Genomic DNA, 111,674 nt, shown 5'->3' with positions numbered 1-111,674 from the left:
CGCAGATGTTCGAGTACCAGCTGATCGAGCGGGCCAGGGCGGACCGCAAGCACATCGTGCTGCCGGAGGGGGACGATGACCGGATCCTGCGGGCCGCCGGACGGTTGTTGCAGCGCAAGGTCGCCGACCTGACCATCCTCGGCGAGGAGGGCCCGGTGCGCAGGCGCGCCGCGGAGCTCGGCGTCGACCTGAGGGCGGCCACCGTGCTCGACCCGACGAACTGCGAGTACACCGATGAGTTCGCGCAGGAGTACGCGCGACTGCGGGCGCACAAGGGGATGACCCTCGAACGCGCCCGCGAGGTGATGGCCGACATCTCCTATTTCGGAACGATGATGGTGCAGTTGGGGATCGCGGACGGCATGGTCTCCGGTGCCGCGCACACCACCGCCCACACCATCCGGCCGTCGTTCGAGATCATCAAGACCGCGCCCGGCGTCTCGACCGTCTCGAGCATCTTCCTGATGTGCCTGGCCGACCGGGTGCTGGCCTATGGGGATTGCGCGGTCGTGCCGGACCCGACCTCGGAGCAGCTGGCGGACATCGCGATCTCCTCCTCCCAGACCGCGGCCCAGTTCGGCATCGATCCGCTGATAGCGATGCTGTCGTACTCGACCGGCGACTCGGGCTCCGGCGCCGAGGTGGACAAGGTCCGCGAGGCGACCGTCCTTGTCCGCGAACGGCGCCCGGACCTGTTGGTGGAGGGGCCGATCCAGTACGACGCGGCGATCGAGCCGACGGTGGCGAGCACGAAGCTGCCCGATTCGAAGGTGGCGGGCAGGGCGACGGTGTTCGTGTTCCCCGACCTGAACACCGGGAACAACACGTACAAGGCGGTGCAGCGCAGCGCAGGGGCCGTCGCGGTCGGCCCGGTCCTGCAGGGCCTGAGGAAACCGGTCAACGACCTGTCCCGCGGTGCGCTGGTCCAGGACATCGTCAACACGGTCGCCATCACGGCGATCCAGGCGCAGGGCGTCACCGAAGGGGGCCAGCAGTGAACGGTCCGGTGCTGGTCATCAATTCGGGTTCGTCCTCGATCAAATACCAGCTGATCGACCCTGACGGCGGCGAGGCCATCGCCTCGGGGCTCGTCGAGCGGATCGGTGAGCCGGACGGCGTCATCGGGCACCGGTATCGCGGCGCCGACAGCGAGCACCGAGGTCCGATCGCCGACCATGCCGAGGGCCTGCGGCTGGCCTTCGCGATGTTCGCGGAGGCGGGCATGGACCTGGCGGCGGCAGGCATCGCCGCGGTCGGTCACCGCGTGGTGCACGGCGGCGAGGTGTTCTACCGGCCGACGCGGATCACCGCCGACGTCGTCGCCGAGATCTCGCGGTTGTCCGCCCTTGCCCCGCTGCACAATCCGGCGAACGTGGTGGGCATCGAGAGTGCGATGCGGGTGTTCCCCGACGTCCCGCACGTCGCGGTCTTCGACACCGCCTTCTTCCACACGCTGCCGGCGGAGGCCAGGACCTACGCCATCGACGCAGCGGTGGCGGCGGCACACGGGGTGCGCCGCTACGGATTCCACGGCACCTCGCACGAGTACGTCTCCGGCCGGGTGGCCGAGGTGCTCGGCAGGGACAACGCCGAGCTCAACCAGATCGTGCTGCACCTGGGTAACGGGGCCTCGGCCTCGGCCATCGCAGGCGGTAGGGCGATGGACACCTCGATGGGTCTGACCCCGCTCGAGGGTCTGGTGATGGGCACCCGCAGCGGCGACATCGACCCGGGCATCGTGATGCACCTGCGGCGCAGCGCGGACCTGGACGTCGACGCCATCGACGACCTGCTCAACCGCGGGTCCGGGCTCAAGGGCCTGTGCGGGGTCAACGACTTCCGCGAGCTGCGCCGTCTCATCGATGACGGGGACGAGGCGGCCCGGCTCGCCTACGACGTCTACATCCATCGGCTGCGCAAGTACATCGGGGCGTACCTGGTGACACTGGGCAGGGTCGACACCATCGCCTTCACGGCCGGGGTGGGGGAGAACGCGGTCGAGGTCCGTGCCGACGCACTCGCCGGTCTCGAGGCGCTCGGAATCGAGATCGATCTCGACCGCAATGCGGCGAAAGACCGTTCCGCCCGGGTGATCTCGACGGACTCTTCGCGGGTCACCGTGCTGGTGGTGCCGACCAACGAGGAGTTGGCCATCGCGAGGGCCGCGCGCCGGTTCGCCCCGGATGGCGCGGGCGAGCAACCGCAGCGATGATTTTCGGGCGGCTCGAGGGTCTACATTCCCGAAGCCCATCAGACACGGAGAACAACGGAAGAGGAGCGAGTCCCATGCGCATCGTTATCAGCGAGTTCATCAGCTTGGACGGCGTCGTGCAGGCACCGGGTGGACCCGAGGAGGACACCGACGGCGGTTTCGCCCACGGTGGCTGGACCCACCCGTTCTTCGACCCGGAGGTGGTTGGCGGGGCGTTCGACGATGCGCTGAGCAAGGCCGAGGCGCTGCTGTTCGGGCGCCGGACGTGGCAGACGATGGCGGGGGCGTGGCCCGAGCGTGCCGGTGACCCGTTCGCCGACAAGATGAACGCCATCGCGAAGTACGTCGTGTCCGACACACTGGGCGATGACGAGCTGACGTGGGAGAACACCACGCGGATCTCCGGCGACGAGGCCGTTGCCCGCATCCGGGAGCTGCGCGAAACCGAGGGCGGCGACCTGGTGGTCATGGGCAGCCCCACCCTGGTGCGGACCCTCCTGCAGGAAGGCCTCGTCGACGAGCTCCGGCTCATGGTCATGCCGGTGCTCCTCGGCGGCGGGAAGACGATCTTCCCCGACAGCGGCAAGCTGAACACCCTCGAGCTGGTCTCCACCGTCATCAGCAGTGCGGGTGTGCACGTATGCACCTACCGGCCGGCCACACAGGGCTAGGGCATGTCTTCCAATTGGCGTGGCTGCCCCTTCGGAGGCGATTGCGCTTCTGATGGTCCGGTTCGGCGATGACCACCTCGATGCCCCGCGCCCGCAGATGGGCCAGGACCTTGTCGCAGGTGCCGTCGCCGGCGAACCTGCGGTGGCGTTTCCACACCGTCTGCCAGGGACCGAACTCCGCGGGAATGTCCCGCCACGCGATCCCGGTCCGGTACCGGTAGACGATTCCCTCGACCACCTGCCTGTGATCGCGAAACGGGCGTCCCCTGTTGCCGTCTGACGACGGCAACAGGGGCTCGACGATCGCCCACTGTCAATCACTGATCACATTCGTGCGCACCAGGCCGAACATGGTGCCGCACAGACATGATCAGATTAAGGAGACACGTCCTACCGGAAGATCCGTCGGCATCATTCCTCAGGCCCCTTATCGGGTGGCTCGGGCGGCGCCGGGGCCAGGGTCGATGGTGACGGGTCCAGCAGCGGTCGGGACGACGGGGAAGTCGAATATCGCGGTCGGAATGTAAACGGTGGCACAGGAGTTGGGGATGTCGACCACCCCGGAGAGTCGTCCTTCGATCGGTGCGGCCCCGAGCAACAGGTAGGCCTGCTCCGGGCTGTAGCCGAACTTGGTGAGGTAGTCGATGGCGTGCAAACAGGCACGTTGGAAGGACAGCTGGGAGTCGAGGTAGCGCTGTTCGCCGTCGAGGGTGACCGAGGTGCCGGAGAAGGCCAAGAATTCGGTGTAGTTCGGGCCTTCGTTGCCCGGCAGGAAGATTGCGTTCTCGGTGACGCCGTAGAGCTCCATGCCGTTCTTGATCAGATCGACTCGTAGGTCGATGAAGCCGCCCATCTCGATGGCGCCGCAGAAGGTGATTTCGCCGTCGCCTTGGGAGAAGTGCAGGTCGCCGACGGACAGGTTCGCGCCGTCGACGAACACCGGGTAGAAGACCCGGCTGCCGCGGGTGAAGTTCTTGATGTCCTGGTTGCCTCCGTTCTCGCGCGGTGGGGCGGTGCGTGCGGCTTCGGCTGCGGCCCGGCCGAATGCGGTACCGGTCAGTGATCCGAGGATCGCGTCTTGCGGTTCGGGTGGCAGCGCGAGCGGCGGTACCCGCTGTGGGTCGGTCGCGATGAGTGCGCCTTCTCGGGTGTTCCACTTTGCCAGCAGCGCAGCGGAGGGGGCGGTTCCCATGAGTCCGGGGTGCGTGATGCCGGTGAACTGCACCCCGGGGATGTGCCGGGAGGTGGTGGTGTGGCCGCTGAAGTCCCAGATCGCCTTGTAGGCGTCGGGAAATTGTTCTGTGAGAAATCCGCCGCCGTTGTCAGTGGCAAAGATGCCCGTGTATCCCCAGCCCTGGCCGGCGAGGGGACCGGAGTCTTCTTGGGGGATCGGTCCGATGTCGAGGATGTCGACGACGAGGAGGTCGCCTGGTTGGGCGCCTTCAACTGCGAATGGGCCGGAGAGGCAGTGCACGGTGCTGAGTGGGGCATGGAGGACGTCGTCAGCGGAGTCGTCGTTGTGGATGGCGCCATCGAACCATTCGCGGACGTGGACGCGGAACTCGTCGCCCGGTTTGACGGTGACGGCGGCGGGGATGTCGGGGTGCCAGCGGTTGTGGCCGACGAGTTGTTGATCGGTGAACTTTTTGGTGGAGTCGAGGGGAAAGATCAGCTCGGGCATGGCGGGCCTTCTTTCGATGTTAGGGGCGGGGGAGTTTGCGGTGCAACGGGTTTCGGGTGAGCACTCGGTTTTCGGTGTTGGATGGTGGCGCGCCGACGATTGCAGGTTCGCTGGCGGTCCGTTTCGTTTGGTCGATCAGTCGTGCGGCCGCGGACTGAGTCCTGATCAGGCCGGCGCCGCCGAGGCTTCGCGTACTGGGGTTTGCACAGTGCGGGCAGGCGGACTCGAGCGGGACGTCGGCCATTGCGTAGTTGCTGTCGAAGCTGCCGCAGCTTCGGCAGGTGAACTGGTAGTAGGGCACGGCCACCTCCATTAGTTTCATACGGGGCTATTCCGTATGGCGACGATATAAGTCGCGGTAGGTCACCGCGACGAATCCATCAGGTGAGCTTCGTGTTACGTGCGCAGCGCCTTGTGGCGGTCCCGTTAATTTTCATCTGGAGTAGTTCCATTTGGGCCTATTGGCCTTAGCGTCTTGCCTACTGCAGCTCGTGGACACTCCGCAGCTTCGACAGCAAGAGAGGACGCAGATGAGCACCGTCTCGCCAACACCCGTCGGACATCAACCGGTGGATACGGGCACACGAACAGCCTGGTCCAGGTTCCGGGACTGGGCTGCGAAGGACAACATCGAGGACTACTCGCTGCGCTACGCGCCGAAGTCGTTCCGCCGCTGGAGTCCGATGGCCTGTTCCGTGACCGCACTCGGAGGCATCGCGTATCTCGCCGACTACTCGATCGGCGCATCGATCGCAGTCAGCCACGGCGCCGCCAGCGCGATCGTGGCGATCCTCGTCGCTGCGGTCACCATCTTCCTGACCGGTATCCCGATCGCGTACTACGCCGCGAAGTACAACCTCGACATGGACCTACTCACCCGCGGTGCCGGGTTCGGCTACTTCGGGTCCACTCTGACCAGCCTGGTCTACGCCAGCTTCTGCTTCATCTTCTTCGCGCTCGAGGGTGCGATCATGGCCCAGGCGATGCATTTGGCCTTCGACATGCCGCTGCCGGTCGGCTACCTGATCGGCTCCCTCATCATCATTCCGCTCGTTCTGTACGGCATGTCTGCCCTGGCGAAATTCCAGGTATGGACACAACCGTTGTGGCTGATCCTCTTCGCCGCACCGCTGGTGATGATCGCGATCACCGACCCGAGCGGCTTCGATGGGTTCCTCTCGTGGGCCGGAGACGGCGGCAGTGAACGGGTCACTGCAGTCGCGGTCGGCGCGGGCGCAGGCGTTGCACTGTCCCTGATCGCACAGATCGGCGAGCAGGTCGACTACCTGCGATTCATGCCCGAAAAGTCGGAGACACCGCCGCTGCGATGGTGGGCAGCCGTACTCGCTGCCGGCCCCGGATGGGTGATTCTCGGTGCCGCCAAGCAGATCTGCGGAGCGTTCCTCGCGTTCTACATCGCTGGAGAAGTGGGCTTCACCCGGGCCACCGAGCCGATCGAGCAGTTCCTCGGCAGCTACAGCACGATGATCCACAACCCCACCGTGGCACTCGCGATCGCCACCGTCATGGTGCTGCTCTCCCAGATCAAGATCAACGTCACCAACGCCTACTCGGGTTCGCTGTCGTGGTCGAACTTCTTCAGCCGCGTTCTCCATGTCCATCCCGGTCGGGTCGTCTGGCTCGCCCTGCACATCGCGATCGCGCTGACACTGATGCTGGCGAACATGTTCACCGTCCTGAACACGATCCTGGGGTTCTACTCCAACGTGGCCATCGCCTGGATCGGGGCCATCGTCGCGGATCTCGTCATCAACAAGGGGATTCTCAAGATCAGCCCGCCCTACATCGAGTTCAAGCGGGCGTACCTCTATCCGATCAACCCGGTCGGATTCGTTTCGATGCTGGTCGCATCATCGGTCTCGATCGTCGCCTACTTCGGAGCCTTCGGCGCCTTCCTGCAGGCGTGGTCGCCCTACCTGGCTCTGACGATCGCACTGGTCCTGACCCCGCTCATCGCGGTCCTTACCGGCGGCAAGTACTACCTGGCCCGGCCGAACCCGCTCCGTGAAGAGATCGAGAAGGAACCACTGTGGGCCGGGCAGACCCTCCTCGACATCGTGGACGGTAAGCGTTACGAACTCCCCGACATGGTGCACGACTGCCCGTTCCACGGCGGACCGATCTCCTCGCTCACCTGCACACTCACGAAGAACTGTCACGAGCAGTGCCAATCCGCGTCCTACGAGAATGCCGTCGACGCTGACGGACTCGGCCTTCGGAAGGCGCAAAGCGTCGTGTGATTGCCGTGGACGTCCCGGCCAGGTCGTTCATCCGACCTGGCCGGGACTGTTACGTCACGGCTGCCTGTTCTCCCCGGGGTGAACGACTTGGGCTTACATCGGAGAGTCTCAGGTCAATTCGGCGAGAACGTTGAACTCGAGTTCGTCCGCGGCGGCGAGATAGACGGGCTGGGTGGTGTGGGTTCCGCGTACCCGGACCTCACCCCGCGGACCGCCGTAGGTAACGGAGGGGGCATGGCGTTCGATCGCACGCAGGTCGAGGCTCCGGGCAGCCTGTGCCAAGGCCGCGAACAGCAGGATCCCCTCGTAACAGGATTCGCCGATGTTGTTCAGCGCGGGCGCCGCCGGACCGTGGTGTTCGAGGTAGCGGGCACCGAAATCCATGCCTGCCGACGAGATCAGGCCCTCGAAGTAGCCACTGGCGGTGAATAATCCGCGTGTGCTGTCCGGGCCGCCCGAGTAGAGCACGTCCTCGCCGATCATCATGCTCAACCGGATGCGGTCCTCGTCGAGGCCGGCCTGTGCGAACGCATCGTTGAAGGCGGCACAGTCGGCGCCGACCATCAACAACAACACTCCCTGTGCCCGCGAGCGCCGAACCATCTCGAGCGCCGCGGCGAAGTCGCGTCCACCGAGCGGGACGAACGATTCCCCGACGATGTCCATGCTGGTTGAGCAGGCGAAGTCCCGTGTTGTCCTTGCTGTTTCCCGTGGCCACACATAGTCGTTGCCGACCAGGCACCAGCGGCGGATTCCCAGTTCGGTGCGCAGCCAGCTCATTGCCGGGAACAACTGCTGCTCCGGCGTCTCGCCGACCATGTAGACACCGTCGGAATCCTCGCCGCCCTCGTAGAAGGTGGTGTAAACGTACGGTACCCGACCCGCGGTCGTCGGTGTGATCACCTTGCGAGCATTGGACAAATGCCAGCCGACGACGCCGTCAACGGACCCGGAGCTGACCATCGCGTCGATTTGCGCCGCCAATACCGGCAGCGGCGCCCCGGCGTCGACAGGGTGCAGCCTCACGGGCCGGTCAAGAATGCCACGTGCCGCATTGATGGCTGCGACGGCCAGGTCCGCGGATGCCTCGCAGGACGGGCCGAACATTCCAGCCGCACCGCTGCGTGGCACGACCAGCGCAATGTCGATGCTCTGTCGAGTGCGACCGAAAGCCGAGATCGAATTCGTCATGGGATTCACCGCCGCCATATATTTCTATCTGAAACAATCCCATACGGCGCTGTATAGTGTCTTTGTGGACAATAGCACCGGTGCCACCGCGCTCGAGGAGTTGACGCGACTGGTGAGGCAAGCCTCACAAGAACTGGAACGGTCCATCTCAACCTGCCTCGGAGAAACCTCGACCGCCCGCTGGCATGTACTTGTCGCCGTGGCGGACTCGGTCGGCCACCCGATGGCGCAACTCGCCGACGCAACACAGCTCACCGGGGCCAGTCTGACCCGGCTGATCGACGCGATGATCGCCGACAACCTCGTGCACCGCAAAGTCGACGACACCGACCGCCGGCGCGTACTCGTCTTCCCCACCAGGCGAGGACTCGCTACCCATCAGAAGATGACCCGCGCCATCGCGGCCGGCGGCCTGGACCGGTTCGCCGACGACAACGGCCGACTGGCACGGTCATTGAGTGCATTCCTCGAACAACTGCACGACCCCGAGCCTGCCCGGATCTAGAGCCAGGAACGCTGGGGCGACTCACCAACCGGAAGGCTGGTTCGCCGGGCAGCCAATGTCGGTTTCAGAATAGATATGGGAACCGCAGATGGCGCGACCCGTCAGTTCCACAGTCTTGGAACTGCTGACTGGCGGGGCGAATTAGCAGTGGGCGCCAGTTTCGACCCCCACGATCCGAACTGTGACCCGACGCTCCCGACAGGATCGGAACTGCCACCGCCCACCGTGCGGAGGCAAACCAGTCAGCGGCCGACACGAGGTTGGGGTCATCGAAAACAGCAGCGACTTTGTGAGTAGCTCGCATCTACGAGATGCCCTTCACCGCAGTAAGAACTGGACCATAGACAAGCCCAGTTCTTCCGCCGGGCAAGGGCATCTCGCCTCACGCCACGCTCACATCGGACCGTGCGGTGTCCGCTCAGATCAGGCTCTTGGGCCGGATCGAGTTGGCGAGGTCCACGAGTGCGTACCGGTGTCTGCGGTCCTCGGCGTTGCGCGCGAGGGCCCGCAGCCCGGCCTCGGTGCCCGCGCGCAGTCCCCGCTCGGTGAAGGCCACCCCGAGGATCGGTTCTTGTTCGGATTTCGCGACGTGGCCGAGCAGCACCCAGTCCAGCGCGGTGCCGAGCACAAGCGTGCGCATCTGCAGCGCCCGACCCTCGTTGGGCGGCAACGCGTTCACCCGGCGCGCCGCCTCCCGGATCGCGGTCTCGCCGATCTCCTCGATGGGTGCGCCCGAGAGCAGCGTGAGCACCGAGGTCATCCGGGCGACGTTGAAATGCCGTGAGCTCGGCGGCACCTGATCGAGGGCCGCGATCGCACCGGTGGTGTCACCCCGGTCGGCCAGTTGCCTGGCGAGCCCGAAGGCGGCGCTGACCATGCTGCGGTCCGTGCGCCACACCGTTCGGTAGTACTTCTCGGCGAACCCGCGCCACTGCTCGGGCTGATCGGTGTCCCAGTGCTGGAGAATGAGTTCCGCGGTGGCGGCCAACGCCAGCTTCGGGGCCATCTCGCCGGGCAGCGCCTCGAGGACGGACTCGAACTGGCTCATCGCCTGCTCGTACTCCGCGCCGAGGAGGGAGGCCATCCCGCTGTACCAGTCGACCCTCCAGTTCGATCCCTTTGCCGCATTGAGCGAACCGAGCACCCGAGACGCCTCCGTCGCGTCGCCGAGGTCGAGGTGGGCCTTCGCCTCCGCCAGTGCGATCTCGGCGGTGAACCCCGGGCGGCCGTCCACCGTTCGCTCGAGTCCGTTCGCCCTGGCGTGACGGATGGCGTCCAGGGTCTGATCCGGTTCCGCGTGCACCGCGGCGGCCAGCAGGGCGGCGCTCGGGTCGGACGGGTTGATCAGCGGAACGGCGAGCGCGGCCGTGATGTCGCGCCCCGACATGGTCGGCTCGTGCGTGCGGCCGTCGACATAGACATCGGTCTGCCGCACCGCCTCGTCGGTACCGAAGGTGGTGCGCTGCGGGCTGAACAGTTCGGAGAGCCCGGGCCGCTCCTCGTCGGTCTGCTGCGCCAGGATCTCGCGGAGCACCCCGGTGAGCTGGCTGGACATCTCCTCGGCGGAGCGGAACCGGTGGTCGGGATCGGCCGCGGTTGCCCGCAGCAGCAATCGACGGAAGGACTCGTACTCGCCGAGCAGCGGTGCCTGCTCGGGGCCGGGCAGTCCGTCGAGGTATTTGCCGTTGGCGGAGGGCATCTGGAGGCACAGGACGGCGAGGGTCCGGCCGACCGTGTAGATGTCGGAGGCGACCGTCGGGCCGGTCCTGAGAATCTCCGGCGCCTGGTAGCCGGGAGTGCCGTAGAGGTAGCCGTAGTCCTCGATGCCCGCGACGGCACCGAGGTCGATCAGCTTGAGCTGATCGTCGGTGATCATGATGTTCTCCGGCTTGAGGTCGTTGTAGACCAGGCCAACCGAATGCAGGTACTCGAGCGCGGGCAGGATCTCGAGCACGTACGCGATGGCCTGTTCGACCGGAATCCGTTCCGGCCGTTTGTGAGTGCTGAGTACATCGCGGAGCGAATGCCCGGCGACATACTCCATGACGATGTACCCCATCGGGCTGCCGTCGGGCCGCGGATGCTCGACGAAGTTGAAGATCTTCACGATGCTCGGGTGCGCCACCTCTGCCAGGAACTGCCGCTCGGCGAGCGCGACGGCCTGCGCCTCGGCGTCCCCGAAGTGCAGCAGGCCCTTGAGCACCACCCAGCGGTCGCTGACGTTGCGGTCGATCGCGAGGTAGATCCAGCCGAGACCGCCGTGCGCGATGCAACCCTGCACCTCGTACTGACCGCCGACCAGGTCGCCGGGACCGAGCAGCGGGGTGAAGTCGAAGATGGTGCCGCAGGAGGGACAGGTACCCGCGGACGCCCCTTGGCCGGAGGGACCCTTGCGGCCGACCGGCTTCCCACATTTCCAGCAGAACCGCTTGTTCTCCGGCACGACGGGATCGACCATCATCGCGTTGGCGGGCTCGACGGCGGTGACCGGCGGGACCTCGACCAGCCCGCCGCCGAGGCGGCGGCGCACGCTCGTGCGCGACCGTTGCGAGCGACTCCCGCGCCCGGTGGTGCGGGCGGGCGCGGACGATTCCGGAGCCGTCGCCCGGGTGCGGCCGGTGGCTTCCGGTGCGGAGGCCTGGGTGCTGCCTGAGGTTTCCGGTGCGGAGGCCTGGGTGCGGCCGGACGGTTCCGGCATCGAGGCCTGGGTCCGTTCGGACCGCTCGGTCGACGCGGACGGCGGCTCCGGGACCGACGGCTCCGGACCCGGATCTCCTTGCGTTCCAGCCATTGTCTCCGCTTTCAGTCCAGGTAGTGCGGGACCGGTGGGCCCGGCGACGGCCCGAGTACTCTCAGCCACCGATCGTAGATCCGATTCCAGGTGCCGTCCCGTCGCATCCGCTCCAGGCTGCCGTTGACCATCCGTACCAGGTCGTCGTCGGACTTGTTGATCCCGATCCCATACGGCTCCGAGCTCAGGCTCTCGCCCACGATCTCCAGGTACGGGTCCTGGGCCGCGAGGCCGGCCAGGATCGAGTCGTCGGTGCTCACCGCGTCGACCTGGCGCTGCTGCAGTACCACCAGGCAGTCGCCCCAGTTCGGGACCGTGACCACGGTCGCCTCGGGCTGCACCTGCTGGATGCGACCGACGGAGGTGGTGCCCTCGGCCGCACAGACGCGCTTGCCTGCCAGGTCGGCTGCGCCGCTGATGCCGGACCCCTTGACCGCCAGCACCCGCTGCTGGGCCTGGAAGTACACCGTGGAGAAGTCCACCTTCTCGCGGCGCTCGCAGGTGATCGTCATCGTCTTGACCACCGCATCGACCGTGCTGTTCATCAGCGCCGGGATGCGGCCCGCGGAGGGCAGGATCCGGAACTCCACCCGGTTCGGGTCGCCGACCAGGTCGCGTGCCAGTTCGCGCGCGATGTCCGCGTCGAAGCCCTCGATGGCGCCCGTCGCCGGATCGCGGAAGCTGAACAGATTGCTGCCGGTGTCGAGCCCGACGATGAGCCTTCCCCTGGCGCGGATCTCGGCGAGGGAGGTGCTCGGCGGCGACTCGGGCGCGACGCCGGGGAAGGGACGCAGGCTCGCGGTTGGATCCCCGCAGCTCGCCTCGTTCGTCGGCGGTCCCGTCGGCGGCGGCGCGATCGTGGCCCCCTCGGGCAGGGGAGGCTCGGTGTAGCCGCCCGTGTCCGCGACGATGCTCGGCTCGGCCTGCGTGCAGCCTGCGGTGATCAGGGATGCGGCGACGAGCAGGGCGGCCCCGGTGGCCCGCCACCTCGGTCGCGTCGGGCGCCGCTCGGCCGACACGGATGCGGGTCTCGTCACTGGTACTCCCGAAGCCGTGGCCAGAGGCCGACCCCGACGCCTGCCGCTGCCACGGCGGAGAGCACGAGCGCACCGGAGCCGAGGCCGCGCAGGGTCGAGTGGGCGCGGTCGACATCGGCGCGCAGCTCGCTGCGGGTCGCGACGATGGCGTCGTCGAGTGCGGCGTCGGCCCGGGTGAAGTGTGCCGTCGAGTCCTCCGCGCCGGGGCCGGTGACCACGGCCGCGGCCCCACCCCAGTCGCCGTTGTCGAGCAGGTGCTGAACCCGCTCGTGGGCGGCGGACCAGTCCTTCCCTGCCTCGGCGGCCTCGTCGACCAGATCGGTGGCCACCTTCACGCGGCCGTTGTTCGGATAGCCGGCCAGGATCTCCTCGAGGCGCGTCAGGTGCGTGCCGAACGCCGCCGCATAGCCGCCCTTCACGTCGCGGCGAACCAGGCCGAGGGTCTCGTCGGCCCTTGCCTGCTGGGCGAGGATGCGCCCGGTGGTCAGCTGCATCAGCGGGCGGGCGCCCTGCTCGAGGGCCCGTCCGGTCGACGTCGAGGAGATCAGCCCGGCGATCAGCAGCCACCCCAGCAGCGCCGCGATCGCGACGGCGGACAGGATCAGACCCGGGTTCAGCATCCGCCTGGTCCATCCGGCGAGCAGGACCAGGCCGACCACGAGGGAGATCAGCGACAGCAGGAGCAGCCCGATCGCCAGCCAGGGCGGGGTGGCGAACTCGTCCTGGTTCTGCACAACGGCCTCCGCCTGTTGGCCGTGCAGCTCCTCGGCGATCGGGAGCAGGGTCGTCTGCATCATGGACGAGGCCTCGCGCAGGTAGGCGGTGCCGACGGGGTAGCCGCTGCGGTTGTAGGAACGGGCCGTCTCGATCAGGCCCGTGTAGACCGGCAGCCCGGTGGACAGCTCGGTGAGCAGTCGCTGACCCTCGGCGTTCGTCTCGACGATGCCGCTCGCCGCGCCGATCAGGTCGGCGGCCGCCTCGCCGATCGACTGGGTGTACCGGTCGCGGACCGCGACCGGTTCGATGCCACCGAAGATGAACGCGGTGGTGGCCGCGGCGTCCGCGATGGAGAGCGAGCTGTAGAGGTTCTGGGTGGCGTTCGCCTGGGGCTCGACCTGGTTGAGCAGCGTGTCGAGGGTGCGCTGCCGGTCCGCGACCTGGATCGCGGCGACGGTGCCCGCGACCAGCGCCACCACGATCAGCGCGGTCCCGAGTGCGAGCAGCTTGGCGGGAGTCGTCCTGAGGAACTCGGACAGACGGCTGTATCGGCCCTGGGTATCGGAGGGCCCGCCGGACCGCGGCGCGAGATCATCGCCGAGCGGTTCCGTCGACGGTGCTTCCCGAACGGCCACCACGCACCCTTCCCAGCTGGCCCGGATGCCAGTCAAGGGGGAGCATATAAGCAGTAACTGAGCTTTGTTGTGCGTGACTGGCCTAAGTTCGGTCGAGAACGAGTTGACGAGGCGCGAGGGACCGCGTGGGGTGCGACGTGGCCGGATGTGGGGCAGGTGAACGAAGTCGATGCGCGGTGACGGGGACGGCTGGGCCAAGAGCGAAGACGGAATTCGGCATTGGGGCAAGTTCGGCGCTGCGGGGCTGCTGCTGCGCGCGCCCGCGGCCGACGGAACCCCGACCGTGCTCCTGCAGCACCGCGCCCAGTGGAGTCATCAGGGCGGCACCTGGGCGCTGCCCGGCGGGGCCCGCGACAGCCACGAGTCGACGGTGCACGCCGCCGTCCGCGAGGCCGAGGAGGAGGCCGGCATCCCCGGCTGCGAACTGCGGGTCCGTGCCGAACGGGTGACCGCGCGCGCCAGCAGCGGCTGGACCTACACCACGGTGATCGCCGACGCGGCCGGACCGCTCACGACGGTGCCGAACGGTGAGAGCACGGAACTGCGCTGGGTGCCCGAGGACCAGGTGTCGGGATTGCTGCTGCACCCGGGTTTCGCGGCGAGCTGGCCGCAGTTGCGGAGCACGCCGGTCCGGCTGCTGCTGGACACCGCGAACGTGCTGGGTTCGCGGCCGAACGGCTGGTGGCGGGATCGGGCGGGGGCGACGGGGGAGCTGCTCGCCGCGCTGGCCGCGACCCTGCCCCGCACCATCGAGCTGCCGGACGGCGGATTCGGCTGGCTGCCGCGGATCGAGGCGGTCCTCGAGGGGCAGGCGCGCGCCGTCGGCGCGGTGGACGCCCGGGTTCCCGTGCACGTCGCCGCGGGCAGCGGGGACGACGAGCTGGCCTTGTTGGCTGGTGCGGGCACGGAGCTGGCGGTGGCCGCGGGCGGCGGTGTCGGGCACCCGGCCTTCGGGGGCGTCGACGAACATCTGACCGCCGTGGTCACCGCGGACCGTGGGCTGCGCGAGCGCCTGCCGGAGACGGTCGTGCAGCTGTCGCCTTCGACCGTGCTGGGGTGGCTGGACTGAATCCCCGCCGCGCCGCTAGCGGCTGGCGGCGTTTCGGGCCAGGGTGTCGGCCAGCGAACGGGCCGCCGCCTGCGGGTCGCGCGCCTCGGTGATCGCACGCACCACCACGATGCGCTCGGCCCCGGCGTCGAGGATCTCGGGCAGCCGCTCCTCGTCGATGCCGCCGATCGCGAACCACGGGCGGGTCGGGTGCGAGTCGGCGGTCGAGCGGACCAGCTCGATGCCCGAGGCGGTCCGGCCCGGCTTGGTCGGGGTGGCCCACACCGGCCCGGTGCAGAAGTAGTCGACGTCGTCCTCGATGGAGGCGAGCTGTGCCTGCGCGCGGCTGTGCGTCGAGCGGCCGATCACCACGTTGGGCCCGAGGATCCGGCGGGCGTAGTGCACCGGCAGGTCGCCCTGGCCCAGGTGCAGGACGTCGGCGCCCGCGGCCAGCGCCAGGTCCGCGCGGTCGTTCACGGCGAGCAGCGCGCCGTGCCTGCGGGCGGCCGCGCCGAGTTCGGCCAGCGCGCCCAGCTCCTCCTGGGTCTCCATCGGGCCGAGCTTTTGCTCGCCCGCCGACCCCTTGTCGCGTAGCTGGATGATGTCCACGCCGCCGGACAGCGCGGCCTCGGCGAACTTCGCGAGGTCGCCCGTGTCGCGTCGGGCATCGGTACAGAGATACAGACGGGCGGTCGCGAGGCGTTCTCGAGGGGTGAGGTGCCTGCCGGAATGCGAGGGGTGCACGCTCTCAACGGTAGTCTCTACGCAGAGAGAAGTGACACGGGAGTCCCGGCGAGCGCGGGGCTGAGAGGGGGCCGCGAGCCCCGACCGTCATACCTGACCCGGATCATGCCGGCGCAGGGAGTGAGGTGGAGTTGTGAGCAGATCTGTCGCGGTGATCGGCGGCGGCGCGATCGGTCTGTCGATCGCGTGGCGTGCCGCCAAGGCCGGCTGGAGCGTCACCGTCCACGATCCGGCACCCGCATCGGGGGCGTCGTGGGTTGCGGGCGGGATGCTGGCGCCGCTGTCGGAGGGCTGGCCGGGCGAGGACGCGGTCCTGCAGGTCGGGGCCGCCTCACTGGCCCGCTGGCCCGACTTCGGCGCCGAGCTCGAGACGCTCTCCGGCGAGACGCTGTTCACCTCCCATGGCTCGCTCACCGTCGCGCTCGACGCGGCCGATGCCGCGGACCTGCGGACCGTGGCCGAGTGGATCGCAGGCCAGGGCTACGAGCTGGAACTGCTCTCGCGCGCGCAGATCCGTGCCGCCCAGCCGTCGCTGGCCCCGAACATCCGCCTGGCCCTGCTCGCGGCCACCGAGTCCGCCGTCGACAACCGTGCGCTGATCGCGGCGCTGCGGTCGGCCTGTGTCTCGTCGGGGGTGGAGTTCGTCGCCGAGGCGGTCACCGACCCCGCCGCGGTCGTCGCCGACCAGGTGGTGGTGTCCGCCGGTACCGCGTCCACGCGATTGTGGCCCGGGCTGCCGGTCCGGCCGGTCAAGGGCGAGATCCTGCGGCTGCACCGCAGGCCGGGGGTGGCGCCCGCCCCGACGATGACCGTCCGCGGCAGCGTGCACGGGCGTCCGGTGTACCTGGTGCCGCGCGGCGACGGCCTGGTGGTCGGCGCGACCCAGCACGAGTCGGGGGACGACACCCAGGTCACCGTCGCCGGGGTCCGCGACCTGATCGCCGATGCGCAGACGCTGATGCCGAGCATCGGGGAGTACGAGCTGCACGAGTGCGCCGCCGGACTGCGCCCGATGAGCCCCGACAACCTGCCGATCATCGGCCGGGTCTCGGACCGGGTGGTGCTGGCCACCGGGCACGGACGCAACGGCGTGCTGCTGACCCCGCTGACCGCGGACGCGGTGGTCGCCGAGCTCGACGGCGCACCCTTGGCGGAGGCGAAGAGCGCCTCCCCGGAACGATTCACCTTCAACGATGAGTGAGGACTCGATGACGAACACACCGGTGAACATCGGGATCACCGTCAACGGCGAGGACCATCAGCTGTCCGAGCCGCTGACCGTGGCCCAGCTGCTGGAGCACCTCGGCCTGCCCAGCAAGGGCATCGCGGTCGCGGTGGACGGCGCGGTGTTCCCGCGGGCGTCCTGGGACACCCCGGTCGGCAAGGGCTGGGAGATCGAGATCCTGACGGCGGTGCAGGGTGGCTGACCCGCTCGCCGCCGACCGGCTGACCATCGCCGGCCGCAGCTTCGGCTCCCGGCTGATCATGGGGACCGGCGGCGCGGCGAACCTCGCGGTGCTGGAGGAGGCGCTCGTCGCGTCCGGCACGGAGCTGACCACCGTGGCGATGCGGCGCGTCGACGCGGCAGGCGGTACCGGGGTGCTCGACCTGCTGCGCAAGCTGGACATCGCCCCGCTGCCCAACACCGCCGGCTGCCGCGGCGCGGCCGAGGCGGTGCTCACCGCACAGCTCGGCCGGGAGGCGCTGGAGACCGACTGGGTGAAGCTGGAGGTCATCGCCGACGAGCGCACCCTTCTGCCCGATGCCATCGAATTGGTTTCCGCCGCAGAACAACTCGTCGACGATGGCTTCACCGTGCTGCCGTACACCACCGACGATCCGGTGCTGGCCCGGCGGCTCGAGGACGTCGGGTGCGCGGCGGTGATGCCGCTCGGCGCGCCGATCGGTACCGGCCTCGGCATCTCGAACCCGCACAACATCGAGATGATCGTGGCGGCCGCAGGGGTCCCGGTGATCCTCGACGCGGGCATCGGCACCGCGAGCGACGCCGCGCTGGCCATGGAGCTCGGCTGCGACGCGGTTCTCCTCGCGACCGCGGTGACCAGGGCCAAGGTTCCGGCGCTGATGGCATCGGCGATGGCGTCCGCGGTGACCGCCGGGTACCTGGCCCGCCGCGCCGGACGGATCCCGAAGCGGTTCTGGGCACAGGCGTCGTCGCCCGACCTCTAGGAGGCGATCACCATGTCGACGGCGGCCGTTGAATTGACGCGCCGGCTGGGCCGCATCGAGACCGCGCCGGGCTCGGACGCCGAGGTCGCGGACCGGATGCTGCGTGCGTCTGGCCTCTCGCTCCACAGCACCGTCGTCCAGCTCATCCGCAGCGCTCTCGACCATCTGGACCTGGCAGGCCGGGGCACCGACCCGCACGAGTTCGCGCACCCGACCCTGATCCGCTCAGCCGTCACGACCGCGGCGACCGCGCTGTGGCTCATGGCTGGCCCGATCGACGAACAGCGCTATCGCACATTGCAGTTCGGCTACCGTGACCAGGTATACCGCCGTCAGTACCTGGAGACGAGCCGGGCCGGATTACGGGAGTGCGCCGCCGCCGACGCGCGAGGTGCGGAGCTGTTGGCCGCCGCCAGGACAGTGCGGCCCGGCCTGAGCGAGCGCAGCTTCCGAACCATCGACTCGGACAGCTTCATCGTCGCCCAGGCGGGCCTGCTCATGCGACAGGATGCGCTCGGCGGCCCTGACCCGGCGACGGAGGTGCCCACCCAGTGGAACCTTCTCAGCGCCTATGCGCACGGCCGGAACTGGTCGACCGTCGAGAAGGGCGACCGGATGGACAGCGCCGAGGTCGCACTGGCGGTGGCGGAGGCTGCGGTGGCCCGGCTCGAACAGCTCAGCGTCGCGCGCTGACGCGTGTCGGGGACCGGATCTCTGACCCCGACGACCGCCACGCCCTCTCAGGGTCGGGGTCATCCCTAGGTATGACACGGGACGCGACCTGCGGGCGATGTGCGGGGGCCCGGACTGAGGAATCCTTCTCGTCATGATTGAAGTGAGGGGTTTGACGAAAGAGTTCGGGCCCACGAAGGCGGTCGATGACCTGACCTTCACGGTAAAGCCCGGCATGGTGACCGGATTCCTCGGACCGAACGGTGCAGGCAAGTCCACGACGATGCGGATGATCCTCGGCCTGGACAAGCCGACCGCAGGAACCGCGTTGATCGACGGCAAGCCGTACCACGACCTGAAGCAGCCGCTCCGGACCGTCGGCGCGCTGCTGGACGCGAAGTGGGTGCACCCCAACAGGTCCGCGAAGGCCCACCTGCAGTGGATGGCGGCGTCGAACGGGATCCCGATGTCCCGCGTCGACGAGGTGCTGCGGCTGGTCGGCCTGACCGAGGTCGCGGGCAAGAAGGCAGGCGGGTTCTCGCTCGGCATGTCGCAGCGGCTCGGACTGGCGGCCACCCTGCTCGGTGACCCGAAGGTCCTGCTCTTCGACGAGCCCGTCAACGGGCTCGACCCCGAGGGCATCGTCTGGATCCGAAAGTTCATGCAGCGCTTGGCGGCAGAGGGCCGCACGGTGCTGGTGTCCAGCCATCTTCTCTCCGAGATGGCTCTCACCGCAGAGCATCTCGTGGTGATCGGCCGGGGACGGTTGATCTCCGACACGACCGTCAAGCAGTTCGTCGACCGCTCGTCCGAATCGACCGTGCGGGTGCGTAGCCCCCAGCTGGACGCGCTGCGCAGCGCACTGACCTCGCAGGGGCTCACGGTCCGGGAGGACGGCACCTCCGAGCTCGGCGGCGCGCTCATCGTGCTCGAGTCGACCACCGACGTCGTCGGGCAGATCGCAGGCGGCCAGGGCATCGTGCTGCACGAGTTGGCCGCCCAGCAGGGGTCCCTGGAGGACGCCTTCATGAAACTGACGGGTGACGATGTGCAGTACCACGCTGCAGGCGTCGACGACGTGATGGGAGGGGCGCTCTGATGGGTGTCGTGAACGCAGAACGGATCAAGCTCACCTCGACCCGGTCGCCGTGGTGGTGCACCGTCGCGATCATCGCGCTCGGCCTCGGCCTGGCCGCTGTGATCGGGGTGACGTCCAAGGCCAGCCTGAACCAGTTCAACGACCAGATCGCGCAAGGGGACAAGCCGGACTTCGAGCCCTTCCTGCCCACGCTGGCGGACGCGGTCGGCGGGGTGTCCGGGTTCGGCGTGCTGGTCCTGATGATCCTCGCGGCACTCGCGGTGACGAGCGAGTACCGGTTCGGCATCATCCGCACCACCTTCCAGGCCGTGCCGAAGCGCGATTCGGTGCTGATCACCAAGGCAGGTCTGATCGGCGGCTTCGGCGCGCTGCTCACCTTCGTGCTCACCTTCGGTGCGTACGCGATCGCCAAGGCGACGGCGGGATCCGATGCGGGTGCTGCACTGAAGCTGTCCGGCAGCGAGGCATGGCGGTCGATCTACGGCGTGCCGATCTACGCCTTCCTCTGCGTGGTGCTCGCCGTCGCGGTCGGCACCCTGCTCCGGCAGTCGGCCGGTGCCATCGCGCTGCTGCTGCTCTGGCCGCTGATGATCGAGAACCTGTTCAGCCTGTTCGGGCGGGTCGGTGAGAACATCAAGCCGTTCCTCCCCTTCATGAACGCGAACAACTTCCTCGGCGCGCCGCAGGGCGTCGATTTCCACTGGGGACCGTGGGGCAGCCTGGTGTACTTCACGGCCTTCGTCGCGGTGATCTTCGGACTCGCCCTGTTCACCGTGAACCGCCGCGACGCCTAGATCCCGAGCAGACGACCGTGCGCGTCCGGCACCCCACCTCGGGTGCCGGGCGCGCACGGTTTCTTTTTGCGCCGATCCGGCGCCCGTGCGCAGTACGCTCGGCAAATGCGACAGTCCATTCGGGCACGGGTCGGAGCGTCGGCGGCGGTCGTACTGGCCGGGATCGCGGTGGTGTCCGGGTGCGGCAGGGACGAACAGGAGTCGCCGCCCGGACCGCCGGTCGACGGCCAGTCGCTTGCGGCGGCCGTCGGGGGCGACGCGGTCGCCGCGCACATGCAGGCGCTCGAGCGGATCGCGACGGACAACGGGGGCAACCGGGCCGCGGGGACCGCGGGCTACGACGCCAGCGTCGACTACGTCGTGGACAGACTCCAGGAGGCAGGCTTCGAGGTGTCCACCCCCGAGTTCGACGTCGATCGCTTCATCGCCGGACCGGTGGAACTGCGGGCGGGTGACCGTCAGTTCACCGTCAGCACCCTGGAGTACTCGCCCGCGACGCCGCCGGAGGGGATCACGGCGCGGACCCTCGCGCTGCCGGACGACGGCAGCCCCGGCTGCGAGGCGACCGACTACGACGGACTCGACGCCGGGGGCGCGATCGTGGTGGTCCGGCGCGGGGTCTGTCCCTTCTCGGAGAAGGAGCGGGTGGCAGCCGATCGCGGCGCCGTCGCCCTCGTCGTGTTCAACAACGAGGAGGGCGCGCTGGCCGGCGGCACGTTGGGGGAGGACGCGGCCCCGCGGATCCCCGCCGTGAGCGTGCCGGGCTCCGAGGGGCCTGCGGCCGCGGCCGCACCTGAGCTGTCGCTGAAGCTGGAGGCGGTCACCGAGCCAACCACGAGCCGAAACGTGATCGCGCAGACCACGACCGGGTCGACGGAGAACGTGGTGCTGGTCGGCGCGCACCTGGACAGCGTCGAGAAAGGCCCGGGGATCAACGACAACGGGTCCGGCTCGGCCGCGGTGCTCGAGACCGCGCTGCGGCTGGGCAGCGCCCCGAACGTGACGAACGCCGTGCGCTTCGCCTGGTGGGGCGCGGAGGAGCTGGGCCTGGTCGGATCGGAGCGGTACGCCGAGGGGCTCGACGAGGGTGAACGCGAGGACATCGCGCTGTACCTGAACTTCGACATGCTCGGCTCGCGGAACGCGGGGTACTTCACCCTCGACGGCGACGATTCCGACCACGAGGGTGCCGGGCCGGGGCCGCAGGGCTCCGACGCGATCGAGCGAACCCTGGGCGGTTTCCTCGCCTGGCGCGGGATCGTCGCGGATGGAACCGATTTCGACGGCCGTTCCGACTACGGCCCGTTCATCGAGATGGGGATACCGTCCGGTGGGGTGGACAGCGGGGCCGACGATCGCAAGTCCGAAGAGCAGGCACTGAAGTGGGGCGGCACCGCGGGCGAGACCTTCGATCCCGGCTACCACTCGCCGGAGGACACCCTGGCCAACGTGGACCGGGCGGCGCTGGCGCAGAACGCGGCGGCGGTGGCGTTCGGCGTCGGCACGTACGCGAACTCCATCGAGGGCCCGGACGGGGTTCCCGCCAGGGCGGACCGCGCGCAGGCGCGGGAGGGCGCCGGACAATGACCCGGATAGTATCTGTGACTCTGAGTTACACTTCGGCCTGTGACTGAGGACCCCTCGACCTCGGGCGTCGACCCAACCGACGCGAGCGACCGCGACCCCGCGTCTGTGCGCCGCAGCAGGCCCGAGGCCGCGGCCCGGTGGATCCGCGGGGTCAACACCCGACCCCAGGTTGTCGACGCGTTCCGCAGGATCCGCAGGGCGCTGCCGGGCGACCCGTCCTTCGGTGATCCGCTGTCCACGGCGGGGCCCGGCGGTGTGCGGGCGATGGCCAGGGCGGCGGACCGGTTCCTCGACGACGGCCCCGGCGCCTCCCGCGAGGTGAGCCTCGGCGCGCTCCAGGTCTGGCAGGCGCTGCTCGAGCGGACCGGCCGTGGTCGCGGCCCGCGCGAGGTGACCATCGTCTTCACCGATCTGATCGGATTCTCGAGTTGGTCGCTCGGCGCGGGGGACGAGGTGACCCTCGAGCTGCTGCGGGAGGTCGCGAAGGCGGTCGAGGCGCCGATCGTCGACCGTGGCGGCCAGGTGGTCAAGCGGATGGGCGACGGGTTGATGGCGGTCTTCGCCCGGCCGGACCGTGCCGTCGAGGCGATGTTCGCCGCCCGTGCCCAGCTCGCGGAGGTGGAGGTCGAGGGCCACCGGCCGAGGATGCGGATCGGCGTGCACACCGGGTCGCCCCGGCAGGTGGCGTCGGACTGGCTGGGGGTGGACGTGAACGTGGCCGCCCGCATGATGGAGCTCGGCGGGGACGCCAATGTCATCGTCTCCGAGGCCACGCTTGCGGCGCTCGAACCGGGGTTCCTCGAGGACCTCGGCGCCACGACCAAGCCCTACCGGCGGGGGCTGTTCGCGGCCCCGATGCGCGGGGTCCCGGACGGCCTGCGCATCTTCACCCTCCAGAGGCGATGAGGTCGGGGGCATTGCCACCCGTGGCGCCGTCGGCGGACACTGGATCAATGGTGGACAGGGAGCAACGCACGCCCTTCTACGGGGTGGTGATGATTCTCGCGGCGCTCGGTGCGTCGATGGTGGTCAGCTATTACGGGCCGGCTTGGTTCCGCGTCACGGTCTACATCCTCGCGGTGTTGGTGGTCCTGGTCGGTGGCGTCATGACCTTCCGGGACTACTCGCGCTGACGTTGCGCTGTGCGCGTCGCCCCCGACTCGGTAGGGGCGACGCGCACAGACATGTCAGTGCAGGCGCCAGAGCGGGGAGACCGGACCGTGGCCCGCGCCCAGGTCGTACGACGCGGCCAGGCACCGCGTCACCCAGTCCTTGCCGAACGCGACGGCCTCGGGCATCGGGTACCCGTTCGCCAGCGCGCACGCGATCGCCGCGGCCAGGGTGTCCCCGCCGCCGTGATCGTTCCCGGTGTCGATCCGCGGGCTGGTGAACTCGTGGAAGTCCTCGCCGTCGAAGAGCAGGTCGGTGGAGGCCGTCGAGGTGCGCAGGTGCCCGCCCTTGACCAGCGACCACTGCGCCCCGAGCCCGTGCAGCGCCTCGGCGGCCCTGCGGGCGGAGGCGTCGTCCACCACGTCGATCCCGGTGATGAGCCGGACCTCGTCGAGGTTCGGCGTCACCAGCGAGGCGATCGGGATCAGGGTGTGCCGGACCGCGTCGAGCGCCTCGGCGTGCAGCAGGGGGTCGCCGTGCATGGAGGCGCACACCGGGTCGACGACCAGCGGCACCGCGTGCCCGCGCCCGATTCCCACCTCACCGCAGACCTCCGCGACGGCCTCGATGATCGCGGTCGACGCGAGCATCCCGGTCTTGGCCGCCCCGACCCCGATGTCGCCGACAACCGACCGCACCTGGTCGGCGACGATCTGCGGCGGGATCTCGTGGAAGCCGCTGACCCCGACCGAGTTCTGCACCGTCACCGCGGCGACGGCGACGCAGGCGTGCACGCCGCACATGGCCATCGTGCGGGAGTCGGCCTGGATGCCTGCACCGCCACCGGAGTCGGTTCCGGCGATGGTGAGGACGCGGATCGGGGTCTGTCCGTCCGGGGTCAGCGGCAGCAACTTCACGCGTGAGAGCCTATCGACCGGCCGGAACGACGGGCAGGTAGACCTGGCTGCCCCTGTCGGTGAACTCGGCGGACTTCTCGGCCATGCCCGCCTCGATCATCCGGTCGACATCCTCCTGCGTCTGCAGCCCGTTGCGCTCGGCGAACTCGCGCACGTCCGCGGAGATCCGCATGGAGCAGAACTTCGGCCCGCACATCGAGCAGAAGTGTGCGGTCTTCGCCGGCTCCGCGGGCAGGGTCTCGTCGTGGTACTCGCGGGCGGTGTCCGGGTCGAGCGACAGCGCGAACTGGTCGCGCCAGCGGAACTCGAAGCGCGCCCTCGACAGCGCATCGTCGCGCTCCTGCGCCCGCGGGTGCTGCTTGGCGAGATCGGCGGCGTGCGCGGCGATCTTGTAGGTGATGACGCCGACCTTCACGTCGTCCCGGTTGGGGAGGCCCAGGTGTTCCTTCGGCGTCACGTAACAGAGCATCGCGGTACCCGCCTGCGCGATCATGGCCGCACCGATCGCCGAGGTGATGTGGTCGTAGGCGGGCGCGATGTCGGTGGCGAGCGGTCCGAGGGTGTAGAACGGTGCCTCCTCGCACAGTTCCTCCTCGAGCCGGACGTTCTCCACGATCTTGTGCATCGGGACGTGGCCGGGCCCCTCGATCATCACCTGCACGCCATGGGATTTCGCGATCTTGGTCAGTTCGCCGAGGGTGCGCAGCTCGGCGAACTGGGCCTCGTCGTTGGCGTCCGCGATGGACCCGGGCCGCAGCCCGTCACCGAGTGAGAACGTCACGTCGTACTCGCGCAGGATCTCGCAGAGTTCCTCGAAGTGTGTGTACAGGAACGACTCTCGGTGGTGGGCGAGGCACCAGGCCGCCATGATGGAGCCGCCGCGGGAGACGATCCCGGTGACCCTCTTGGCGGTCAGCGGCACGTACCGCAGCAGCACCCCGGCGTGCACGGTCATGTAGTCGACGCCCTGCTCGCACTGCTCGATCACGGTGTCGCGGTAGATCTCCCAGGTCAGCGCGGTCGGGTCGCCGCCAACCTTCTCCAGTGCCTGGTAGATCGGCACGGTGCCGACCGGCACCGGCGAGTTGCGCAGGATCCACTCGCGGGTCTGGTGGATGTCCTTGCCGGTGGACAGGTCCATGATGTTGTCCGCGCCCCACCTGGTGGCCCAGACCATCTTCTCGACCTCTTCGGCGATGGAGGAGGTGACCGCGGAGTTCCCGATGTTCGCGTTGATCTTCACCAGGAACCGCTTGCCGATGATCATCGGCTCGGACTCGGGATGCTTGTGGTTCGCGGGGATCACGGCCCGCCCGGCGGCCACCTCCTCGCGCACGATCTCGGCTGAAACACCCTCGCGGGCAGCGCAATAGCGCATCTCCGCGGTGATGATCCCGGCCCGCGCCCAGGCCAGCTGGGTGCGCGCGAGGTTGGGTCCGCCGCTGCGGCTGGTGCCGCCGAGATCGACGGGATCGGGCTTGGCCCAGTCGTCGCGGGTCTTCGCGAGGCCGGCCTCGAGGTCGATGGTCGCCTGCGCGTCGGTGTACGGGCCGGAGGTGTCGTACAGGTCGAGATGTTCGCCGTTGGTCAGGTGGACCCGGCGGACCGGCACGGCCAGGCCGTCGACGGTCAGGTACTGCTTGGTGCTGCCCTCGATGGGGCCGGTGGTGACGGTGGTTCCGGAAACAGAGGTGTCCCTCATGCGTGCTCTCCCTACGCCGGCATTACCCGGTCAGGTTCAACGGTCGACGGCCCTAGCCGTCCTCTCAGCCCGCTGGTGCGAGCCCCCGTGGGTTGTGTAGTTGTCGGGCACGACCCTAGGGCACGTCTGCGGGGTGGGCGAGCGCGGCCGGGTGGCCGTGGAGATCTCTTGGCGCGAACCTGGAGATTTCTTGGCACAAATCGGGACGCCGGGGCAACCCCCTGCCTATAGTGGCGGAAATCACATTGTGATTACGGATCGGGCAAGGAGATGGGCACATGATCACGGAATCGCCGACGGCAGAGGTGACGAACAACGCAGGTCAGAACCGGTTCGAGCTGAGGCTCAACGGGGACCTCGTCGGCATTCTCGGTTATTACGACTTGGACACGCGGAGCGCGAGGAGGTCCTCGGCCGCGACCCCGGTCGTCTCGTTCATGCACACCGTGATCGTCGAGGACTTCGGTCACCGGGGGCTCGCCGCGGTGATGGTGCGCCGGGCTCTCGACGCGGCGCGCGGCTACGGCTGGAAGGTCCGGCCGGTCTGCACGTATCTGCAGCGATTCGTCGCCGACAACCCCGAGTACCGGGACCTCATGGTCTCCGTGTGAGAACTTCGGGTGCCGATTCGGCCACGATTGGATGGTGACTGGGCAACAAATCGCACCTTCGGCCCCAAATCGGGCGACCGCGCCGGGGCGGGACTGCTTCCATGGTGAGGTGTCTCACATTTTCAAGCGACCTCCCGTCCCGGCAGCGGTGGTGACTGCGCCCGCCCCTGTCTTCGCGAACCCGGCGCTGGCGCGCGTCGTGGACAACCCCTCGCATGCCCGCTTCGACCTCTGGGTCGGCGACGAGCTGATCGGCATCCTCGGCTATCGCGGTGAGGGGGAGTCGAGCGAGTTCACGGGTGGCCGCGGGGAGGTGGTCGCGCTCATGCACACGGTCGTCAAGGAGGAGTACGGCGGTCGCGGCTGGGCCGCGGTACTGGTCGGTGACGTGCTGGCGTTGTCGAGGGAACGTGGCTGGCGGCTGCGGCCGGTCTGCACGTATGTGCAGCGCTATCTGGGCACCCATCCCGAGGAACTGGACCTGATCGCCGACTGAAACTCCGGTTCCTCCCCGAATTCGCCGAGTCCGACACGGAGCGCGGCAACTGCCCCTATGCTTCCCCTGACCCGTCGCGGTCGGGGCTGGAATACAGGGATCCGAAACAGGTTTCGGCTTCCCCGGTCCCGGGCGGTGGCGGGCGTCATGTCATCGCTTCGCGTATCGACGCGCCGTGTAGCTGGGGGAAGAAGAATGACGATCGTTGCTGCCGCGCGCGAGGGCGCCCAGGGCGGGTCGGCTCAGGCGGCCGGGATCTCGGCGGACGTCAGGGCGGGCACGGCCTCGCTGGCCGTCGCCCTCGGCGTCGCGGGATTCGCGCTCGCCTCGGTTGCCGTCGCGCCGCCGGCGCAGGCGGGCCCGATCCGGGAGTTCGCGAAGTTCATCGCCACTCAGGTCGAGGCGAGCACCGCGCAAATCAAGCTCGACTCCGGTCGCTTCGTCCGGGACGCCCAGACGAACGCCATCGCCGCGGTCAACGAGGCGGGCCGCGTCCTGGAGAACCTCCCGCTGCGCCTCGAGGTCAACGGCGCGGTCCAGGGCATCACCTACTCGATCTCCGAGAGCGGCAAGGTCGTGTCGGCGGTCGTCGACACCGCCGTCGACGCCGGGGGCGTGGTGGCCGCGGAGGTCGTCAACCAGGCGGGTGCCCTCGCCGAGGAGTGCGTGAAGTCCGGGGTGAAGCCCGCCATCGCGGGTGCGCTGTCCGGCGCCGTGACCGCGGCGTCCGCCGCGGGCGTGGCAGCGGGCCCGGCCGGGCTGGTCGGCGGAGTAGCCGCGGGAGCCGCCTCGGGCGCGGTGACCGGATTTGCGGGTGGCTGCGCGGACGGCCTGGTCAGGCAGCTGGTCCGCTAGGTGTTCGCCGGTCCGCGCGTCAGGGCGTGCGGACCGCGAGTCGCCAGAGCGAGACGACCTCCTCGGCGCGGACCGCGGCCAGCGGGTCGTGTCCGCGCGCGCCGCGCCCTTCGGAGCCCGCGCCGCTCGCGCGCGGGTGCCTCGGCCGGGTGTCGGTGCGGCCGAGCACGGTCAGGCCCGCCCGCTCGAACTGGTCCGTCAGCTGAGCTCTCGTGCGCAGGCCGAGGCGCTCGGCCAGGTCGGAGAGCACCAGCCAGCCCTCGCCGCCGGGGTTGAGATGATCCGGCAGGCCGCGGACGAACTCGGTGAGCATGTGCCCCTTGCGGTCGAAGACGCCCAGCTCGATCGAGGACGTCGGGGCGGCGGGCACCCACGGCGGGTTGCACACCACCAGGTCGGCCGTGCCGGCCGGGTACACGTCGGTGCGGACCACCTCGACCCGGTCGGCGACCCCGAGTCGCTGCAGGTTGTCGGTCGCGCACGCCACCGCGCGCGGTTCGATGTCCGTGGCCACCACCCGTCCGACGCCCCGCCGTGCCAGCACGGCGGCGAGCACGCCGGTCCCGGTGCCGAGGTCGAATGCCGTTCCGGCGGTGGGTAACTGCGCCTCGGCAACCAGGTCGACGTATTCGTTCCTGGTGGGCGCGAACACGCCGTAGTGCGGGTGGATCCGCGCGCCGAGGGCGGGGACCATCACGCCGCGCCGCCGCCACTCGTGCGCGCCGACCGCGCCGAGCAGTTCCTGCAGGGAGGCCACGCTCGGCCCGGCAGCCTCGCCGTACGCCTCCCGGCACGCGTCCCTGATGTCGGGTGCGCGTCGGAGGTCGATGCCGAAGTCCGGGCCGAGCTCGATCAGGACCATGCTCAGGATGCGGGTGCGGTGTGCCCTTGCCTGCCGATGCCGGTGGAAGGTGACGGCGAGGTCCGGATCGGGCTTGACCTGCTGCCGGTCGAGCCGACGCTTGAGCGCGTCGAGCAGTTGCCTGGCGCCGAGGAAGTCGCCGCGCCAGAGCATCGCGGTGCCCTCGGACGCGAGCCGCATCGCGTCGTCCGCGCGGAGTTCGTCGCCGAAGGTCTCGACCCTCTTCGGTGGCTTGACGCTGCTGTTGGTCCGCCACGGCGCCGTGTGGCGTACGCCGGCCTCGATCCATTCGACCTCGGTGGCGGGCTGATCGCGCGGGGTCTCCACGGGCGGACTCCTAGCGATGGGGGCGGCGCGACGCCTGCGAAGCACGCCCGGACCGGGCGGACACGGTGGATGAATCGTAGACCGGTCGGACGAACGCCCCGAAATTTGAGAGCACTGCTCTTGTTTTCTTGGCCACTGTGGTGAACACTGCTCGTAAGAGAGAGCGATGCTCTCGTTACGGAGGAGGCAGACATGGTCGACACAGCACAGCGGGTGGGCACCGACCGCGCACGGGCCGCGGCCGCGGCGTCGTTCGGGGCGGCAGGGGTGCTGTTCCTGCTCTACCCCGCGGTCCGGCCCTACTCGGACTACCTGAACCAGGCCACCATGGAGGGCGCCCGGGCCTATGCGTCCGGCGCATGGGTCGCGGCGCACTTCTTCGGGATGATCGGGTTCCTGCTGCTCGGCCTCGCCGTGCAGGCACTACGGGAGATCCTCCGCGGCACCGACGGGAATCGCGCAGGCATCGCCGCGACGGTGCTGACCTGGGTCGGGGTCGGCCTGACCCTGCCCTACTACGGCGCCGAGGACTTCGGCTTGCACGCGATCGGCGAACGCGCGGTCGCGGAGGGGACGCCGGAGCTGCTCGACCTGGTCGACGGCGTGCGCGGCGGCGGCACCCAGATGACCATGTTCGCGATGGGGCTGCTGCTGGTCGCCGCTGGCGCGGTCGCCGCGGCGGTGGGGATCTGGCGGTCCGGGGTGCTGGCGCGATGGAGCGGGGTCCCGCTCGCGGTCGGGTTCGCCCTGTTCATCCCGCAGTTCTTCGGCAGCCCGTGGATGCGGGTCGCGCACGGGGTGCTCGTGGCGGCGGGCGCGCTGTGGCTGGCCGCCGAACTGCTGCGCGCTCGCCGCGTCTCCGGCTAGTCCAGCTCGACCACGACCGGGGCGTGGTCGCTGGCGCCCTTGCCCTTGCGCTCCTCGCGGTCGATGGACGCGCCGGAGACCCGGGCGGCCAGCGCGGGGGAGCCGAGGGCGAAATCGATCCGCATGCCCTGGCGCTTCGGGAACCGGAGCTGGGTGTAGTCCCAGTACGTGTAGACGCCTGGGCCGGGGGTGAACGGGCGGGCGACGTCGACGAAGCCGGCGTCCTGGAAGGCATTGAAGGCGTCGCGTTCCGGCTGCGACGTGTGCGTCTTGCCCTCGAAAAGTGCAGGGTCCCAGACGTCCTCGTCGGTCGGCGCGACGTTCCAGTCGCCGACCAGCGCGATCTGGGCGCTCGGATCCTGGGCCAACCACTTCGCGGCGTCGTCGCGCAGGATGGCCAGCCAGTCCAGCTTGTACTCGTAGTGCGGGTCGCTGAGCTCGCGCCCGTTCGGGACGTACAGGCTCCACACCTGGACCCCGCCGCAGGTGGCGCCGATGGCCCTGGCCTCGACGACAGGGGTCGCGATGTCCAGGCTGTCCGGCGCGGGCTTGGCGAAGCCCGGCTGTCCCTCGAAACCGACCTGCACGTCCTCGAGTCCAACGCGGGAGACGATCGCGACGCCGTTCCACTGGCTCAGGCCGACGTGGGCCACCTCGTAGCCGAGCTCGGTGAACCGTTCCGTCGGGAACTGGTCGTCACGGCACTTGGTCTCCTGGATCGCCAGCACGTCGGTGTCGGTCCGCACCAGCCAGTCCACGACCCGATCGGTGCGGGCCCGGACCGAGTTCACATTCCACGTCGCCAATCGCATTCGAGGCAGCCTAGTGGGACCACGACGGCGCCCCCCGGGTCGGTCCGGAGGGCGCCGTCGTCGGTGGACACTCGTGTGGCTACCAGGCGGTGCCGGGCGCCGCCGCGTAGCGGTACCGGTGGTGGTCGAGCATCCCCATCGTGCGGTACAGGGCGATCGCCGCCTCGTTGTCGGCCACCACCTGGATGTACGCGTGCGTCGCGCCCAGGTCCCGGCCCCAGCGGATCATCTCCGCGCAGATCAGCATCCCGAGCCCGCGCCTGCGGTGGGCCGGCGCCACCTCCACCGCGCTCAGGCCGACCCAGCGTCGCCCGTCGGGTGCCTCGGTCACGGCGGCGCGCGCGATGGCGAGCAGCTCGGTGCTCGGGCTGCCGAGCCTGCCGAAGCCGAGCTCGCCGTCGCTGACGGCGCCGAGCACGTCGGGCGCGCAGTCCGGTAGCCGTTTCCCGTTGTTGTCGTACAGCGGCAGCCACTGATCGTCGGGTTCGCCGGACACGGTGACGAGCGAATCGCCTTCGGGCAGGGTGAGGTTCGCGATCTCGGCGGCCATCACCAGCACCTCGTCCGAGGTCTCCCAGTCGGCGGGGGCGTTGCCGAGGCCATCCGGCAGCAGCAGTCGCAGCGGCTGATCGCGGTCGGCGTACCACTTCTGCAGGCGCTCGAGGGTGTCGCCGCTGTAGAGGTCGCCGATGCGGTCGGCCTTGCCGAGGGGAGTGGCGGAGTTGGCGCGGCCGGTGAAGCCGCCGCCGGACCGGGCCAGCCAGCCGTTGATCCAGCTCTGTTCGAGGCCGGGCCAGCCGTCGGCGGCGGCCAGCTCGAGCGCGCGGATCTCCCGGCTCAGGATCGGTCGGGCCCCGATCGACTTGAGCGCGACGACCTTGTCGGGGACGACCTGGACCACCCGTCCGTCCGGGGCGCGGACCACGACGGCGGGTGTGAGCGACACCAACTCCCCGATGATGTCGGTCAGGGGCTGTGGGTAGCCGGGCGGCAATTTGTATCGCAACACCACCCGGCTACCGAGCACGATGTCAGTCATCGTGGCCGAACGGATCCTCGACCGTGCCCGGAACCCAGCTCTTGCCCGGGACGCCCCAACCGGCACGCTTGATGGTCTTCTTCGCGGCCCTGGCGTTACGGCCGATCAGCACGTCGACGTAGAGGAACCCGTCGAGGTGGCCGACCTCGTGCTGGAGCATCCGGGCGAAGAACCCGGTGCCCTCGATCTCCACCGGCGAACCGTCGGCCTCGGTGCCGGTCACCTTCGCCCAGTCGGCGCGCCCGGTCGGGAACTGCTCGCCGGGAACGGAGAGGCAGCCCTCCTCGTCGTCGTCGGGGTCCGGCATCGTCTCGGGGATCTCCGAGGTCTCGAGCACCGGGTTGACCACGGCGCCGCGACGACGGATCGAGTTCCCGGCGCCGTCGACGTCGGGGCAGTCGTAGACGAACAGTCGCAGCGGGACACCGACCTGATTCGCCGCCAGACCGACGCCGTTCGCGACGTCCATCGTCTCGTACATGTCAGCGATCAGCTCGGCGATTTCCGCCGGCGATTCGGTGACGGGCCGCGTGGGCTCGTGGAGCACCGGATCGCCCACGATCCGGATCGGAAGTATTGCCATTCGAGCAAGGATAGTGGGGCGCCCCGGCGCGACGCGCCAGCACCGCAACCAGGCCGCGCCCGTGCGGATCATGGTTGAATAATCTTCGGGAAGAACAGATATGTAATTCGTTGCCCGGTAATCGTGAAGCCAGCCGGGTCGTCGGGGAACTTTGGTTTCGATGCATCACGCGAGAGCAGTGGCGTTGGGCGAGAGCTCGAAGTTGAGGGAGTGAGATGGACGGGGCAGCGGCGCGTAACCGGAATTCCGAGCAGACCGACCCGCAGGACGCGAATGCGATCGGCGAGGACGGACTGACCCGCCGCGACCACGACATCCTGTCCTTCGAGCGCCAGTGGTGGAAGTACGCGGGCGCCAAGGAAGAGGCCATCAAGGAACTCTTCGACATGTCCGCCACCCGCTATTACCAGGTGCTGAACGCGCTGGTCGACCGCCCCGAGGCCCTCGCAGCCGACCCGATGTTGGTCAAGCGGCTGCGCCGGTTGCGGGCGAGTAGACAGAAGGCGCGCGCCGCACGTCGCCTCGGATTCGACATCACCTAGGTGTCGGCGGACGTGGCGCGGGCTCTAAGGTCAATCGAGTGAGCACTCCTGAGCAGCCACCGAGTGGACCGCCGCTGCGTGCGTTCGCGATGGTCCTGATTGCGCTCGCGATCGCCTTCGCAGGCATCGGCGCCATGGCGCTCTCCGGAAACGATTCCGAGCCCGAGCAGCAGCAGCCCGAGACCACCTCCAGCGTGGCGCGGGTGGCGGCGGGCACAGGGTCCGCCTCGGTCACCTCGGCCCGGCCGCCTGCCGCGGCCACCTCGGCCCGGCCGTCCGCCGCGATCACTCCGACCACCACCACCGCCGCCGCCGCCACGACGACCGCGCCGGTCCTGGACAAGTCGGCGGTGTCGGTCCGGGTGCTCAACAACAGCACGGTCAGCGGCCTGGCCGCGCAGACCGCCAGGACCATCGAGTCGGACGGCTGGACGGTCGGCGAGACCGGCAACTACGCCGACGGCTCCGTCAGTTCGACCACCGTCTACTACTCGGCCTCGTCGCCTGCGGAGAAGGCGGCCGCGACGGAGATCGCCGCGACGCTCGGGGTGTCCGCGGAGCCGCGGTTCCCCGGCATCGTGAGCGCGTCGCCCGGCGTCATCGTGATCGTCACCGCGCCCTAGGTGCGCGCACCTGCGAACGACCGATCCGCGCGCCTGTCTATGATCAGTTCACTTCCAGCCCATCTAGAAGGAGCGGTTTGATGGCCCTGCTTACCCGACGCGACTCGCACACTCCAGTACGCGTGTCCTGGCGCGTCGTCGCCCCGATGGTCGCGATCGCGGCCGTTGGCCTCACCGCGTGCTCCAACGGCCAGGAGCCGAGTGATGTCCCCGGCACCACCCCTCCGGTGTGGACGGGAGCGTCCGCTCCGGGCCACGGCTCGGCGGAGGGCGGCCACGGATCGGCGGCCGAGGAAGGTGCGATCGACGTCGAGCTCAAGGACGCGAAGGGCGCCGAGGTCGGCACCGTTCGGTTCACCGAGGGTGACGGCTTCGTCCAGGTCTCGGTCGAGGCCAAGCACCTCACCCCCGGCTTCCATGGCCTGCACATCCACGAGGTCGCCAAGTGCGAGGCGAACTCGGTGGCGCCGTCCGGCGGCGCGCCCGGCGACTTCCTTTCCGCCGGTGGACATTTCCAGGCGGAGGGTCACACCGGACATCCCGCGAGCGGCGACCTGACCTCGCTGCAGGTGCGCGAGGACGGCACCGCGGAGTTGGTCACCACCACCGACGCCGTCAGCCTCGAGGACCTGCGCAACCACGGCAAGGGCACCGCGATCGTCGTGCACGCGAACGCGGACAACTTCGCCAACATCCCGAACCGGTACACCCTCCCGGAGAACGCTCCTGTGCCGGACCAGACCACGCTGGCCACCGGTGACGCGGGCGGCCGCGTCGCCTGCGCCGTCATCGAATAGGCACCGAACCCCTCGACGACCCCTCACCGCCACGGTGGGGGGTCGTTGTGCTGCGCCGGGGCCCGGTCCCGGTGCGGGCGGTGGTCCGATCGCTGTGGTTGGATTCGCAGTGTGGGAGTCCACTTCGCCGGTTCGCCCCGGCCGACAATCGGCGTCGAGTGGGAGATCGCCCTGGTCGACAAGGCCACCCGCGATCTCTCGAACACCGCGGGACTGATCTTCGACGCGGCGCACTCCCTCGCGGGCGGTGAGTCGCCCCGCCTGCACAAGGAGTTGCTCCGCAACACCGTCGAGCTGGTCACCGGGATCTGCGACACCGTCGGCGAGGCGATCGACGACCTGAGCGAGACCCTGCACCTGGTGCGCCGGGTCGCCGACCCGATCGGTGTCGACCTGTTCTGCGCGGGCACCCACCCGTTCGCCGAGTGGTCCACCCAGCAGCTGACCCGCAGCCCGCACTACGACGAGATGATCGAGCGCACCCAGTGGTGGGGACGCCAGATGCTGATCTGGGGTGTGCACGTGCACGTCGGGATCTCCTCGGCCGACCGGGTATTCCCGATCCTCAACGCCCTGCTAGTGAAGTACCCTCACCTGCTTGCGCTTTCGGCCTCGTCGCCGATGTGGACAGGCGTGGACACCGGATACGCCAGCAACCGCGCGCTGATGTTTCAGCAACTGCCGACGGCCGGCCTGCCGTTCCAGTTCGAAACCTGGTCGCAGTTCGAGGGATTCGCCCACGACCAGCTCAAGACCGGTGTCATCGACAAGCTCGGTGGGCTGCACTGGGACATCCGGCCCGCACCGCAGTGGGGCACGATCGAGGTGCGCGTCTGCGACGGCATCTCCACCAGGACCGAGCTGGGCGCGATCGTCGCCCTCATCCACTGCCTGGTGGTGTACTTCGACCGTAGGCTCGATGCGGGCGAGGAGCTGCCGGGCATGCCGCCGTGGCACGTGCAGGAGAACAAGTGGCGGGCCGCACGGTACGGGCTCGACGCGGAGATCATCCTCGACGCCGACAGCAACGAGCGGCTCGTCACCGACGACCTCGACGATCTGCTGGAACAGCTGATGCCGGTGGCGAGATCGCTCGGCTGCGCCGACGAACTGGCGCGGGTGGCCGACATCCCGCGGCGCGGCGCGTCCTACCTCCGTCAGCGCCAGGTCGCCGCGTCCTCCGGCGGTGACCTGACGCTCGTCGTCGATTCGCTGGTGAACGAGCTCGACACGTAAGGCCGCGTTCACGCTCCGTTTACTATGGACCGGTGCTGATCAACGACTCGCCGGTCTCCGGGACCGGTCGCCTCTCGTTGCGGTCGCACCCCATCCTCATCTCGGCAGGCATCCTCCTGGTCGCGGGCCTGATCGCCCTGCAACTGGTCGCGATGCGAAACGGTTTCGAGGGCCCGCTGCACAGCCTGGCCAAGGATTTTGTCGGCACCCCCAAGTCGATGTCGCTGCCGTGGGCGGGATTCGCGCTCGCTCTGGTCGGCCTCACGAACCCGCAGCGGATCCGCGCGCTGGCCGCCGCGGTCGCCCTCGACCTGATGTTCGCGGTGGGCCGGTTGCTCGTCGGTGGGCCTTTCGCCATTGGGAACGGCCCCACCCTCGTGCTGACCGGGATCGGGCTCTACGCGGCGGTGGCATGGACCGGCGAGCAGCGGCGTAGCGCGCTGCGCGGGGTCGGGCTCGGCGCGCTGTTGATCCTGGCCACCAAGGTCGGCGACGTCTGGCTGCAGATCACGGTGCTGACCCGCCCGCTGGTGCTCGATGAATACGTGCAGCTGGCGGACCGGGCGCTTGGCAATCCGTCCTGGGTGATGGGCGGGGTGGTCGATGCGCTCGGCAGCGTCGGCTACGGGGTGCTGCACTGGGTGTACATCGAGCTGCCGGTCGCGGCGATCGTCGTCGCCCTGTATCAGCTCCGCAACGGCTGGCCGTCGCACTACCTGGTGCGCACCTTCCTGCTCATCGGGTTGATCGGTCCGCTGTTCTACGTGCTCTTCCCGGTGGTGGGCCCGGACTTCGCGTTCGGCACCGCGGGCGAGGGCTCGCAGCTCGGCAACTACTGGCCCGCCGTGGTGCCCGATGTCGTCGACCCGGCGGCGATCCCGTTCGACACCCCGGCGCCGCGCAACTGCATGCCCAGCCTGCACACCGCATGGGCGCTGGCGATCTTCATCCATTCCAGGGGCGGCCCGCGGTGGCTGCGCTGGGGCGGCGCCTTCTGGCTGGTGTGCACGCTGATGGCCACCCTCGGGTTCGGCTACCACTACGGCGTCGACCTGGTCGCGGGCGTCGTGCTGTGCCTGACCCTCGAGTCCGCGCTGCGGGACCCGGAGCGGGGCTGGGGGTGGTTCCGCGTGCGGCTCGTGGTCGGCGGGGCTGTCGCGTTCGCCGCGCTGCTGGCGGGCTACCGGTACCTGGCGGTCGAGATCGCGGAGTACCCACTGTTCTTCGGTCCGCTGATCCTCGGCATCATGGGCGCGGTGGTGGTCGCGTTCCATGCGAGCTTCTTCGCGGCGCCCGGGTCCGCGCTCGGTCGGTGGGGCGGACGGGTCGAGGCCGCCCCGGTTCCGGTGCGCGCCGCTGCCTAGCGGAAGCCGCTCGGCGGGTCCGAACCGCGCCGCTGGCGGGGTACGGCTGCACGCCTCGGGGTCGGTCCGCTACGGTGACCTCGATTCGACGGACTGAGTGAGGAATTCGGCGGGCCGCAACCACAGGCGTCCCTTCCGGTAACCCGCGAGCCACTGTCGACGGGAAACGGTGGAGGACGCGTGCGGGAGTCAGTGGGAGTGACGCTCGGCAAGGAGGGCGTGCGGGCGGTCCTCATCGATACCGACGTACCCGGCCTCGGGCCGGTGGACAGCCGATTCGAGGATCGAGCCGGAGACGATGTCGGGCAGGCGGTATGGGCCACCGAACAGATGGTGGACCGGGCCAGGCGCATCGGACTGGACCCGACGGCGGTCGGGATCGTCGCCGCAGACCCGGCTGCGGCGGACGCGATCAAGGCGAAGCTGGGCAGCGGCGGCGTTCCGGCCGTCACGGTGGTCGGTGCGGCCGAGGCCCGGCTGGCCTTCCTGCGCTCGATACCCGAGTTGGCAGGCGCCCGTACCGCTCTCGTCCTGGCCGAGTGGCCCGGTGAGGTCCTCGCCCACGCGGTCGACCTGCGGTCCGGTGTGGCGCAGGCCGGCGGCCAGCGGGTGACCGCGGGGACGTTCTCCGAGGTGTCCTTCACCACCGCGCTGCTGGAGGACATGCGGTCGGGTGTGCCGCGCGGCCGAGTTGCAGTCGTCGTGCTCGGGATCCGGCCGTCCGAGACGAGCGTGATCCGTTCCGCGGCCGGTGCGCTCGGCCTGGCCGCCGTGGTTCCGTATGCCGGCCGGTGGCATCTGGCGACAGGCGCCGCGATCAGCGCTGCGGAGGGCCAGACCTCCGCGCCTGCCGCGTTCGCGGCGGCGGCGCCGGGGGAGGCGAAGGCACTGCCAAAGGGTCGGCTGCTGGCAGGAGCGGCCGCGGTCGTCGCCGTCCTGGTCGCCGGACTCGCGGCCGTGCTGGTGTCGCCAGCGCCGACGTCGACGCAGGGACCGGTCGCGCCGGCCACGCCCGAGCGCAGCGACGTCTCCGAGTTGAACTCTCCCGCCCTCCCCGGCGACCCGTGCGCGCGGGCCGGCGCGCCGAGACCCACCACCGAGCCGGCCGCCTGGCGCGCGGGCGGGCTCAGCTATTCGGTGCGGTTGGTCAGCGACCCAGACCCCTCACAGCCCGATCCGGCGGACCTGCCTGCGCCCCACAAGCCGCGGGCGTCCACGGCACCGGGCGCTCCGGGCGCTCCGGGTGCCCCGGGAACGCCCGGTGCGCCCGGCGCCCCTGGTGCGCCGGGAACTCCGGGTGCGCCGGGTGCGTCGGGTGCGCCGGGTGCGTCGGGAATCTCGCCTGCCGACCCGTGTGGTCGCTGACCCGGGCTTGAACTACGCCGCGAGCCAACCGTTTTCGTATGTCGGGTCTGAAGACTCGGATGACTGGATTGTCGGGTTCGTCTGATATCTCTTATGTATGAATGCTCCCGGGTGGTACCCGAACCCTGACGGTTCCGGCTCGCAGCTGTACTGGGATGGGCAGGCCTGGCAGCAAGCCGCATCCGTCGAAGCGCCCAAGAAACGGAAGGGCAGCGTCTGGAATGTCGTCGGAGTCCTGATCGCGGCCGTGGTCGGCATGATGCTTGCCAACGCAATCCTCGGCGGCGAAGGCATCGGGCAGTTCATCGGGCAGTGACCGAGTCGTGGGTCAGTCGGCCCAGCGGTCGCTCCGTGGCTGAAATCGGCTTGCGGATGGTGGTCCGGGCTCCGGGGACTGAGCTACTCCCGGCCCTCTCGGTCCAGATCGCCGACGATGCCGAGCCCGTCGCGGCTGCGCTGTTCGCGGTAGGCCACCCGGCCGACCGTGTGCGCGATGACCGGCGCGGTCAACAGCGTGAACAACCCGACCAACACCAGCATCCAGATGTCGACGTTGCCGCGCAGTCGGATCACCGCCCCGATCAGCACCAGCACCAGGCCGATCACCTGGGGCTTGGTCGCAGCGTGCATGCGGGAGAGGGTGTCAGGGAAGCGCACGATACCGATGGCGGCGGTCATGGCGAGCAGCGCGCCCAGCAGGATGAGCACGGCGGCGACGACCTCGAGCACGGTGTTCACTGGTCGTCACGCACCCGGAACCGTGCCACGCTGACCGAGCCGACGAAGCCGACGAGGGAGAGCGCGACGATGGCGGGCACCAGCGTGGTGTCGAGGCTGTAGGCAGCCCACACCGCGAGCCCGCAGATGGCCACCGCGACCAGGGTGTCCATCGCGACCAGGCGGTCCAGCGTGGACGGCCCGTCGAGCAGTCGGTACGAGGTCATCACGGCGGCCACCGAGAGCATCACCCCGGCGATCACGAGCACTGTCGTCACGGCAGATCCTTTCGGTCGGTGTGCCCCGGCGCCGAGGGGTCGAAGACGGGATTGTCCACGTGCCACGGGGACGGCTTCCACTCCTCGTCGCGCTCGAACGAGGCGATGAACAGCCGTTCCAGCTGCCGCACGGTCCGGTAGAACTGGTCGACGGCCCTGTCGGTGCCCACGTCGAGCACGTGCACGTACACCATCCGCTTGACCTGGTCGACCTCCAGCACCATGGTGCCGGGGATCAGGTTGAGCACGTCGATGCACAGGGTCAGCACCAGATCGGATTTGATGGCCAACCGGGCGCGCAGCACCCCGGTCACCGGGGGCGGACCGGGGCGCACGGCCAGCCAGGCCACCTGCGCGCTCGACTGCGCCGCGTACACGATGCAGAGCCCGACCAGCTTCACGATCGACCACAGGTGGATCCGGCCCTCGACCGGGACCCGCGGCAGCGGGAGGAGCACCATGATCAGCACCCCCACGGCCAGGCCGCCCAGGATGTTCGCGACGCTGATGTTGCCCCACAACAGGATCCACACGGCGGTCAGCCACACCAGGACCCCGGCGCGCAGTACCCGTTCCCTGTTCATCGCGTACCCCCCGTCGCGGCCGCCTGCTCGGCGTACCCGGGCCCGAGCACGGCGTCGATGTAGATGGAGCGGTCCCGCAGGTCCGCGGCCGCACGGTCGGTGATCGCGATGAACTGGCCCGCGAACACGGTCAGGGCCAGGCCGACCACGACCACGCCGATCGTGGGGATCAGCATCAGGGCGGGCATCCTGCCGACGTCGGCGCGGTCGTCGAAGGCGATGTCCTCCTCGGACTCGTCGATCAGGGCGGACGGGCTGACGTCGGCGAGGTCGCCCTCGGGGGCGTCGGCGCGCGAGCGCCAGAACGCCTTCGTCCAGACCCGGGCCACCACGTACAGGGTGAGCAGGCTCGTGACGGTGCCGCCCGCGACCAGCACCCAGGACAACGCGCTCGGGTGGGCGACGCCCGCCTGCAGCAGGGCGACCTTCCCGATGAAGCCGGAGAACGGCGGGATGCCGGCCAGGTTCAGCGCGGGCACCAGGAACACCAGCGCCAGCACGGGGCTCGCCGCGGCGAGACCGCCGAGCCTGCGCAGCGAGGACGACCCGGCCTGCCGCTCGATCAGGCCGACCACCAGGAACAGCGCGGTCTGCACGATGATGTGGTGCGCGACGTAGTAGATGGCGCCGGACAGGCCCTGCTGGGTGGACAGGGCGATGCCGAACACCATGTAGCCGATGTGGCTGACCAGGGTGAACGAGAGCAGCCGTTTGATGTCGCTCTGCGCGATGGCACCGAAGATGCCGACCAGCATGGTGAGCAGGCCGCAGATCATCAGCACGTTGTCGAGCTCGCCCTGCGGGAACAGCAGGGTGTGCGCCCGGATGATCGCGTAGACGCCGACCTTGGTCAGCAGGCCCGCGAACACGGCCGTGACCGGGGCGGGCGCGGTCGGGTACGAGTCCGGCAGCCAGGTGGAGAGCGGGAACACCGCGGCCTTGATGCCGAACGCGACCAACAGCACGCCGAAGACCGCGGTCCTGGTGCCGACCGGGATGCCGTCGAGCCGGGTGGCCATCTGGGCCAGGTTCAGGGTGCCGGTCGCGCCGTATGCGAGGGCGATGCCGACCAGGAAGATCAGCGAGGACACCATCGAGACCATCACATAGGAGACCCCGGCGCGCACCCGGTCGGCGCTGGCCCCGAGGGTCAGCAGCACGAACGACGCGGCGAGCAGCACCTCGAACCCGACGTACAGGTTGAACAGGTCGCCCGCCAGGAACGCGTTGGAGATGCCCGCGGTCAGCGCCAGGTAGGTGGGCAGGAAGATCGACACCGGCTGTCGTTCGGTGCCGTCGTGGATGCCCTGCCCGACCGCGAACCCCATGACGGCGAGCAGGACGATGCTCGAGACCACGAGCATCACCGCCGACAGCTGGTCCACCACCAGGGTGATGCCGATCGGCGAGTCCCAGCCGCCGACCTGCAGCGTGGCGATGCCGTCCCGGTCGGTGAGGTACAGCAGCAGGCAGGCGACGACCAGGCCGATCACGAGCGCGGACATGGTGATCGCGCGCTGGAACCGCGGCCTGCGGCCGCCGACGAGGGTGACCGCCGCGGCCAGCATGGGCACCAGCACGGGTAGCGGCATCAGGGTCTGGATCAGGTCGGGGGACAGGGTCATTCGCGATCACCGCCGGGAACCCGGATCGGTCCGTCGCCGTCCGGGTCGAACTCGTCGAAGTCGCCCTCGCGCAGGTCCTCGTAGCACTCGAGGTCCTCGAGGTTCTTGAGCTGTTCGAGCGGGATCGGATTGCCCTTGTCGTCGAAGGCGTCGCCGCCGAAGGTGAAGTCGCCGGTGATCGGGTCGTCGGAGCGGTCGTGGTCCGGCGCCTCGGCGGGGCTGCGACGGCGGATGACCTTGGTGTCCTCGGGGTCGTTCTCGACGGCGTCCTTGGTGTTGATCTTGTACGACCGGTAGGCCAGCGCCATCACGAACGCCGCGATGCCCATGGTGATCACGATCGCGGTCAGGATCATCGCCTGCGCCAGCGGGTCGGCCATGGTGTCGTACACCGCGTTCGTCCGCCCGACGATGGGGGCGCTGCCCGGCGGCCCGCCGACGGTGAGGATGAGCAGGTTGACGCCGTTGCCGAACAGCAGCAGCCCCAGCAGCATCTTGGTGATGCTGCGCTCGAGCAGCAGGTACACCCCGCAGGCGATCAGCACGCCGACGATGACGAGGATGCCGAAGTTCGCGCTCATCGGGCATTCACCTCGACCTCCGCGTCCAGGCGCGCGCCGAGGCTGCGCAGCACGTCGAGCACGAGTCCGACGACGATGAGGTACACGCCGAGGTCGAAGAAGATCGCGGTCACCATCTTGATGTGGCCGAGCAGCGGCAGAGTGACCTCCAGGGTCGCGGAGGAGAGCGCGGGGGCGCCGAGGAACAGCGAGGCCAGCGCGGTGCCCGCGGAGAAGATCAGGCCGAGGCCGAGGATCTTTCCCGCGTCGATGGGGACCGTCTCGCCGAGCTCGTAGCGGCCGCCTGCCAGGTACCGGAGCACCAGCGCCAGGCCCGCGGTGAGCCCACCCGCGAAGCCGCCGCCGGGGGCGTTGTGTCCGGAGAAGAAGAAGTACACGGACAGCACCATCATGGTCGGGAAGATCATCCGGGTGGTGATCTCCAGGACCAGCGACCGGTGCCGGGGGTCGATCAGGTCGCCGCCACGTAGCCAGGTGGTCTCCGAGCTCGAGGCGGCCTCCTCGGCTCCAGGCGCGTCGGACACGCGCGGAGCGGTACCGAACCGGCGGGTGCGGAACACCAGCGAAGCGACGCCGGTGGCGGCGACGAGCAGCACCGAGATCTCGCCGAGGGTGTCCCAGGCACGGATGTCGACCAGCAGCACGTTCACCACGTTCTTGCCGTTGCCGAGGGTGTAGGCGGCCTCGGGCAGCTGCAGCGAGATCGGCGCGGTGTTGCGGGCGTTCATCGCGTACGCGCCGAGCGCCGTGACGGTGGCGCCGACCGCGGCGCCGAGCAGGGCGCGCGGCGCCTTGAAGCCGACGGACTGGCGCTCGTCGGTCTCGGCGGGCAGCTTGCGCAGCACCAGCACGAAGATCACCAGGGTCAGCGTCTCCACCAGGAACTGGGTCAGGGCCAGGTCCGGCGCGCCGTCGAGGGCGAAGATGACGCCGCAGCCGTAGCCGCCGACGCCGACCAGGATGACGCTGGCCAGGCGGTTGCGCATCACGGTCGCGGCGAGCGCGGCGGCGATCATGATCAGCCCGACCGCGAACTGGATCGGAGACTCCCACAGCCGCAGCCGGACCCCGGTGTCGGTGTTGAGCACCAGCAGGATCGTCGGCAGCAGCACCAGGGTGACGAGGATGGACGCCTGCGTCAGCGGCAGCGAACCGCGCTGGGTGGTGCCGGTGAGCTTGATCGAGATCGTGTCCATGGCGCGCAGGGTGGCGTCGTACACGCGGTCGGCGTTGCCGAGCGGCGGATGCTCGAAGCGCAGCCTGCTGACCCAGCGATGCGCGACGAACAGCACCGCGCCGCAGCCGATCACCAGGATGGTCAGGTACAGCGGCAGGCCGAAACCGTGCCACAGCGCGAGGTGGTAGTCGGCGTGGCCGCCCGCGGGCAGCGTCTGCGCGTAGGGGCTGAGCAGGCGGTCCATCACCGGCGCCGCCAGGCCGGCGGCCAGTCCGCCGACGGCGAGCAGGGCGGGGACGAACAGGAACAACGGGCCCGCGGCGTGCATGCCCTGCACGGCCGGGCTCGGCCGCTTCAGCTGCTTGCGGCCGAACGCGCCCCAGATGAACCGGATGCTGTACGTCACGGTCAGGATCGAACCGGCGACGACCGTCGCGAGCACCAGGGTCCGCACGGGCGGGCTCAACGCGTCGGTGGTGGCGATCGCCTCGAGGGCGCCCTCCTTGCCGACGAAGCCGAGGAACGGCGGCAGCCCCGCCATGCTGGCGGCGGCGAGGACCGCGATGACGCACAGCGCGGGGGCGGCCTTGCCCAGGTGGGCCAGCTTGCGGATGTCGCGGGTACCGGTGGTGTGGTCGATGACGCCGACCACCATGAACAGTGCGGCCTTGAACATCGCGTGCGCGACCACCATGGTGATGCCCGCCAGCGCGGCGTTCCTGTCGCCGATGCCGACCAGGGTGATGAGGAAGCCGAGCTGGCTGACGGTGCCGAAGGCGAGGATCAGTTTCAGGTCGAAGGCCCGCAGCGACCGCCAGCCCGCGAGCAGCATCGACGCCAGCCCGAGTGTGATCACGGTGACCCGCCACGGCGCGGAGTCGGCGAACCCGGGCGCGAGCCGGGCGACGAGGTAGATGCCCGCCTTCACCATCGCCGCCGCGTGCAGGTAGGCGCTGACCGGTGTCGGGGCGGCCATCGCGCCGGGCAGCCAGAAGTGCATCGGGACGATCGCGGACTTCGACAGCGCGCCGATGAGCACGAGCACCACACCGACCCCGGCGAGCCAGCCGCCGGGCGGGTCCGCGAGCAGGTCGGAGATCAGGTAGCTGCCACCGACCTGGCCGAGGATGAGGAAGCCGACCAGCATCGCGAGGCCGCCCGCGGTGGTCACCAGCAGCGCCTGGGTGGCGGCCCTGCGGCTCGACGCCCGCTCCGCGTAGTGCCCGACCAGCAGGAACGAGAGCACCGTGGTCAGTTCCCAGAAGGTGTAGAGGATGAGCATGTTGTCGCTGGTGACCAGGCCGAACATGGCGCCGGCGAACGCGACCATCTCGGCGGCGAAGATGCCGAGGCGGGGCTCGTCGTCGGTGAAGTAGCGCGAGCAGTAGACGAGCACGAGGCTGCCGATCCCGAGGATCAGCGCGGACATGATCGCGGCGAGGGCGTCGAAGCGCATGTCGATGTCCATCGACAGCCCGGGTGCCCACTGGATGTGCAGGCTCTGCTGGGTGCCCCAGTTCTTGATCACCCAGCCGAGGCTCGCGAGCGGCACCAGCGACAGCGGGAGGAATGCGTTGCGGCCCATCGCTCGCACCACAAGCGGCGCCAGGACGGCGGCGACGGCGTGGGCGATCAGGACAGCAAGCAAAGGGCACTCCGTCGTTTGTCGTGTGCGGCGGCGGGGTGTCGGTACGCCCGGAGGTATCCGGGAGTCTGTGTCCGAGTTTAGTGGATGCCCCGTGTCCGAACGCAGGCGGCTTCGCCGCCCGTGAGTCTTTTGCGTCGCCCCGCGGGCCAGAAGGACTCACGGGCCGAAGGCGCATATCCTCAGGCAATGGCCGAGATCAGGACCGTCGCCCTCGCCCACATCAGGGACCGCCGGATGCTGCAGGCCCGCTCTGCGGGCAAGTCGGCCTTCTACATGGCCGGCGGCAAGATCGACCCGGGCGAAACCCCGGAAGAGGCGCTGCACAGGGAGATTCGCGAGGAGCTCGACGCGGGCGTCGTCGAGGGCACGCTCAGCACGCTCGGCGTGTTCGAGGCGGAGGCGTTCGGGCATCCGGCCGGGACCCGGCTGCACATGACGTGTTTCCTCGCGGACCTGACCGACGAGCCGACCGCGACGAGCGAGATCGCCGAGCTCCGGTACTTCACCGTCGACGAGTACGCGGCGATGCCGGAGACCGCGCCCGGCTCGCGGCTGGTGTTCGAGCGACTGCAGGCGCTGGGCCTGGTGGACTGAGCCGTGATCTTCACCGCGGCGCACCTCGAGGGCATCAGGTCCGGCGCGGTGACGCTCGCGTTCCGGCGGTGGGACCGGCCGCGGGTGCGGGCGGGATCGAGCCAGCGGACCGCGGTGGGGGTGATCGCGTTCGACGCGGTCGAGGAGATCGTGCCGATGGAGGTGACGGACGCCGACGCCGAGGCGGCCGGGTTCCCCTCGGCCGAGAAGATGCTCGCCTTCGTGGACAAGAAGGCGCACGGTCCCATCCTGTACCGGATCGCGCTGCGCTACGGCGGCGCCGATCCGCGGCAGGCACTGCGGGAGAACGCCGATCTGTCGGTGGCCGAACTCGAGAAGCTGCGGCGGCGGCTGGCGCGGATGGACGCCAACGGGGCCTGGACTGAGGCCACCCTGCGCCTCATCGGCGAACGGCCGGCGGTGGTCTCGACCGAGCTGGCGGAGGCGATGTCGATGGAGCGGCAGCCGTTCAAGATCCGGGTGCGCCGGCTCAAGGAACTCGGGCTTACCGAGAGCCTGGAGGTCGGTTACCGGCTGAGCCCGCGGGGCAGGCGGGTGCTCGACACCGTCTTCGCCGACGGCGCGGGCGCCTGACGATTCCCCCTCCCGCCCGCGGCCTGGAGGACTAGATTCCGGAGATGGACTCGCCTCGCTTGTCCCGCCGTACCGTTCTGCGCGGTGCCGCGCTCGGCCTCGGCGCCGCGGCGCTCGGTCCGCTCGCCACTCACACCGCCGCGGCGCAGGCCGCGCCGCCGGGTGGCAAGACCGCGATCGTCGTCGGCAGCGGCTTCGGCGGCGCGGTGGCAGCCCTGCGGCTGGGCATGGCGGGCATCGAGACCACGGTCCTCGAGCGCGGCAGGCGCTGGCCGATCGATCCGGCGGGCAACACCTTCGCCACCCTGGACGCGCCGGACGGCCGCGCGTCCTGGCTGCACGACCGGCCCTACATCAACCCGCTGACCCAGCTGCAGCCGATCCAGCGCTACGTCGGCGTCGTCGACGAGGTGAGGGGCAACGGCATCAACTCGGTCTACGGCGCGGGCGTCGGCGGCGGGTCGCTGGTGTTCGGCACCTACACCCCGCAGCCGCGGCGGCGGGACTTCGAGCAGGTCTTCCCTCGGCAGATCGACTATGGCGAGCTGGACCGGGTGTACTACCCGCGGGCGCGGGCCTCGCTCGGCACCTCACCGCTGCCTGCCGACCTGCTCGCCCACCCCGCCTACAAGGGCGCGCGGGCCTGGCTTGCCGACGTCGCGGATTACGGCGGCCAGCCGTCCTTCCACGACTTCTGCGTCGACTGGGACCTGGTGCGCGCGGAGCTGGCCGGGACACGGCGCCCGTCGGTGACCGTCGGGGAGGGCCCGTACGGCATCAATTCCGGGGCGAAGAACAGCGTCGATCACAACTACCTGCCCAGGGCCGAGGCGACCGGCAACGTCACGGTGCTGCCGCTGCACGAGGTCGTCGAGATCCGGGAGACGCAGGGGCGCAGCGGCTTCGAGGTCACCGTCAAGCGCATCGACGAGTACGGGACCGTCCTCGAGCACAAGCGCCTGGTGGCGGACCACCTCTTCATGGCGGCAGGCTCGTTCTACACCAGCGCGTTGCTGGTGACCGCGAAGGCGAAGGGGGCGTTGCCGAGGCTGAACGAGCACGTGGGCAAGGGCTTCGGCAACAACGGCGACTTCCTCATCTCGCGCACCCTGACCCGCCGCGAGTACGGCGCCAAGCAGGCCGGGCCAGGCGTCGCGGCCCTCTACGACGACGACACGCCGGACGGGACCGTCGCGATGTCGTGGCAGGCGGCGCCGTTCCCGGAGATCGCGGGCGGTAACACCAGCACCAACCTGATCCAGCTGATCACCGCCGAGCGGGGCTCCATCGACTACAACCCCGCGCTCGGGCGCGCCGAACTCAACTACCCGCACGGCGAGGCCGACAGCGATGTCGACGCCCGTGGGCGGCGGTTCGCAGGCCGGTTCCACGATCGCGCCGATGTGGCGCACGGGTACCCGGCGAACGGCATCCCGGTGTACCCGCGGCTCGCCGGATTCGGCAGCGCGGCGACCTTCCACGGCCTCGGTGGCATGGTGATGGGCCGGGCGTGCAGCTACGAGGGCCGGGTCGCCGGCTACGACAACATGTACGTCGTCGACGGCTCCCTGATCCCCGGTTCCACGGCGCTGGTGAACCCCTCGCTGACGATCACCGCGGTCGCGGAGCGATGCATGGACCATTTCCTGGCCGCCAACGGGTGAGGGCACGGGCGGTTGCCGAGTGCCGCCGCGGGGTCGACGATTGGACGAGGGGACCGGCGAAGGGGAAGCGATGACGTCGAGATCGGTAGCGTTGGCGACGTTCGCCGCCGCCTTCGTCGGCGCGGCGGTCATCGCCAACCGGCTGGCGGGAAAGCCCGTGCCGTTCCTGCGGTGGTCGGTGATCCGGTTCGCGCTCGGTGCCAGGCGCCTGCTCGGCGAGGGGCAGGTCGGCGACGGGCGGGAGGAGGCGTTGGCCGCGTACGTGACGGCGACGGCCCGTCGCGGGGACATCGACGACGTGATCCGCGTCATCGACGACTTCGCGCACACCAGGAGCTTCCTGATGAACGTCGGCGACGAGAAGGGCGAGATCCTGGACGCGGCGGTGCGGCGCGCCCGGCCCGCCCTGCTGCTCGAGCTCGGCACCTACTGCGGGTACAGCGCGTTGCGGATGGCGCGGGTGATGCCGCCGGACGCCACGGTCTGCAGCGTCGAGATCAACCCGGCGAACGCGGCGATCGCCCGGCGGATCTGGGAGCACGCGGGGGTTGGTGAGCGCATCACGTCGGTCGTCGGGTCGATCGGAGACGGCGGGACGACGGTGGCACGGCTGCGGGACGAGTACGGCATCGACACCGGCACAGTCGATTTCGTGTTCATCGACCACCTCAAGAGCGCCTACCTGCCGGACCTGCTCCGCATCGTGGACGAGGGCTGGTTGCACCCCGGCAGCCTGGTGGTCGCGGACAACGTCAGGTTCCCCGGTGCCCCCGACTACCTCGCCTACATGCGCTCGGAGGAGGGCGGGCGGTGGCGGTCGACGGAGCACTACACCCACGTCGAGTACCAGCGGGTGCTCAGGGACCTGGTGCTCGAGTCCGAGTTCTGCGACGACCTCGCCGCCCGGTGAAACGGGGCAGACCGCTCAGCCCTGCCAGGGGCCACCGATGCGGTCTGCGGCAGGCGCCGCCTGCCGCAGGCCGGCCTCGAAAGCCGTCTCCCATGCCGACATGTCGTGCAGGTTCGGGCCGAAGGCGTCCAGGGCGGCTCGATCGGGGGCGATGCTGAGAGGGGCGCCGCTGGGGTAGAGGTGACCCAGCGGCTCGAGGACGACCACCGTGTCCGCGTCCGCCACCAGGTCCGCATCGGATCCGGCGCGGAAGGCGCCGTCCATGTAGCGGCGGCCGTTGATCGTGATCGGCGGGTAGAGGCCGGGCACCGCATAGCTGGCGGCGACGGCCTGCAGCAGCGAGGCGTCCCCGTGTCGGTCCCAGACCGCGGGTTCGCCCGATTCCGTGTCGACCGCGGTGATCAGGAGGCGCTGTTCGGGCCAGTCGCGGGCGGTGATCAGGGTGGCCGTTCGGTCGAGATGGGTCTGCTCGGAGGGCACGTCGGCGGTGAGGGCGATCCGCCCGACCCGATGCAGCTTCTCGCCCTGCTCCAGCGCGGGGTCGTTGAGGGTCGCGAGCACCTCGGCAAGCCTGCGGGGATCGGCGGCACCGTTCCCGGATCTGGTGCGGGTGGCCAGGCGGTCCGGGTCCTGGCCGGTGGCGAGCATCGCGCCGACGATGGCGCCCGCCGAGGTGCCGATGATGACGTCGGCCTCGGTCAGGTCCACGCCCGCCCCGCGAAGACCGACGGCCAGTCCGGCCAGCCACGCCGTGCCGACGACACCGCCGGGACCGAGTATGAGTGCACGTTGCATGGGGACGATCTTGCTACCTCGACCGCGGCTGAGGTCAAGGCGCGCTGGCAGATTCGCGTTCGGCTCGGGCGCACGGTGACCACGCCACGGGAGTGTGGCGTGGTCACCGGCGTCAGCGTCGGGCGTCTGGCTCAGTGCGCCATGGCCGGCTGACCGCCCTCGGCCGGGGCAGGCAGCAGGCCGCGGGGGAGCAGGAACGCCGAGATCGCCGCGCCGACCACGAAAATCGCTGCGGCCCACCAGAAGGTCGTGGTGTAGCTGTGCACGGCGGCGAGGGCGGCATTCTGCGGTGACGGCACCCGGCCGTCCATGAAGCCCGTGGCCGCGGTCGCGGCGACGGTGCTCAGCAGGGCGGTGCCGATCGACCCGCCGACCTGCTGCATGGTGTTCACCGTCGCGGAGGCGACGCCGGCGTCGTCCGGGTCGACGCCGGTGATGGCGCCCTGCATGCCGGGCGCGAACACCATGCCCATGCCGAGGCCGAGCAGCACCAGCCCGGGCAGGATGATCGTCGCGTAGGCGGTGTCGACGTCGATCTGCGCGAGCACCGCCAGCCCGACGGCCGCGACGATCAGGCCGGTCGTGATCAGGACCCGCGGCCCAACCCTCGGCAGCAGCACGGCGGTGGCCGTGGTCGCGGAGGTCACCATGCCTGCGACCATCGGCAGGAAGGCCACACCGGTGACGATCGGCGTGTACTGCAGCACCGTCTGCAGGTAGAAGGTGAGGAACAGGAACACCGCGAACATGCCGGAGCCGGTGATGAACATCGCCAGGTACGACCCGCCGCGGGTGCGGTCGAGCACGATCCGGAGCGGGAGCAGCGGGTGGGCGACGCGCGTCTCGATGACCACGAACACCGCGAGCAGGAGGGCGCCCGCGACCAGCCAGGCGATCGTCATCGGGTCGGACCAGCCGTCGGACTCGGCGTGTGAGAACCCGTAGACGATGCCGAAGAGGGCGGCGGAGACCGTGATGGTGCCCGGGATGTCGAGCTTGGGCCGGTGCTCCGACCGGTGCGGGGCGATCATGAGGACCGCGCCGACCAGCGCCACGGCGGCGAACACGAGGTTGACGTACAGGCTCCAGCGCCACGACGTCCACTCGGTGAGGACCCCGCCGAGCAGCAGTCCGACCGCGCCGCCCGCGCCCGCGACCGCGCCGAAGACGCCGAACGCCTTGGCCCGCTCGTCGGGCTTGGTGAATGTGGTCGCCAGCAGCGACAGTGCCGCGGGCGCGAGCAGGGCCGCGAAGACGCCCTGACCGGCGCGCGCGGCCACCAGCATCGGGAAGTTCACCGCAGCGCCGCCGAGCGCGGACATGCCCGCGAAGCCGACGAGGCCGATGACGAAGGTGTTCCTGCGCCCGAACAGATCGCTGAGCCGGCCGCCGAGCAGCAACAGGCTGCCGAACGCGAGCGCATAGGACGTGACCACCCACTGCCGGTCCGCGTCGGAGAAGCCGAGATCCTGCTGCGCCGCCGGCAGCGCGATGTTCACGATGGTCGCGTCGAGCACCACCATCAGCTGGGCCAGACCGATGACGGCCAGGATCAGCCAGCGCAGTCGGTGCTCCCGTGTCGTGTCTCCTGGCCCGGTCTGCGGGCGATCGATCGTGGTCGTGGTCATGAGCGAGCCTCGCCTCGTGGAGTGGTGGAGGTTGAAGTGGAGGAGTAATCTCCACTTAGGGAACGGTAGCACTAAGCGGAGGAGATGTCTCCACTTAATTTCCCGGCTACGGCAAACGCCCTGATGACGGATTTCGGGAATGGCAGAATCGACGATTGTGAGTACCGCCCCAGCAGCACGACCATTGCGCGCCGACGCCGAACGCAACCGACGCAAGATCCTCGACGCCGCGATGGAGCTGTTTGCGAGCCGCGGCATCGACATCACCCTCGACGACGTCGCCCGGCACGCCAAGGTCGGAGTCGGCACCGTCTATCGGCGCTTCACCTGCAAGCAGGAGCTGGTCGACGGTGTCTTCGAGCAGAGCATGGACCAGATCGCCGGGGCGGCCGAGGAGGCGCTGCGGCGCGAGGACCCCTGGTCCGCGCTGGTCGACTTCATCGGGCTCACCAGCGAATGGATGTCGCTGAGCAGGGGTCTCGGCGATGTCTTCTTCACCAACGACGAGGGTCGTGAGCAGGTCGCGTGCGCGCGGCAGCGGATCACGCCTGCGATCCAGCAGCTCGTCGACCGGGCGAAGGATGCGGGCGCGTTGCGCCCCGAGATCCAGGTCAACGACCTGTTCGCGGTCAGCTGCATGCTCGATGCGGTCATCGACTTCAACCGGCCGGTCTCGCCCGAGACCTGGCGCCGCTACCTCGCGCTCGTGCTCGACGGGATGCGCGCCGACGGGGCCGAGCGGGCGCCGCTGCCGCTGGCGCCGCTGACTGACGAGCAGGTGGAGGCGGCCAAGACCGCCCGCGCCCGCGGCTGATTTTGTCATCGCATTACTCTTCGTTTACCGTGGCTGAGGCGCGGGGACGAGCCCGCGCCCTCGACGTGCGGGAGGTGGTAGGCGTGCCTGGTCCGAGACCCGTGGCGCACACGTCACCGATCCCGCTCGACGCCCTGCAGTAACGCGCCGGTGCCGCATGACGGCACCGTCGGATGCCCTGCGGCATGTCGACTCTCGTGCGAGGCCCGTCCTGCGGACCCATGTGCCTCGCCGATCGGTTGCGCGGCGCTCGCGCCCTCTTTTCTCTAGACCACGCTCTCAACACAGCCATGCGGTCGTGCCTGGGCTTTCGCTCACCCTCGACCGCCGGGCCGTGCGGCCTCGACGCGTGCCGTACCGCCCGACCTCCAGCGAATACGTTCCCATCGAGGCATGCACCGGGGGTGCCCGTGCGCCGGCCTGGCGCGCACCGCGTAGCCCTTCGGGATGCCGCGAAAAGAAGGACTCTTTATGAGCAGCACGATGCCGACCAACGACTACGCGCAGAAGACCGCCGACCCGATGGCGCCGAGCGCCGAGAACGTGGAGCTGCTGCGTGACGTCACCAATGAGCTGCGCGGACTCAACAGAGAGATGGAAGAGATCTGCGAGATCACCCAGGACCAGCTGAAGGTCACCGAGCAGACCCGCCGGGTGACGGCGTGGACGGCGGTCGCGGTGGTGCCCGGTGCCCTCGGGTCGCTGTACGGCTCGAACTTCGAGCACATGCCCGAGCTCCAGTTCTACTACGGCTGGCCGATCTTCCTCTGCGTTCTTGCCTCCAGCGCGCTGGCCACCTACCTCGGGATGCGCCGCAAGGGCTGGCTGTGAGCCGGCAGGCGAGCAGAGAAAGCGCGGAAGGGAGGAAGAGCATGACGAATCACCACATCCCGGCCAGTCTGCGCGGGCTGAGCACCCGCGACCTGGAACAGTGCACGACCGAGGAACTGCGGGCGTTTCTCGCGGGTGTCTGTGAGTACCGGGCGGGGCTCGCGCAGCTGCACCGCAAATCGGTGGACCTGGTCAAGGAGACCAGGCGCCAGCGGGTGGTCTCCGGGTGGCTCGCGGTGGGCATCGTGCCCATCGCGCTCGGCGGGATCTACGCCTCGAACTTCAGCGACTACGGCGGCATGCCGGAAACCAAGTGGCTGTACGGATGGCCCCTCTTCGTCGGGGCACTGGCGACCCTCTGCGGCACCCTGTACCTCGTGATGCGGCGCAGGGGCTGGATGGAGGCCTGACGGAAGGCCGGTTCGCGAGAACCGGTCGCCGCGAATCGCGGTTGTGAGTGCGCCGCATGCTCCTCGCCGATGGCGGGAGCATGCGGCCGCTACGGCGAGGGCGTCGGGTCCCGCCGCCGGAGCCGGTGGGCGGCCTCGGCGCAGGCGAGGATCACCAGCGTCATCGCGAGGCTGAGCGCGAACGGGTCGGGCGGCGTGGATCCGAGCATCCCGCGCGGCAGGTCGTCGAACACGGACAGCTGGTCCCAGTGCACGCTCGAGTTGCTCTGGCCGGCGACGGTCAGCGCGCTGGGGACGAAAAGCACGGACAGGCCGACCGGGATCGACGCAGCGCGGCGGGGAACTGCCGAGGCGAACGCGTAGCCGGCGATCGGCGCCAGCGCGAGGTAGCGGATCGCCTCCACCGCAGATGCATCGTTCGGCCAGACCAGCCCCGCCGCGGCATTGACCGCCAGCAAGACGAGTCCGAGAGTCGGGTTCGCCCAGCGACTTCCGACGGCGGCGCCCGCGAGCAGCAGCGCCAGCATGATCGCGATTCCGATCCACTCGGTGCCGACTCCGACGACGAGGGGTGCGGATGCGGCGAGTGCCGCCGCGGCGGTCAGCAGGAACACCCCGTCGCGGCCGTCGAGCAGGAAGGCCGCGATGACGATCGCCACCATCACCAGTGCGAGCACCGGAGCCGCGACGGACCAGTCGCTGCGGTGCTCGGCGAGAACGGCGTTGGAGGCCAGTCCGGTGACGATGACGATCGCGATCGCGTACAGCGGACGCCGCGAGGCGCCCGCCGGCGCCGTCGCCGAACCCGTCGCGAGCGCGGCGCCCGCCACGCAGCACCCGAGCGCGGGCAGCAGCAGCCACCACGGCGGGTCGGTGACCATGGTTCCCTCGGTGGCGGGGAGGCTGTACGCCGTCCAGCCCTGGTAGTCGGAGGACTGGCCATACGGGATCGGATTCGCGACGAGGTCGGCCAGCAGGAAGGACGCGAACGCCCCCGCGACGAGCGCGGCCGCCGCGTACCTGTCGGCCGCCACCGCGGCGGCGCCGCCCATCGCGATCCCGGCCCCGATCCCGGCCAGGTAGCTGAGCGCGATCAGCCACTCCAGTTGGTGCGCATGGGTGTTCACGAGCGCGCCGACGCTCAGCACCACGAGTCCGGAGCCCGCGACCAGGTAGGCGGCGGCCCGGGAACCCCGCCGCGCCAATGCCCCCGCGACGGCGACCGCCAGCACCAGGCCGACCGCGGCGGCGAGCGGCCGACTGGTCATCAGTTGCCGGAGTTCGCCCTCGGTCCCGGCGATGCCGGTCTGCTCGGCCACCGGAGCGGCGAGGGCCCATCCTGCGGTCGCGGCGACCAGAAACAGCGCGACCGTGTCGAGGACGGCGATCCATCTCCTGCTCATGCGGAGCCCGGCTCGGGGGCGGCCGTCGGCCGGGCCAGCGCACGGACGCCGACCGCGCAGGCCAGCACCGCGATCAGCAGCGCGATGCCCGCGACCCGGTCGTCGTAGGCAGGGATGTCAAAGATGTCGACGAAGCTGCCGCCGGTGAACGTCGGCTCGCGCCTCATCCCCAGCATGGCATCGAACGGCTCATTCATGGGATCGCCAGTGAGGGGCACATATGCACCGTCATACGAACCGCCGTACGCGACCGTGCCGGTGTAGACAGTCGCCGCCGAGTGAAAGACCATGGACACGAACGGGATCCCCAGCCCGACCGCGGCGATGGCCGCGGTGCCGGGCAGCGACGACCCGAACGCCATCCCCGCGCCGACGCCGAGCACGGCCAGCCGCACCAGCAGCATCGGGCCGTCCTGGCCGAGATTCGGCCAGATCGCGCCGACCATCGGGATCAGGGCCACCACGAACAGGCCGCCGATTGTCGACCGCCATGTCATCGACAGGCGCAGGCCGAGCGCCACCGCGACCGCACCCACGAGCACCGCCTGCCAGTGCTCGACGCCGGCGAACGGCCCACCGAGATCCACCAGCACCGGCATCGAGGCCGCCGCGACGCCCGTCGCGGCCAACAGGAATCGGCCGTCGGCGACCTCGATCGTCCGTGCGGCGAACCAGGTGAGCGCGACGACGACCGCCATGGAGAGCCCGATGAGGATCCAGGAGCTGACCCGCGACGTGTAGTCCTGCCGGTCGATCCAGAACAGCAGCGCCCGGTTCGCCAGCGCTATCGACGCCGCGGTCGCGAGCGCGAGGCGGAGCTCGCGTCCGGTGGCCCGCTGGATCCGGGTGGCGCCGTCGGCAACTGCCGCGGCCGCGAGGGCCAGTACGAGAGTCGGGCCGAGCAGCCACCAGGAGGGTTCGCCGATCGAGGACGTGGTCTGCGCGGGGAACACCAGCTCGAAAACGCGCGCGGTGAGAAACGTGCCGAGCACGCCGAGGACCAGCGCGAGCTGCCCGGCCCGCCGTCCCCACACCGCGGCCACCGCCGCGCCGAGGATCACCCCTGCGGCCACCGCCTTGACGTAGTGCACGGCGATCAGCGCGTCGATCGAGCCGATGCCAGGGGTGGTCAGCCGTGCACCGACCAGCACGAGCGTCGCGACGGCCATTGCGATCCAGGCGATCCGCCGGGATCCGTTGCGCTGCAGCAGGGCGTAGGCGAGCACCGCGACGACGGTGCCAACCGCGATCCCGGTCGGCTGACTGGAGAGCCAGCGGCTCAGCTCCCGATCGGACGTGTAGATCGCCCAGCCGCCGCCAGGGGGATTGGTCAACACGAACGCGGCGAGCGCCCCGCTGAACAGGGCGGACAGCGCCGAGAGGACTTCGCGGGGTTCGACGGGCATTTGCCGACGCTAACCGACCGCGCCCCGCCGCGGCGGCAACCGGGCGATAGCGGGCCTCGCATGCCAGGATCGTGACGACCGACTACGACGCGAGGAGCGCGCATGACTTCGATCAACGACAAGGCGACCGCACTGCTGCAGCTGCATCAGCCCGGCAATCCGGTGATCCTGCCGACGGTATGGGACGCCTGGTCGGCAAACCTGGCCGCCGAGGGCGGGTTTGCGGCGCTGACGGTGGGTAGCCACCCGGTGGCGGACTCGATCGGCAAGCCCGACAACGAGGGCATGAGCTTCGAGGAGTTGCTGACCCGCGTCGCACAGATCACCGCAGCCGTCGACCTGCCGGTCTCGGTCGACATCGAGTCCGGATACGGGCAGACCCCCGAACGGCTGATCGCCGGGCTGATCGAGGTGGGCGCCGTCGGCCTCAACATCGAGGACACCGTGCACAGCGAGGGCGGCAGGCTGCGCGAGGCGCAGGAGCACGCGGACTTCGTCGGCGGGCTGCGTCGGGCGGCGGATGCCGCGGGCGTGCACATCGTCGTCAACGCCCGCACCGACCTGTTCATCAAGCAGGTCGGCGACGAGTCCGATCGCGTCGAGCGTGCGATCGCCCGGATGAAGCTGGCCGCGGAGGCGGGCGCGGACTCGCTGTACCCGGTCGGGTTCCACAGCGACGAGGTGTACCAGCGGTTGACCTCGGAGTTGCCGTTGCCGGTCAACGCGATCGCCGATCCGGTGCGCGGCGAGAAGGCCAGCTACGCCTCCCTCGGGGTCGGCCGGGTCAGCTTCGGTCCGCTGCTCCAGGCGGCGCTTGCCGTGCGCGCCAACCAGCTCCTCGCCCGCTGGGTCTGATACGCAGCGACACTGGGCGTCGTGTCGGGTACGTGAGTGCCCGTCCGACGCCCAGTGGGCGCGCTGACAGCGCTAGGCCGTGTTCAGTGCCACGGCTTCGTGAATGAGCGCCGTGAACGCCTTGTCGTCGATCGTGTCGCCCTCGTGGATGTCGATGGCACGCCTGGTGTTTCCGTCGAGGCCGGTGTTGAACAGGCCCGACGGGTCGTCCAGCGAGGCGCCCTTGGCGAAGGTCACCTTGACGATCTTCTTGTATGTCTCACCGGTGCAGATCATTCCGGCGTGATACCACACCGGAACCCCGCGCCACTTCCAGTCCTCGACCACATCGGGGTCGGCCTTCTTGATGAGAGTTCGGATGTGAGCGAGCATCTCGCCCCGCCAGTCACCGAGCTCCTCGATCCTCGCATCAATCAGCTGAGACGGATTCTCCATGGTGTCAGTCGCTCTCTTCATGGTTGGTGTCGCTCGCCGGTGACTCGAGTATCCTCGCCGACCACGGTGAGTGCATCGCGACGCGCAGCGCGTCAGCGTGTGTAGGCCGCGCTCTGGGCCCGGACGAGGTCGACCAGGTCCCGCTGCGCGAGGTTCACGTCGAGCAGGTGCAGACCCCAGGTCTCCATCGGGAGTGCGGGCAGCAGCGCGGCACCAGGGCCGTCGACCATGAGCACGTGGGGTCCGCCCCCGCCGGTGCACCTGGCGCGGAACCGGTCGACCTCACGGCCGGCGGCCATGCCACGGATCGGGGCGTCCGCATTGTCATGCAGCGAACCGGGATTGGTGCACAGCACCTCATAGTCGGGCCCGAACGGGAGGTTCGCGCGGGTGCCGGAGGTGCCGGCCTTTTGCGGCGCCAGCCCGAAGCGGGTGTCGGGTGGCGGGGTCCTCGAGTAGGCCGAGTACGCGACGACGCATCCGGTTTGGGTGGTGTCGGTGCACGCGGGCACCGACGTGAAGTCGCCCCCGACCAGCTGGCCCTTGCGCACGAGCACGTCGCCCCCGATCAGCAGTGCCGAGACCAGCTGCGACTGAGCAGGTTTCCCGTCGATGCGATTGTGGATCAGCATCCGGAGCATCCTGGTGCCCTGCGAATGGCCGATCAGCACCACACCGCGGCCGTCGTTGTGGTTGGCGAGGTAGTCGTCCCACGCGCGTTCGACGTCGTCGTACGCGAGGTCGAACGCGACACTGCGCTCGGCAGGCGTCCCCGTGAACAGCGCGCGCAGCGTGACCTGCCGGTACACCGGGGCCCACACGTTGCAGTTCTCGCCGAACGGTTCCGCCTGCGCGCGGGCCACCGTGCGCAGCTCGGGCGAGGGGTCGAGGTTCGCGTTCACGGACTGCTGCAGCGACGCCGTGGGATACACGTAGAAGCAGTCGACCGGCGCGCCGGATCGGCCGCCGCACGGGTCGTCGGCCTGACCGGGCCTGCACAGCCAGGTGGTCGACGACGCCGGGGGCGGTGCGGCCGAGACGTGCGGAGCCGCGATCGCGACGGCTCCGACGAGCACGAGCAGGGTGGTGCAGGCGCGGGCGAGCGGGCGGAACGATCGGCGGCTCGGCATGCTCACGGATGCTAGTCCCGTGGCCGCCGGCCCGGTAGCCTCAGCGATTCTCGGCGTACGCCGCGAGGTGCGCCACCTGCTCGGCGTCGAGCGACGGGCGGACCGCCTTCCTCGCCGCGGCGACGTCGGCCGCCGTGACGTCTGCCGCGTCGACGCTGCGGCGCATGGCGGCCAGGGCCGCCTCCCGCAGCAGCGCCGCGCAGTCCGCCGCCGAGTACCCGTCGAGATCCTCCGCCAGCGCATCGAGGTCGACGTCCGCCTCGAGCGGGATCGACTTCCCTGCGGTCTGCAGAATCTGCTTGCGTGCCTCGGCGTCCGGCGGCGGCACGAAGACCAGCCGCTCGATCCGGCCGGGGCGCAGCAGCGCCGGATCGATCAGATCCGGCCGGTTGGTCGCCGCGAGCACCACGACGTCGCGCAGCGGTTCGACACCGTCGAGCTCGGTGAGCAGCGAGGCCACCACCCGGTCGGTGACCCCGGAATCCGAACTCTGCCCGCGGCGCGGTGCCAGGGCGTCCACCTCGTCGAGGAAGATCAGCGAGGGGGCCGAGTCCCTGGCCCGCTGGAACAGCTCGCGCACCGCCTTCTCCGACGCTCCCACCCACTTGTCCATCAGCTCGGCGCCCTTGACCGCGTGCACGCTGAGCTGCCCGGAGCTGGCGAGGGCACGGACCACAAAGGTCTTGCCGCAGCCGGGCGGGCCGTACAGCAGCACCCCGCGCGGCGGGTCCACCCCAAGGCGGGCAAAGGAATCCGGGTGCTGCAGCGGCCACAGCACCGCCTCGGTGAGGGCCTGCTTGGTCTCGACCATGTCCCCGACGTCCTCGAGGGTGACGCTGCCGATCGCCAGCTCCTCGGTCCCCGAACGCGACAGCGGGCGGATCACGTCGAGCGCGCCGACCAGGTCCTCCTGCAGCAGGTTCGGGTCTTCCCCGCTGCTGCTGGCCCGCGCCGCGGCCCGCAGCGCGGCCTCCCGGACCAGCGCGGCGAGGTCGGAGGCGACGAAACCCGGTGCCCGCGCTGCGATCTCATCGAGCTTGAGGTCGGTGGTGGGGACCTTGCGCAGCATCAGCTCCAGCAGCGCCCTGCGCAGCCTGCCGTCGGGCAGCGCCACGGTGAGTTCGCGGTCGCACAGGTCCTGGCCGCGGACCCGGTCGTCGAGCGAATCGGGATGTGCGGTGGTCGCGACGAACGCGACCCCCGGGGTGTCGACCGCGCGGCGCAGCTCGTCGAGGATCAGCGTGGAGACCGGTTCCGGCTCGGCGGGCAGCAGCGCGTCGATGTCGGTGATGAGCAGCACCCCGCGCTCGTGCGGCTCCCCGCTCACGGCACCGGTGAGGCGGGCCACCGCGTCCGACACCCGTTGCAGCCGGGTGGCCGAATCGAGCGCGCCGACACCCGGGCCGTCCAGTGCGACCACGGCGCGCTCGGCGAGCACCGCCCGCGCCAGCGTCGACTTGCCCACCCCGGCAGGCCCGGTGATGAGCACGCCGAGATGCGGGGAGGCCCCGAGCGTGTGCAACAGTTCCGGCTCGTCCAGCGCCAGCTTCAGCCACTCGCTGAGCTTGGCGGCCTGGGCGCCGACGCCGACCAGGTCGGCCAACGGAACGGGTGCGGGCGCAGGCGCGGGGGCCGGTGCGGCCTGCATCTCGACGGAGGGCGCCGCGCCAACCCCGGGTGTGGCCGCGCCGCTGCCCCAGCTGACCGCCGAATTGGGTTGCACGCTCACCGGTCCCGCGGGATCGACGGACGTCACGGTGAGCAGTTCCGAGGTCCAGGCGACACCGAAGGTGCGCGCCAGCGATTGCGTCGCGCCCGCGGTGCTGGTGCCGGGGCCGAGGTCGCGGGGGAGCAGCGAGACCGTGTCGCCGACGGTGAGCACCTTGCCGAGCAGGGCCTGCCGCAGCGTGGTGTCGGGGATCGACGCCGCCGCGAGCGCCGACCCGTTGACGGTGACGGACCTGGCGCCGTACACCGTCACGGGCGAGAGCACCACGCGCGCATTCTCTTTGAGCCCGGCGTTGGAGAGGGTGACGTCGTCGAGCAGCGCGGTTCCGGTCGGCGTGACTGCTGGTGCCAGCGCGACAACGGCCGCGGTGCGCCTGGCACCGATCACGGCGATGCCGTCCCACTCGCGCAGCCCCAGCGCGGCCAGCGCCTCGGGGTGCAGCCGCACCACGCCGCGGCGGGCGTCGGAGGCGGAGGTGTTCAACCGGGCGGTGAGCGCGAGTTCCGGAGAGTTCACGTCGACCAGCCTAGTGCGAGGTGCGCCGACGCCGCCGCCGCCGGACTACCGGGGGCGGCGCAGTCCGAGGCGCGCGGCGGAGACCCGGCCGCGATCGCCCGTCGGTGCCCGCCGGATCGCCCGTCGCTCGGCCGGTTTGATGTCCCACACCTCGGGGCGCGCGGCGACCCAGCGCTTGGAGCGGACCGCGAACGGGATGTGCACGAGGTACGCGAAGACCAGCACGATCATCAGGACGAACGGGTAGGTGACCAGGGCGGCCGCGACCAGCGCGACGACCACCAGCAGTGCCGCGGCCATCCGCTTCGGCACGGCGAAGGTCTTCATCGCAAGGGTGGGCACCCGGCTGACGATCAACGCGGCGGACAGGATGGTCCAGGTGGCGACCACGTAGAAGGACGACCACCAGCCGTCGCCCCACTGGATGTAGGCGGCAAGCGGGGTCAGCGCGATCAGCGCGCCCGCCGGGGCTGGCACACCGACGAAGAACTCGCTCGTGTAGGCGGGCGCCGAGTCGTCGTCGAGCAGGGTGTTGAAGCGGGCCAGCCGCAGCACGATGCTCACCGCGTAGACGAGCGCGATGATCCAGCCCGCGCTGCCGCCGTCGAGCAGCGTCACGTAGAGCACGAGGGCAGGCGCGACGCCGAACGAGATGGCGTCGGACAGCGAGTCGAGTTCGGCGCCGATCTTGCTGGTGGCGTCGAGCAGTCGGGCGATCCGGCCGTCCAGCGAGTCCAGCACCGCGGCCGCACCGATCATCGCGAGCGCGATGCCGAGCTTGCCGTCGAGGGCGAACTTGACCGCGGACAGGCCGCCGCACAGCGCCAGGATGGTGATGGTGCTCGGCAGCAGGAACAGTCCGGACGCCGCCGTCCTCCTGGCCGTCACCGCCGCGGCGACGGTGCGCTTCGGCGCGTTCACGGGAGCTGGGCGAGGACGGTTTCGGCGCCGATGGCGCGCTGGCCCCGCTCCACCATCAATGTGGTGCCCTGGGGGAAGTAGGTGTCCACCCGGGACCCGAATCGGATCAGTCCGTACGTGTCGCCGATCGGGAGCCGGTCGCCGACGTTGGCGTCGCACACGATGCGCCGGGCCAGCAGTCCGGCGATCTGCACCACCGCGATCTCGTGACCGGCCTCGGTGCGCAGCAGCATCGAGTTGCGCTCGTTGGCGTCGCTGGCCTCGGCGAGGTCGGCCGAGAGGAACTTGCCCGGCTTGTGGACCACGGCCAGCACCTCGCCCGCGACGGGGCTGCGCTGCACGTGCACGTCCAGCACGGACAGGAAGATGCTCACCCGGGGGACGGGGGCGTCGCCCATGTTCAGCTCGGCGGGCGGGACGGCGGTGTCGACGAGGGCGACCTCACCGTCGGCGGGAGAGACCACGACGTTCGCGCGGTTCGGCGGCACCCGGTGCGGGTGGCGGAAGAAGGCGGCGCTGGCGCCTGCGGCCGCGAGACCGGCGCGGCGGACCCACTTGCGGTTGCGCCCGAGCAGCGCGACCGCAAGCGGCGCCGCGACGAACGGGATCCCGGCCGGATGCAGCGGCGGAACCGTGTTGCGGACCAGTTCCGCGACGTGCGCGATACCGGTGGTTTGCGGGGTGCCAATCGGGATGGGGCGGCGGGCCACGGGCTCCTCTTACTGTTTCGTCTTGCTGTCCGGCGAAAACGTGCGCCCGGGCGGCTTCGAGGCCGGGTGCGGGCACCCACAGGCTAGCCGAGACGGGCTCGGGACGGGGACCCGGCCGCCGCTGAGCTGGGTGAACGGGGCGGCGGCCGGACGCCTCACCCGGCCGGGGAGAGCCGTTCCCGCAGCCGGGCGATGCCGCCCCGGATGGTCGCGCCGTAGCCGTCGTCCGACAGCGCGGAGACGCGCGCCTCCGCGAGCTCGAGGTGCGCCCGCGCCCGGTCGTCCTCGCCCAGCTTGGCGTAGTCGGCGGCGAGGTTCAGGTGCAGCGACGGGTAGAAGCCCGCCACCTGCAGCGACGAGTGGTGGCGTTGGGCGCGCTCGTCGGTGAGGGAGTCCGCCGCCCGCAGCGCGCGCAGGTCCCAGTCGAGCTCGTCCGCCGGCTCGTCCTGGACGTCGGCCATGTAGTGGGCGAGCGTGACGGCGTGCAACGGGTCCCCGTCGGGTCCGATCCGATCCCACAACGTCGCGAACGCCGCGCGGGCTCCCGCCCGGTCGCCCCCGTTCGCCAGTTCCTGCGCCGCCATGATGCCGGTCATGATCGGGTCCGCTTCGCTCATCGTCTGCCTTCCGTCGGGTGGGGGACCGACCGTAGGCCGGGCCACCGACAGTGGGGCCGTCAGCGAATCCCGTCGCGGCGCAACGCGACCGACACCGCAGCCGCCCTGGTGTCCACCCCGAGCTTGGCGTAGATGTGCGCGAGATGCGTCTTGACGGTGGCCTCGCTGATGAACAGGCGCTTGCCGAGTTCCTTGTTCGTCAGGCCCTCCGCGAGCAGGGTGAGCAGTTCGGCCTCGCGCGCGGTGAGGGCCTCGTCGGGCCGCCGCATCTGCTGCAGCAAGCGCGACGCCACCGGCGGCGACAGCACGCTCTGGCCCGCGACCGCCCCGCGGATGGCGGCGAAGATCTCTTGCGGCGCCGAATCCTTGAGCAAGTAACCGATGGCACCGGCATCGATGGCCCTGACCACGTCGGCGTCGGTGTCGTAGGTGGTGAACACCAGGACCGGCAGCGCGGGACAGGCCGCGCGGATCCGGCGGATCGCCTCGACGCCGTCGATGCCCGCGCCGAGCGCCAGGTCCATCATCACCAGCCGCGGCGCGAGCTCCGCGGCCATGTCAACGGCCTGCTCGCCGGTGTCGGCCTCGCCGATCACCTCGATGTCGGGCTGGGAGTCCAGCAGGGCCCGCAGGCCGGCGCGCACCACCAGATGGTCGTCGACCAGCATCACGGTCGTCGCGGTCATCGCTCGCCTCCGTACGGGATCTGGGCGGCGATGACGGTGCCCTCGCCGGGAGCGCTCTCCACGGTGAGGGTGCCGCCGAGCGCCTGCACCCGCTGCCGCATCGCGCGCAGGCCGAACCCGCCCGCGGGGGAATGGTCGCCGACGGCGTCGGCCGCGAAGCCGCGCCCGTCGTCGAACACGTCGAGGGCGACGGCACCGGGAAGGTAGGTCAGGGTCACCCCAAGAGTCTGCGCCTCCGCGTGCCTGGCCACGTTCGACACCGCGCTCTGGGTGATCCGCAGCAGCGCGTGCCCGACCTCGGCAGGCAGCGGAACCGCCGTCCCGATCACCTGCAGCCGTGCCGCGGGGAAGTGGCCGCGCGCGGCGCTGAGCAGGGCCGCGTCCAGGCTCTGTGTCTCGAGATTGGGGGAGGCCAGGTAGTGCACCAGGTTCCTGGTCTCGGCGAGGTTCTCGCGCAGCGACGCGGTCGCGGTCCGCACCTCCTCGCGCGCGGGTGACTGCGGCTGGTCCCAGGCCAGGTCAGCCGCCTCGAGGTGCAGCAGGCTGCTGGTCAGGCCCTGCGTGACCGTGTCGTGGATCTCGCGGGCGAGCCGCTCGCGTTCGGACAGCACGCCCGCCGCGCGTTCGGTCTCGGCGAGCCGCGAGTTCGCCTCGGCGACCTGTTCGAGCAGCCGGAGGCGTTCCCTGCTGTCCCGTTCGATCTGGCCGTACGCGATCACCACCAGCGCGCCGGTGCAGATCGGGCCGATCAGCACGGCCCATTCGGTGCGGCCGCTGAAGTTGAAGAAGGCCAGGCTGGTGACCACGGCGAGCGCCGCGACAATCAGATAGGCCGTCCTGTTCGAGAACGCGCGGGTGCAGAGGAAGAACATCGGGAACGCGCACCACGCGAAGCTCGGCGCCAGCCACACCAGCACCGCCCAGGTGGTCAGTACCGGCCACACCCACGGCTGCCAGACGGCGGCCCGGCGGGACAGCAGCACGGTCGCGGCGTAGAGCGCGGCCAGCGCGACGATCAGGGCCGCGACGATGACGAACCGGCCGCTGACGCCGTGGTAGGTCAGGTACCGGGCGGTCGAGGTCGCCAGCAGCACGTAGAACGAGACGTGGATCGCGACATCGAGCGGTCCGCGGGAATCCCGGTCGGCCGGGATCTGATCGCGCCGGGCGCTGACTGGACTGGACATCGGCTCGATCCTACGGAGGGGCCGTCGCCGCCGGATCGGCCATTCGGATGATCTCCTCGCCCCCTGACGGCTGATCGGGAGGCAGACGTCGGCCCGATGCGGGTGGGTGGGTCCGGCGGCGAGGCTGGAATCCATCAGCCCCACTACCGAAAGGCCCACGCGATGAACCTCTCCCGCCGCCTGCCCAAGACCCTCGCCGTCACCGTCCCGCTGGCCGCGATCCTCGCCACCGCCGCGTGCGGCAGCGGGATCGACGACAAGGAGGCGTCGGCGACCCCGGTCGCCACCACCGCAGCGGCCGCAGCCGCGGCGAAGGCCCCCGGCGACCAGGCCGCGAAGGGCACGGCGACCGCGAACCGATTGAGCGTCGGGGCCGCGGGCACGGCCGCGCAGGCCGCGCTCGCGAAGTGCCAGGCCGACGGGCTCGGCTTCGTCACGGTGGCCGTGGTCGACCGCAACGGCAACGTGCAGGCGATGCTGCGTGGCGACAACGCGGCCCAGCACACCGTCGAGGCGGCTCGCCAGAAGGGCTACACGGCAGCGGCTTTCGGCGCCAACACCAGTGATCTGGCCGGTCGCGCCAAGGGTGACGGCGCCACCGTCGCGGACATCGACGGCACCCTGTTCCTGCCGGGCGGCGTCAGCGTGAAGGCGGGCAACGCGTCCATCGCGGGCATCGGTGTCGGCGGCGCCCCGGACGGCATGGCCGATCAGGCCTGCGCCGCGGCCGGCCTCGAGGCCATCGCCGGATCGCTGCGGTAGCGATGAACGCCAACGTGAGGCGCGCGTCGGCTGCCGTCGTCCTGGCCGCGGCGGTGGCCGTGTGCGCCGCCTGCGCCGGCCAGGATCCGGCGGTCGACGCCGGGCCGCCCGCCGTCCAGGTCCCCGCCTCGACGACCGCGTCGCCGCCGGAGGCCGTGCCGGTCTCGACCCCGGAGCTGGAGCGGTCGCTGTTCACGGCGGTCCGGGCGGACGACGCCGACGCGGTGCGCGCGGCGCTCGCCGCGGGCGCGGCGCTCGAGGCCCGCGGCGCCGGTGGCCGGACCCCGCTGGTGGCCGCGGCGAAGTCCAACTCGGTGAACGCGGCCGGGGCGCTCGTGGCGGCAGGCGCCGACGTGAACGCGAAGGACGACATCGAGGACTCGGCGTTTCTGTACGCAGGCGCGGAGGGGCTCGACGAGATCCTGGCGTTGACGCTGGCGCACGGTGCCGATGTGGCCGCAACCAACCGGTACGGCGGCACCGCGCTGATCCCGGCGGCTGAACACGGGCACGTCTCGACGGTGCGGACGCTGATCGGGGCGGGCGTGCCGGTGAACCACGTCAACGAACCGGGCTGGACCGCGCTGCAGGAGGCGGTCGTCTACGGCGACGGATCGGCCCGGTATCTCGACGTGATCGGGCAGCTGCTCGCGGCCGGCGCCGACCCCGCGATCGAGGACTCGAACGGCCGGACCGCCCTGGAGAACGCGAAACGCCGCGACCAGCAAGCGGTCGCGGCGCTTCTCGGGGGAGAACGCTGACGGTCAGGTCCGCGCGGCGGCGTTCGACTCCACGGTCGACTTGATCCGGGCGAGGGTGGTGTTCATGCCCGCGATCATGTCGACCTCGAAGTCGGCGGTGCCGCCCATCATCTTGTCGATGAGGAAGGACGAGATCTTGGTGGTGCCGGTCGGCGCCTCCCGGCGCTCGGTGAGGCGGGTGCCGGTGTCGGTGGCCTCGAGCGCATAGGTCCAGATGGTGTGGTTCTCGACGACCCGCCAGGCGATCGCCTTGTTCGGCTCGAAGCGGACCACCTTCGCGGTGGTCGGCCAGACCAGCAGGCCCTTCTTGTTCAGGTTGAACGTCTTGGTGCCGTGGGTGACCTCGCCGAAGACGTGCATCCGCCTGCACTGCGGGCTCCACTCGCCCATCCGCTTGAGGTCCGAGACCACGGCCCACACCGCGGCGGGGGGAGCGGCGATGTCGATGCTCGCTTCGAGGGTGTTCGTCACTGGGTTTCTCCGGTTCTAAGAGTTTTAGTGCTACGCACCGTTACGGATATCTTGCCGGATCGCGGGCGTTCGTCAAGGCCCGATCTTGGCACGGCTCGGGGTCATGGGCGCGGAGTAAGCCGGAGTACGACGTCGTCGCGGCCGTTGTCGGTGGTGACGAGCAGGGTCCCGTCCGGCTGTCCGCTCACCGTGCGGATCCGGCCGTAACGACCGTCGAGCAGGGAGGCCTGGCGCTCGACCCCGAGGCCGTCCGGGGTGAGGCCCAGCAGCAGGACCTTCTCGCCCTGCTGCGTCCCGACCGCGAGCGCGCCCGACCAGTCGCCCCAGTCGGGGCCGAGGAGAAACGACCCGCTGGCGGTGGCGAGGGTCGGCATGCCCGAGCTCCACACCGCCTCGCGGGCGCCGGGCACCCGGTCCGGGTCGGTCATCGGCACGGCCTCGATGTACCGGCCGGGTTCGAGGTCGGGACGCCAGCCGTAGTTGCCGCCCGGCACCAGCGCGTTCACCTCGTCGTCGCGGTGGGTTCCCTGCTCCACCGAGTACAGCTGCCCGGTGCCGGGGCGGAAGCTGAGCCCCTGCACGTTGCGGTGGCCGAGGGTGTAGACGGGGGAGGCCGGATCGGGGTTCCCGGCCGCGGGGGATCCGTCGGTGTTGATGTGCAGCACCTTGCCGCCCAGCGAGTGTGGGTCCTGGGGCGCCGTGGGGATGGTCGCGTCGCCGGTGCCGACGAACAGGGTGCCGTCCGGTGCCGGGAGGATGCGGCAGCCCGCGTGCCGCCCGCCCGCGCTCGGCAGGCCGGACAGCACCACGCCCGTCCTGGTCAGTGACGTCCACTCCGGGTCCACCGTCCAGGCCAACAGCCGGACGTCGGTCGGCCCGTCGCCCCGGTGTCCCTGGCAGGTGAACACCCGGCGGTTGCTCGCGAACCCCGGATCGAGCGCGATGCCCATCAGTCCGGTCTCCCCGGAGACGTAGAGGTCGGACAGGTCCGCGGTCGGCCGGGTGACCGTGCCGTCGGGCCGCCTGGCCACGAACCCGCCGCCGCGCTGCCCGGTCAGGAGGGTGCCGTCCGGCGCGACCGCGACATCCCATGGCTTGTTCAGTCCGGTCAGCAGCTCGGTCACCTCGACGGTCGGCGGGGCGGCCGCGACGACGCTGCGTGCGGTGGAGGTGGCCTCTCCTGAGGTCTCGGGGGAGGCGGTGTCGGTGGTGGTCGCGCAGCCGGCGACGAGTAGGGCGAGAGTCAGCGCGGCGGATCGACATCGCATGGGCCACCTCCGGATCTTCCGGCGCAGGAGCTGGTTCCAGGGTATCGCCGCAAGGGAACCCGGCTGTAGGTCGTGACCGCGGCCGAGCGCGGGCAATCACTGCCCCTCAGGGGTGGATTTCGCTGTAATACCGGGGGGATGATGAACGATGAAAAATGTATCCACGCAGCATTGAAACCAGGCAGACACCGGAGTGATCCGTCGTGAAGATCCCAGTCGTTCTCCAGCATGTGCGACATGATGCCGTCCCGATTCTCGAGTCGGCCCGGATGAAGGGCCGTCCCAAGTCCTGGTCGAGCGAGAAGCTCGAGCGGCTGCTGACCGACGGTGAGAGGGAAGACGTCGAGCGCGGCCGGTTCTGACCCGCCGCTGCGGCGTCGAGTGTGCAGTTCCCATCGCCCTCTCTCGATGAATGTGCAGGTAAGTGCACTCTCGCCTGAGCAAGTTGTTCTATTGGAACTAGAACAATAGAATCAAGGCGTGCTGATACGAATCGACCAGACCGCGGCGGAGCCGCTCTATGAGCAGGTCGCCTCGAGCGTGCGCAGGGCAATCGCCGTCGGCGAGGCGGCACCGGGCGAGCGACTCCCGGTGGCACGTGACCTGGCGGCCTCGCTCGACCTCAACGTCCACACCGTGTTGCGGGGCTATCAACTGCTGCGCGACGAAGGCCTGATCGAGCTGCGGCGCGGACGCGGGGCCGTCGTCACGGCGGACGCGAGCGCTCGCGGCCGGCTGCAGGAGGCGCTCCGCGACCTGGTCGCCGAGGCCCGTCGGATCGGCATGGGCGCAACCGAACTCACCGCACTCGTCACCAAGGAGATGCAATGACCACCTCGAACTCATTCCCCAGGGTCGGCTGGCTCCGGGCCCTCGCAGTGACCGTGCTGCCGCCCGCGCTCACCGCGGTTGGCGCGGTCTCCCTGATCGGGGCGTGGTCCGCGGAACTGCCCGATCCGGTGGCCGTGCACTTCGGCCCCGGTGGCGTGGCGGACCGGTTCGCTACGCAGGGCGCCGCGCGGTGGTCCCCGCTGATCGGCCTGGCGTTCGCGGTCGGCCTGTGCCTGATGCTGCTCCTGCTGACCCGGCGGGACCTGCGGTCGGCCCGGGTCGGCGCCGCGGTGGGGTCGGGAACCGGCGCCTTCGTCGCGGCCCTCCCGGTCGCGCTGCTCGCCCCGCAGCGCGGCCTGACCGACGCCGCCGAGGCATCGCCGAGCTTCTGGTGGATCGCGCTGCCCGCGGGGCTGGGCCTGGCCGCGGCCGCGATCGGGTACGCGGCGTCGCCAGCACCGGGACCCGCCACCGCGCACCGCCCGCCCAGTGAGGACGCCCCGCGCATCGCGCTGGCGGACGGCGAGAAGGTCGCCTGGTCCGGGTCGGCCGCGATGCCGCCCTGGCTGGCCGCCGTGGTCGGCGTGGTCCCCGTCGGGGTGGTGCTCGGGATGGTCGCCTTCGGATCGAGTTCGTTCGTCCTGGTGCTGGTGATCGCCGCGATCTCGGCCGCGTTGATGGCCCTGGTGCTGGCGCCGGTTCGCGTCACGGTCGACGCCGCCGGGCTGTCGGCGCGGACCCCGATCACCGGCAGGCCGACCCGCATCCCGCTCGACGCGATCGCGGAGGCCGACGTCGTCGCGGTCGGGACTCTCAACAGGTTCGGCGGTTTCGGCTACCGCGCAGGCCCCGACGGCACCGGGCTCATCGTCCGGCCCGGGCCCGCGCTGCGCATCACGCGCGGAGACGGTTCCCGGTTCACCGTCACCGTCGACGGTGCCGAGCAGGCCGCGGCGGTCGTCAACGCGCTCGCCGCCAAGGGGCGCGCGCGTCGCTGACTTCGCGGCATACTCGAGCCAGGGAACCGAACCCCTCGCACGCACGGGAGGATCACGATGACCGAGATTGCCGGGATCGATCCGGGCGTCGCGCCGAGCGGGCCGGGCTGCGCCGAGTGCGACGCGGGCGGGGGCTGGTGGGTGCACCTGCGCCGATGTGCCCAGTGCGGGCACATCGGGTGCTGCGACACCTCGCCTGCGCAGCACGCGAGCGCGCACGCCGCGGCGACAGGGCACCCGTTCATCCAGAGCTTCGAGCCGGGCGAGGACTGGTTCTGGAACTTCCAGACCGAGCAGATGTACGACGGGCCCGAGCTGGCGCCGCCACGGCACCACCCGGTTGACCAGCCGGTGCCGGGCCCGGCGGGCCGGGTGCCCGCGGACTGGCAGGATCACGTCCATTAGCGTCAGCCGACCCGATCCGGACCGCGGGACCCCGCGGTCCGTTGGTGCGGTGCAGTGGGACCCGGCGCAGTACTCGCTGTTCGGGGCGGAGCGACGCCGGCCCTTCTTCGATCTGGTCGGTCAGGTCGGCGCCCTTGACCCGCGACGGGTCGTCGACCTCGGCTGTGGGCCGGGCACGCTGACCGTGACGCTGGCCGAGCGGTGGCCCGGCGCCACGGTGCTCGGCATCGACTCGTCGCCGGAGATGATCTCCGAGGCCGTCGCCGCCCACCGCCACGGACGCGTCGAGTTCGCGCTGGGCGGCGCTGAGGATTTCTCCGCCGCGGGGGTCGACGTGCTGGTGAGCAACGCCCTGCTGCAATGGGTGCCGACGCACCGCGAGTTGCTGGCGAGGTGGGCGGCCGAGCTCAACCCCGGCGGCTGGCTCGCCTTCCAGGTGCCCGCGAACTTCGGCTCGCCCTCGCACCGGTTGATGCGCGAGATCGCCGAGTCGCCGCGGTGGCGCGACCGACTCGGTGGGGTGCTGCGCCACGACGGCCCGGTGGCCGAGCCCGCGGAGTATCTCGAGTTGCTGCTGGGCGCCGGACTGCGGGTCGCGGCCTGGCGGACCGAGTACCAGCACCTGCTGCCTGGTCCCGATCCCGTGCTGGAGTGGGTTCGCGGGACCGGATTGCGGCCGGTCCTCGATCGGCTGTCCGCCGCCGAGACGGCGGACTTCGAGGAGGATTACGGGGCCCGTCTGCGGCAGGCGTATCCGCGCGGCCCGTTCGGGACCGTCTTCCCCTTCCTCCGGACCTTCGTGGTCGCGGAGAAGCCGGGCGCGTGAACCGTGGCCGCGGTCGAGGGCGTGCTGTTCGACATCGACGGGGTGCTGGTGACCTCCTGGCAACCGCTCGCAGGCGCCGCGGAGGCCCTCGCCGCCGTCCGCGACCGTGGGATCGCGCGTGCTTTCCTCACCAACACCACCTCGAGGACGCGGGCCGAGATCGCCGGCGGTCTGCGTGATTGCGGCATGGCGGTGGACGCCGACGAGATCGTCACCGCCGCCGCCCTCACCGCGGAGCACCTTCGCTCGGCGTACCCGGGGGAGCGCTGTCTGCTGATCAACCACGGCGACATCGCCGGCGACATGACGGGCGTCGAGTTCGACGCCGACCGGCCGGAGGTGGTGGTGCTCGGCGGGGCCGGGCCCGAGTTCGACCACGCCGCGCTGAGCCGGGTGGTGGAGCTGATGCTCGACGGGGTGCCGGTGGTCGCGATGCAGGGCGGACTGACCTGGGCGACCGCGGAGGGCATCCGCATCGACACCGGGGCCTACCTGCCGGGGCTGGAGGCGGCGGGCAACGCCCGCATCACCGTGGTCGGCAAGCCCTCGCCGACCGGGTTCCTCGCGGCCGCGGGGCTGATGGGGACCCCGCCCGAGCGGACCGTGATGATCGGCGACGATCTCCAGAACGACGTGCTGGCGGCCCAGCGTGCCGGATTCGTCGGGGTGCTGGTGCGTACCGGCAAGTTCCGACAGTCCGTCCTCGACGCGACCGATGCCGCTCCGGGGCATGTACTCGACTCGGTCGCGGACCTTCCCGGACTGCTCACCGAGCTGCGGGACTGAGGCCGCCGACGTCACCCGATGGGCCCGCACGAAACCGGTGCCGAATCGAGATCTGTCGATCCGGTCGTTGCCGGGCGAGTCTTGGGTACCGTCGCGTCGGTATCCGTTCGCTCTGCTATCGAGGAGTTCCGTGTCGATTCAGCTCATGCCCCGCGTCCACAACCTTTTTCCGTCGATCACCCGCGCGGGCGCGAGTCTGGCGGTCGGCATCGCGATCGCGGGGGGCATGGCGGTCGCCGGCTCCGGCGTCGCCTCCGCCGCGCAGGTCGGTTGCGCCTCGCCGCCGTCGGCGAACGACATCAGGGTCATCGGTGACGCGAGCTGCGGCGCCACCGCCACCGTCGGGAACGCCGGGGCGACCGCGATGGACAGCGGGACCGCGGTGAGCGTGGCCAACGGCGGATCCGCGAACAGCCTCGCGACCGGATTCGGGGTCGCGCTCAGTTCTTCGCGCGACGCGGGCACCGCCCATGCGTTCGCCATCGGCGGCGGCATCTCGCACTCGAACGCCTCGAACGGCCACACCACCATCTCGGTGGCGGGCTGGGGTTCGGGGGCGACCGCGGAGGCGTCCGGCGTCAAGTGCGTCGGCCCGCTGTCCTTCGCCGTGAACCTGAACACCGGCGCCGTATGCGCGCTGCGCTGACCGACCCGTCCCGACCTTGCACTCGCCACCCCTGAGTGCTAAAAAGGCACTTGGCACTCGCGTCATGCGAGTGCCAGGTCGGGACGGTGAGATCGGGATCCCATCGACACCCCTGGTCGTCCGTCGCGGGCGCCGAGCCTGGCCGTAGGCGTAAATGCGTCATGAGGCGACCCGACGAGCGGTCGCCTGGTGTGTCACCCCAATCCGGAGGATCACTTCGCAATGGCCAAGATCATCGCGTTCGACGAAGAGGCCCGTCGCGGTCTCGAGCGTGGCCTGAACAGCCTCGCCGACGCAGTCAAGGTGACGCTGGGACCCAAGGGTCGCAACGTCGTCCTGGAGAAGAAGTGGGGCGCCCCCACGATCACCAACGATGGCGTGTCCATCGCCAAGGAGATCGAGCTCGAGGACCCCTACGAGAAGATCGGCGCCGAGCTGGTCAAGGAGGTCGCCAAGAAGACCGACGACGTCGCCGGCGACGGAACCACCACCGCCACCGTGCTCGCCCAGGCTCTCGTTCGTGAGGGCCTCCGCAACGTCGCGGCTGGCGCCAACCCGCTCGGCCTCAAGCGCGGCATCGAGAAGGCCGTCGAGGCCGTCACCGCCCGCCTGCTCGACACCGCCAAGGAGGTCGAGACCAAGGAGCAGATCGCTGCCACCGCCGGTATCTCGGCTGGCGACTCGTCCATCGGTGAGCTCATCGCCGAGGCCATGGACAAGGTCGGCAAGGAAGGCGTCATCACGGTCGAGGAGTCCAACACCTTCGGCCTGCAGCTCGAGCTCACCGAGGGCATGCGCTTCGACAAGGGCTTCATCTCGCTGTACTTCGCGACCGATGCCGAGCGTCAGGAAGCCGTCCTCGAGGACGCGTACATCCTGCTCGTGAGCTCCAAGATCTCCACGGTCAAGGACCTGCTGCCGCTGCTGGAGAAGGTCATCCAGTCCGGCAAGCCGCTGGTCATCATCGCCGAGGACGTCGAGGGCGAGGCCCTGTCCACCCTGGTGGTCAACAAGATCCGTGGCACCTTCAAGTCGGTCGCCGTCAAGGCCCCCGGCTTCGGTGACCGCCGCAAGGCGCAGCTCGCCGACATCGCCATCCTCACCGGTGGCGAGGTCATCAGCGAAGAGGTCGGCCTCTCCCTGGAGACCGCCGGACTCGAGCTGCTCGGCCGCGCCCGCAAGGTCGTCGTCAGCAAGGACGAGACCACCATCGTCGAGGGTGCAGGCGACGCCGACGCCATCGCCGGTCGCGTCAACCAGATCCGCGCCGAGATCGAGTCCTCGGATTCGGACTACGACCGCGAGAAGCTGCAGGAGCGCCTGGCCAAGCTGGCCGGTGGCGTCGCCGTCATCAAGGCGGGCGCCGCGACCGAGGTCGAGCTCAAGGAGCGCAAGCACCGCATCGAAGATGCCGTGCGCAACGCCAAGGCCGCCGTCGAGGAGGGCATCGTCGCCGGTGGTGGCGTGGCCCTGCTGCAGTCCGCCCCCGCGCTGGACGACCTGAAGCTCGAAGGCGACGAGGCCACCGGTGCGAACATCGTTCGTGTCGCCCTCGAGGCCCCGCTCAAGCAGATCGCGTTCAACGCAGGCCTCGAGCCCGGCGTCGTCGCGGAGAAGGTTCGCAACCTGCCCGCAGGCCACGGCCTGAACGCCGCGACCAACGAGTACGGCGACCTGCTCGAGGCCGGCATCAACGACCCGGTCAAGGTCACCCGCTCGGCGCTGCAGAACGCGGCCTCGATCGCGGCTCTGTTCCTCACCACCGAGGCCGTTGTCGCCGACAAGCCGGAGAAGGCCGGAGCGCCCGTCGGCGATCCGACCGGCGGCATGGGCGGCATGGACTTCTAGTCCACAGCCACACCAGTTCCACCCGGCGGGGCCCGGGTCACCCGAAAGGGTGGCCCGGGCCCCGCTCGTCGGGGTGGTACCTGCGGCAACACGTTGTTCACCCGAGCGACCAACGTAGGTCACCGATCTGGACGCTCGGTCCGCTATCTTCGTTTGCTGTGGCGAGGGGTCACACGCAGTTTCCTGCGGTAGGTCAATCTTCTTGGAGGATCACATGGGTTCCATCAGCACCATCATCTCGCTCATCGAGCTCTACCAGCTGCTGAGCAAGTTCAGCTGATCCCCCGAGCAGGCGGCCGGACTCCCGACGGGAGTCCGGCCGCCCGTCTGCTGTTGGACCAGTTTCGCGAATTTCCGAGACAGTCGTACGCGTTCCGGGTGACACTGTCGGCGCGGGATCGTTGACCACGCAGGCGCAGTGCCTGCGTAAGATCACCCGCAGCAAGCCGAGGGTCCATGCGTACCTGCGCGTGGACCCCCGTTCTGTAGAGAAGTACCGAATACCAACCGATCTCGGCCCACAGACAGTCAGGTGCACCACACATGAGCATGCTTCGTCGATCCGGCGCCCGCACGGCGCGGCTGGCCGCGGCCGCAGCGGCCCTGATGATCCTTCCCCTGGTCGGCGCGGGCGGGCTCGCCACAGCCGCACCTGCAGGCGAGCAGTCCGCCTCGAAGGTCGAGAGGATCGACGGCACCGGGCGCCAGGTGACCGCGTACGTGTACTCGGCGTCGATGGACAAGACCATCCCGGTCAAGGTTCAGCGCCCGATGGACTCCAGCGCCCCGAGGCCGACCCTGTACCTGCTCAACGGCGCAGGCGGCGGCGAGGATTCGGCCACCTGGCAGCGTCGCACGGACGTCGCGACCTTCTTCGCGGACAAGAACGTGAACGTGGTGACCCCGGTCGGCGGCGCCTTCAGCTACTACACCGACTGGCAGAAGGACGACCCGAAGCTCGGCAAGAACAAGTGGACGACCTTCCTGACCAAGGAACTGCCGCCGCTGATCGACTCCGAGTTCAAGACCAACGGTGTGAACTCGATGGCGGCCATCTCCATGACCGGCACCTCGGTGCTCAACCTGGCGATCGCCGCCCCCGGCCTCTACAAGAGCGTCGCCTCCTACAGCGGCTGCGCCGAGACCAGCACCGACATGGGCCGGGCCTACATCAAGATGGTCGTCGAGTCGCGGGGCGGCGCCAAGGTCGAGAACATGTGGGGCGCGAAGAACGACGCGGCCTGGGTGGCGAACGACCCGGTCGTCAACGCCGAGAAGCTGCGCGGCACCCAGCTCTACATCTCCTCCGGCAACGGACTGCCGGGAGCGCATGACAACCTGGAGGAGACCGGCGGCATCTCCGGTCTGGCGAACCAGGCGTTGCTCGGCGGCGTGATCGAGGGCGCGACCCTGATCTGCACCAACAATCTGTCCAAGCGGCTCGGTGAGCTCGGCATCCCGGCCGTCGTCGACTTCCGGCCGAACGGCACCCACTCGTGGGGCTACTGGCAGGACGACCTGCACAAGTCGTGGCCGATGCTGGCCGCATCGATCGGTCTCTGACGGGCCCGACAGCACAGGCGACAACGACGGCGCCGATCTCGCGGAGTACGCGGGGTCGGCGCCGTCTTGTCGTCGGGGGCGGGGTATGCCCCCGACGAGGCGATCGGTCGAACTAGTTGCCGGAGGCCTTGTGCCTGCCCGGCCTCATGCTCGACTCGAGCTTGTCGTCGAGTTCGTCGTAGACGACCGAGCCGATCCAGATGATCAGGGTTGCCCACACCCAGGTCCAGAAGCCTCGGATCTGGAAGTCGTTCGTCAGCAGCACCACGATGAGCAGGACGAGGTATGTCGCGACCAGGTTGACGACCCAGGTGTAGGCGCGCAGTCCCGGCACGGTGCTCAGCAGGCGGGTGAGGACCGGCTTGACGAACAGCGTGGCCAACGTGAACAGGATCGTGCCGACGATGAACCACAGGGGATAGGAGATGTGGAACGGGCCGAGGACCAGATCGGCGATCCACAGCAGGACACCGTTCGCGACCAGTGCGGTCAGGATGCGGGGGACCCAGAGCTTGGTGGGGGCCGGACTCGAGGTGGTCATGTCGCCAGGATGAGCTTCGGCGACGGGTGCGATCGGGCTTTTGTCGGCGACTCAATTGATTGATGCACCTACGTTATCCGTCTGTTATTGGATCAGGTGAGATCGCGGCCCGCGCCGGGGCGCGGTGAAAGCGTTCACCCGGGCGACACCGGGCCGACGAGCGCGGCGGTTACCGTCCGCGGATGACCGAATTCGACCACTCAGTGGATCTCGCCGACACCTCCGCGTTCACGGTCCTGGACGACGATGACGACGACCCGATCCTGGTCGGCACGGCGGACGGTCGGGCCGTCGACACCTGGCGCGAGGGGTATCCGTATGCGGAGCGGATGGAGCGCGCCGAGTACGAGATGGCCAAGCGACTGCTGCAGATCGAGCTGCTCAAACTGCAGAACTGGTCCAAGGCGACCGGGCGCAGACACGTGATCGTGTTCGAGGGTCGGGATGCGGCGGGCAAGGGCGGCACCATCAAGCGGTTCACCGAACACCTGAACCCGAGGGGCGCGCGGGTGGTGGCCCTCGAGAAGCCGTCCGCCCGCGAACAGGGCCAGTGGTACTTCCAGCGGTACGTCGAGCACCTGCCCGCTGCCGGGGAGCTCGTCCTCTTCGACCGCTCCTGGTACAACCGGGCGGGTGTCGAACGGGTGATGGGCTTCTGCAACGACGACCAGCACGCGCGCTTCCTGCGCCAGGCCCCGCTCTTCGAACAGATGCTCGTCGACGAGGGGATCAGCCTGACCAAGCTGTGGTTCTCGGTGTCAAGGAACGAGCAGCGCACCCGGTTCGCGATCAGGCAGGTGGACCCGGTCCGGCAGTGGAAGCTCTCCCCGATGGACCTTGCGTCGCTGGACAAGTGGGAGTCGTACACGGCCGCCAAGGAGCAGATGATCCGGTTCACCGACACCGACATCGCGCCGTGGACGGTCGTCAAGAGCAACGACAAGAAGCGCGCCAGGATCAACGCCATGCGGCACGTGCTCAGCCGCTTCGACTACGAGAACAGGGACGACGAGGTGGTCGGGACCCCGGATCCGCTCATCGTCTGCCGCGCGCGAGACTCCTTGGGGGACTGACCGGCCCGAGCTCGGCGGAAGGTCCCACCGATTCCGTCGAGCGCGCCGTAGCATCACCGGAACCAATGTTTGACACAACGAATGTTCTCCGTGGATAGGCGAGGTGGACCTGCGTGGATGCGCTGAAGATCGCCCTGGAACTGGTCGTCGTGCTCGGCTGCATCGTGATGGGCACCCGCTCCAGCGGTGTGGCACTTGGCCTGTGGGGCGGCGCGGGTGTGGCGGTGCTGGTCTTCGTGTTCCGGGAGGACGTGGGCAGCCCGCCGGTCGACGCGCTGCTGATCATCCTGTCGGTCGTGCTGGCGTCGTCGATGATGCAGGCGGCGGGCGGCATCGACTGGATGGTGACGATCGCGGCGAAACTGATCTCCAAGCGCCCCAAGCAGATCACGCTGATCGCACCGCTGGTCTCGTTCCTGTTCGCCGTCGGCGCCGGCACCTCGAACATCCTGTACCCGCTGCTGCCGGTCATCTACGACGCGTCGTACCGCAACGGTGTCCGGCCCTCGCGCCCGCTCTCGCTCTCCGTCGTGGCGACCGGCGTGGCCCTGGCCTGTAGCCCGGTCTCGGCGGCGATGGCTGCGATGGTCACCCTGACCGATGTCGAGCCGTACAACTTCGAGCTGATCGACATCATCAAGATCACGCTGCCCGCCGCGATCGTCGGCATCGTGCTGTCCTCGATCGTCGTGAACCGATTGGGCAAGAACATCGACGAGGATCCGGAGATCCAGGCCCGGATCGCGTCCGGCGAGCTCCTCGCGCCCTCGGCCGCATCCGCGAACGGCCCCGGTGCGGTCGAGCTGAAGTCGACCACGCAGGGTCGCAATGCCGCCATCATCTTCCTGCTCGGCGTCGCCGCGATCGTGATCTTCGGTCTGTTCAAGCAGATTCGACCGGAAGCGGCCGACGGCTCGCCGATGGGCATGACCCCGATCATCGAGATGATGATGTTCGTGGTCGGCACGCTGATCCTGCTGGTGTGCCGCCCGAACGTGGCGGAGGTCCCCGGTTCGACGGTGTTCAAGGCGGGCATGGTCTCGGCCATCGCGCTGTTCGGCCTGGCCTGGCTCACCGACACCTTCATCAGCGCCCATCAGGAGCTCATCACCAACACCGTCGGTGACTGGGTCGACGCCGCGCCCTGGATCTTCGCGCTCGGTGTCTTCCTGGTCTGTGTGCTCACCACCAGCCAGTCGACGGCGACCAGGACCATCGTGCCGATCGGCCTGGCGGCGGGGCTCGCTCCCGGGCTGCTCACCGGCATGTGGGCGGGCGCCTTCGCGGGCATCTACCTGTTGCCCACCAACGGATCACAGATCGCGGCCGCCAACTTCGACGAGTCGGGCAGCACCAAGCTCGGCACCAAGCTGGTAGACCACTCGTTCTTCATCCCGACGATCGTGTTGGCGATCACCACCATCGCGGCAGGCATGGTGTTCGGGATCGTCCTGGGCTGACAGCCCTCGGCTATCGGCGGGTCCGGTACCCGTCCCAGCTGGCCTTGCACGCGTGGGCGAGCATGTCCACCCGGTCGGCGTCCGGCTCCGGCCAGCCGACGCCCGGCCGCATCAGTTCCGCGGTGAGGTCGGGGCCGAGCAGGAACTCGCGCCTGAATTCCGCCTGGACCGCGCCGAGCGCCACCCCCGCGGCGGCGGACCGGGGCCCGAGCTCGCGGAATCGTGCACCCGCGGTGATGATCTCGTGGCTGCCCAGGTACGGCTGGTTCAGCATGACGGCGGTCGGGTCGGCCACCTCGAAGCCTGCCCTGTGCGCCTGGGCCAGCGCGCGCACGGCCTGCGGGGCCATGCTCACCGGGTTGTCGCCGCGCGGATCGCCCTGGTCGTCCCCGCGGTTCGACAACGCCACCACGGCGGGCAGTCGGTCGGCCTCGGCCCGCTCGACGTTCACCGCGCCGTCCCTGGTGGTGGTGTGGTTCATCGTGTCGTGGAAGGAGAGCGTGGTGAACTCGACCGGCCCGGTGGACTTCTCGGCGCGCTCGAAGGCGAGCGCCACCATCCGCTCGATGAGGTCGTCGCGGGTCCGCTCGTAGACGTCGAGCCCGCGGGAGGCGACCTCGGCGAAGGTGTCGGCGAGCCGGTGCAGGCCGGCGTCGTCGGCAGGCTCACGCAGCAGCGGGTAGAAGGAGAAGGTCACGGGGCGGATGGCGTCGACCCCGCTCAGGTCGGCCTTGTTTCCTGGGCCTGCGGCGCGGACCCGCGCGAACGCCTCCCGCAGGGTGGCGTACAGGTCCTCGGGGCGTGCGCGATTCGGGTCGCGCACCATCCGGGGGTGCGGGTTCTCCACGTAGACGATGCGGGGGTCGATCTCCGCCCAGCGCCGCACCACCGGGCTGGTGGAGCAGTCGGTGAAGTCGAACTGCAACCGGCGGGTGAACTCGGGCGCGAGGAACTCGCCGAGCTCCTCGGGGATGGCAGCCCCCGAATGTGGGCAGCTGACAAGCAGATCGGCGTCGGCGAGCGCCTGGTCGAGGCTGCGGCGGCCGCGGTCCGCGTAGAAGATCAGGTCGTCCGGGGCGAACACGGTGCCTGCGGGCAGGAACAGCGGATCAGCGGTTGCCATGTCCGAACCCTATCGGCAGGCGCCGCGGCGAGAGAGTATTGGACCGTGGACACCATTCCGATTCAGATGCCCGACGGCACCACCATCGCGGTACGGCTGTTCGCAGGCCGGGAGGCGGCGCCGGTGGTGGTGATCTTCCCTGGGCTCGGCGTGCCGGGCGGGTTCTACGACCCGGTCGCCGAGGCGCTGGTCGCACACGGTTTCAACGCGGCGATCGGTGAGCTCCGCGGACAGGGCGACAGCAGGCCCCGGCCGGGCGCGGACAGCAGCTACGGGTACCAGGAGCTGGCGTCCGTCGACTATCCGGCGACCCTCGAGGTGGTGCGGGAGAGGTTCCCGGACAGCACGCCCTACCTGCTCGGTCACAGCATGGGCGGCCAGCTGGGGGTGATGTACGCGGCAAGGGCAAGGGGCAAGCTCGGTGGGCTGATCCTGGTGGCGTCCGGTTCGCCGTACCACCGCGGGCACGGGATGGTCCGCGGCGCGGCCTTGCTGGCCGGATCGGCGGCGATGTCGGTGACGGCGAACGTCGCCGGGTTCTGGCCGGGGGACCGGTTGGACGTGGGCGGGTTCGGCAGGCAGTCGAAGGTGCTGATCGGGGACTGGTCCAGGTTCGCGCGCACCGGCACCATCGAACCGACGGGAGCCGACATCGACTACGAGGAGAGGATCGGCCGGCTGACCCTGCCGGTGCTGTCGATCTCCATGGAGGACGACGACCTGGCGCCGCGGCAGGCGATCAAGAACCTGGTCGCGAAGATGCCGAAGGCGGACCTGACCACCTGGCATCAGCCGGAGCCGCTGGGCCACAACGGTTGGATCCGCAGCCCGGAGGGCACCGTCGGCCGCATCGTGGAGTGGCTGCACGACCGCGCCTGACCCGCCGAGCGTGCACCTGCCGTCCGTTCCACTCGCGCGATGCACCCGTAACTGCACACTCGGCGGGGATACCCTGGATGTGATCACCGCTTGATGTGATCACCACGACCCGCCCGCACCGTGCGGTCGGCTCGGAACCGATCCGCCATGGATGAACCCGTTCGCCCGAGTGACGCGACGATGGCAAGCGGGCCGCTGACCGAGGTGGCCCCCGATTCCGTCGTGCACGCGAACTCGGCCGTGTCCGGGACCACCGGCACCCGCCCGGAATCGGGGCTCGTCGTCGACACCGGTGTGCGGCGCCTGGTCGCCGACTGGGAGGCGACCAGGTCCCCGTCCGACCTGTCGGACTACCTGCCGGACGCGGCCGCGATCCGGCGGGCGGCACTGATCGACCTGATCATGGTCGATCTCGAGTACCGGTGGTTGCGCGGCGGCCAGCCGAAACGAATCGCCGACTACTGCCGGGAGTTCCCCGAGCTGCTCGCGGAGCCGCTGCCGCCCGAGCTCGTGTACGAGGAATACCGGGTGCGCCGCGCGAGCGGGGCGAACGTCGAGCCGGAGGAGTACACGCGCGGCTTCCCTCAGCAGGCCGACCGGTTCGAATGGCTGCGCGAGCACGATCTGCCGGGACACCGCGGCGCGCCCGACCCGATCGACTTGCCCGAGAGCGCCGAGTTCGCGGTCGGGCAGCAGCTCGACGACTTCGAGTTGTTGGCGGAGCTCGGACGCGGTGCGTTCGCCAGGGTGTTCCTGGCCCGGCAGCTGTCGATGCGGCGGCCGGCGGCGCTGAAGATCTCCCGCAACGTCGGCATCGAGCCACAGACCCTCGCCCAGCTCGACCACCCGTACATCGTCCGGGTCTTCGACCAGCGGCTGTTCGAGGATCGGCAGGTGCGGGTGCTGGTCATGGAGTACGTGTCCGGTGGCACCCTGCTCGACGTGGTCAAGCTCGTCCGCGCGACCGCGCCGGAGCACCGGACCGGTCAGCTCCTGCTGGACTCGATCGACAAGGTCCTCGCGCGCAAGGGGGAGGTCGGGCCGAGCGAGTCGAGCGTGCGCGCCGAGATCGCGACGCTGTCGTGGCCGGAGACCGTGGCGTGGATCGGACTGCGACTGGCCGACGCGCTCGAGTACGCGTGCGCCCACGGTGTGCTCCACCGCGACATCAAGCCGGCCAACGTGCTGCTGAGCGTGGAGGGCGTCCCGAAGCTCGCCGACTTCAACGTCAGCTCCAGCGACAGCGTCGACCCGGCGGGCCGCTCCGGCTTCGTCGGCGGGTCGGTCGCGTACATGGCGCCCGAGCAGTTGGCCGCGGTGTCCCCGGAGTCGGCCGCGAGCGCGGCGCCGGTCGACACCCGCAGCGACATCTACGCGCTCGGGGTGATGCTGTGGGAGTTGCTGACCGGGGTCCGTCCGTTCGAGGATGCCCCCACGGGTGGGTCGCAGGCGTCGCCGGGCGAGGTGCTCGCGATCCGGCGCCGCGGGGTCGATCCCGATGCCAGGGCCCGGCTCCCGGACGACTGCCCGGCCGCCCTGCGCCGCGTCCTGATGACGTCCCTCGCCTTCGATCCCGCCGACCGTTGGTCGAGCGGCCGCAAGCTGGCACGCCAGTTCGCGCTGTGCCTGGATCCCCACGCCCGCGACCTCGTCGATCCGCGTCCGGGGAGTTGGCGGTCGACGCTGTCGCGGTGGTCGCTCCCGATCCTGATCGCCGCGATCGGCATCCCGAACCTGCTGGCCGCGGGCTACAACTACTACTACAACAAGGCGCTGATCATCTCCGGCCTCTCACCCGAGGCCCAGAACCATCTCGAGCAGGTTCACCTGATGGTCGGCGGGCTGGCCTTCCCGCTCGGCGCGTTCCTCATCCTCTACTGGTGCCGGCTCGCGCTGAGCGTCCCGCGCGGCCTGCGGAGGGGGCAGCGGTACGACCCCGAGGTCCTGGCCAGGGCGCGCACCGCGACCCTGAACCTGGGGCACCGGGCCGTCGTGATCGCCTTCGTGCTCTGGGTGGTGGCAGGCGTCGCCTATCCGATCGCCCTGCAGGCCGCGGCGGGCGGCATTCCGCCGCAGGCCTATTCGCACCTGATCGCCTCGCTCGCGGTCTGCGGGGCCGTCGCCGTCGCGTACCCGTTCTTCATCCTCACCTTCTACGCGGTGCGCTGCGTGTACCCGATCCTGTTGTCGCACGGGGAGATCGGCAGCGCCGACGGTACCGATCTACGGGCGCTCGGCCGGATCACCACCCGCTACGTCGCGGTGGCGGCGTCGGTCCCGCTGGTGGGCGTCGCCGGGCTCAGCTTCGTCGGGGCCGAGCCCGGCAACGCGGTCAACGGGACCGTGCGCGCGCTGTGCATCGGTGGCATCATCGCGTTCATCGGTGTGTACCAACTGTTCCGGTGGATCGAGGGCGACCTGCGGGCCCTGACCCGGGTGGTCTCCCTCGGCGGCGCCCGCGGCTACGCCGCCGAGATCGAGGCGCCGGAATCCGTCCAGACGCCCCGACACGTGCGCCCCGTCAGCGCGCCAGCTGTGCCCAGAGGAACGTGAACGTCAGCGCCGTCTTGAACGCCAGCTGGGCGTTGTCGGACGCACCGCCGTGTCCGCCCTCGATGTTCTCGTAGTACCAGGTGCGGTGCCCCTGCTCCTCGAGTCGCGCCGCCATCTTCCTGGCGTGGCCGGGATGCACCCGGTCGTCCCGCGTCGACGTCGCGATCAGGATCGGCGGATACGACGCATCCGCATCGGTGTTCTGGTACGGCGAGTACCGGGAGATGTACTCCCATTCGTCGGGGTCGTCCGGGTCGCCGTACTCGGCCATCCAGGACGCTCCCGCCAGCAGCAGGTGATAGCGGCGCATGTCCAGCAGCGGGACCTGGCAGACGATGGCGCCGAACAGCTCCGGGTAGCGGGTGAGCATCACACCCATCAGCAGCCCGCCGTTGCTGCCACCCTGGGCGCCCAGCTGGGCGGCGGTGGTGATCCCGCGTTCGACGAGGTCCCGCGCGACGGCGGCGAAGTCCTCGAACACCTTGTGCCGTCCCGCCTTCAGTGCCTGCGTGTGCCACTCGGGCCCGTACTCGCCGCCGCCGCGGATGTTGGCGACCACGTAGGTGCCGCCCCGCTCCAGCCAGGCCAGGCCGGTCGCGCCGCTGTACGTCGGGGTCATCGAGTTCTCGAAACCGCCGTAGCCGTACAGCAGGGTCGGTCCAGGGGAGGCGTCCTTCCCGCGCACCACGAAGTAGGGGATCCGGGTGCCGTCCTCGGACACCGCGAAGTGCTGAGTGACCGTGAGCGAGTCCGCGTCGAAGAACGACGGCGCCTGCTTGAGCACCTCGATCTGCTCGCCGACGGTGCCGTGCAGCAGCGTCGCGGGTGTGAGGTACCCGCTCGAGTTGAGGAAGAACTCGTCGCCCTCGACCGGATCCACGTCGAGCACGTCGGTGGTGGTGAGCGCGGAGATCCCCTCGAGGGGCAGGTCCGTCCAGCCGCCGGGGCCCGGCGTCCGCACCCGCAGGCGGGTCTGCACGTCGGACAGCGTCACCAGCAGCAGGTGGTTGCGGGTCCACACGTACTGCTCGAGCGAGGTGTGGGCGTCGGGCGCGAAGAGCACGGTCAGGTCGCGAGATCCGGCGAGGTAGTCCTCGTACCTGGCGGCCAGCAGGGTGCCGGCCGGGTACTCGTGCCCGGCGACGGACCAGGCGGACCTGGTGCGGATCAGCAGCCATTCCCGATGCACGGAGACGCCGGCGTCCTCGGGCGTCTCGATCCGCACCAGGGTGCCGTCCTCCATCAGCTGGAAACGCCTGGAGTTGTAGAAGTCGATGGACCGCTCGACGAAACTGCGCTCGAACCCGGGGGTGCGGTCGTACCAGGCGGACACCGCGACGTCGGTCTGCTCGCCCTCGAACACGGTGACGGCCTCGGCGATGTCGGTGCCGCGGGTCCAGCGCTTGGCGACCCTCGGGTAGCCGGAATCGGTGAGCGAGCCGGGTCCGAGGTCGGTGCCGACGTACACCGTGTCCACGTCGATCCAGCTGATGTCGGTCTTGGCCTCCGGCAGGAAGAAGCCGCCGTCGGACGGTTCGACGAAGCGGCGTCGCTCCAGATCGAATTCGCGGGTCACCGTGGCGTCGGCGCCGCCCCTCGACAGGCTGACCAGCGCGCGCTCCTGGCCGGGGCGCAGCACCTGCGCGCCGGACCACACCCAGTTCTCGCCGTCGCGCTCGGCGAGCTCGTCCACGTCGACCAGCACGTCCCAGTCCGGGGCGTCGGTGCGGTACTCGGCCATCGTCGTCCGTCGCCAGAGGCCGCGGACGTGCGCGGAGTCGCGCCAGAAGTTGTAGAGGTACTTGCCGCGCAGCCGGACGTACGGGATGCGGGCATCGGTGTCGAACACCGCCCGGATCCGACCCTGCAGGTCCTCGAACCCGGCGTTCTCGGTGAATTGGCCGGTGGTGCGGTCGTTGCGTTCGCGCACCCAGTCCAGCGCGGGCTCGGCGGTGACGTCCTCGAGCCAGAGGTAGGGGTCGTGCAGGTCGGAAGCCATTGTTCATTGATACCCCGGACCGGGAAACCGCGCTGGTATGGCATCCCCGCGGGTGGTAAGAATGACCTCCGGTGTCGACCGGCACAGACCGCGGCCGCGGCCGAGACGAGAGAGTCACAACCATGCCACCCGCTGCACATCTGCGTTCCCCACGAGCGTGGCAATCGCTCGCCACCGTGGTCCTGGCGGCCGCCGTCCCGATGGCGAGCACCGGCTTCGTCGCGACAGCGGGGGCGCCAGCACCGGCACCGGCCGCGCAGCGGCCGGACAACGCCTCACGCCTGGTGTCCGACGTCGCCGGCCCCGGCCAGAAGCGATCCATCTCGGTGTATTCCGCGTCGATGGACAAGGAGATCCCGCTCGACGTGCTCCGTCCGAAGGACACCAGCACCCCGGCGCCGACGCTCTACCTGCTCAACGGCACCGGTGGGGGCACCGGCAAGGTCACCTGGGAGCAGCAGACGGACATCGCGGAGTTCTTCGCGGACAAGCACGTCAACGTGGTCACGCCGCAGGCCGGATTCGCGTCCTACTACACCGATTGGCTCAAGGACGACCCGGTTCTCGGGCGCAACAAGTGGACCACCTTCCTGACCAAGGAACTCCCGCCGATCATCGATGCGCATTTCGGCGCGAACGGGGAGAACGCGATCACGGGGATGTCGATGTCCGGGACCTCCGTGCTCAGTCTCGCGATCTCGGCGCCCGGTCTCTACAACAGCGTCGCCTCCTTCAGCGGATGCGCGATGACGAGCGATCCGGTCGGCCAGCGGTACGTCGAGCTGGTGGTGGAGAACCGGGGCAAGGGCAATTCCGAGAACATGTGGGGGCCGAAGTCCGGGCAGGGTTGGAAGGACAACGACCCGTTCGTCAACGCGGAGAAGCTCAGGGGCGTGCCGATGTACATCGCCAGCCGCACCGGTGCACCCGGGCAGTACGACACGTTCGACAATCCCCGGGTCGAGGGCAGCCCCGTGGTGCTCGCGAACCAGATCGTCGTCGGTGGGGTCATCGAGGCCGCGACGAACGAGTGCACCCACAGGTTGGCCGACCGTCTCGACGCGCTCGGCATCCCGGCGACCTTCGCGTTCGAGCCCACCGGATCGCACTCGTGGGGCTACTGGCAGGACGATCTCCACAAGGCCTGGCCGATGCTCGCGCGGTCGATGAACCTCGAGCCGTAGCACCTGCGCGACCCGCCGTCACGACGGCGACCACCGAGACGACGAGAGCGGCCCCGCCCCTGGAATCCAGGGGCGGGGCCGATTTGCGTTGGTCGAGCGAGACCTACAGGCCGATGGACTGGGCGAGCATCGGCCACGACTCGTGCAGGTCGTCCTGCCAGTAGCCCCAGGAGTGGGTGCCCGCGGGACGGAAGTCGAAGGTCGCCGGGATGCCCAGCTGGCCGAGCCGGCCCTGGAGGTTGTGCGTGCACTGGTTGACCGCGGCCTCGATCATGCCGCCGACGATCACCTGGTTGGCCAGCGTGTCGACCCTGCCGTTGAGGGCCGGGTTCGCCAGGTTGTCGTGGTCGCCGGGCAGGCCGGTCGAGGAGGAGATGAACAGCTTGATGCCGCGCAGCTTCTCGGCGTTGACGACCGGATCGTTCTCGGGCCAGCCGGGGCCGTCGTACGGACCCCACATGTTGGTCGCCTTGGCGCCGCCGCGGGACTCGACGACCGTGCGGACGTAGAACTTGCCTGCGTCGGTGCTGGTCTCCGCGCAGCCGCTGTAGGCGCCGACGCTCTGGTACAGCTTCGGGGCCGCGATCGCCAGGTTGAGCACCGAGGTGCCCGCCATCGAGATGCCTGCGATCGAGTTGACGCCGGTGGTGTCGAAGGCGCCGTCGATGATCGGCGGCAGTTCCTTGGTCAGGAAGGTGGTCCACTTGTTGCGGCCCAGCTTGGGGTCGTCCTGCTGCCAGTCGGTGTAGTAGCTGAAGGCGCCGCCGATCGGGGTGACCACGTTGACGTTCTTGTCGGCGAAGAAGTCCATGACGTCGGTCTGCTTCTGCCAGGTGGCGCGGTCCTCGCCGCCGCCCGCGCCGTTGAGCAGGTACAGGGTCGGGCGGGGTGCGCTGGTGTCGGCGGGGGTGATCACCTCGACCGGGATCACCTGGTCCATCGCCGCCGAGTACACGTACGCGGTCACCTTGCGGTCGGAGTTCTTCTCGATCCGCTCGAGCCTCGATCCGGCATCCGATGCCGCGGCGGCTGGCGCCGCGGGCGCGAGGGCGGGGCTCACCAGCATGGGCAGCACGGCGAGCGCGACCGCCGCCGCGACGAGTCGGCCGCGGGATGTCTGAGGACGCATGCGAGAAACCTTCACTGTTGATTCGTCGGTTCACCGGTCCCTGGCGTTACGGGATTCGGGCAAAACCGACATCGCTGACCGGGCCACGTCGAACGGGGCTTTCTTCTTTGTACCCGACCGCTCCGGCCGGGAGCCACCGCGTCGAGTGAATTCGCTGGTGGAACGGATTTCGGGCGCCGACGCTCGATGCTACCGGCGGGTAACCGGACCATGGCGGGACAGCGAATCGCCGCGGGTCTACCCTGAGCAATCGTGACCTCACACTATGACGTCGTTGTTCTCGGGGCCGGTCCCGGTGGGTACGTCGCTGCTATCCGCGCGGCACAACTCGGACTGAAAACCGCCATCATCGAAGAGAAGTACTGGGGCGGTGTCTGCCTGAACGTGGGCTGCATCCCCTCCAAGGCGCTGCTCCGCAACGCGGAACTCGCCCATATCTTCCACAACGAGGCCAAGACCTTTGGCATCTCGGGAGATGTGAGCTTCGACTTCGGGGCCGCCTTCACGCGCAGCCGCTCGGTCGCGGACGGCCGCGTCAAGGGCGTGCACTTCCTGATGAAGAAGAACAAGATCACCGAGTACGACGGTCGTGGCACCTTCACCGACGCCAAGACCATCTCGGTGGCCAAGTCCGACGGGACCACCGAGACCGTCACGTTCGACAACGTCATCATCGCGACCGGCACCACCACCCGGATGCTGCCCGGCACCGCCGTCAGCGCGAACGTGGTGACCTACGAGGAGCAGATCCTCACCAGCGAGCTGCCCGGCTCGATCCTCATCGTCGGCGCAGGCGCGATCGGCATGGAGTTCGCCTACGTCCTGCACAACTACGGCGTGAAGGTGACGATCGTCGAGTTCCTCGACCGCGCGCTGCCGATGGAGGACGCGGACGTCTCCAAGGAGATCACGAAGCGGTACAAGAAGTACGGCATCGAGATCAAGACCTCGACCGGCGTGCAGTCGGTCACCGACAACGGCGCCGCAGGCGTCACCGTCACCATGGCCAAGAACGGCAGCGACCAGGTCGAGACCGTCGTGGTGGACAAGGTGCTGCAGGCGATCGGCTTCGCGCCGAACGTCACCGGCTACGGCCTCGAGAGCACCGGTGTCGCGCTCACCGACCGCGGCGCCATCGCCATCGACGAGCGGATGCGCACCAACGTGCCCGGCATCTACGCCATCGGTGACGTCACCGCGAAGCTGCAGCTCGCCCACGTCGCCGAGGCGCAGGGTGTCGTCGCGGCCGAGACCATCGGCAACGCCGAGACCCTCGAGCTGGGCGACTACCGGATGATGCCGCGCGCCACCTTCTGCCAGCCGCAGGTCGCGAGCTTCGGTCTCACCGAGGAGCAGGCCAAGGCGGAGGGGTATGACGTCAAGGTCGCGACCTTCCCGTTCACCGCGAACGGCAAGGCGCACGGCCTGGCCGACCCGTACGGCTTCGTCAAGCTCATCGCCGACACCAAGTACGGCGAGCTGCTCGGCGGCCACCTGATCGGCCCGGACGTGTCCGAGTTGCTGCCCGAGCTGACCCTCGCCCAGAAGTGGGACCTGACGGTCAACGAGCTCGCGCGCAACGTGCACACGCACCCGACGCTGAGCGAGGCCCTGCAGGAGGCCATCCACGGCCTCGCGGGACACATGATCAACTTCTGACACCAGCTCCGAGAAGGGGGCGTTCGGCCGTGTGCCGGACGCCCCCTTTGTCGTTTCGGGCGGAGCCGCCTCAGCGGGCGTCGTAGTCCGCCTGCGCCTCGGTGATCGTCGGCATCCGGGTTTCGACCAGGTGGATCAGGCTGGTCAGCTGCGCCGCCACCTCGGCGCCGAGGTCGGTAAGGCTGTACTCGACCTTCGGGGGGATGGTCTCGAGGACCTCGCGGAGCACCAGGCCGTCCCGCTCGAGCGCCTGCAGCGTCTGGGAGAGCATCCGCTCGCTGACCCCGTCCACGCGTCGCCGCAGCGCGCTGAAGCGGAACGGGCCCTCGGCCAGTGCCGCAAGGGCGAGCGTGCCCCACCGTCCGGTGATGTCCTGGAGGACCGGGCGCGACGTGCAGCCGCGGGCGAACACGTCGGATTCCAGGCTCGGGTCCGCGTCGGCCGGGCGCGGCAGGTCGGGGGCGGTCATGGGCGCCAGGTTACTACCCGCCGATACCGCAGCGCTAACTCTATAGGTTGCACTTACGAATAATTAGTGCATGATGGAGCCGGACGGTTTGTTTGAAGCGTCAACTCAACTGACTCGCGACACCTAGGAGTGCACATGACCATCGCCATCACCGGTGCCACCGGACACCTCGGCCGCCTCGTCGTCGAATCGCTGCTGGCGCGCGGTGCCGAGGCGGGCGACCTGGTCGCCGTGGTCCGCGACCCGGCCAAGGCCGCCGACCTCGCGGCGCAGGGTGTGCAGGTGCGCGCGGCCGACTACGCGGACCGCCCTGCGCTCGAGTCGGCGCTCGCAGGCGTCGACAAGCTGCTGCTGATCTCGGGCAGCGAGATCGGCGGGCGGATACCGCAGCACACCAACATCATCGAGGCGGCCAAATCCGCGGGCGTGGCGTTCGTCGCCTACACCTCCGTGCTCGACGCCGCGAACAGCGCGCTGATCCTGGCGCAGGAGCACAAGGCCACCGAGGAGCTGCTGGCCGCGTCCGGCATCGACCACGCCCTGCTGCGCAACGGCTGGTACTGGGAGAACTACACCAACGACCTGGCGGGCACCGTCGAGCGTGGCGTGCTGGCCGGCGCGGCTGGCGCGGGCCGGGTGGCCGCCGCGGCGAGGGCCGATTACGCCGAGGCGGCCGCGGCTGTGCTGCTCGCGGACGGTCAGGCGGGCCGGGTCTACGAACTCGGGGGCGACCAGCGCCTGACGTACAGCGAACTGGCACAGCAGATCTCGGAGGTTGCGGGTGCGCCGGTCGAGTACCAGGACCTCACCCAGGAGCAGTACCAGTCGATCCTCGAGGGCGCCGGGCTGCCCGCCCCGATCGCGGCGATGCTCGCGGACTCCGACACCGGCGTGAAGACGGGTGCGCTCGACACCACGAGCGGCGACTTGCAGACCCTGATCGGCCGCTCGTCCACCCCGGTGGCGGAGGTCCTTCGCGCGGCCCTCTAGGCGCTCCGCGCCCGTGAGTCCTTCTGGCCCCCATGCGGACCAGAAGGACTCACAGGCGGCGCAGCCGCCTAGTGCATCCCGACCGGTGCCTCGTCGGGCAGGTCGCCCTTCTTCGCGCGGACCAGCACGACGACCAGCGGTGTGATCACCGCGATCAGCGCCGCGGCCCAGCCGAAGACGTGCGCGTAGCCGGAGACCTCGGCGGTGAACGCGTGCTCCTTGAGCGCGCCGATGAACTCCTGCACCGGGGCGGGCAGCGCCGCCAGTTCCTCCGCGGTCGGCGGCACAGCGGTGGCCAGGTCCGCCGGGATCGCGCTCGCCGGGACGCCCGCGGGCGGGGTCGGGGCGGCGTTGGCCGAGCCCCACGCCGACTTCGCGGAGACGTAGATCGTGGTGAACAGCGCGGTGCCAAGCGCCCCGCCGATCTGGATGGTGGCGTTGGCCAGCGCGCTCGCCGCGCCCGCGTCGTGATCCTCGACGCCGATCAGCGACAGGTTCTGCATCGGCACCATCAGCAGGCCGAGGCCGAACCCGAACGTGGCAAGGCCGGGGAGCACGTGCGTCCAGTACGAGCTGTCCACCCCGATCTGCGTCAGCAGCGCCAGCCCGACGGCGGCGACCAGCGGCCCGACGACCATCAGCGGCTTCGGCCCGATCTTGGTGCTCAGCTGGGCCGAGATGCCCGCCGCCATCACGATGAAGATCGCCATCGGCAGCGAGCCGAAGCCGGCGGCCACCGGGCTGAAGCCGAGCACGATCTGCAGGTAGAAGGTCAGGTACAGGGTGCCGCCGAGCAGGGCGGAGCCCACTAGCATGGAGCCGATGAACGAGGCGCCGCGGTCGCGGTGCCACGGCACCGACAGCGGCAGCAGCGGGTTCGTCGAGCGCTTCTCGACCAGGACGAACAGCGCGAGCGCGATCAGCCCGAGGCCGATGAAGCCGACGGTCTGCGCCCCGGCCCAGCCGTGCTTCTCCGCCTGGGTGAAGCCGTAGACGAGGGAGCCGAGCCCGATCGCGATGAGCACGGTGCCGGGGATGTCGTAACTGGTGTCGCCGTGCGCCCTGGTCTCCCGGACGATCGGCGCGGTGAGCGCGATCGCGAAGATCGCGACGGGGATGTTCACCAGCAGGCACCAGCGCCAGTCGACGTACTGGGTGAGGAAGCCGCCGAGCAGCAGGCCGATGGCGGCGCCGCCGCCGGAGATCGCGCCGAACACGGCGAAGGCCTTGGCCCGTTCCTTCTCGCCGATGAACGTGGTGGTGAGGATCGCCAGCGCGGCCGGGGCGAGCAGCGCCGCGAACACGCCCTGCAGGGCGCGGGCGGTGAACAGCTGCATGCCGTTCTGGGCGAAGCCGCCGATCGCGGATGCGGCGGCGAAGCCTGCCATGCCGACCATGAACGAACGCTTGCGTCCCCAGTAGTCGGCGACGCGGCCGCCGAGCAGCAGCAGCGCGCCGAACGCGAGCGCGTACGCGGTGACCACCCATTGACGGTCGGAGTCGCTGATGCCCAGCTCGACCTGGGCGTCGGGCAGTGCGATCGAGACGATGGTGCCGTCGAGGACCACCGTGAGCTGTGCGAGGGCGACGATGCACAGCACCAGCCAGCGCCGTTCGTGGTTCGGATTCTCGGTGATCGCGGATCCCGCGAGGCCGCCGTGGAGGTCCCGTGTGTCAGTGGACATGCTGAATTCCTGCCGTCGGGAGGCACGGACTCGCGTCACGGCCCAAGAGGCCGGACGCTACCGACGGGCGCGGCCGACGGTCAATCAAAACGGCTGGTCGGGTTGCCCTCGTCACATCGGGGCCGTCCCGGCTTGCCGTGGGCGAGCGCATGTGAGCACGGCGGGGTCTATCGGCGGAAGGTGTCCCGGTCCAGCCGCAGCGTGCCGATCGTGGTGGCGAGCATGTCGTACTGGCCGACGAGCAGCAGGAATTCGATCATCCGGCGCTCGTCGAGGTGCGCGGCCAGCGCCGACCAGTGCGCGTCGTCGAGGTCCTTCGTGGCGACAAGCGTGTCGACCGCCGCCAGCATCGCCCGGTGCCGATCGCTCCAGCCGGGTGCCTCCGGCCCGGCCAGCACCCGCTCGAGCAGATCGGGGGTCACCCCGGCTCGCCTGCCCAGTCGGATGTGGTGGTCCATCTCGTAGTCGCAGCCGCGCAGGTGCGCGACGCGCAGGATGATCAGCTCGGTCTCGTGCCGGGAGATCCGGCCGCCCGGCATCAGTCCCGCGCCGAAGTGCAGCCAGCCGCGGAAGGTGCCCTTGGTGCGGCCGAGCGTGCTGAACAGCTGTGCGTCGGGGGTGCCCGAGACCGTCGACAGCACCCGCCACACCACCCAGTTGATCGGCCCGAGCTGGCGCAGGCCGCCCGGGGTGATCCGCGCGCTCATCGGGCGCTGTCCGAGAGACGGAGCGGCAGCTCGGGTTGCACGGTGGTGTACCTGGTGTGCTCGGTCCGAGCGATGGCCAGCGCCTGTGCCATGTGTGGCTGCGGCCGGAGCTCGACGATCCGCTGCGCCGCCATCCGGCAGTGCAGCAGCCCGCCGACCCAGCCCGGTGCGTAGATCCGCTTGCGGCGCCGCGCGATTCCCTTCTCGAAGGCGGTGATCGCGACCTCGAGCGGGGACATCGCGGTGAACATGCCCGACCACTTGATCTTGTCCGCTGCGGCCGTGTCGAAGCCGATCGAGATCATGTCGGTGTCGATCTCGCCGAGGTATCCGACGCCGACGCGGGTGCCGAGGTGGCGCATCTCCACCCGCAGTGTGTTGCCGAGCGCCTCCGCCGCTGCCGCCGTCGCGCTGTACGCCCCGAGCAGGGGGAGCTGCGCCCCGACGGCCCCGGAGGTGATGATCAGCGCGTACCCGTCGGGGTGGCCGATGTGCTCGCCCGCCGCGCGCAGGGTGTAGTAGGTGCCCATCAGGTTGACGTCGACGATGCGCTGCATGACCGCCGGGTCGCCGCCGAGCATCGGCAGCTGTGCCCCGACACCCGCGTTGGCGATCACCACGTCGAGCCCGCCCAGTTCGTCGACGATCCCCGCGACGGCCGCGTCGACCTGGGTGTGGTCGCGAACGTCGCAGTAGCGCCATGGGGCGTTCCCGCACGCCGTCGCCACCTGCTCGAGCAGTTCACGCTCGAGCCCGAGCAGGCCGACCTTCGCGCCGTGGGCGTGCAGCCGCTTGGCCAGGGCGGCCCCGATGCTCCTGGCCGCGCCGGTGATCAGGACGCGGCGCCCAGCCAGCCCCTCCTCGAGACTTCTTGCCATCGCGTTCCACACCCTCTGTGTCCTTACTCAACGGTAGGAAAAAACGCTACACCGGACGCCCCCGGGCGCGGCGCACATTCGCGGTCCGGCGGGCCCCGTCGAGCGTGCACCTATGGGGGCATCGCCCGGGAGCGGGCGACATTCCCCCAAGCACTTCGTGCAGGGAGGTGCCCCCAGGTGCACACTCGGCGGACGGCTACTCGCGGATCGCGCGGGCCATCGCGGAGCTGGCCACCGCCTGGCCGGTGCGCTCGACGACCAGGTCCCTCGACCGGAGCAGGTGCAGGTGCAGCTCCTCGGCCGCGGGCCCCAGATCCCCTGCGAGCAGGCCGCGGACGATCTTCAGGTGCGAGTCGATGGTGGCGCGGACGCGTTCGGGGGTCCACGGGTCGAGCTGCCGCACCGGGCGCAGCTTGCTGTGCACCGAGTTCAGTGCCTCCGTCAGCGCCGGATTGCCCGAGGCCTGCAGCAGCGCGGCGTGGAAGGCCTCGTCGCTCGCGATGAAGTCCGGGCCGGGCGCGGGCGGCTCCGCTCGCATCCGGATCCAGCGCTCGAGCTCGGGGCGCAGGATGTCCTGCGCGTGTTCGAGCCTGCGGTCCTCGATGACCCGGTCGATGCCCCTCAGCTCGACGGTCATCCGGAGCTCGTACAGGCCGTGCAGGTCCTCGAACCGCGGCCGGTAGGGGAACAGCCCGCCGTCAACGCGGGCGACGAGCTCCTCCGACAGCAACCTGGCCAGCGCCTCCCGCACCGGGGTGCGGGAGACGCCGTACAGCTCGGCGAGGCGCTCCTCGCCCAGCCGGTCGAGCGGGCTGAACCGTCCGCGGACCAGGTCATCGCGAAGCGCCCGGTACACCTGCTCTCCCAGGTGTGAATGTTCCTGACGCGCCCGCGATCTCGCGGCCAAGGTCAGATGGCCATCGCCGCGCGGACGGCGGTCTCCGCGCCGGGCGAACGGACGCCGCGGCCGCCTTCGCCGGTCGAGGTGATCCGCCCGGACTCGAGCACGTAGTAGCTCTGCGCCGCCTGGAGGGCGAAGCCGATGTGCTGCTCCACCAGCAGCACGCCGAGACCGCCGCGGCCGGTGAGCGCGACGATGGTGCTCTCGATCTCCGCGACCACGGACGGCTGGATGCCCTCGGTCGGCTCGTCCAGGATGAGCATCCGTGGCTCGGTGATCAGGGCGCGCGCGATGGCGAGCTGCTGACGCTGGCCGCCCGACAGCAGCCCGGCCCGCCGGGTGAGCAGACCCTTGAGCGCGGGGAACAGGTCGAGGGATTCGTCGATCAGCGCCCGTCCCCGCTTGCGCCCGTCGGCCACGACCTGCAGGTTCTCCGCCGTGGTGAGCTGCCCGAAGGACTGCTGTCCCTGCGGCACATAGGCAAGGCCGCGGGCCACCCGTGCGCTCGGGCGCAGCTTGCTGACGTCCTCGCCGTCGAACAGCACCTGGCCCGAGTTGATCTTCAGCAGCCCGACCGCGGCCCGGAGCAGGGTGGTCTTGCCCGCCCCGTTGTGCCCCATCACCGCGGCCACACCGTCGGCGGGCACCTCGACGGTGACGCCGTGGATGACCTCGGTGCGACCGTAGCCGGCGTGAACGTCCCTCAGCTCAAGCATTCTCGGTCTCCTTCGTGACGGTGGGCTCGGGCTCGGCGGCGGAGGCGGTGCCGAGGTAGACCTGCTGCACCTTCGGGTCGGCCTGGACCTGCTCCACCGTGCCCTCGGCGAGGACCTTGCCCGCGTGCAGCACGGTGACGGAGGTGGCGAACGCGCGCATGAAGTCCATGTCGTGCTCGACGACGACAACCGTTCGCTCACCACCGATGCGCCGCAACAGGTTTCCGGTCTCCTCGCGTTCGTCATGACTCATGCCCGCGACGGGCTCGTCGAGCAGCAGCACGTCGGCGTTCTGCACCAGCAGCATGCCGATCTCGAGCCACTGCTTCTGGCCGTGCGCGAGGATGCCAGCCGGCTTGTCGCGCAGGTGACCGAGGCCGGTGATCTCGAGTGCCTCCTCGATCCGAGGGCTGACGGAGCCACGGCGACGGAGCAGGGTCAGAGCGGAACGGCCGGCGCCCGCCGCGATGTCGAGGTTCTGCAGGACGCTCAGCTGCTCGAAAACGCTTGCCGTCTGGAAGGTTCGGCCGACGCCGAGCCGGGCGATCTTGTGTACCTTCTTGCCGATCAGTTCCACACCGGACTTGGCGACCGAGCCGGTCGCGGGCACCAGGCCGGTGATCGCGTCGACCAGGGTGGTCTTGCCTGCCCCGTTGGGGCCGATGAGGAAGCGCAGGTCGCCCTGCATCAGGGTCAGGTCGACCCCGTCGACGGCGGTGAACCCGTCGAACGTCACCCGCAGGTCCCGGACCTCGAGGTACTGACTGGACATTCCGGCGTTGCCGCCGAACGCTGGAGCGCTCGCGTTGGTCATCGGGCCACCTCGAGTTCGGGAAGGGCGTCGGGGGTCTCGTCGCGGGGGGCGTCGGCGCTCGGTCTGCGGCGCCGGATCAGCTCGATCAGTCCGGCGACGCCCGCGGGGAAGAAGCCGACCACCACGATGAACAGCAGGCCCTGGGCGTAGATCCAGCCGGAGGGGAAGTTCTCGGACAGGGTGGACTGCGCCCATGCGACGCCGATGGCGCCGAGCACCGGACCGAGCAGGGTGGCGCGGCCGCCGATCGCGACGCCGATGAGGAACGCGATCGAGGGGACGATGCCGACGTCGGCGGGGGAGATGATGCCGACGATGGGGACGAACAGGGCCCCGGCGATCCCGGCGAAGAAGGCCGCGACCACGTACGCGACGACCTTGATGTTCGCCGGGTCGTAGCCGAGGAAGCGGACTCGCTCCTCCTGGTCCCGGACCGCGACCAGCAGTTCGCCGTAGCGGCTGTACATCAGCTGCCTGGTCAGCGCGACGACCAGGAGCAGCACCCCGGCGGCGATGAAGAACAGCATCCGCTTGTTCGCGGGGTCGTTGAGGTTGAAGCCGAAGAAGGTGCGGAACCGGTTGAGCCCGTTGCTGCCTCCGATCGACTGCTGGCCGACCAGCAGGATGGCGAAGGCGGCCGCGAGCGCCTGGGACAGGATGGCGAAGTAGGCGCCCTTGACCCGGCGCTTGAACACGCCGAGGCCGAGCACGAACGCGACAAGTGCGGGCACCACGAGGATGGCGAGGACGGTGACCAGCGGCGAGGTGAACGGCGTCCAGTAGCCGGGCAGCTCGCTGATCCCGGCGATCTGCATGAAGTCGGGGACGTCGTTGCCCTTGAGCTCGGCGTCCGCGATCTTCAGGTGCATGGCCATCATGTAGGCGCCGAGTCCGAAGAAGACGCCCTGGCCGAGGGTGAGCATTCCGCCTCGGCCCCATGCCAATCCGATCCCGACTGCGACGATGGCGAAGCAGAGGAACTTGCCGAGCAGGTTCAGCCGGAAGTCGCTGAGCACCGCAGGCGCGAGGCCGAACAGCACCAGGGCGGCGAGACCGAATCCGGCGAGCGGCCGCCAGCGGGTGAGCATGCCGGTCATACGAGACTCCTTGTCTTCACGGCGAACAGGCCCTGCGGCCGCACCTGGAGGAAGACGACGATGATCACGAACAGGATGACCTTCGCGATCGAGGCGGTCGTCGAGTACTCGATGTAGGAGTTGAGGATGCCGAGGGCGAATGCCGCGATCACCGCGCCCTTGATCTGTCCGAGGCCACCGACCACCACCACCAGGAACGCGTCGATGAGGTAGGACTGGCCGACCGTGGAACTGGTCGAGCCGATCAGGGTTAATGCCACGCCTGCCACGCCCGCGAGGCCCGAGCCGATGAAGAAGGTGGTGATATCGGTTCTACGGCTGGAGATTCCGCTTGTCTCGGCGAGGTCGCGGTTCTGTACGACGGCCCGGATCCGCCGTCCCATCGGGGTGGTCTTGAGCGCGACGGACAGCACAGCGACGCAGACGATGGCGAGGACCAGGATGAAGATGCGGGTCTTGGGGACGACGGCGCCGAGGATGTCGACGCCGCCGGACAGCCACTCCGGGGCGACCACGTTGACGGCGGGCGCCCCGAAGATGTCGCGGGCGAGCTGCTGCAGGATCAGGCCGACACCGAACGTCACCAGCAGGGTGTCGAGCGGGCGGTGGTACATCCGCTGCACGAGGGTCACCTCGAGCAGCACCCCCATGGCCCCTCCGACGAGGAAGCCGACGAGCAGAGAGATCAGCAGGGACGCCCCCGCCGTCGAGAACACCTGTTGCACAACGTAGGCGGTGTACGACCCGGCCATGATGAATTCACCGTGGGCCATGTTGATCACGCCCATCTGGCCAAAGGTCAGCGACAGCCCCAGCGCCGCCAGCAGCAGGATCGACCCGATACTCAGGCCGGTGAACAACTGTCCGATCACGACATCCATGTCGAATGTCCGTCCTCTCCACTCTCTGTCGTCGGCTACTCGGGTCGGTTACTTGCTGGCCAGGCTCTCGGCCCACGAGTAGCTGGTCAGGTACGGGTCGGGCTGGATCGGGCTACCCGAGTCCCAGACGGTGTAGATGAGGCCGTCGGGCCGGATCTCCCCGATGCGGGCGGTCTTGGTGATGTGGTGGTTGTCGCCGTCGATCGTCACGAGTCCCTCCGGAGCGTTGAAAGTGACTCCGTCGGCGGCGTTCTGGATGTCCTCGACGGCAAAGGAGTTGGCCTTCTCCGCGGTGTTCTTCCACAGGTAGACGGAGGTGTAGGCCGCCTCCATCGGGTCCGAGGTGGGCTTGGTGGCGCCGTACTTCGCCTTGTAGGCGTCGACGAACTTCTTGTTCTCCGGGCTGTCGATGGTCTGGTAGTAGTTCCACGCGGTGAGCTGGCCCGCGATGTTCTGCGCACCGATGCCCGCCACCTCCTCCTCGGCGATGGAGACCGAGACCACTGGCATCTCGGCGGCCTTGAGGCCGGCGTTGGTGTACTCGCGGAAGAAGGCGACGTTGGAGTCGCCGTTGAGCGTGTTGAACACGGCGTCGGCGTCCGCGGACCGGACCTTGTTGACGATCGTGGAGAAGTCGGTTGACCCGAGCGGCGTGTAGTCCTCGCCCTTGATCTCGATGCCGTTGGCGGCGGCGTAGGCCTTGATCTCGCGGTTCGCGGTCTGCGGGAACACGTAGTCGCTACCGACCAGGTAGAGCGACTTCACGCCCTTTTCCTTCAGGTGGTCCAGGGCCGGGATGATCTGTTGGTTGGTGGTGGCTCCGGTGTAGAAGATGTTCTTGGAGTCCTCGAGGCCCTCGTACTGGACGGGGTAGTACAGGAGCGAGTTCTTGTCCTCGAACACCGGCAGCATGGCCTTGCGGCTAGAGGAGGTCCATCCGCCGAAAACCGCTGCGACACAGTCGCTGCTGATCAGCTTCTCGGCCTTCTCCGCGAATACCGTCGGCTCGGAGGCGCCGTCCTCGGCGACGATCTCGATCTTCTTGCCCAGCACACCACCGGAGTTGTTGATCTCCTCGACGGCGAGTGCGATGGAGTCGCGGACGGTGACCTCCGAGATCGCCATGGTGCCGGACAGCGAGTTCAGCGAGCCCACCTTGACGGTGTCGCCGGAGGTGTTCACACAGGATTCGGCCGTGCTCGACGCGGCGGTGTCGTCGCCTGCCTTGCTGCCGCACGCGCTGAGCACCAGGCCGACCGCAGCGAGGGCAGCCGGGGCAACGAGGGCGCGCTTGGAGATCGTGGTCCTACGAGAGACGGACATGTACAGCCTTTCCTTCGTCGGGGAGGCGGCCGCCGGACAGCGCGCGCCGCACACCGAACACGCCCTGTATCCGCGATGCGTATACAGGGCTGTATTCGTGTGAGCGCAGACGATATGGGCGCGTTGTTGCGCCTGAATGTCACTGCGTGACTTGTTTATGTCCCGGATTACCGTCAGGTGAACAGGCGTGCCCGAGCGGCGGTTTCGCGGGCTAGGGCCATCGCCGAGTGTGCAGTTTCCGGGGCATCGGCCGAGTGCGGCGGCGGCAACTGCACACTCGGCGGGCGGCGGCGGTGAGGGAGTGGGTTCAGCGGATGAGGTAGGGCGACACCGAGCTGCGGTGCTCGTTGATGTCGAGTTCCTTGCCGAGCGGAGGGAAGGCCCGCTGCGGGCAGTTCATCCGCTCGCACACCCGGCAGCCGGCGCCGATCGGGGTGGCGGCGGCCTGGTTGTCCAGGTCGAGGCCGTCCGCGTAGACGGTGCGGTGCGCGTGCCGGAGCTCGCAGCCGAGACCGATGGCAAAGGTCTTGCCCGGCTGGCCGTATCGGGCCGCGCGGCGCTCGACCGTCCGCGCCACCCACAGGTAGCTGCGGCCGTCCGGCATCTGCGCGATCTGGGTCATGATCTTGCCGGGGTACCCGAACGTCTCGTACACATTCCACAGGGGGCAGGTGCCGCCGCTGGAGGAGAAGTGGAAGCCGGTGGCGGACTGCCGCTTCGACATGTTGCCCGCCCGGTCGACCCGGACGAACGAGAACGGCACGCCGCGCAGCTTCGGGCGCTGCAGGGTGGAGAGCCGATGGCAGATGGTCTCGTAGCTCTGTGAGAAGAACGCGGACAGCCGCTCGATGTCGTAGCGGAATTCTTCGGCGATGTCGTGGAACTGGGTGTACGGCAGCACCGTTGCCGCGGCGAAGTAGTTGGCGAGCCCGAGGATGGCGAGCGACCGGGACGACTCCGCGGTGAAGTTCCCCTCGTCGACCATCTTGTTCAGCAGATCCCCGCACTCGAGGTAGGCCAGCTCGGCGGCGAACTTGAACACCTTCTGCCCGCCGGACAGGTGCGGGGAGATCTCCAGCACGCGGGACTCGGGGTCGTAGCGGTGCAGCACGCCCTCGCCGAGGTCGATGCGCTGCACGATCTGCACATCGTGCACGTTCTCGAGCCGCCTGGCGATCTCGCCTGCGACGTCGCCGCGGTGGAAACGCATCCGGGCGGTGAGCTCCTCGGCGGCGGTGTCCAGCTCGTGCAGGTAGTTCTGCCGTTGATAGAAGTAGTCCCGCACCTCCTCGTGCGGCATGGTGATCGCCCCGCTGCCGCTGCCGTCGCTGTACCGGTCCTCGGTGGCCGCGGCCAGCTGCGCGGTGGTGTTGCGGTAGCGGCGGTGCATGTTCACGATGGCCTTGGCCAGGCTCGGGTGCGCGGACACCATCTCCGCGATTTCCTGGGCGTCGGAGTCGATGCCCATCTCCTGGTCGAGCGCGACCTCCCGCAGTTCGGCGATCAGCCGGGTGTCGTCCTGTGAGGAGAAGAAGGTGGTGTCCACCCCGAAGACCTCGGTGATCCGCAGCAGCACGGGGACGGTGAGCGGCCGCACGTCGTGCTCGATCTGGTTGAGGTAGCTCGCCGAGATCTCCAGCGTCTGGGCCAGGGCGGCCTGGCTCATGGCTCGTTCGGTGCGTAGCTGACGCAGTCGCGCGCCGACATAGGTCTTCGCCATTTCTCCAGGTTACGAGGGGTGTCAGGGGTTGGCAACAACGGGTTCGCAGGATTAGCTCCGCGCGAGGGGATGGGCGGGGGCGGGAGGTAACGCGACGCGCTGCGAGACTGTGCCGATGACGAACGACGTGCCCGCAGGCCTCGAGGCCGGGGCGAGCCTGGTCACCGCGATGCTCAGCCCCGTCTCGGGTGGACTGGTGCGCACGTGGACCGAGGGCGGGACCAGGCTGTGGAGCGTCGACGATCCGGACGGGCTCAGTGAACTGCTGGGACGCGGGCTGATCGCGCGTGTCTCCGTACCCGACGATCGGTTCCGCGAGACGGTGCTCCTCGACGCCGCGGCGGGCACCCTGCTGGTGCAGGAACGCATCCCCGGTGCCACCGAGAACACCAGGGACCGGGCGTTCCGGCTGGGCGACCCGGTCCGCCCCGAGCGCAACCCCTGGACCGATCTCGACGACTTCCTCGCCGCCGCCGCGGCGTCCGCCGTCGAGCGCGACGAGTACTGGGTGGTGGAGCTCGGCGGCTGGGCTGCGCCGCACGAGCCGTACTGCTTCTTCGGGGTCGTCGACGACGAGGGGGAGCGGGTGGCGGTGATCGAGACGGCGCCGGTGCCGCGGGACACCGGGGTCTGGCCGGAGGTGCCCGACGATGGCAGGCCCGGCACGTCGGTGTCCTCGCCCGCGTCGGAGGACACCATCGAGGCCGCGGGGATCTTCGCGGTGACCGCCGTCGAGTCCTGGGGCGTCGCGCCGTGGGACGTGGCGCTGAGCTTCGGGCACAGGGCGCCGTAGTCGGCCCCGCTCGGCGACCTCGGTGGACCGGGGTCGCTCAGTTGCGCACCCGTTCCTGACCGCCTTCCGACCCTCACCTCGCCCGGCCGCCGATATCGCGGTCTCGTTGCTGTGCGCGGATTCCGTTGTCCATCTGTGGAATTCGCGGTGAACCGGTGACCGTCCATGCGTAGCTCACCGTGGGTGAGCGGATCCCACACCTTGGGTGGGTTCTTCTGTCTCCGCCGATGGCTCAATCTTATTCATGTCACATCGAGCACCGAAAGGAGGGACAGGAAATGCGTCGAATCAAGTTCACCGTCGCCGCGCTCGTCGGCTTTGTGCCGCGAAAAGCGCCGGGCATGTACGAATGGTCCTGAGAATGCGTAACAGTGCGGGCGGTCGATTTGATCGGCCGCCCGCACTTTCATTAGGAGATGTAGATGACACGGCCACCGGTGCTCGGGACATCGCGAGCAGAATTGGCGGAAGCGTACGATCGCGGACGACTGTCCTTTCTGCTCGACGCCGCAGAACTCGGGCCGATCGTCGAACTCTGGCCGGGAACCTTTCTCGTGTCGGGTCACCGCGAGGTACACGAAGTACTCGTCGGGTCGAATCGAAAGTTCTTGTCGACACAGAATTTCCTCAGAAGCAAGGTGTCGGGCGACCTCGGATCCGAATCGGTGCAGCGGTGGATGCGATCGCGGAAGGCGGCATCCGCAGCACTGGCATCGCGCAGGCGTCTCGACGACCACCAGGTCGAGCTCGCCCATGATACGAACGCGATCGTTCGGAGTTGGTTGGGGAGGACGGTCGGCGAGCGAGAGCTGATCGACACCCTGCAGGTCCTCACGTCCGCGTCCATCAGCCGGTACTGCTTTGGAACCCGGGACTTCGACGAGATCCCCGCTCTCGCACAAGAACTTCTCGATTCACTCTTCCCGATCACCGCGAGCCCCTTCGTCCTCCCCAGGTGGTTGCGCTGGCGGCCTTCCGATCTGCGAGTCCGCAGGGCGCTACGCAATCTCGAATCGGCCGTGGCGAAGCTGGCGCGGGCGCCTGGCTCGGACGGATTGTGCGATGACCTGCTGCGTGCCGAACTTCCACCCAAAGATGTTGTGCAGATGATTATCTCGACACTCCTGGCCGCGCATGGTGTCCCGGCGTCGGCCATCCTGTGGGGGATGGTCGAGCTCGGTGGACGCAGCGCGCTCCAAGAACAGCTGCGAGGTGAGGGCGGCGAAGGCGCGCTCACGCGCGTGGTGTCGGAGACGCTCCGCCTGTGGCCTCCGTCGTGGATGCTCGGCCGTGACGCGGCCGAGGACATCCCTTTCGGGGACTGGGAGATGAAGAAGGGCAGCGTGGTGATGGTGTCCAGCTGGGTCACCCACCGGGTGTCGCCCACCTTCGCGCCGACCGGTGGCGACTTCAGGCCCGAGCGCTGGATCGACGCGACGCCCCAGCGCGGTGAGTTCATACCGTTCGGCGGTGGGCCGCGATGGTGTGTCGGCGCGAAGTTCGCGGAACGGGAGCTGTCGACCGTCTTGGGCGAGATCGTGCGGAATTCCACTATGCGGATTCAGCTGTCGGGCGCCGAACTGAAAGTGAACGAGCGCAGAACGCTCACCCCCGAGGGCTTCTCCATGAGGTTCTACGTCCCGGTCGGCGCATGATCCGCGGAAAACTCCGGGCCAGACTGGGGTTCGCCTTCCTCCTTGCCGGACCCGTCGCGGATTCCGCCATCGTGGTGATAACGGCTGGGCTGGTCATGTCGGCCGGGGGAGATGCGGCCCTCCTTTCGCTGGCATTCGGTGCCCGATGCGTCGGAATTCTCGGTGCGGGGATCGTCGCAGGAACGTTGGCGGACAGGCTCGACAAACGGGCGATCATTCTCTCGACTTACGCCGGTCGATGTGCGCTGATCGCCATACTTCCGGCGCTCGCCGGTGGATTTCACATTCTGCCCGTCATGATCGCATTGGGCGTCTGTAGTGGGCTGTCGCAGCCGGCCGCGACAACTGCGGTTTATCTCTCTGTTCCGCGCGACGATCGGGCCAATCGGCTGGCGGTCTGGCATTCGCTGAGCCTCACCGTGCAAGTGGTTGCGCCCGCGGCGGCGGCACTGCTGATCTCGGCCACCGGACCAACGGTGTCGGCGCTCCTGCTCGTCGCGGCCGTTGCCATCGGTGCCACATGCGCATGCGCGGTCGCCCCGAGTCCGATGCGAACCGACCGACCAACGGGGTTCGTCCACGACACGCGTGAGGGTTTCCGGTATCTCAGGGAAACCCACTGGCTGCGGACGGTGATCCTGGTGTCTGCGGCACAAACAGCGCTGCCGGTCCCCGCCTGGCTCCTGATCGTCAACGCGGGGTCGAGCGAGCGATGGTTCGCGGGCGCCCAGGGTTACATCATGGCGCTGTTCGCGCTCGGTGGCATCGTCGCCACGAGCCTGCTCGGAAAGCGGATTCCCTCTCGCACAGCGCAGTCGGCGTTGCTGGCGCAGGGGGCGATCTGCGTCGGCCTCGTGGCATTGAGCCTCTATCCACCGTTCTCCGTCATGGCCGTGGTGGCACTCCTCGTCGGCGCCGCGATCCGATTGGGCAGCGTCTGGGCGGATGTCCTCGTGGCGACGCGAGTGCCCGAAGCGATGCTCGGACGGGTCGCGGGATTGGGTGCGACCCTCGCCAATGTGTGCATGCCGGTCGGCTACATGATCGCAGGCGCGCTGCTGGCCCCGCTCGGCTCGGCGGTGACCGCGGGTCTCGCGGCCGCCGTGAGCGCGGCCGTCACGGTCGTCGGTGTCGTGCTGGTCTCGGCGCCTGCACAGGCGCCGCCTGCGCTGAGTCGGCCCGAAGCCCGAGGTGTTCACGCGGGGGGATGAGCCCACTTCGGGCGCAGGGCGGCGCAGGCGGCCATCCGGCGCTATCGTCTCGCCATGCCTTACATGGAGCGCTCGGGAGACGTGTTCGTCCTTTACCTCGGAACCGAGGGTGAACGGGACGAGGAGAACGCGTTCAATCCGCGATGGCTCGACGAGACCGAGGCGCTGCTCGACGAGGTCGAAGCGAGTGCGGGGCCGGCCGCCCTGGTGACCACCGCGGTCGGGAAGTTCTATTCCACCGGCCTCGACACCGTCTGGGTCGCGCAGAACCTGGGGCAGCTCAACCCGTACATGGATCGTGTGCACGCGCTCTTCGCGCGCGTGCTGACCTTCCCGATGGCGACCGTCGCCGCGATGCCGGGCCACACCTTCGGCGGCGGAGCGATCCTGGCCACCGCGCACGACCATCAGGTGATGCGCGGCGACCGGGGGTTCTTCTGCCTGCCCGGCATCACGGTCGGCATCAGCTACACGCCCGGGGTGCTCGGATTGCTCACCGCGCGGCTGCCTGGGCGGGCGGTGCACGCCGCGCTGACGACCGGTCGCCGATACGGCGGGACCGAGGCGCTGGCCCACGGACTCGTCGACGAGGTCGCGGCCGGGGACGACGTGCTCGCGAAGGCGGTCGGCCGTGCACAGGGCCTGGTGCACACCCGCGGGCGCACACTCGGCGAGATCAAGAGCTCGCTGTACGCGGGTGCCGTTGCCGCTCTCCGTACCCCATCGGCCAGCCTGGAGGCGCAGGAAGCGGCAGTGACCGCCCAGCGATGACCCGCGGTCAGGCCCAAGGGTTCTCGCGGGCGAAGACGGTCGGGAAGCTCAGCGCCACGCCGTCCTCGTCGGCCAGCCGGGTGAGCACCGCCATCGTGCGGTCGAGGTCGTCGCCTGCGTAGGGGAGCGCGCGCAGCGGCCTCGACAGCGGCCGGAAGAAGTCGTCCCAGTGGATCAGCACCGCGCGCCGGGCGCCCACCTCGCGGACGGTCTCGCGCCAGTACTCCTCGATGTAGGCGTCGGGCTGGACGCCGAGCTGCCCCACCCCGAGGTAGGCCACGTCGGCCCGCCTGCCTGCCAGCGCGCCGGGGACGTACCCGGCGCTGCCCTGCACGAGCAGTGACCTCCCGGAGGACGGGTGGCCGACGATGATCGACCAGGCCTCGCCGCAGCGATACGCCGAGGTCTTCACCGGCGGGACGACGGGCGCGATGATCTGGCCGGGATAGCGGTCCGGCGGGCAGTGGTGCGACTCGATCATCGTCACCTCGAACGCGCCGAGCGCCATCGCGGCGCCGGGGGTCGCGACCGCGATTCGGTCGGCGGGCAGCCCGTGGCCGCGCCCGATCCAGGCCGTCGACTCGCCGCCGACCAGCCGGGCACCCGTCCTCTCGGCCACCGCGGGGGAGTCGAGCGCGTGGTCGAAATGGGTGTGCACGGGGATGACCGCCTCGAGCCGGGTGACGGCGGCCCGCGCCAGCGCCGCGTCGATCCGCGTCGCGTCGGGCGCGATCCTGCCCAGTGCCACGCGAGCCAGGCCGGGACGGCTGAAGAACCCGTCGGTCATGATCGCCGACGAGCCGTCGTCGACGAGCAGGCTCGCGACGCCGAGAAACGTGACCGTGAGCCCGTCGGTTGCCGGGGTGAGGTCGAATCGATCCGCGTACCGGTTGATATCGGGGCGCCCGAGCCGCAGTCTCATGGCCGAAACGCTAACCGGCGGCGCGGCGGGCGGCGCGGACTTCGCCGCGATGGGTGTGAACGAGCCGGCCGTCGGCGTCGGGCGACGTGATTGCCCTCACAACCGGGTCGGGTCCGCCGTGATCGGGCGCCCGCGCGGTCCTCGGTCGGGCGGCGGAATCGGCGCGACCGCAACCGCTCGCGTGCCCCGAACAATCCGCAGGTCGGAACCTACTTGCCGGTAGCTCGCCAAGCTACTTGCCGGTAGCCAAGCGCTCGCTTGGCCGGTCCGAACTTTGCAAAGTTAGCAACCCTGTTTGAAAACCTAGCCAAGATTGGCATTAGCAACAGGTAGACGGCAGTTTTTGCGTGTGCCACTCTCGTTAAGTACATACGAAGGGCCTGGCAAGGATGTGAAGCAGTACATCCGTACCGGACCAGCAGATACAAGAGAGTGGAGCCTCGATGTCGACCACCGGCACCCCGAAGACCGCAGCTGAGATCCAGCAGGATTGGGACACCAATCCCCGCTGGAAGGGACTCACCCGTAACTACACGGCCGAGCAGGTCGTCAAGCTCCAGGGCTCCGTCGTCGAGGAGGCCACCCTGGCCCGCCGTGGCTCGGAGATCCTGTGGGACCTCGTGAACAACGAGGACTACATCAACTCCCTCGGCGCCCTCACCGGCAACCAGGCCGTGCAGCAGGTGCGCGCCGGCCTCAAGGCCATCTACCTCTCCGGCTGGCAGGTCGCCGGTGACGCGAACCTCTCGGGTCACACCTACCCGGACCAGAGCCTCTACCCGGCCAACTCGGTGCCGCAGGTCGTCCGTCGCATCAACAACGCGCTGCTGCGCGCCGACGAGATCGCCAAGGTCGAGGGTGACACCTCCGTCGAGAACTGGCTCGCCCCGATCGTCGCGGACGGCGAGGCCGGCTTCGGCGGCGCGCTGAACGTCTACGAGCTGCAGAAGGCCATGATCGCGGCCGGTGTCGCCGGTTCGCACTGGGAGGACCAGCTCGCGTCGGAGAAGAAGTGCGGCCACCTCGGTGGCAAGGTGCTCATCCCGACCCAGCAGCACATCCGCACCCTGACCTCGGCGCGTCTCGCGGCCGACGTCGCGGACGTCCCCACCGTCGTCATCGCGCGCACCGACGCCGAGGCCGCCACCCTCATCACCTCCGATGTGGACGAGCGTGACCGCCCGTTCCTCGACGGCACCCGCACCGCCGAGGGCTTCTACGGCATCAAGAACGGCATCGAGCCCTGCATCGCGCGTGCCAAGGCCTACGCCCCGTACTCCGACCTCATCTGGATGGAGACCGGTGTGCCGGACCTCGAGGTCGCCAAGCAGTTCGCCGAGGCCGTCCGCAGCGAGTTCCCGGACCAGCTGCTGGCCTACAACTGCTCCCCGTCCTTCAACTGGAAGCAGCACCTGGACGACGCGACCATCGCGAAGTTCCAGAAGGAGCTCGGCGCGATGGGCTTCAAGTTCCAGTTCATCACCCTCGCCGGCTTCCACTCGCTCAACTACGGCATGTTCGACCTGGCGCACGGCTACGCCCGCGAGGGCATGACCGCCTTCGTCGACCTGCAGGAGCGCGAGTTCAAGGCCGCCGAGGAGCGTGGCTTCACCGCCATCAAGCACCAGCGTGAGGTCGGCGCCGGCTACTTCGACAGCATCGCCACCACGGTCGACCCCAACACGTCCACCGCGGCGCTGAAGGGCTCCACCGAAGAGGGCCAGTTCCACTAGGAACCCCCGCTTCACCTGCACGACCCGTCCCACCCACCGCGGGGCCCACAGCCCGGGCCCCGCGGTGCGGACGACTCCACTAGACGATGAGGAGCTGACGTGACCAGCGAAAAGATTCAGCGCGTCGGCGTGATCGGCGCAGGCATCATGGGCGCCGGAATCGCCGAGGTGTGCGCCCGCGCACATGTCGATGTTCTGGTGTTCGAGCAGACCCGCGAGCTCGCGGCGGCCGGCCGTGCCCGCATCCTGCGGTCGCTGGACCGCGGTGTGAGCAGCGGCAAGATCACCGAGCGTGAGCGGGAGCAGGCCGCCTGGCGGCTGCGCTTCACCTCCGACCTCGGCGACTTCGCCGATCGGCAGCTCGTCGTGGAGGCCGTCCTCGAGGACGAGAAGGTCAAGAGCGCGATCTTCGCCGAGCTCGACCAGGTGGTCACGGACCCGAATGCGGTGCTGGCCTCCAACACCTCCTCCATCCCGATCATGAAGCTGGGCATCGCCACCAAGGCGCCCGAGCGTGTGATCGGCATGCACTTCTTCAACCCGGTGCCCGTGCTCCCGCTCGTCGAGCTCGTCACCACCCTCAAGACCAGCTCCGCGGTCTCCGAGCGGGCCGAGGCCTTCGCGAGCGAGGTCCTCGGCAAGCAGGTCGTCCGCAGCGCCGACCGCTCCGGGTTCGTCGTCAACGCGCTGCTCGTGCCGTACCTGCTGTCGGCGATTCGGATGGTCGAGTCCGGATTCGCGACCAAGGAGGACGTGGACCGCGCGATGGTGCTCGGCTGTAACCACCCGATGGGCCCGCTTGCCCTGACGGACCTGGTCGGCCTCGACACCGTCAAGTCGATCGCGGACTCGATGTACGAGGAGTTCAAGGAGCCGCTCTACTCGGCTCCGCCGCTGCTGCTGCGCATGGTCGAGGCCGGACTCGTCGGCAAGAAGTCCGGCGCGGGCTTCTACGAGTACGGCGAGAACGGTCGGAGCACGAAGAAAGCAAGCTAGGTAGCTTCACCAGTACGCACCTTCGGCGCCCGTGGGCCTTTCATTGTTTGTGACAGCAACGCTGTGGCAGTGAGAAAGGCCCACGGGCGCGAAGCGCATCGAGGGAGAGGTCGACACGATGTCCAACAGCGCCGCCACCTACGGCTCCAGCGTCCTGGGGTACCCGAGGATCGGGCCACGACGCGAACTCAAGCGGGCACTCGAAGCGTATTGGCACGGGAAGTCCAGCCAGGCCGAGCTGATCGCCGTCGGCCGGGAGCTCCAGGAGCAGACCTGGAGCGAGCTGGCCGCGACCGGCCTGACGCAGGTCCCAGGCAACACCTTCTCCTACTACGACCACGTGCTGGACAACGCGCTGCTCTTCGGCGCCGTGCCCGGCCGGTTCGCCCCGCTCGAGGGTGAGCTGAACGAACTCGACTTCTACTTCACCATGGCCCGCGGCCGGCCCGACTTCCCGCCGCTGGAGCTGGTGCGGTTCATCGACACCAACTACTACTACCGCCAGCCCGAGCTCGACGAGCGCACCGTCTTCACCCTGCGTGCCGACGCGCTGATGGACGAGTTCGAACGGGCCAAGGCGCGCGGCATCGAGCTGCGCCCGGTCATCCTCGGCCCGGTCTCGCTGTTGCTGCTGTCGAAGGCGAGCGCCGATGCGGTGGACGACTTCTCGGTGCTCGACCTGCTGGATTCGCTGCTGCCGCAGTACGAGGCGCTGTTCGAACTGCTCGCCAAGGCCGGGGCCACCTGCGTCCAGCTCGACGAGCCCGCCTTCACCCAGGACCGCACCTCCGAGGAACTGGCCGCGCTCGACCGGGCGTACACCACGCTGTCCCATGCGCCGCTGCGACCGCGGATCCTGGTCACCGGCCCGTACGGGAATCTCGGTGAGGCCCTGCCGATCCTGGCCGCCACCAAGGTCGAGGCGCTCGGGCTCGACCTGGTCTACGGCAAGGTCGCGGCCGACGAGCTGGCGAAGATCCCCGGCTTGAAGCGCAAGCGCATCTACGCGGGCGTTGTGAACGGCAGAAACGTCTGGCGGGCAGACAGCTTCGTCACGCTCACCTACCTGTCCTCGCTCAAGGACGTGATCCCGGATCTCGTGGTCTCGACGTCCTGTTCGCTGATGCACGTGCCCTACGACGTGCTGGCCGAGTGGGACCTCGACGGTGACGTCGCGGACCGGCTCGCCTTCGCCAAGCAGAAGGTCGGTGAGGTGGTCTCGCTGGCCAAGGCGCTCACCGAGGGTCCGTCCGAGCGCTGGCGCAAGAAGCCGACGAAGGTGCATTTCAAGCAGAAGCACGAAGTGCGCCAACGGGTCTACGCCATCAAGGCCGAGGATCGCATCCGGGCGCCGTACGAGGTCCGCCTGCGGGCGCAGCAGGCGAAGCTGAACCTGCCGAAGGTGCCTGCGACGACCCTCGGTTCGTTCCCGCAGACCGACGCGATCCGCCAGGCACGCTACGAGCTCGGCCAGGGTCGCCTCGAGTGGGAGGACTACGTCAAGCGGATCCAGGCCGAGATCGAGAGCACGATCCGGCTGCAGGAGGACATCGGCCTCGACGTCCTGGTGCACGGCGAGCACGAGCGCAACGACATGATCCAGTACTTCGCCGAGCTGATGGACGGATTCGCATCCACTCACAACGGCTGGGTGCAGGCATACGGCTCGCGCTGCGTGCGGCCGCCGATCCTCTACGGCGACGTCCGCAGGCGGGGGCCGATGAGCGTGGAGTGGATCGGCTACGCGCAGTCACTGACCGACAAGCCGGTCAAGGGCATGCTCACCGGTCCGATCACCATGCTGGCGCGCTCGTTCGTCCGGCAGGACCAGCCGCTGCACGAGACCGCGGATCAGTTGGCGCTGGCGATCCGTGACGAGGTGGCCGATCTGGAGGCCGCGGGCATCTCGATCATCCAGGTCGACGAGCCGGCGATCCGGGAGTTGTTGCCGCTGAGGGCCGGCGGCCGCAAGGAGTACCTGGACTGGGCGGTCGACGCGTTCAAGCTGGCGACCGGCGGTGCCAAGCCTGAGACGCAGATCCACACCCACCTGACCTACACGACCCAGAAGTCGGTGGTGGACGCGATCGAGCGGATGGACTGCGACGTGACCGCGATCGTGGCGACCCGCTCGATCACCTGGGTGCTCGACGCCATCAAGGAGCGCAAGCTCACCCACGGTGTTGGACCCGGTGTGTACGAGAGCCGTTCGGCCCGGATCCCGGACATCGACGAGCTCGACGAGCTGCTCACCGAGGC

Annotated in this window: 108 protein-coding genes, 1 pseudogene and 2 riboswitches (2 of these 111 cut by a window edge); of the genes and pseudogenes, 59 read left to right on the top strand and 50 right to left on the bottom strand. The window is 69.6% G+C overall.

The genetic code is table 11. The features are described from left to right. From pta to BR31_RS0112680, 3 genes are all read left to right on the top strand, one after another. A protein-coding gene (gene pta, locus BR31_RS0112690) for a phosphate acetyltransferase (RefSeq protein WP_027501304.1) crosses the window boundary here: on the top strand, window positions 1-998 show its 3' portion. The gene continues 1,099 nt to the left of window position 1, outside the view; only the last 998 of its 2,097 coding nucleotides appear in the window; its start codon lies off the left edge, out of view; it ends in the stop codon at window positions 996-998. Then, window positions 995-2,212, top strand: a complete 1,218-nt coding sequence (locus BR31_RS28405; RefSeq protein ID WP_051637348.1) for an acetate kinase — start codon at window positions 995-997, stop codon at window positions 2,210-2,212. The genes pta and BR31_RS28405 overlap by 4 nt, the downstream gene beginning before the upstream one ends. 74 nt (window positions 2,213-2,286) lie before the next feature. Continuing rightward, window positions 2,287-2,883, top strand: coding sequence for a dihydrofolate reductase family protein (locus tag BR31_RS0112680; protein WP_027501303.1), 597 nt, complete (start codon window positions 2,287-2,289; stop codon window positions 2,881-2,883). Window positions 2,884-2,944: 61 nt separating this feature from the next. Here the strand turns inward: BR31_RS0112680 and BR31_RS31070 are convergent. From BR31_RS31070 to BR31_RS0112670, 3 genes and pseudogenes are all read right to left on the bottom strand, one after another. Further along, window positions 2,945-3,187 (bottom strand): annotated as a pseudogene (locus BR31_RS31070) (transposase); the annotation flags it as partial. A gap of 123 nt (window positions 3,188-3,310) precedes the next feature. After that, complete coding sequence (gene fmdA / locus BR31_RS0112675) at window positions 3,311-4,564, bottom strand: formamidase (protein ID WP_027501302.1); 1,254 nt, start codon at window positions 4,562-4,564, stop codon at window positions 3,311-3,313. Window positions 4,565-4,583: 19 nt separating this feature from the next. Continuing rightward, a complete protein-coding gene (locus BR31_RS0112670; RefSeq protein WP_269321348.1) occupies window positions 4,584-4,877 on the bottom strand; it encodes an FmdB family zinc ribbon protein in 294 nt (97 codons plus the stop codon). A 256-nt stretch (window positions 4,878-5,133) separates the two neighbouring features. On the opposite strand from BR31_RS0112670, the gene BR31_RS28400 reads away from it, so the two are divergent. Then, entirely contained in the window at window positions 5,134-6,825 is a 1,692-nt protein-coding gene (locus tag BR31_RS28400; RefSeq protein ID WP_156042458.1) for a purine-cytosine permease family protein, read from the top strand. Window positions 6,826-6,933: 108 nt separating this feature from the next. Here the strand turns inward: BR31_RS28400 and BR31_RS0112660 are convergent, their stop codons facing one another. Beyond that, on the bottom strand, window positions 6,934-7,956 hold the full coding sequence (locus BR31_RS0112660) for a substrate-binding domain-containing protein (RefSeq protein ID WP_231496463.1): 1,023 nt from the start codon (window positions 7,954-7,956) through the stop codon (window positions 6,934-6,936). On the opposite strand from BR31_RS0112660, the gene BR31_RS31065 reads away from it, so the two are divergent. Continuing rightward, window positions 7,883-8,521, top strand: a complete 639-nt coding sequence (locus tag BR31_RS31065) for a MarR family winged helix-turn-helix transcriptional regulator (RefSeq protein WP_231496462.1) — start codon at window positions 7,883-7,885, stop codon at window positions 8,519-8,521. The genes BR31_RS0112660 and BR31_RS31065 overlap by 74 nt on opposite strands. Before the next feature lie 418 nt (window positions 8,522-8,939). On the opposite strand, the gene BR31_RS0112650 is transcribed toward BR31_RS31065, so the two are convergent. From BR31_RS0112650 to BR31_RS32210, 3 genes are read right to left on the bottom strand one after another with little or no spacing between them, the layout of a single operon-like run. After that, a complete protein-coding gene (locus BR31_RS0112650) occupies window positions 8,940-11,312 on the bottom strand; it encodes a serine/threonine-protein kinase (RefSeq protein WP_081830440.1) in 2,373 nt (790 codons plus the stop codon). Window positions 11,313-11,323: 11 nt separating this feature from the next. Beyond that, a complete protein-coding gene (locus BR31_RS32215) occupies window positions 11,324-12,331 on the bottom strand; it encodes a glutamate ABC transporter substrate-binding protein (RefSeq protein ID WP_051637346.1) in 1,008 nt (335 codons plus the stop codon). Window positions 12,332-12,345: 14 nt separating this feature from the next. Next, window positions 12,346-13,701 carry a hypothetical protein gene (locus BR31_RS32210; protein ID WP_027501297.1) on the bottom strand — a complete coding sequence of 452 codons (1,356 nt, stop codon included), beginning with the start codon at window positions 13,699-13,701 and terminating at the stop codon, window positions 12,346-12,348. A gap of 169 nt (window positions 13,702-13,870) precedes the next feature. On the opposite strand from BR31_RS32210, the gene BR31_RS0112635 reads away from it, so the two are divergent. Beyond that, window positions 13,871-14,770 (top strand): NUDIX domain-containing protein, encoded by a 900-nt coding sequence (locus tag BR31_RS0112635; RefSeq protein WP_027501296.1) that lies wholly within the window; start codon window positions 13,871-13,873, stop codon window positions 14,768-14,770. A 15-nt stretch (window positions 14,771-14,785) separates the two neighbouring features. Here BR31_RS0112635 and thiE read toward each other — a convergent pair whose 3' ends face one another. After that, window positions 14,786-15,493, bottom strand: a complete 708-nt coding sequence (thiE, locus tag BR31_RS0112630; protein WP_027501295.1) for a thiamine phosphate synthase — start codon at window positions 15,491-15,493, stop codon at window positions 14,786-14,788. 26 nt (window positions 15,494-15,519) lie between these two features. Further along, window positions 15,520-15,630, top strand: a riboswitch (TPP riboswitch). On the opposite strand from thiE, the gene thiO reads away from it, so the two are divergent. From thiO to BR31_RS0112585, 9 genes are all read left to right on the top strand, one after another. Continuing rightward, the gene (thiO, locus tag BR31_RS0112625; RefSeq protein WP_027501294.1) at window positions 15,627-16,694 is read left to right on the top strand and encodes a glycine oxidase ThiO; all 1,068 of its coding nucleotides are present in this window, start codon (window positions 15,627-15,629) and stop codon (window positions 16,692-16,694) included. It overlaps the preceding riboswitch by 4 nt. A gap of 7 nt (window positions 16,695-16,701) precedes the next feature. Then, a complete protein-coding gene (gene thiS, locus BR31_RS0112620) occupies window positions 16,702-16,920 on the top strand; it encodes a sulfur carrier protein ThiS (protein WP_027501293.1) in 219 nt (72 codons plus the stop codon). Then, window positions 16,913-17,683: a thiazole synthase gene (locus tag BR31_RS0112615; protein ID WP_027501292.1), complete on the top strand. Its 771-nt coding sequence runs from the start codon at window positions 16,913-16,915 to the stop codon at window positions 17,681-17,683. The genes thiS and BR31_RS0112615 overlap by 8 nt, the downstream gene beginning before the upstream one ends. Before the next feature lie 12 nt (window positions 17,684-17,695). Then, window positions 17,696-18,376 carry a hypothetical protein gene (locus tag BR31_RS0112610; protein WP_027501291.1) on the top strand — a complete coding sequence of 227 codons (681 nt, stop codon included), beginning with the start codon at window positions 17,696-17,698 and terminating at the stop codon, window positions 18,374-18,376. 133 nt (window positions 18,377-18,509) lie between these two features. Then, window positions 18,510-19,454 (top strand): ABC transporter ATP-binding protein, encoded by a 945-nt coding sequence (locus BR31_RS0112605; protein WP_027501290.1) that lies wholly within the window; start codon window positions 18,510-18,512, stop codon window positions 19,452-19,454. Continuing rightward, window positions 19,454-20,248 (top strand): ABC transporter permease, encoded by a 795-nt coding sequence (locus tag BR31_RS0112600; RefSeq protein ID WP_027501289.1) that lies wholly within the window; start codon window positions 19,454-19,456, stop codon window positions 20,246-20,248. The genes BR31_RS0112605 and BR31_RS0112600 overlap by 1 nt, the downstream gene beginning before the upstream one ends. Window positions 20,249-20,353: 105 nt before the next feature. Beyond that, a complete protein-coding gene (locus BR31_RS0112595) occupies window positions 20,354-21,835 on the top strand; it encodes a M28 family peptidase (RefSeq protein ID WP_037176434.1) in 1,482 nt (493 codons plus the stop codon). A 39-nt stretch (window positions 21,836-21,874) separates the two neighbouring features. Continuing rightward, complete coding sequence (locus BR31_RS0112590; RefSeq protein WP_027501287.1) at window positions 21,875-22,741, top strand: adenylate/guanylate cyclase domain-containing protein; 867 nt, start codon at window positions 21,875-21,877, stop codon at window positions 22,739-22,741. Between the two features lie 47 nt (window positions 22,742-22,788). Next, a complete protein-coding gene (locus tag BR31_RS0112585; protein WP_027501286.1) occupies window positions 22,789-22,968 on the top strand; it encodes a hypothetical protein in 180 nt (59 codons plus the stop codon). Between the two features lie 54 nt (window positions 22,969-23,022). Here the strand turns inward: BR31_RS0112585 and thiD are convergent, their stop codons facing one another. Together thiD and thiC are read right to left on the bottom strand one after the other, a co-directional pair. Then, a complete protein-coding gene (gene thiD, locus BR31_RS0112580) occupies window positions 23,023-23,862 on the bottom strand; it encodes a bifunctional hydroxymethylpyrimidine kinase/phosphomethylpyrimidine kinase (RefSeq protein ID WP_027501285.1) in 840 nt (279 codons plus the stop codon). A 10-nt stretch (window positions 23,863-23,872) separates the two neighbouring features. Further along, entirely contained in the window at window positions 23,873-25,564 is a 1,692-nt protein-coding gene (gene thiC, locus BR31_RS0112575) for a phosphomethylpyrimidine synthase ThiC (RefSeq protein ID WP_027501284.1), read from the bottom strand. Next, a riboswitch (TPP riboswitch) is annotated at window positions 25,556-25,663 on the bottom strand. (Overlaps the previous gene by 9 nt.) Before the next feature lie 179 nt (window positions 25,664-25,842). Here thiC and BR31_RS0112570 point away from each other — a divergent pair. From BR31_RS0112570 to BR31_RS0112560, 3 genes are all read left to right on the top strand, one after another. Then, entirely contained in the window at window positions 25,843-26,175 is a 333-nt protein-coding gene (locus BR31_RS0112570) for a GNAT family N-acetyltransferase (RefSeq protein ID WP_027501283.1), read from the top strand. 148 nt (window positions 26,176-26,323) lie between these two features. Then, the gene (locus BR31_RS0112565) at window positions 26,324-26,671 is read left to right on the top strand and encodes a GNAT family N-acetyltransferase (RefSeq protein ID WP_027501282.1); all 348 of its coding nucleotides are present in this window, start codon (window positions 26,324-26,326) and stop codon (window positions 26,669-26,671) included. Window positions 26,672-26,866: 195 nt separating this feature from the next. Continuing rightward, window positions 26,867-27,526, top strand: coding sequence for a DUF8020 domain-containing protein (locus BR31_RS0112560; protein WP_027501281.1), 660 nt, complete (start codon window positions 26,867-26,869; stop codon window positions 27,524-27,526). A gap of 19 nt (window positions 27,527-27,545) precedes the next feature. Here BR31_RS0112560 and BR31_RS0112555 read toward each other — a convergent pair whose 3' ends face one another. After that, window positions 27,546-28,715: a methyltransferase gene (locus BR31_RS0112555; protein ID WP_027501280.1), complete on the bottom strand. Its 1,170-nt coding sequence runs from the start codon at window positions 28,713-28,715 to the stop codon at window positions 27,546-27,548. A gap of 192 nt (window positions 28,716-28,907) precedes the next feature. Between BR31_RS0112555 and BR31_RS0112550 the strand changes: the two genes are divergently transcribed. Beyond that, window positions 28,908-29,582, top strand: coding sequence for a hypothetical protein (locus BR31_RS0112550; RefSeq protein ID WP_027501279.1), 675 nt, complete (start codon window positions 28,908-28,910; stop codon window positions 29,580-29,582). On the opposite strand, the gene BR31_RS0112545 is transcribed toward BR31_RS0112550, so the two are convergent. The 3 genes from BR31_RS0112545 to BR31_RS0112535 form a co-directional block, all read right to left on the bottom strand. Continuing rightward, window positions 29,579-30,394 (bottom strand): exodeoxyribonuclease III, encoded by an 816-nt coding sequence (locus tag BR31_RS0112545; protein ID WP_027501278.1) that lies wholly within the window; start codon window positions 30,392-30,394, stop codon window positions 29,579-29,581. The genes BR31_RS0112550 and BR31_RS0112545 overlap by 4 nt on opposite strands. Window positions 30,395-30,473: 79 nt before the next feature. Beyond that, on the bottom strand, window positions 30,474-31,433 hold the full coding sequence (locus BR31_RS0112540) for an N-acetylglutamate synthase, CG3035 family (protein ID WP_027501277.1): 960 nt from the start codon (window positions 31,431-31,433) through the stop codon (window positions 30,474-30,476). Next, window positions 31,426-32,016: a peptide deformylase gene (locus BR31_RS0112535; protein ID WP_027501276.1), complete on the bottom strand. Its 591-nt coding sequence runs from the start codon at window positions 32,014-32,016 to the stop codon at window positions 31,426-31,428. Before BR31_RS0112535 ends, BR31_RS0112540 begins: the two co-directional genes overlap by 8 nt. 215 nt (window positions 32,017-32,231) lie before the next feature. Between BR31_RS0112535 and BR31_RS0112530 the strand changes: the two genes are divergently transcribed. The 7 genes from BR31_RS0112530 to BR31_RS0112500 all read left to right on the top strand — a co-directional run bounded on the left by BR31_RS0112530 (window position 32,232) and on the right by BR31_RS0112500 (window position 38,259). After that, a complete protein-coding gene (locus tag BR31_RS0112530) occupies window positions 32,232-32,558 on the top strand; it encodes a nucleoid-associated protein NapA (RefSeq protein WP_027501275.1) in 327 nt (108 codons plus the stop codon). A gap of 38 nt (window positions 32,559-32,596) precedes the next feature. Next, the gene (locus BR31_RS0112525) at window positions 32,597-33,181 is read left to right on the top strand and encodes a LytR C-terminal domain-containing protein (protein ID WP_027501274.1); all 585 of its coding nucleotides are present in this window, start codon (window positions 32,597-32,599) and stop codon (window positions 33,179-33,181) included. Window positions 33,182-33,261: 80 nt separating this feature from the next. After that, the gene (gene sodC / locus BR31_RS0112520; protein WP_027501273.1) at window positions 33,262-33,978 is read left to right on the top strand and encodes a superoxide dismutase[Cu-Zn]; all 717 of its coding nucleotides are present in this window, start codon (window positions 33,262-33,264) and stop codon (window positions 33,976-33,978) included. A 111-nt stretch (window positions 33,979-34,089) separates the two neighbouring features. Beyond that, entirely contained in the window at window positions 34,090-35,214 is a 1,125-nt protein-coding gene (locus BR31_RS0112515; RefSeq protein WP_027501272.1) for a glutamate--cysteine ligase, read from the top strand. A gap of 92 nt (window positions 35,215-35,306) precedes the next feature. After that, window positions 35,307-36,578, top strand: coding sequence for a phosphatase PAP2 family protein (locus BR31_RS0112510; RefSeq protein WP_027501271.1), 1,272 nt, complete (start codon window positions 35,307-35,309; stop codon window positions 36,576-36,578). A 180-nt stretch (window positions 36,579-36,758) separates the two neighbouring features. Then, window positions 36,759-37,943 carry a hypothetical protein gene (locus BR31_RS32205; RefSeq protein WP_156042455.1) on the top strand — a complete coding sequence of 395 codons (1,185 nt, stop codon included), beginning with the start codon at window positions 36,759-36,761 and terminating at the stop codon, window positions 37,941-37,943. A gap of 97 nt (window positions 37,944-38,040) precedes the next feature. Further along, entirely contained in the window at window positions 38,041-38,259 is a 219-nt protein-coding gene (locus BR31_RS0112500; protein WP_027501270.1) for a DUF2510 domain-containing protein, read from the top strand. Window positions 38,260-38,342: 83 nt separating this feature from the next. Here BR31_RS0112500 and mnhG read toward each other — a convergent pair whose 3' ends face one another. Genes mnhG through BR31_RS0112470 form a run of 6 tightly spaced genes read right to left on the bottom strand, consistent with a single transcriptional unit; the run spans window position 38,343 to window position 44,553 of the window. Beyond that, window positions 38,343-38,681 (bottom strand): monovalent cation/H(+) antiporter subunit G, encoded by a 339-nt coding sequence (gene mnhG, locus BR31_RS0112495; protein WP_027501269.1) that lies wholly within the window; start codon window positions 38,679-38,681, stop codon window positions 38,343-38,345. Continuing rightward, window positions 38,678-38,938: a monovalent cation/H+ antiporter complex subunit F gene (locus BR31_RS0112490; protein WP_027501268.1), complete on the bottom strand. Its 261-nt coding sequence runs from the start codon at window positions 38,936-38,938 to the stop codon at window positions 38,678-38,680. The genes mnhG and BR31_RS0112490 overlap by 4 nt, the downstream gene beginning before the upstream one ends. Further along, entirely contained in the window at window positions 38,935-39,522 is a 588-nt protein-coding gene (locus tag BR31_RS0112485; RefSeq protein ID WP_027501267.1) for a Na+/H+ antiporter subunit E, read from the bottom strand. Before BR31_RS0112485 ends, BR31_RS0112490 begins: the two co-directional genes overlap by 4 nt. Further along, complete coding sequence (locus tag BR31_RS0112480) at window positions 39,519-41,147, bottom strand: Na+/H+ antiporter subunit D (RefSeq protein WP_027501266.1); 1,629 nt, start codon at window positions 41,145-41,147, stop codon at window positions 39,519-39,521. The genes BR31_RS0112485 and BR31_RS0112480 overlap by 4 nt, the downstream gene beginning before the upstream one ends. Continuing rightward, a complete protein-coding gene (locus tag BR31_RS0112475) occupies window positions 41,144-41,728 on the bottom strand; it encodes a Na(+)/H(+) antiporter subunit C (protein WP_027501265.1) in 585 nt (194 codons plus the stop codon). Before BR31_RS0112475 ends, BR31_RS0112480 begins: the two co-directional genes overlap by 4 nt. Next, a complete protein-coding gene (locus BR31_RS0112470) occupies window positions 41,725-44,553 on the bottom strand; it encodes a Na+/H+ antiporter subunit A (protein ID WP_027501264.1) in 2,829 nt (942 codons plus the stop codon). Before BR31_RS0112470 ends, BR31_RS0112475 begins: the two co-directional genes overlap by 4 nt. A 186-nt stretch (window positions 44,554-44,739) precedes the next feature. On the opposite strand from BR31_RS0112470, the gene BR31_RS0112465 reads away from it, so the two are divergent. The 4 genes from BR31_RS0112465 (at window position 44,740) to BR31_RS0112450 (ending at window position 48,315) form a co-directional block, all read left to right on the top strand. After that, entirely contained in the window at window positions 44,740-45,147 is a 408-nt protein-coding gene (locus tag BR31_RS0112465) for an NUDIX hydrolase (RefSeq protein ID WP_027501263.1), read from the top strand. A 3-nt stretch (window positions 45,148-45,150) separates the two neighbouring features. Further along, the gene (locus BR31_RS0112460; protein WP_027501262.1) at window positions 45,151-45,741 is read left to right on the top strand and encodes an ASCH domain-containing protein; all 591 of its coding nucleotides are present in this window, start codon (window positions 45,151-45,153) and stop codon (window positions 45,739-45,741) included. Window positions 45,742-45,785: 44 nt separating this feature from the next. Then, window positions 45,786-47,405, top strand: a complete 1,620-nt coding sequence (locus tag BR31_RS0112455) for a GMC oxidoreductase (RefSeq protein ID WP_037176429.1) — start codon at window positions 45,786-45,788, stop codon at window positions 47,403-47,405. 70 nt (window positions 47,406-47,475) lie between these two features. Continuing rightward, window positions 47,476-48,315 (top strand): O-methyltransferase, encoded by an 840-nt coding sequence (locus BR31_RS0112450; protein ID WP_081830437.1) that lies wholly within the window; start codon window positions 47,476-47,478, stop codon window positions 48,313-48,315. Window positions 48,316-48,330: 15 nt separating this feature from the next. On the opposite strand, the gene BR31_RS0112445 is transcribed toward BR31_RS0112450, so the two are convergent. Both BR31_RS0112445 and BR31_RS0112440 read right to left on the bottom strand, forming a co-directional pair. Beyond that, window positions 48,331-49,110 carry a patatin-like phospholipase family protein gene (locus BR31_RS0112445; RefSeq protein WP_027501259.1) on the bottom strand — a complete coding sequence of 260 codons (780 nt, stop codon included), beginning with the start codon at window positions 49,108-49,110 and terminating at the stop codon, window positions 48,331-48,333. A gap of 131 nt (window positions 49,111-49,241) precedes the next feature. Beyond that, window positions 49,242-50,738 (bottom strand): DHA2 family efflux MFS transporter permease subunit, encoded by a 1,497-nt coding sequence (locus tag BR31_RS0112440; RefSeq protein ID WP_027501258.1) that lies wholly within the window; start codon window positions 50,736-50,738, stop codon window positions 49,242-49,244. A 157-nt stretch (window positions 50,739-50,895) separates the two neighbouring features. Here BR31_RS0112440 and BR31_RS0112435 point away from each other — a divergent pair, with 157 nt between their 5' ends. The 3 genes from BR31_RS0112435 (at window position 50,896) to BR31_RS0112425 (ending at window position 52,793) form a co-directional block, all read left to right on the top strand. Further along, complete coding sequence (locus BR31_RS0112435; RefSeq protein WP_027501257.1) at window positions 50,896-51,552, top strand: TetR/AcrR family transcriptional regulator; 657 nt, start codon at window positions 50,896-50,898, stop codon at window positions 51,550-51,552. 471 nt (window positions 51,553-52,023) lie between these two features. Beyond that, on the top strand, window positions 52,024-52,383 hold the full coding sequence (locus BR31_RS0112430) for a CorA family divalent cation transporter (RefSeq protein WP_027501256.1): 360 nt from the start codon (window positions 52,024-52,026) through the stop codon (window positions 52,381-52,383). A 41-nt stretch (window positions 52,384-52,424) separates the two neighbouring features. Further along, complete coding sequence (locus BR31_RS0112425) at window positions 52,425-52,793, top strand: magnesium transporter CorA family protein (protein WP_027501255.1); 369 nt, start codon at window positions 52,425-52,427, stop codon at window positions 52,791-52,793. An 89-nt stretch (window positions 52,794-52,882) separates the two neighbouring features. On the opposite strand, the gene BR31_RS0112420 is transcribed toward BR31_RS0112425, so the two are convergent. Both BR31_RS0112420 and BR31_RS28385 read right to left on the bottom strand, forming a co-directional pair. Beyond that, window positions 52,883-54,196 (bottom strand): hypothetical protein, encoded by a 1,314-nt coding sequence (locus BR31_RS0112420; RefSeq protein WP_027501254.1) that lies wholly within the window; start codon window positions 54,194-54,196, stop codon window positions 52,883-52,885. Next, complete coding sequence (locus BR31_RS28385) at window positions 54,193-55,602, bottom strand: hypothetical protein (RefSeq protein ID WP_037176427.1); 1,410 nt, start codon at window positions 55,600-55,602, stop codon at window positions 54,193-54,195. The genes BR31_RS0112420 and BR31_RS28385 overlap by 4 nt, the downstream gene beginning before the upstream one ends. A 102-nt stretch (window positions 55,603-55,704) precedes the next feature. On the opposite strand from BR31_RS28385, the gene BR31_RS0112410 reads away from it, so the two are divergent. Next, window positions 55,705-56,457, top strand: a complete 753-nt coding sequence (locus BR31_RS0112410; RefSeq protein WP_027501253.1) for an isocitrate lyase/PEP mutase family protein — start codon at window positions 55,705-55,707, stop codon at window positions 56,455-56,457. Between the two features lie 72 nt (window positions 56,458-56,529). On the opposite strand, the gene BR31_RS0112405 is transcribed toward BR31_RS0112410, so the two are convergent. The 8 genes from BR31_RS0112405 to BR31_RS0112370 all read right to left on the bottom strand — a co-directional run bounded on the left by BR31_RS0112405 (window position 56,530) and on the right by BR31_RS0112370 (window position 64,388). Further along, window positions 56,530-56,892 (bottom strand): DUF1801 domain-containing protein, encoded by a 363-nt coding sequence (locus tag BR31_RS0112405; RefSeq protein ID WP_197023602.1) that lies wholly within the window; start codon window positions 56,890-56,892, stop codon window positions 56,530-56,532. A 92-nt stretch (window positions 56,893-56,984) separates the two neighbouring features. Beyond that, window positions 56,985-58,022: a DUF3089 domain-containing protein gene (locus BR31_RS0112400; RefSeq protein WP_037176475.1), complete on the bottom strand. Its 1,038-nt coding sequence runs from the start codon at window positions 58,020-58,022 to the stop codon at window positions 56,985-56,987. Window positions 58,023-58,062: 40 nt separating this feature from the next. After that, window positions 58,063-60,267, bottom strand: a complete 2,205-nt coding sequence (locus tag BR31_RS0112395; RefSeq protein WP_027501250.1) for an AAA family ATPase — start codon at window positions 60,265-60,267, stop codon at window positions 58,063-58,065. Between the two features lie 45 nt (window positions 60,268-60,312). Beyond that, window positions 60,313-61,125: a CDP-alcohol phosphatidyltransferase family protein gene (locus BR31_RS0112390; protein ID WP_037176473.1), complete on the bottom strand. Its 813-nt coding sequence runs from the start codon at window positions 61,123-61,125 to the stop codon at window positions 60,313-60,315. 59 nt (window positions 61,126-61,184) lie between these two features. Then, on the bottom strand, window positions 61,185-61,898 hold the full coding sequence (locus tag BR31_RS0112385) for a phosphatidylserine decarboxylase (RefSeq protein ID WP_027501248.1): 714 nt from the start codon (window positions 61,896-61,898) through the stop codon (window positions 61,185-61,187). Between the two features lie 155 nt (window positions 61,899-62,053). Further along, complete coding sequence (locus tag BR31_RS0112380; RefSeq protein WP_027501247.1) at window positions 62,054-62,515, bottom strand: hypothetical protein; 462 nt, start codon at window positions 62,513-62,515, stop codon at window positions 62,054-62,056. Window positions 62,516-62,574: 59 nt separating this feature from the next. After that, window positions 62,575-63,201 carry a response regulator gene (locus BR31_RS0112375; protein WP_027501246.1) on the bottom strand — a complete coding sequence of 209 codons (627 nt, stop codon included), beginning with the start codon at window positions 63,199-63,201 and terminating at the stop codon, window positions 62,575-62,577. Further along, window positions 63,198-64,388: a sensor histidine kinase gene (locus BR31_RS0112370; protein ID WP_037176425.1), complete on the bottom strand. Its 1,191-nt coding sequence runs from the start codon at window positions 64,386-64,388 to the stop codon at window positions 63,198-63,200. Before BR31_RS0112370 ends, BR31_RS0112375 begins: the two co-directional genes overlap by 4 nt. A 162-nt stretch (window positions 64,389-64,550) precedes the next feature. Here BR31_RS0112370 and BR31_RS0112365 point away from each other — a divergent pair, with 162 nt between their 5' ends. Together BR31_RS0112365 and BR31_RS28380 are read left to right on the top strand one after the other, a co-directional pair. Next, window positions 64,551-65,150 (top strand): GlcG/HbpS family heme-binding protein, encoded by a 600-nt coding sequence (locus BR31_RS0112365; protein ID WP_027501244.1) that lies wholly within the window; start codon window positions 64,551-64,553, stop codon window positions 65,148-65,150. Between the two features lie 2 nt (window positions 65,151-65,152). Beyond that, window positions 65,153-65,911, top strand: coding sequence for an ankyrin repeat domain-containing protein (locus tag BR31_RS28380; protein ID WP_081830435.1), 759 nt, complete (start codon window positions 65,153-65,155; stop codon window positions 65,909-65,911). 3 nt (window positions 65,912-65,914) lie between these two features. On the opposite strand, the gene BR31_RS0112355 is transcribed toward BR31_RS28380, so the two are convergent. Together BR31_RS0112355 and BR31_RS0112350 are read right to left on the bottom strand one after the other, a co-directional pair. After that, a complete protein-coding gene (locus BR31_RS0112355) occupies window positions 65,915-66,382 on the bottom strand; it encodes an SRPBCC family protein (RefSeq protein WP_027501243.1) in 468 nt (155 codons plus the stop codon). Window positions 66,383-66,483: 101 nt separating this feature from the next. Then, window positions 66,484-67,650: a PQQ-dependent sugar dehydrogenase gene (locus BR31_RS0112350; protein WP_027501242.1), complete on the bottom strand. Its 1,167-nt coding sequence runs from the start codon at window positions 67,648-67,650 to the stop codon at window positions 66,484-66,486. A gap of 203 nt (window positions 67,651-67,853) precedes the next feature. Between BR31_RS0112350 and BR31_RS32200 the strand changes: the two genes are divergently transcribed. The 9 genes from BR31_RS32200 (at window position 67,854) to BR31_RS0112305 (ending at window position 75,553) form a co-directional block, all read left to right on the top strand. Continuing rightward, window positions 67,854-68,012, top strand: coding sequence for a hypothetical protein (locus BR31_RS32200; protein WP_156042454.1), 159 nt, complete (start codon window positions 67,854-67,856; stop codon window positions 68,010-68,012). Between the two features lie 118 nt (window positions 68,013-68,130). Further along, window positions 68,131-68,481, top strand: coding sequence for a GntR family transcriptional regulator (locus BR31_RS0112340; RefSeq protein WP_027501241.1), 351 nt, complete (start codon window positions 68,131-68,133; stop codon window positions 68,479-68,481). Beyond that, window positions 68,478-69,479: a hypothetical protein gene (locus BR31_RS0112335; protein ID WP_027501240.1), complete on the top strand. Its 1,002-nt coding sequence runs from the start codon at window positions 68,478-68,480 to the stop codon at window positions 69,477-69,479. Before BR31_RS0112340 ends, BR31_RS0112335 begins: the two co-directional genes overlap by 4 nt. Before the next feature lie 57 nt (window positions 69,480-69,536). Continuing rightward, window positions 69,537-69,884, top strand: a complete 348-nt coding sequence (locus tag BR31_RS0112330) for a UBP-type zinc finger domain-containing protein (protein ID WP_027501239.1) — start codon at window positions 69,537-69,539, stop codon at window positions 69,882-69,884. 49 nt (window positions 69,885-69,933) lie between these two features. Then, a complete protein-coding gene (locus BR31_RS0112325; RefSeq protein ID WP_027501238.1) occupies window positions 69,934-70,710 on the top strand; it encodes a methyltransferase domain-containing protein in 777 nt (258 codons plus the stop codon). 3 nt (window positions 70,711-70,713) lie between these two features. Further along, entirely contained in the window at window positions 70,714-71,496 is a 783-nt protein-coding gene (locus tag BR31_RS0112320) for an HAD-IIA family hydrolase (RefSeq protein ID WP_027501237.1), read from the top strand. Window positions 71,497-71,641: 145 nt separating this feature from the next. Continuing rightward, window positions 71,642-72,142: a DUF6764 family protein gene (locus BR31_RS0112315; RefSeq protein WP_051637353.1), complete on the top strand. Its 501-nt coding sequence runs from the start codon at window positions 71,642-71,644 to the stop codon at window positions 72,140-72,142. A gap of 222 nt (window positions 72,143-72,364) precedes the next feature. Next, entirely contained in the window at window positions 72,365-73,990 is a 1,626-nt protein-coding gene (groL, locus tag BR31_RS0112310; RefSeq protein WP_027501235.1) for a chaperonin GroEL, read from the top strand. A 549-nt stretch (window positions 73,991-74,539) separates the two neighbouring features. Further along, entirely contained in the window at window positions 74,540-75,553 is a 1,014-nt protein-coding gene (locus BR31_RS0112305; protein ID WP_027501234.1) for an alpha/beta hydrolase, read from the top strand. A gap of 112 nt (window positions 75,554-75,665) precedes the next feature. Here BR31_RS0112305 and BR31_RS0112300 read toward each other — a convergent pair whose 3' ends face one another. Next, on the bottom strand, window positions 75,666-76,094 hold the full coding sequence (locus BR31_RS0112300; RefSeq protein ID WP_027501233.1) for a phage holin family protein: 429 nt from the start codon (window positions 76,092-76,094) through the stop codon (window positions 75,666-75,668). A gap of 182 nt (window positions 76,095-76,276) precedes the next feature. On the opposite strand from BR31_RS0112300, the gene ppk2 reads away from it, so the two are divergent. Then, window positions 76,277-77,167: a polyphosphate kinase 2 gene (gene ppk2 / locus BR31_RS0112295; protein ID WP_027501232.1), complete on the top strand. Its 891-nt coding sequence runs from the start codon at window positions 76,277-76,279 to the stop codon at window positions 77,165-77,167. Window positions 77,168-77,280: 113 nt separating this feature from the next. Next, complete coding sequence (locus BR31_RS0112290; protein WP_027501231.1) at window positions 77,281-78,627, top strand: anaerobic C4-dicarboxylate transporter; 1,347 nt, start codon at window positions 77,281-77,283, stop codon at window positions 78,625-78,627. A 10-nt stretch (window positions 78,628-78,637) separates the two neighbouring features. Here BR31_RS0112290 and BR31_RS0112285 read toward each other — a convergent pair whose 3' ends face one another. After that, window positions 78,638-79,750, bottom strand: coding sequence for an N-formylglutamate amidohydrolase (locus BR31_RS0112285; RefSeq protein WP_027501230.1), 1,113 nt, complete (start codon window positions 79,748-79,750; stop codon window positions 78,638-78,640). Between the two features lie 45 nt (window positions 79,751-79,795). On the opposite strand from BR31_RS0112285, the gene BR31_RS0112280 reads away from it, so the two are divergent. Together BR31_RS0112280 and BR31_RS28375 are read left to right on the top strand one after the other, a co-directional pair. After that, a complete protein-coding gene (locus BR31_RS0112280) occupies window positions 79,796-80,629 on the top strand; it encodes an alpha/beta hydrolase family protein (protein WP_027501229.1) in 834 nt (277 codons plus the stop codon). Window positions 80,630-80,776: 147 nt separating this feature from the next. Continuing rightward, window positions 80,777-83,182: a serine/threonine-protein kinase gene (locus BR31_RS28375; protein ID WP_081830434.1), complete on the top strand. Its 2,406-nt coding sequence runs from the start codon at window positions 80,777-80,779 to the stop codon at window positions 83,180-83,182. Here the strand turns inward: BR31_RS28375 and BR31_RS0112270 are convergent. Next, window positions 83,151-85,181: a prolyl oligopeptidase family serine peptidase gene (locus BR31_RS0112270; RefSeq protein ID WP_027501228.1), complete on the bottom strand. Its 2,031-nt coding sequence runs from the start codon at window positions 85,179-85,181 to the stop codon at window positions 83,151-83,153. The genes BR31_RS28375 and BR31_RS0112270 overlap by 32 nt on opposite strands. A gap of 122 nt (window positions 85,182-85,303) precedes the next feature. Between BR31_RS0112270 and BR31_RS0112265 the strand changes: the two genes are divergently transcribed. Then, on the top strand, window positions 85,304-86,365 hold the full coding sequence (locus BR31_RS0112265; protein ID WP_037176423.1) for an alpha/beta hydrolase: 1,062 nt from the start codon (window positions 85,304-85,306) through the stop codon (window positions 86,363-86,365). A 103-nt stretch (window positions 86,366-86,468) separates the two neighbouring features. Here the strand turns inward: BR31_RS0112265 and BR31_RS0112260 are convergent, their stop codons facing one another. Next, entirely contained in the window at window positions 86,469-87,494 is a 1,026-nt protein-coding gene (locus BR31_RS0112260; protein WP_027501226.1) for an alpha/beta hydrolase, read from the bottom strand. A gap of 252 nt (window positions 87,495-87,746) precedes the next feature. Here BR31_RS0112260 and lpdA point away from each other — a divergent pair, with 252 nt between their 5' ends. After that, the gene (lpdA, locus tag BR31_RS0112255) at window positions 87,747-89,153 is read left to right on the top strand and encodes a dihydrolipoyl dehydrogenase (RefSeq protein ID WP_027501225.1); all 1,407 of its coding nucleotides are present in this window, start codon (window positions 87,747-87,749) and stop codon (window positions 89,151-89,153) included. Window positions 89,154-89,223: 70 nt separating this feature from the next. On the opposite strand, the gene BR31_RS0112250 is transcribed toward lpdA, so the two are convergent. Then, on the bottom strand, window positions 89,224-89,622 hold the full coding sequence (locus tag BR31_RS0112250; RefSeq protein WP_027501224.1) for a winged helix-turn-helix transcriptional regulator: 399 nt from the start codon (window positions 89,620-89,622) through the stop codon (window positions 89,224-89,226). Window positions 89,623-89,757: 135 nt separating this feature from the next. On the opposite strand from BR31_RS0112250, the gene BR31_RS0112245 reads away from it, so the two are divergent. Beyond that, on the top strand, window positions 89,758-90,612 hold the full coding sequence (locus BR31_RS0112245; protein ID WP_027501223.1) for an SDR family oxidoreductase: 855 nt from the start codon (window positions 89,758-89,760) through the stop codon (window positions 90,610-90,612). Window positions 90,613-90,680: 68 nt separating this feature from the next. Here BR31_RS0112245 and BR31_RS0112240 read toward each other — a convergent pair whose 3' ends face one another. The 10 genes from BR31_RS0112240 to ramB form a co-directional block, all read right to left on the bottom strand. Then, on the bottom strand, window positions 90,681-92,297 hold the full coding sequence (locus tag BR31_RS0112240; protein WP_027501222.1) for an MFS transporter: 1,617 nt from the start codon (window positions 92,295-92,297) through the stop codon (window positions 90,681-90,683). A 167-nt stretch (window positions 92,298-92,464) separates the two neighbouring features. After that, on the bottom strand, window positions 92,465-93,004 hold the full coding sequence (locus tag BR31_RS0112235; protein WP_027501221.1) for a carboxymuconolactone decarboxylase family protein: 540 nt from the start codon (window positions 93,002-93,004) through the stop codon (window positions 92,465-92,467). Continuing rightward, on the bottom strand, window positions 93,001-93,882 hold the full coding sequence (locus BR31_RS0112230) for an SDR family NAD(P)-dependent oxidoreductase (protein ID WP_027501220.1): 882 nt from the start codon (window positions 93,880-93,882) through the stop codon (window positions 93,001-93,003). Before BR31_RS0112230 ends, BR31_RS0112235 begins: the two co-directional genes overlap by 4 nt. A gap of 196 nt (window positions 93,883-94,078) precedes the next feature. Beyond that, complete coding sequence (locus tag BR31_RS0112225; RefSeq protein ID WP_231496461.1) at window positions 94,079-94,738, bottom strand: GntR family transcriptional regulator; 660 nt, start codon at window positions 94,736-94,738, stop codon at window positions 94,079-94,081. Between the two features lie 53 nt (window positions 94,739-94,791). Further along, complete coding sequence (urtE, locus tag BR31_RS0112220; RefSeq protein ID WP_027501218.1) at window positions 94,792-95,499, bottom strand: urea ABC transporter ATP-binding subunit UrtE; 708 nt, start codon at window positions 95,497-95,499, stop codon at window positions 94,792-94,794. After that, a complete protein-coding gene (urtD, locus tag BR31_RS0112215; RefSeq protein WP_027501217.1) occupies window positions 95,492-96,313 on the bottom strand; it encodes an urea ABC transporter ATP-binding protein UrtD in 822 nt (273 codons plus the stop codon). Before urtD ends, urtE begins: the two co-directional genes overlap by 8 nt. After that, window positions 96,310-97,410: an urea ABC transporter permease subunit UrtC gene (gene urtC / locus BR31_RS0112210; protein ID WP_027501216.1), complete on the bottom strand. Its 1,101-nt coding sequence runs from the start codon at window positions 97,408-97,410 to the stop codon at window positions 96,310-96,312. Before urtC ends, urtD begins: the two co-directional genes overlap by 4 nt. Further along, entirely contained in the window at window positions 97,407-98,291 is an 885-nt protein-coding gene (gene urtB, locus BR31_RS0112205; RefSeq protein ID WP_027501215.1) for an urea ABC transporter permease subunit UrtB, read from the bottom strand. Before urtB ends, urtC begins: the two co-directional genes overlap by 4 nt. Window positions 98,292-98,339: 48 nt before the next feature. After that, window positions 98,340-99,614 carry an urea ABC transporter substrate-binding protein gene (urtA, locus tag BR31_RS0112200; protein WP_027501214.1) on the bottom strand — a complete coding sequence of 425 codons (1,275 nt, stop codon included), beginning with the start codon at window positions 99,612-99,614 and terminating at the stop codon, window positions 98,340-98,342. Window positions 99,615-99,921: 307 nt separating this feature from the next. Further along, complete coding sequence (gene ramB / locus BR31_RS0112195; RefSeq protein WP_027501213.1) at window positions 99,922-101,334, bottom strand: acetate metabolism transcriptional regulator RamB; 1,413 nt, start codon at window positions 101,332-101,334, stop codon at window positions 99,922-99,924. Between the two features lie 115 nt (window positions 101,335-101,449). Between ramB and BR31_RS0112190 the strand changes: the two genes are divergently transcribed. The 4 genes from BR31_RS0112190 (at window position 101,450) to BR31_RS0112175 (ending at window position 105,764) form a co-directional block, all read left to right on the top strand. Continuing rightward, window positions 101,450-102,127 (top strand): hypothetical protein, encoded by a 678-nt coding sequence (locus BR31_RS0112190; protein WP_051637342.1) that lies wholly within the window; start codon window positions 101,450-101,452, stop codon window positions 102,125-102,127. 437 nt (window positions 102,128-102,564) lie between these two features. Next, window positions 102,565-103,782, top strand: a complete 1,218-nt coding sequence (locus BR31_RS0112185) for a cytochrome P450 (RefSeq protein WP_231496460.1) — start codon at window positions 102,565-102,567, stop codon at window positions 103,780-103,782. Further along, the gene (locus tag BR31_RS0112180; protein ID WP_027501210.1) at window positions 103,779-104,993 is read left to right on the top strand and encodes an MFS transporter; all 1,215 of its coding nucleotides are present in this window, start codon (window positions 103,779-103,781) and stop codon (window positions 104,991-104,993) included. Before BR31_RS0112185 ends, BR31_RS0112180 begins: the two co-directional genes overlap by 4 nt. A 54-nt stretch (window positions 104,994-105,047) precedes the next feature. Continuing rightward, window positions 105,048-105,764 (top strand): enoyl-CoA hydratase/isomerase family protein, encoded by a 717-nt coding sequence (locus tag BR31_RS0112175; RefSeq protein WP_027501209.1) that lies wholly within the window; start codon window positions 105,048-105,050, stop codon window positions 105,762-105,764. A 7-nt stretch (window positions 105,765-105,771) separates the two neighbouring features. Here the strand turns inward: BR31_RS0112175 and BR31_RS0112170 are convergent, their stop codons facing one another. After that, window positions 105,772-106,686 carry an MBL fold metallo-hydrolase gene (locus BR31_RS0112170; RefSeq protein WP_027501208.1) on the bottom strand — a complete coding sequence of 305 codons (915 nt, stop codon included), beginning with the start codon at window positions 106,684-106,686 and terminating at the stop codon, window positions 105,772-105,774. A gap of 443 nt (window positions 106,687-107,129) precedes the next feature. Here BR31_RS0112170 and aceA point away from each other — a divergent pair, with 443 nt between their 5' ends. The 3 genes from aceA to metE all read left to right on the top strand — a co-directional run. Next, complete coding sequence (aceA, locus tag BR31_RS0112165) at window positions 107,130-108,419, top strand: isocitrate lyase (protein WP_027501207.1); 1,290 nt, start codon at window positions 107,130-107,132, stop codon at window positions 108,417-108,419. 99 nt (window positions 108,420-108,518) lie between these two features. Further along, window positions 108,519-109,415, top strand: a complete 897-nt coding sequence (locus BR31_RS0112160; RefSeq protein ID WP_027501206.1) for a 3-hydroxybutyryl-CoA dehydrogenase — start codon at window positions 108,519-108,521, stop codon at window positions 109,413-109,415. Window positions 109,416-109,533: 118 nt separating this feature from the next. Beyond that, window positions 109,534-111,674, top strand: partial view of a 5-methyltetrahydropteroyltriglutamate--homocysteine S-methyltransferase gene (gene metE, locus BR31_RS0112155; protein ID WP_027501205.1) — the 5' portion only. Its footprint extends 154 nt past the window's final position; the window shows 2,141 of its 2,295 coding nt (coding positions 1-2,141); its start codon is at window positions 109,534-109,536; its stop codon lies off the right edge, out of view.

It is taken from the genome of Rhodococcus sp. UNC363MFTsu5.1, from assembly GCF_000686785.1.
GTDB lineage: Bacteria > Actinomycetota > Actinomycetes > Mycobacteriales > Mycobacteriaceae > Rhodococcus_G > Rhodococcus_G maanshanensis.
This window is presented reverse-complemented; position numbering and strand designations above follow the sequence as displayed.

What these genes read in the sequence shown, in the direction of transcription:
- BR31_RS0112680 (WP_027501303.1), top strand. Translation starts at nt 2,287, where the DNA reads ATGCGCATCGTTATCAGCGAGTTCATCAGCTTGGACGGCGTCGTGCAG.
- fmdA (WP_027501302.1), bottom strand. Translation starts at nt 4,564, where the DNA reads ATGCCCGAGCTGATCTTTCCCCTCGACTCCACCAAAAAGTTCACCGAT.
- BR31_RS0112670 (WP_269321348.1), bottom strand. Translation starts at nt 4,877, where the DNA reads ATGGAGGTGGCCGTGCCCTACTACCAGTTCACCTGCCGAAGCTGCGGC.
- BR31_RS31065 (WP_231496462.1), top strand. Translation starts at nt 7,883, where the DNA reads ATGGCTGCGACGGCCAGGTCCGCGGATGCCTCGCAGGACGGGCCGAAC.
- BR31_RS0112650 (WP_081830440.1), bottom strand. Translation starts at nt 11,312, where the DNA reads ATGGCTGGAACGCAAGGAGATCCGGGTCCGGAGCCGTCGGTCCCGGAG.
- BR31_RS0112635 (WP_027501296.1), top strand. Translation starts at nt 13,871, where the DNA reads ATGCGCGGTGACGGGGACGGCTGGGCCAAGAGCGAAGACGGAATTCGG.
- thiS (WP_027501293.1), top strand. Translation starts at nt 16,702, where the DNA reads ATGACGAACACACCGGTGAACATCGGGATCACCGTCAACGGCGAGGAC.
- BR31_RS0112610 (WP_027501291.1), top strand. Translation starts at nt 17,696, where the DNA reads ATGTCGACGGCGGCCGTTGAATTGACGCGCCGGCTGGGCCGCATCGAG.
- BR31_RS0112605 (WP_027501290.1), top strand. Translation starts at nt 18,510, where the DNA reads ATGATTGAAGTGAGGGGTTTGACGAAAGAGTTCGGGCCCACGAAGGCG.
- BR31_RS0112600 (WP_027501289.1), top strand. Translation starts at nt 19,454, where the DNA reads ATGGGTGTCGTGAACGCAGAACGGATCAAGCTCACCTCGACCCGGTCG.
- BR31_RS0112595 (WP_037176434.1), top strand. Translation starts at nt 20,354, where the DNA reads ATGCGACAGTCCATTCGGGCACGGGTCGGAGCGTCGGCGGCGGTCGTA.
- BR31_RS0112585 (WP_027501286.1), top strand. Translation starts at nt 22,789, where the DNA reads ATGGTGGACAGGGAGCAACGCACGCCCTTCTACGGGGTGGTGATGATT.
- thiC (WP_027501284.1), bottom strand. Translation starts at nt 25,564, where the DNA reads ATGAGGGACACCTCTGTTTCCGGAACCACCGTCACCACCGGCCCCATC.
- BR31_RS0112570 (WP_027501283.1), top strand. Translation starts at nt 25,843, where the DNA reads ATGATCACGGAATCGCCGACGGCAGAGGTGACGAACAACGCAGGTCAG.
- BR31_RS0112560 (WP_027501281.1), top strand. Translation starts at nt 26,867, where the DNA reads ATGACGATCGTTGCTGCCGCGCGCGAGGGCGCCCAGGGCGGGTCGGCT.
- BR31_RS0112550 (WP_027501279.1), top strand. Translation starts at nt 28,908, where the DNA reads ATGGTCGACACAGCACAGCGGGTGGGCACCGACCGCGCACGGGCCGCG.
- BR31_RS0112545 (WP_027501278.1), bottom strand. Translation starts at nt 30,394, where the DNA reads ATGCGATTGGCGACGTGGAATGTGAACTCGGTCCGGGCCCGCACCGAT.
- BR31_RS0112540 (WP_027501277.1), bottom strand. Translation starts at nt 31,433, where the DNA reads ATGACTGACATCGTGCTCGGTAGCCGGGTGGTGTTGCGATACAAATTG.
- BR31_RS0112535 (WP_027501276.1), bottom strand. Translation starts at nt 32,016, where the DNA reads ATGGCAATACTTCCGATCCGGATCGTGGGCGATCCGGTGCTCCACGAG.
- BR31_RS0112530 (WP_027501275.1), top strand. Translation starts at nt 32,232, where the DNA reads ATGGACGGGGCAGCGGCGCGTAACCGGAATTCCGAGCAGACCGACCCG.
- sodC (WP_027501273.1), top strand. Translation starts at nt 33,262, where the DNA reads ATGGCCCTGCTTACCCGACGCGACTCGCACACTCCAGTACGCGTGTCC.
- BR31_RS0112500 (WP_027501270.1), top strand. Translation starts at nt 38,041, where the DNA reads ATGAATGCTCCCGGGTGGTACCCGAACCCTGACGGTTCCGGCTCGCAG.
- BR31_RS0112485 (WP_027501267.1), bottom strand. Translation starts at nt 39,522, where the DNA reads ATGAACAGGGAACGGGTACTGCGCGCCGGGGTCCTGGTGTGGCTGACC.
- BR31_RS0112480 (WP_027501266.1), bottom strand. Translation starts at nt 41,147, where the DNA reads ATGACCCTGTCCCCCGACCTGATCCAGACCCTGATGCCGCTACCCGTG.
- BR31_RS0112475 (WP_027501265.1), bottom strand. Translation starts at nt 41,728, where the DNA reads ATGAGCGCGAACTTCGGCATCCTCGTCATCGTCGGCGTGCTGATCGCC.
- BR31_RS0112465 (WP_027501263.1), top strand. Translation starts at nt 44,740, where the DNA reads ATGGCCGAGATCAGGACCGTCGCCCTCGCCCACATCAGGGACCGCCGG.
- BR31_RS0112455 (WP_037176429.1), top strand. Translation starts at nt 45,786, where the DNA reads ATGGACTCGCCTCGCTTGTCCCGCCGTACCGTTCTGCGCGGTGCCGCG.
- BR31_RS0112450 (WP_081830437.1), top strand. Translation starts at nt 47,476, where the DNA reads ATGACGTCGAGATCGGTAGCGTTGGCGACGTTCGCCGCCGCCTTCGTC.
- BR31_RS0112445 (WP_027501259.1), bottom strand. Translation starts at nt 49,110, where the DNA reads ATGCAACGTGCACTCATACTCGGTCCCGGCGGTGTCGTCGGCACGGCG.
- BR31_RS0112440 (WP_027501258.1), bottom strand. Translation starts at nt 50,738, where the DNA reads ATGACCACGACCACGATCGATCGCCCGCAGACCGGGCCAGGAGACACG.
- BR31_RS0112430 (WP_027501256.1), top strand. Translation starts at nt 52,024, where the DNA reads ATGAGCAGCACGATGCCGACCAACGACTACGCGCAGAAGACCGCCGAC.
- BR31_RS0112425 (WP_027501255.1), top strand. Translation starts at nt 52,425, where the DNA reads ATGACGAATCACCACATCCCGGCCAGTCTGCGCGGGCTGAGCACCCGC.
- BR31_RS0112420 (WP_027501254.1), bottom strand. Translation starts at nt 54,196, where the DNA reads ATGAGCAGGAGATGGATCGCCGTCCTCGACACGGTCGCGCTGTTTCTG.
- BR31_RS28385 (WP_037176427.1), bottom strand. Translation starts at nt 55,602, where the DNA reads ATGCCCGTCGAACCCCGCGAAGTCCTCTCGGCGCTGTCCGCCCTGTTC.
- BR31_RS0112410 (WP_027501253.1), top strand. Translation starts at nt 55,705, where the DNA reads ATGACTTCGATCAACGACAAGGCGACCGCACTGCTGCAGCTGCATCAG.
- BR31_RS0112405 (WP_197023602.1), bottom strand. Translation starts at nt 56,892, where the DNA reads ATGGAGAATCCGTCTCAGCTGATTGATGCGAGGATCGAGGAGCTCGGT.
- BR31_RS0112400 (WP_037176475.1), bottom strand. Translation starts at nt 58,022, where the DNA reads ATGCCGAGCCGCCGATCGTTCCGCCCGCTCGCCCGCGCCTGCACCACC.
- BR31_RS0112380 (WP_027501247.1), bottom strand. Translation starts at nt 62,515, where the DNA reads ATGAGCGAAGCGGACCCGATCATGACCGGCATCATGGCGGCGCAGGAA.
- BR31_RS0112375 (WP_027501246.1), bottom strand. Translation starts at nt 63,201, where the DNA reads ATGACCGCGACGACCGTGATGCTGGTCGACGACCATCTGGTGGTGCGC.
- BR31_RS0112370 (WP_037176425.1), bottom strand. Translation starts at nt 64,388, where the DNA reads ATGTCCAGTCCAGTCAGCGCCCGGCGCGATCAGATCCCGGCCGACCGG.
- BR31_RS0112365 (WP_027501244.1), top strand. Translation starts at nt 64,551, where the DNA reads ATGAACCTCTCCCGCCGCCTGCCCAAGACCCTCGCCGTCACCGTCCCG.
- BR31_RS28380 (WP_081830435.1), top strand. Translation starts at nt 65,153, where the DNA reads ATGAACGCCAACGTGAGGCGCGCGTCGGCTGCCGTCGTCCTGGCCGCG.
- BR31_RS0112350 (WP_027501242.1), bottom strand. Translation starts at nt 67,650, where the DNA reads ATGCGATGTCGATCCGCCGCGCTGACTCTCGCCCTACTCGTCGCCGGC.
- BR31_RS0112335 (WP_027501240.1), top strand. Translation starts at nt 68,478, where the DNA reads ATGACCACCTCGAACTCATTCCCCAGGGTCGGCTGGCTCCGGGCCCTC.
- BR31_RS0112330 (WP_027501239.1), top strand. Translation starts at nt 69,537, where the DNA reads ATGACCGAGATTGCCGGGATCGATCCGGGCGTCGCGCCGAGCGGGCCG.
- BR31_RS0112315 (WP_051637353.1), top strand. Translation starts at nt 71,642, where the DNA reads ATGCCCCGCGTCCACAACCTTTTTCCGTCGATCACCCGCGCGGGCGCG.
- groL (WP_027501235.1), top strand. Translation starts at nt 72,365, where the DNA reads ATGGCCAAGATCATCGCGTTCGACGAAGAGGCCCGTCGCGGTCTCGAG.
- BR31_RS0112305 (WP_027501234.1), top strand. Translation starts at nt 74,540, where the DNA reads ATGCTTCGTCGATCCGGCGCCCGCACGGCGCGGCTGGCCGCGGCCGCA.
- BR31_RS0112300 (WP_027501233.1), bottom strand. Translation starts at nt 76,094, where the DNA reads ATGACCACCTCGAGTCCGGCCCCCACCAAGCTCTGGGTCCCCCGCATC.
- ppk2 (WP_027501232.1), top strand. Translation starts at nt 76,277, where the DNA reads ATGACCGAATTCGACCACTCAGTGGATCTCGCCGACACCTCCGCGTTC.
- BR31_RS0112285 (WP_027501230.1), bottom strand. Translation starts at nt 79,750, where the DNA reads ATGGCAACCGCTGATCCGCTGTTCCTGCCCGCAGGCACCGTGTTCGCC.
- BR31_RS28375 (WP_081830434.1), top strand. Translation starts at nt 80,777, where the DNA reads ATGGATGAACCCGTTCGCCCGAGTGACGCGACGATGGCAAGCGGGCCG.
- BR31_RS0112270 (WP_027501228.1), bottom strand. Translation starts at nt 85,181, where the DNA reads ATGGCTTCCGACCTGCACGACCCCTACCTCTGGCTCGAGGACGTCACC.
- BR31_RS0112265 (WP_037176423.1), top strand. Translation starts at nt 85,304, where the DNA reads ATGCCACCCGCTGCACATCTGCGTTCCCCACGAGCGTGGCAATCGCTC.
- BR31_RS0112260 (WP_027501226.1), bottom strand. Translation starts at nt 87,494, where the DNA reads ATGCGTCCTCAGACATCCCGCGGCCGACTCGTCGCGGCGGCGGTCGCG.
- BR31_RS0112250 (WP_027501224.1), bottom strand. Translation starts at nt 89,622, where the DNA reads ATGACCGCCCCCGACCTGCCGCGCCCGGCCGACGCGGACCCGAGCCTG.
- BR31_RS0112245 (WP_027501223.1), top strand. Translation starts at nt 89,758, where the DNA reads ATGACCATCGCCATCACCGGTGCCACCGGACACCTCGGCCGCCTCGTC.
- BR31_RS0112240 (WP_027501222.1), bottom strand. Translation starts at nt 92,297, where the DNA reads ATGTCCACTGACACACGGGACCTCCACGGCGGCCTCGCGGGATCCGCG.
- BR31_RS0112235 (WP_027501221.1), bottom strand. Translation starts at nt 93,004, where the DNA reads ATGAGCGCGCGGATCACCCCGGGCGGCCTGCGCCAGCTCGGGCCGATC.
- BR31_RS0112230 (WP_027501220.1), bottom strand. Translation starts at nt 93,882, where the DNA reads ATGGCAAGAAGTCTCGAGGAGGGGCTGGCTGGGCGCCGCGTCCTGATC.
- urtE (WP_027501218.1), bottom strand. Translation starts at nt 95,499, where the DNA reads ATGCTTGAGCTGAGGGACGTTCACGCCGGCTACGGTCGCACCGAGGTC.
- urtD (WP_027501217.1), bottom strand. Translation starts at nt 96,313, where the DNA reads ATGACCAACGCGAGCGCTCCAGCGTTCGGCGGCAACGCCGGAATGTCC.
- urtC (WP_027501216.1), bottom strand. Translation starts at nt 97,410, where the DNA reads ATGACCGGCATGCTCACCCGCTGGCGGCCGCTCGCCGGATTCGGTCTC.
- urtB (WP_027501215.1), bottom strand. Translation starts at nt 98,291, where the DNA reads ATGGATGTCGTGATCGGACAGTTGTTCACCGGCCTGAGTATCGGGTCG.
- urtA (WP_027501214.1), bottom strand. Translation starts at nt 99,614, where the DNA reads ATGTCCGTCTCTCGTAGGACCACGATCTCCAAGCGCGCCCTCGTTGCC.
- ramB (WP_027501213.1), bottom strand. Translation starts at nt 101,334, where the DNA reads ATGGCGAAGACCTATGTCGGCGCGCGACTGCGTCAGCTACGCACCGAA.
- BR31_RS0112190 (WP_051637342.1), top strand. Translation starts at nt 101,450, where the DNA reads ATGACGAACGACGTGCCCGCAGGCCTCGAGGCCGGGGCGAGCCTGGTC.
- BR31_RS0112180 (WP_027501210.1), top strand. Translation starts at nt 103,779, where the DNA reads ATGATCCGCGGAAAACTCCGGGCCAGACTGGGGTTCGCCTTCCTCCTT.
- BR31_RS0112175 (WP_027501209.1), top strand. Translation starts at nt 105,048, where the DNA reads ATGCCTTACATGGAGCGCTCGGGAGACGTGTTCGTCCTTTACCTCGGA.
- BR31_RS0112170 (WP_027501208.1), bottom strand. Translation starts at nt 106,686, where the DNA reads ATGAGACTGCGGCTCGGGCGCCCCGATATCAACCGGTACGCGGATCGA.
- aceA (WP_027501207.1), top strand. Translation starts at nt 107,130, where the DNA reads ATGTCGACCACCGGCACCCCGAAGACCGCAGCTGAGATCCAGCAGGAT.